Origin of the sequence: Alteromonas lipotrueae (genome assembly GCF_019249255.1) — a bacterium.
Lineage (GTDB): Bacteria > Pseudomonadota > Gammaproteobacteria > Enterobacterales > Alteromonadaceae > Alteromonas > Alteromonas lipotrueae.
In genome coordinates this window covers 57,672-173,014 of the sequence record NZ_JAESDJ010000002.1, presented here as the reverse complement: position 1 = coordinate 173,014, position 115,343 = coordinate 57,672, and the positions used below count along the sequence as shown (strand labels likewise).

Annotated in this window: 97 protein-coding genes (2 of these 97 cut by a window edge); 37 read left to right on the top strand and 60 right to left on the bottom strand. The window is 44.6% G+C overall.

The features are described 5' to 3' along the window. The 27 genes from tldD to KYS23_RS04065 form a co-directional block, all read right to left on the bottom strand. Positions 1-1,118 carry the 5' portion of a metalloprotease TldD gene (tldD, locus tag KYS23_RS04195; RefSeq protein WP_159528060.1) on the bottom strand. The gene continues 325 nt to the left of window position 1, outside the view, so only the first 1,118 of its 1,443 coding nucleotides appear in the window; the start codon lies at positions 1,116-1,118; its stop codon lies beyond the left edge, outside the window. Then, positions 1,111-1,929 carry a carbon-nitrogen hydrolase family protein gene (locus KYS23_RS04190; RefSeq protein ID WP_159528059.1) on the bottom strand — a complete coding sequence of 273 codons (819 nt, stop codon included), beginning with the start codon at positions 1,927-1,929 and terminating at the stop codon, positions 1,111-1,113. The genes tldD and KYS23_RS04190 overlap by 8 nt, the downstream gene beginning before the upstream one ends. Then, a complete protein-coding gene (locus tag KYS23_RS04185; protein ID WP_218418093.1) occupies positions 1,922-5,908 on the bottom strand; it encodes a YhdP family protein in 3,987 nt (1,328 codons plus the stop codon). The genes KYS23_RS04190 and KYS23_RS04185 overlap by 8 nt, the downstream gene beginning before the upstream one ends. A 25-nt stretch (positions 5,909-5,933) precedes the next feature. Then, positions 5,934-7,400, bottom strand: coding sequence for a ribonuclease G (rng, locus tag KYS23_RS04180; RefSeq protein ID WP_013785851.1), 1,467 nt, complete (start codon positions 7,398-7,400; stop codon positions 5,934-5,936). Continuing rightward, the gene (locus tag KYS23_RS04175; protein WP_159528057.1) at positions 7,400-7,987 is read right to left on the bottom strand and encodes a Maf family protein; all 588 of its coding nucleotides are present in this window, start codon (positions 7,985-7,987) and stop codon (positions 7,400-7,402) included. Before KYS23_RS04175 ends, rng begins: the two co-directional genes overlap by 1 nt. A gap of 17 nt (positions 7,988-8,004) precedes the next feature. Next, positions 8,005-8,481, bottom strand: a complete 477-nt coding sequence (mreD, locus tag KYS23_RS04170; protein WP_041453083.1) for a rod shape-determining protein MreD — start codon at positions 8,479-8,481, stop codon at positions 8,005-8,007. Further along, positions 8,474-9,367: a rod shape-determining protein MreC gene (gene mreC, locus KYS23_RS04165; RefSeq protein WP_159528056.1), complete on the bottom strand. Its 894-nt coding sequence runs from the start codon at positions 9,365-9,367 to the stop codon at positions 8,474-8,476. The genes mreD and mreC overlap by 8 nt, the downstream gene beginning before the upstream one ends. A 37-nt stretch (positions 9,368-9,404) precedes the next feature. After that, entirely contained in the window at positions 9,405-10,448 is a 1,044-nt protein-coding gene (locus KYS23_RS04160) for a rod shape-determining protein (protein ID WP_013785855.1), read from the bottom strand. 271 nt (positions 10,449-10,719) lie between these two features. Further along, positions 10,720-11,271, bottom strand: a complete 552-nt coding sequence (locus KYS23_RS04155; protein WP_159528055.1) for a pilus assembly PilX family protein — start codon at positions 11,269-11,271, stop codon at positions 10,720-10,722. Further along, positions 11,261-12,124, bottom strand: coding sequence for a prepilin-type N-terminal cleavage/methylation domain-containing protein (locus KYS23_RS04150; RefSeq protein WP_159528054.1), 864 nt, complete (start codon positions 12,122-12,124; stop codon positions 11,261-11,263). The genes KYS23_RS04155 and KYS23_RS04150 overlap by 11 nt, the downstream gene beginning before the upstream one ends. Next, positions 12,124-12,669: a prepilin-type N-terminal cleavage/methylation domain-containing protein gene (locus tag KYS23_RS04145; RefSeq protein WP_218395764.1), complete on the bottom strand. Its 546-nt coding sequence runs from the start codon at positions 12,667-12,669 to the stop codon at positions 12,124-12,126. Before KYS23_RS04145 ends, KYS23_RS04150 begins: the two co-directional genes overlap by 1 nt. Next, positions 12,659-13,216, bottom strand: a complete 558-nt coding sequence (locus tag KYS23_RS04140; protein ID WP_159528052.1) for a prepilin-type N-terminal cleavage/methylation domain-containing protein — start codon at positions 13,214-13,216, stop codon at positions 12,659-12,661. Before KYS23_RS04140 ends, KYS23_RS04145 begins: the two co-directional genes overlap by 11 nt. Positions 13,217-13,230: 14 nt before the next feature. Then, positions 13,231-13,734 (bottom strand): type II secretion system protein, encoded by a 504-nt coding sequence (locus KYS23_RS20795; RefSeq protein ID WP_218395768.1) that lies wholly within the window; start codon positions 13,732-13,734, stop codon positions 13,231-13,233. A gap of 107 nt (positions 13,735-13,841) precedes the next feature. Further along, entirely contained in the window at positions 13,842-14,465 is a 624-nt protein-coding gene (locus KYS23_RS04130; protein WP_159528050.1) for a prepilin-type N-terminal cleavage/methylation domain-containing protein, read from the bottom strand. A 45-nt stretch (positions 14,466-14,510) separates the two neighbouring features. Continuing rightward, positions 14,511-15,029 (bottom strand): hypothetical protein, encoded by a 519-nt coding sequence (locus KYS23_RS04125; RefSeq protein WP_218418092.1) that lies wholly within the window; start codon positions 15,027-15,029, stop codon positions 14,511-14,513. An 83-nt stretch (positions 15,030-15,112) separates the two neighbouring features. After that, positions 15,113-16,339: a type II secretion system F family protein gene (locus KYS23_RS04120; RefSeq protein ID WP_218395772.1), complete on the bottom strand. Its 1,227-nt coding sequence runs from the start codon at positions 16,337-16,339 to the stop codon at positions 15,113-15,115. 11 nt (positions 16,340-16,350) lie between these two features. After that, positions 16,351-18,087: a GspE/PulE family protein gene (locus KYS23_RS04115; RefSeq protein ID WP_159528047.1), complete on the bottom strand. Its 1,737-nt coding sequence runs from the start codon at positions 18,085-18,087 to the stop codon at positions 16,351-16,353. Further along, positions 18,084-19,268 (bottom strand): tetratricopeptide repeat protein, encoded by a 1,185-nt coding sequence (locus tag KYS23_RS20790; protein ID WP_159528046.1) that lies wholly within the window; start codon positions 19,266-19,268, stop codon positions 18,084-18,086. Before KYS23_RS20790 ends, KYS23_RS04115 begins: the two co-directional genes overlap by 4 nt. Then, the gene (locus KYS23_RS04105; protein WP_159528045.1) at positions 19,265-20,179 is read right to left on the bottom strand and encodes an ExeA family protein; all 915 of its coding nucleotides are present in this window, start codon (positions 20,177-20,179) and stop codon (positions 19,265-19,267) included. Before KYS23_RS04105 ends, KYS23_RS20790 begins: the two co-directional genes overlap by 4 nt. Positions 20,180-20,181: 2 nt before the next feature. Continuing rightward, positions 20,182-21,852, bottom strand: coding sequence for a pilus (MSHA type) biogenesis protein MshL (gene mshL, locus KYS23_RS04100; protein ID WP_218418091.1), 1,671 nt, complete (start codon positions 21,850-21,852; stop codon positions 20,182-20,184). A gap of 1 nt (position 21,853) precedes the next feature. Beyond that, positions 21,854-22,195 carry a hypothetical protein gene (locus KYS23_RS04095; protein WP_159528043.1) on the bottom strand — a complete coding sequence of 114 codons (342 nt, stop codon included), beginning with the start codon at positions 22,193-22,195 and terminating at the stop codon, positions 21,854-21,856. Next, positions 22,188-22,832, bottom strand: a complete 645-nt coding sequence (locus KYS23_RS04090; RefSeq protein WP_218418090.1) for a type II secretion system protein M — start codon at positions 22,830-22,832, stop codon at positions 22,188-22,190. Before KYS23_RS04090 ends, KYS23_RS04095 begins: the two co-directional genes overlap by 8 nt. Beyond that, a complete protein-coding gene (locus KYS23_RS04085) occupies positions 22,829-23,458 on the bottom strand; it encodes a hypothetical protein (RefSeq protein ID WP_159528041.1) in 630 nt (209 codons plus the stop codon). Before KYS23_RS04085 ends, KYS23_RS04090 begins: the two co-directional genes overlap by 4 nt. After that, positions 23,455-24,420, bottom strand: a complete 966-nt coding sequence (locus tag KYS23_RS04080) for a hypothetical protein (RefSeq protein ID WP_159528040.1) — start codon at positions 24,418-24,420, stop codon at positions 23,455-23,457. Before KYS23_RS04080 ends, KYS23_RS04085 begins: the two co-directional genes overlap by 4 nt. Positions 24,421-24,512: 92 nt before the next feature. Continuing rightward, positions 24,513-25,061 carry a histidine phosphatase family protein gene (locus KYS23_RS04075; RefSeq protein WP_218395777.1) on the bottom strand — a complete coding sequence of 183 codons (549 nt, stop codon included), beginning with the start codon at positions 25,059-25,061 and terminating at the stop codon, positions 24,513-24,515. Between the two features lie 134 nt (positions 25,062-25,195). After that, complete coding sequence (glpD, locus tag KYS23_RS04070; RefSeq protein ID WP_218395779.1) at positions 25,196-26,722, bottom strand: glycerol-3-phosphate dehydrogenase; 1,527 nt, start codon at positions 26,720-26,722, stop codon at positions 25,196-25,198. Positions 26,723-27,045: 323 nt separating this feature from the next. Next, positions 27,046-27,804: a DeoR/GlpR family transcriptional regulator gene (locus KYS23_RS04065; protein WP_159528037.1), complete on the bottom strand. Its 759-nt coding sequence runs from the start codon at positions 27,802-27,804 to the stop codon at positions 27,046-27,048. Positions 27,805-27,961: 157 nt separating this feature from the next. On the opposite strand from KYS23_RS04065, the gene glpK reads away from it, so the two are divergent. From glpK to KYS23_RS04035, 6 genes are all read left to right on the top strand, one after another. Continuing rightward, positions 27,962-29,446 carry a glycerol kinase GlpK gene (gene glpK / locus KYS23_RS04060; protein ID WP_218418089.1) on the top strand — a complete coding sequence of 495 codons (1,485 nt, stop codon included), beginning with the start codon at positions 27,962-27,964 and terminating at the stop codon, positions 29,444-29,446. 292 nt (positions 29,447-29,738) lie between these two features. After that, entirely contained in the window at positions 29,739-32,483 is a 2,745-nt protein-coding gene (locus KYS23_RS04055; RefSeq protein ID WP_159528035.1) for a TonB-dependent receptor, read from the top strand. 67 nt (positions 32,484-32,550) lie between these two features. After that, the gene (locus KYS23_RS04050; RefSeq protein ID WP_159528034.1) at positions 32,551-33,993 is read left to right on the top strand and encodes an SLC5 family protein; all 1,443 of its coding nucleotides are present in this window, start codon (positions 32,551-32,553) and stop codon (positions 33,991-33,993) included. 12 nt (positions 33,994-34,005) lie between these two features. Further along, a complete protein-coding gene (locus KYS23_RS04045) occupies positions 34,006-35,547 on the top strand; it encodes a tryptophan halogenase family protein (protein WP_218395783.1) in 1,542 nt (513 codons plus the stop codon). A 36-nt stretch (positions 35,548-35,583) separates the two neighbouring features. Continuing rightward, positions 35,584-36,327 carry a SapC family protein gene (locus tag KYS23_RS04040; RefSeq protein ID WP_218418088.1) on the top strand — a complete coding sequence of 248 codons (744 nt, stop codon included), beginning with the start codon at positions 35,584-35,586 and terminating at the stop codon, positions 36,325-36,327. A 156-nt stretch (positions 36,328-36,483) separates the two neighbouring features. Then, positions 36,484-38,628, top strand: a complete 2,145-nt coding sequence (locus tag KYS23_RS04035; RefSeq protein ID WP_218418087.1) for an alpha-galactosidase — start codon at positions 36,484-36,486, stop codon at positions 38,626-38,628. A gap of 44 nt (positions 38,629-38,672) precedes the next feature. Here the strand turns inward: KYS23_RS04035 and KYS23_RS04030 are convergent, their stop codons facing one another. The 5 genes from KYS23_RS04030 to KYS23_RS04010 form a co-directional block, all read right to left on the bottom strand. Next, a complete protein-coding gene (locus tag KYS23_RS04030) occupies positions 38,673-39,674 on the bottom strand; it encodes a tetratricopeptide repeat protein (protein ID WP_338081830.1) in 1,002 nt (333 codons plus the stop codon). A 314-nt stretch (positions 39,675-39,988) separates the two neighbouring features. Then, entirely contained in the window at positions 39,989-41,266 is a 1,278-nt protein-coding gene (locus tag KYS23_RS04025) for an alpha/beta hydrolase family protein (RefSeq protein WP_218418086.1), read from the bottom strand. 161 nt (positions 41,267-41,427) lie between these two features. Then, positions 41,428-42,606 carry an MFS transporter gene (locus KYS23_RS04020; RefSeq protein ID WP_218418085.1) on the bottom strand — a complete coding sequence of 393 codons (1,179 nt, stop codon included), beginning with the start codon at positions 42,604-42,606 and terminating at the stop codon, positions 41,428-41,430. 71 nt (positions 42,607-42,677) lie between these two features. Further along, positions 42,678-43,583, bottom strand: coding sequence for a dihydrodipicolinate synthase family protein (locus KYS23_RS04015; RefSeq protein ID WP_218418084.1), 906 nt, complete (start codon positions 43,581-43,583; stop codon positions 42,678-42,680). 105 nt (positions 43,584-43,688) lie between these two features. After that, a complete protein-coding gene (locus KYS23_RS04010; protein ID WP_159528026.1) occupies positions 43,689-44,918 on the bottom strand; it encodes an EAL and HDOD domain-containing protein in 1,230 nt (409 codons plus the stop codon). 322 nt (positions 44,919-45,240) lie between these two features. Between KYS23_RS04010 and KYS23_RS04005 the strand changes: the two genes are divergently transcribed. Continuing rightward, positions 45,241-47,922 carry an ATP-binding protein gene (locus tag KYS23_RS04005; RefSeq protein ID WP_218418083.1) on the top strand — a complete coding sequence of 894 codons (2,682 nt, stop codon included), beginning with the start codon at positions 45,241-45,243 and terminating at the stop codon, positions 47,920-47,922. Continuing rightward, the gene (locus tag KYS23_RS04000; RefSeq protein ID WP_159528024.1) at positions 47,906-49,159 is read left to right on the top strand and encodes a response regulator; all 1,254 of its coding nucleotides are present in this window, start codon (positions 47,906-47,908) and stop codon (positions 49,157-49,159) included. Before KYS23_RS04005 ends, KYS23_RS04000 begins: the two co-directional genes overlap by 17 nt. A 90-nt stretch (positions 49,160-49,249) precedes the next feature. On the opposite strand, the gene KYS23_RS03995 is transcribed toward KYS23_RS04000, so the two are convergent. The 7 genes from KYS23_RS03995 to KYS23_RS03965 form a co-directional block, all read right to left on the bottom strand. Further along, positions 49,250-50,593, bottom strand: coding sequence for a tetratricopeptide repeat protein (locus tag KYS23_RS03995; protein ID WP_218395796.1), 1,344 nt, complete (start codon positions 50,591-50,593; stop codon positions 49,250-49,252). 18 nt (positions 50,594-50,611) lie between these two features. Next, positions 50,612-52,804 carry a transglutaminase family protein gene (locus tag KYS23_RS03990; RefSeq protein ID WP_218418082.1) on the bottom strand — a complete coding sequence of 731 codons (2,193 nt, stop codon included), beginning with the start codon at positions 52,802-52,804 and terminating at the stop codon, positions 50,612-50,614. 256 nt (positions 52,805-53,060) lie between these two features. Further along, positions 53,061-53,648, bottom strand: a complete 588-nt coding sequence (locus KYS23_RS03985; protein WP_159528021.1) for a single-stranded DNA-binding protein — start codon at positions 53,646-53,648, stop codon at positions 53,061-53,063. A gap of 257 nt (positions 53,649-53,905) precedes the next feature. Then, on the bottom strand, positions 53,906-55,468 hold the full coding sequence (locus KYS23_RS03980; protein WP_159528020.1) for a sodium/sugar symporter: 1,563 nt from the start codon (positions 55,466-55,468) through the stop codon (positions 53,906-53,908). A gap of 277 nt (positions 55,469-55,745) precedes the next feature. Then, positions 55,746-56,885 (bottom strand): galactokinase, encoded by a 1,140-nt coding sequence (gene galK, locus KYS23_RS03975; RefSeq protein ID WP_218418081.1) that lies wholly within the window; start codon positions 56,883-56,885, stop codon positions 55,746-55,748. Further along, positions 56,878-57,933: a UDP-glucose--hexose-1-phosphate uridylyltransferase gene (locus tag KYS23_RS03970; RefSeq protein ID WP_159528018.1), complete on the bottom strand. Its 1,056-nt coding sequence runs from the start codon at positions 57,931-57,933 to the stop codon at positions 56,878-56,880. The genes galK and KYS23_RS03970 overlap by 8 nt, the downstream gene beginning before the upstream one ends. Positions 57,934-58,134: 201 nt before the next feature. Further along, the gene (locus tag KYS23_RS03965) at positions 58,135-59,151 is read right to left on the bottom strand and encodes an aldose epimerase family protein (protein ID WP_218395802.1); all 1,017 of its coding nucleotides are present in this window, start codon (positions 59,149-59,151) and stop codon (positions 58,135-58,137) included. Between the two features lie 284 nt (positions 59,152-59,435). Here KYS23_RS03965 and KYS23_RS03960 point away from each other — a divergent pair, with 284 nt between their 5' ends. Next, positions 59,436-60,437 carry a LacI family DNA-binding transcriptional regulator gene (locus KYS23_RS03960; protein WP_159528016.1) on the top strand — a complete coding sequence of 334 codons (1,002 nt, stop codon included), beginning with the start codon at positions 59,436-59,438 and terminating at the stop codon, positions 60,435-60,437. A 371-nt stretch (positions 60,438-60,808) separates the two neighbouring features. Here KYS23_RS03960 and KYS23_RS03955 read toward each other — a convergent pair whose 3' ends face one another. From KYS23_RS03955 to KYS23_RS03945, 3 genes are read right to left on the bottom strand one after another with little or no spacing between them, the layout of a single operon-like run. Next, on the bottom strand, positions 60,809-61,669 hold the full coding sequence (locus KYS23_RS03955) for an alpha/beta hydrolase family protein (RefSeq protein WP_218418080.1): 861 nt from the start codon (positions 61,667-61,669) through the stop codon (positions 60,809-60,811). A gap of 29 nt (positions 61,670-61,698) precedes the next feature. Further along, the gene (locus KYS23_RS03950) at positions 61,699-62,292 is read right to left on the bottom strand and encodes an HAD family hydrolase (RefSeq protein ID WP_218418079.1); all 594 of its coding nucleotides are present in this window, start codon (positions 62,290-62,292) and stop codon (positions 61,699-61,701) included. 55 nt (positions 62,293-62,347) lie between these two features. Then, positions 62,348-63,688, bottom strand: coding sequence for an MFS transporter (locus tag KYS23_RS03945; protein WP_159528013.1), 1,341 nt, complete (start codon positions 63,686-63,688; stop codon positions 62,348-62,350). 211 nt (positions 63,689-63,899) lie between these two features. On the opposite strand from KYS23_RS03945, the gene uvrA reads away from it, so the two are divergent. Further along, positions 63,900-66,734 (top strand): excinuclease ABC subunit UvrA, encoded by a 2,835-nt coding sequence (gene uvrA / locus KYS23_RS03940; RefSeq protein WP_218418078.1) that lies wholly within the window; start codon positions 63,900-63,902, stop codon positions 66,732-66,734. A 128-nt stretch (positions 66,735-66,862) separates the two neighbouring features. On the opposite strand, the gene KYS23_RS03935 is transcribed toward uvrA, so the two are convergent. Beyond that, on the bottom strand, positions 66,863-68,362 hold the full coding sequence (locus tag KYS23_RS03935) for an Hsp70 family protein (RefSeq protein ID WP_013785903.1): 1,500 nt from the start codon (positions 68,360-68,362) through the stop codon (positions 66,863-66,865). A 170-nt stretch (positions 68,363-68,532) separates the two neighbouring features. Between KYS23_RS03935 and KYS23_RS03930 the strand changes: the two genes are divergently transcribed. Beyond that, complete coding sequence (locus tag KYS23_RS03930; protein ID WP_218395814.1) at positions 68,533-68,967, top strand: acyl-CoA thioesterase; 435 nt, start codon at positions 68,533-68,535, stop codon at positions 68,965-68,967. After that, the gene (locus KYS23_RS03925; protein WP_159528010.1) at positions 68,960-69,661 is read left to right on the top strand and encodes a 2OG-Fe(II) oxygenase; all 702 of its coding nucleotides are present in this window, start codon (positions 68,960-68,962) and stop codon (positions 69,659-69,661) included. The genes KYS23_RS03930 and KYS23_RS03925 overlap by 8 nt, the downstream gene beginning before the upstream one ends. A gap of 74 nt (positions 69,662-69,735) precedes the next feature. On the opposite strand, the gene KYS23_RS03920 is transcribed toward KYS23_RS03925, so the two are convergent. From KYS23_RS03920 to KYS23_RS03910, 3 genes are all read right to left on the bottom strand, one after another. Next, entirely contained in the window at positions 69,736-70,218 is a 483-nt protein-coding gene (locus tag KYS23_RS03920) for a DUF3299 domain-containing protein (RefSeq protein WP_159528009.1), read from the bottom strand. A gap of 98 nt (positions 70,219-70,316) precedes the next feature. After that, a complete protein-coding gene (ppa, locus tag KYS23_RS03915; protein WP_013785907.1) occupies positions 70,317-70,847 on the bottom strand; it encodes an inorganic diphosphatase in 531 nt (176 codons plus the stop codon). 118 nt (positions 70,848-70,965) lie between these two features. Continuing rightward, positions 70,966-71,943: a class 1 fructose-bisphosphatase gene (locus KYS23_RS03910; RefSeq protein ID WP_159528008.1), complete on the bottom strand. Its 978-nt coding sequence runs from the start codon at positions 71,941-71,943 to the stop codon at positions 70,966-70,968. 274 nt (positions 71,944-72,217) lie between these two features. On the opposite strand from KYS23_RS03910, the gene mpl reads away from it, so the two are divergent. The 3 genes from mpl to KYS23_RS03895 are packed head-to-tail and all read left to right on the top strand — an operon-like array spanning position 72,218 to position 75,067. Beyond that, entirely contained in the window at positions 72,218-73,600 is a 1,383-nt protein-coding gene (gene mpl, locus KYS23_RS03905) for a UDP-N-acetylmuramate:L-alanyl-gamma-D-glutamyl-meso-diaminopimelate ligase (RefSeq protein WP_159528007.1), read from the top strand. Further along, on the top strand, positions 73,597-74,232 hold the full coding sequence (locus KYS23_RS03900) for a flavin prenyltransferase UbiX (protein WP_218418077.1): 636 nt from the start codon (positions 73,597-73,599) through the stop codon (positions 74,230-74,232). Before mpl ends, KYS23_RS03900 begins: the two co-directional genes overlap by 4 nt. Positions 74,233-74,266: 34 nt before the next feature. Continuing rightward, entirely contained in the window at positions 74,267-75,067 is an 801-nt protein-coding gene (locus KYS23_RS03895; RefSeq protein ID WP_218418076.1) for a S1/P1 nuclease, read from the top strand. Positions 75,068-75,191: 124 nt separating this feature from the next. Here KYS23_RS03895 and rraA read toward each other — a convergent pair whose 3' ends face one another. After that, complete coding sequence (gene rraA / locus KYS23_RS03890) at positions 75,192-75,677, bottom strand: ribonuclease E activity regulator RraA (protein ID WP_057794700.1); 486 nt, start codon at positions 75,675-75,677, stop codon at positions 75,192-75,194. Positions 75,678-76,034: 357 nt separating this feature from the next. On the opposite strand from rraA, the gene KYS23_RS03885 reads away from it, so the two are divergent. From KYS23_RS03885 to KYS23_RS03850, 8 genes are read left to right on the top strand one after another with little or no spacing between them, the layout of a single operon-like run. Further along, the gene (locus tag KYS23_RS03885) at positions 76,035-76,553 is read left to right on the top strand and encodes a phosphatase PAP2 family protein (protein ID WP_057794702.1); all 519 of its coding nucleotides are present in this window, start codon (positions 76,035-76,037) and stop codon (positions 76,551-76,553) included. Between the two features lies 1 nt (position 76,554). Beyond that, positions 76,555-77,622 (top strand): MJ1255/VC2487 family glycosyltransferase, encoded by a 1,068-nt coding sequence (locus tag KYS23_RS03880; RefSeq protein ID WP_159528004.1) that lies wholly within the window; start codon positions 76,555-76,557, stop codon positions 77,620-77,622. Positions 77,623-77,673: 51 nt separating this feature from the next. Further along, positions 77,674-77,856: an LPS translocon maturation chaperone LptM gene (gene lptM, locus KYS23_RS03875; protein ID WP_232370551.1), complete on the top strand. Its 183-nt coding sequence runs from the start codon at positions 77,674-77,676 to the stop codon at positions 77,854-77,856. Beyond that, positions 77,856-79,106: a diaminopimelate decarboxylase gene (gene lysA / locus KYS23_RS03870; protein ID WP_159528002.1), complete on the top strand. Its 1,251-nt coding sequence runs from the start codon at positions 77,856-77,858 to the stop codon at positions 79,104-79,106. Before lptM ends, lysA begins: the two co-directional genes overlap by 1 nt. A gap of 35 nt (positions 79,107-79,141) precedes the next feature. Beyond that, positions 79,142-79,972: a diaminopimelate epimerase gene (gene dapF, locus KYS23_RS03865; RefSeq protein WP_013785917.1), complete on the top strand. Its 831-nt coding sequence runs from the start codon at positions 79,142-79,144 to the stop codon at positions 79,970-79,972. Beyond that, a complete protein-coding gene (locus KYS23_RS03860; protein WP_159528001.1) occupies positions 79,969-80,664 on the top strand; it encodes a DUF484 family protein in 696 nt (231 codons plus the stop codon). Before dapF ends, KYS23_RS03860 begins: the two co-directional genes overlap by 4 nt. 5 nt (positions 80,665-80,669) lie before the next feature. Further along, entirely contained in the window at positions 80,670-81,593 is a 924-nt protein-coding gene (locus KYS23_RS03855; RefSeq protein ID WP_159528000.1) for a tyrosine recombinase XerC, read from the top strand. A 30-nt stretch (positions 81,594-81,623) separates the two neighbouring features. Next, positions 81,624-82,346 (top strand): HAD-IA family hydrolase, encoded by a 723-nt coding sequence (locus KYS23_RS03850; protein ID WP_218418075.1) that lies wholly within the window; start codon positions 81,624-81,626, stop codon positions 82,344-82,346. Between the two features lie 28 nt (positions 82,347-82,374). Here KYS23_RS03850 and cysE read toward each other — a convergent pair whose 3' ends face one another. Further along, positions 82,375-83,193 (bottom strand): serine O-acetyltransferase, encoded by an 819-nt coding sequence (cysE, locus tag KYS23_RS03845; protein WP_218418074.1) that lies wholly within the window; start codon positions 83,191-83,193, stop codon positions 82,375-82,377. A 337-nt stretch (positions 83,194-83,530) separates the two neighbouring features. Between cysE and uvrD the strand changes: the two genes are divergently transcribed. Continuing rightward, a complete protein-coding gene (gene uvrD / locus KYS23_RS03840) occupies positions 83,531-85,702 on the top strand; it encodes a DNA helicase II (RefSeq protein ID WP_159527997.1) in 2,172 nt (723 codons plus the stop codon). A 36-nt stretch (positions 85,703-85,738) separates the two neighbouring features. Beyond that, entirely contained in the window at positions 85,739-86,995 is a 1,257-nt protein-coding gene (locus KYS23_RS03835; RefSeq protein WP_218418073.1) for a GGDEF domain-containing response regulator, read from the top strand. Here the strand turns inward: KYS23_RS03835 and rarD are convergent. From rarD to KYS23_RS03820, 3 genes are all read right to left on the bottom strand, one after another. Next, positions 86,983-87,933, bottom strand: coding sequence for an EamA family transporter RarD (gene rarD / locus KYS23_RS03830; RefSeq protein WP_159527995.1), 951 nt, complete (start codon positions 87,931-87,933; stop codon positions 86,983-86,985). The genes KYS23_RS03835 and rarD overlap by 13 nt on opposite strands. A 211-nt stretch (positions 87,934-88,144) precedes the next feature. Continuing rightward, positions 88,145-89,482 (bottom strand): magnesium transporter, encoded by a 1,338-nt coding sequence (locus KYS23_RS03825; protein ID WP_218418072.1) that lies wholly within the window; start codon positions 89,480-89,482, stop codon positions 88,145-88,147. Positions 89,483-89,512: 30 nt separating this feature from the next. Continuing rightward, positions 89,513-90,007, bottom strand: coding sequence for a thioesterase family protein (locus tag KYS23_RS03820; RefSeq protein WP_218418071.1), 495 nt, complete (start codon positions 90,005-90,007; stop codon positions 89,513-89,515). 162 nt (positions 90,008-90,169) lie between these two features. Between KYS23_RS03820 and recQ the strand changes: the two genes are divergently transcribed. Then, complete coding sequence (recQ, locus tag KYS23_RS03815) at positions 90,170-92,008, top strand: DNA helicase RecQ (protein ID WP_159527992.1); 1,839 nt, start codon at positions 90,170-90,172, stop codon at positions 92,006-92,008. Between the two features lie 137 nt (positions 92,009-92,145). On the opposite strand, the gene KYS23_RS03810 is transcribed toward recQ, so the two are convergent. After that, a complete protein-coding gene (locus tag KYS23_RS03810) occupies positions 92,146-92,814 on the bottom strand; it encodes a glutathione S-transferase family protein (protein WP_159527991.1) in 669 nt (222 codons plus the stop codon). Between the two features lie 207 nt (positions 92,815-93,021). Between KYS23_RS03810 and KYS23_RS03805 the strand changes: the two genes are divergently transcribed. From KYS23_RS03805 to KYS23_RS03770, 8 genes are all read left to right on the top strand, one after another. Then, positions 93,022-94,485 (top strand): protein adenylyltransferase SelO, encoded by a 1,464-nt coding sequence (locus KYS23_RS03805; RefSeq protein ID WP_218418070.1) that lies wholly within the window; start codon positions 93,022-93,024, stop codon positions 94,483-94,485. Beyond that, entirely contained in the window at positions 94,473-94,781 is a 309-nt protein-coding gene (locus tag KYS23_RS03800; protein ID WP_159527989.1) for a DUF3630 family protein, read from the top strand. Before KYS23_RS03805 ends, KYS23_RS03800 begins: the two co-directional genes overlap by 13 nt. A 102-nt stretch (positions 94,782-94,883) precedes the next feature. Further along, positions 94,884-97,745 carry a putative bifunctional diguanylate cyclase/phosphodiesterase gene (locus KYS23_RS03795; protein ID WP_246604289.1) on the top strand — a complete coding sequence of 954 codons (2,862 nt, stop codon included), beginning with the start codon at positions 94,884-94,886 and terminating at the stop codon, positions 97,743-97,745. Positions 97,746-97,899: 154 nt separating this feature from the next. After that, positions 97,900-98,514: a GTP cyclohydrolase II gene (ribA, locus tag KYS23_RS03790; protein WP_159527987.1), complete on the top strand. Its 615-nt coding sequence runs from the start codon at positions 97,900-97,902 to the stop codon at positions 98,512-98,514. A 162-nt stretch (positions 98,515-98,676) separates the two neighbouring features. After that, positions 98,677-100,071, top strand: coding sequence for a DUF3300 domain-containing protein (locus KYS23_RS03785; protein ID WP_218418069.1), 1,395 nt, complete (start codon positions 98,677-98,679; stop codon positions 100,069-100,071). Between the two features lie 102 nt (positions 100,072-100,173). Next, positions 100,174-101,163 carry a zinc transporter ZntB gene (locus tag KYS23_RS03780; protein ID WP_218418068.1) on the top strand — a complete coding sequence of 330 codons (990 nt, stop codon included), beginning with the start codon at positions 100,174-100,176 and terminating at the stop codon, positions 101,161-101,163. Positions 101,164-101,326: 163 nt separating this feature from the next. Beyond that, on the top strand, positions 101,327-102,808 hold the full coding sequence (locus KYS23_RS03775; RefSeq protein ID WP_218395833.1) for a methyl-accepting chemotaxis protein: 1,482 nt from the start codon (positions 101,327-101,329) through the stop codon (positions 102,806-102,808). After that, entirely contained in the window at positions 102,808-103,341 is a 534-nt protein-coding gene (locus KYS23_RS03770) for a DUF6436 domain-containing protein (RefSeq protein WP_218395835.1), read from the top strand. Before KYS23_RS03775 ends, KYS23_RS03770 begins: the two co-directional genes overlap by 1 nt. Here the strand turns inward: KYS23_RS03770 and KYS23_RS03765 are convergent. The 6 genes from KYS23_RS03765 to KYS23_RS03740 form a co-directional block, all read right to left on the bottom strand. After that, a complete protein-coding gene (locus KYS23_RS03765; RefSeq protein ID WP_159527982.1) occupies positions 103,338-104,306 on the bottom strand; it encodes a histone deacetylase family protein in 969 nt (322 codons plus the stop codon). The genes KYS23_RS03770 and KYS23_RS03765 overlap by 4 nt on opposite strands. Further along, the gene (locus KYS23_RS03760) at positions 104,303-106,144 is read right to left on the bottom strand and encodes a bifunctional acetyl-CoA hydrolase/transferase family protein/GNAT family N-acetyltransferase (RefSeq protein WP_159527981.1); all 1,842 of its coding nucleotides are present in this window, start codon (positions 106,142-106,144) and stop codon (positions 104,303-104,305) included. Before KYS23_RS03760 ends, KYS23_RS03765 begins: the two co-directional genes overlap by 4 nt. Positions 106,145-106,256: 112 nt before the next feature. Next, positions 106,257-106,757: an alpha/beta hydrolase gene (locus KYS23_RS03755; protein ID WP_159527980.1), complete on the bottom strand. Its 501-nt coding sequence runs from the start codon at positions 106,755-106,757 to the stop codon at positions 106,257-106,259. 21 nt (positions 106,758-106,778) lie between these two features. Next, positions 106,779-109,877 carry an efflux RND transporter permease subunit gene (locus KYS23_RS03750; protein ID WP_218395837.1) on the bottom strand — a complete coding sequence of 1,033 codons (3,099 nt, stop codon included), beginning with the start codon at positions 109,875-109,877 and terminating at the stop codon, positions 106,779-106,781. A 17-nt stretch (positions 109,878-109,894) separates the two neighbouring features. Then, on the bottom strand, positions 109,895-111,037 hold the full coding sequence (locus KYS23_RS03745; RefSeq protein WP_218418067.1) for an efflux RND transporter periplasmic adaptor subunit: 1,143 nt from the start codon (positions 111,035-111,037) through the stop codon (positions 109,895-109,897). A gap of 419 nt (positions 111,038-111,456) precedes the next feature. Next, positions 111,457-112,140 (bottom strand): DNA-J related domain-containing protein, encoded by a 684-nt coding sequence (locus KYS23_RS03740; protein WP_232370550.1) that lies wholly within the window; start codon positions 112,138-112,140, stop codon positions 111,457-111,459. A 216-nt stretch (positions 112,141-112,356) separates the two neighbouring features. Here KYS23_RS03740 and KYS23_RS03735 point away from each other — a divergent pair, with 216 nt between their 5' ends. Beyond that, positions 112,357-113,073, top strand: a complete 717-nt coding sequence (locus tag KYS23_RS03735; protein ID WP_159527977.1) for a DUF1499 domain-containing protein — start codon at positions 112,357-112,359, stop codon at positions 113,071-113,073. 63 nt (positions 113,074-113,136) lie between these two features. Here KYS23_RS03735 and KYS23_RS03730 read toward each other — a convergent pair whose 3' ends face one another. Both KYS23_RS03730 and KYS23_RS03725 read right to left on the bottom strand, forming a co-directional pair. Further along, entirely contained in the window at positions 113,137-113,454 is a 318-nt protein-coding gene (locus KYS23_RS03730; protein ID WP_057794753.1) for a DMT family transporter, read from the bottom strand. A gap of 58 nt (positions 113,455-113,512) precedes the next feature. Next, positions 113,513-114,115, bottom strand: a complete 603-nt coding sequence (locus tag KYS23_RS03725) for a LysE/ArgO family amino acid transporter (RefSeq protein ID WP_159527976.1) — start codon at positions 114,113-114,115, stop codon at positions 113,513-113,515. A 149-nt stretch (positions 114,116-114,264) separates the two neighbouring features. Here KYS23_RS03725 and KYS23_RS03720 point away from each other — a divergent pair, with 149 nt between their 5' ends. Continuing rightward, on the top strand, positions 114,265-115,152 hold the full coding sequence (locus tag KYS23_RS03720; RefSeq protein ID WP_159527975.1) for an ArgP/LysG family DNA-binding transcriptional regulator: 888 nt from the start codon (positions 114,265-114,267) through the stop codon (positions 115,150-115,152). Beyond that, positions 115,149-115,343, top strand: partial view of a class I SAM-dependent methyltransferase gene (locus KYS23_RS03715; protein WP_159527974.1) — the beginning only. Its footprint extends 399 nt past the window's final position; only the first 195 of its 594 coding nucleotides appear in the window; the start codon lies at positions 115,149-115,151; the stop codon falls past the right edge of the window. Before KYS23_RS03720 ends, KYS23_RS03715 begins: the two co-directional genes overlap by 4 nt.

The following is a 115,343-nucleotide window of genomic DNA, read 5'->3' as shown; positions in this document are numbered from 1 at the left end:
TCGTACTGCCCTTCTAACATGTAGGTATTGGTCATGCGCGGCATAGGTAAATGCGCATAAGACTCGCGACGACCGTTTCCAGTTGGCGCAACACCCATTAGCTTGGCGTTATGCTTATCTTGCATGTAGCCTTTTAGAATACCGTCTTCAATAAGGACATTGTGCTGCGTGGGAGTGCCTTCATCATCTACTGACAACGAACCACGACGATCAGCCAATGTGCCATCGTCTACTACTGTTACACCCTTTGCAGCTACTCGCTGACCAATCTTCCCACTAAAGGTTGACGCACCTTTACGGTTAAAGTCGCCTTCAAGACCATGACCCACCGCTTCGTGTAACAATACACCAGGCCAGCCATTACCCAATACTACCGGCATAGCACCCGCTGGTGAGGCTACCGCTTGCATGTTAACCCGGGCCATATGCAGGGCATCGTCGGCTAACTGCTCATAGTAGGGGCGACCGTCTTTATCTGACTCAAAAAAAGAATACGCGTATCTGCCGCCAGCACCCGCGCTGCCGCGCTCACGACGATCACCGTCTTCAAGCAACACAGAACAATTAAGGCGAACCAAGGGGCGGATATCGGTGGCGAATGTACCATCACTGGCAGCCACTAAAATTTCTTCGTACACACCACTAATGCTAACCACAACCTGATTGGCTGATGGCTCTTGCTGCCTAACATACGCGTCCACGGCTTTTAGCAGAGAAATTTTCTCGGCATCTTGCATGGCTAAAATAGGGTTTTTCTCACCATAGCGCGCTTGATAATCGCTACGTCCTAGGGATGATACTTTCTGAGACCCACCATCAGGGGCAATACTGCGCGCAGCGTTGCACGCCTTTACTAAGGCATCTTCGCTGATTTCATCTGAATAGGCGAAACCGGTTTTTTCACCGCTGATAGCACGAACGCCAACACCACGTTCAATGTTGTAGCTACCTTCTTTAATAATGCCATCTTCGAGCACCCAACTTTCGTGTTGGCTCGACTGAAAATAAAGATCAGCATAATCGGTATCGTGACGATGGATACCCGAAAGGGCTCTTTCTAGCGACGCTACATCTAGTCCAGAGTCAGACAGTAAATGGCGTTCAACAGATTTAGACAAAGTGACTCCTGAATCGGTTATGTTCGGCAACCGGCATATTTTGTTTAATGGCTTGTCGCGCTTCAATATTAACACTGGTTTGAATGACACCAATGTCTTGAGGTAGCTCGCTTAAGGTTTCACCCCACGGCGAAACCACTAGGCTATGACCATAGGTTTCACGGCCATTTTGGTGCTCACCGGTTTGGTTGGCAGCTACCACATAGCATTGTTTTTCAATGGCTCGCGCTTTCACTAACGTGTGCCAGTGCGCTTCACCTGTTCGTTGCGTAAAGGCAGCGGGCAACACTAAAATATCGATATCGCCCATGGCGGTAAACAAGCCTGGAAAGCGCACATCATAACATACCGCTAGCCCAATGTTGCCAATTGGGGTTTTTACCGTAACAACTTCACTGCCTGGGTTTGTAAACGTAGATTCTTTGTAGCTGCCCGTATTGTCATCCACCGACACATCAAAAAGGTGAATTTTACGATAGTCGGCCAATACCGTGCCGTCTGGGCCAAACAATAAACACGCCGCTGAAAACTTTGACGCATCAATGGTAACCATAGGAAACGTGCCCGAAACAATGTAGCACTCATGGGCTTTGGCGAGCGCCGATAAACGTTGCTGTATCAGCCCTTCATCTTTGACTTCGGCGGCATTGAGTAGCTCGCCATCTTTAGTACCAAAACAGGCAAAGCATTCTGGCAATACTACTAAGCTGTCTTTTGGAACTTGTTCACGGGAAATAGCCTGTTCTACATGATTCAAATTGTCTTCTACACTGGGCGTAGATGTCATTTGAACTGCAACTAGATTAACCATCGATAACCTCCATTTTTACTCTGCGTAAATCATCTTCGGTAAGCGGCCGATCTAATGGCGAAGTGCTTTCTGGCGACACATTCGCCGGTAAGCTTATATCTTTACTATGTCGTTCTACTTCATCGAACTGCGGATTAGTAATGGTGCCAGAAACCTTATAGTTAACGTTCGAGATAACTTTAGCTGATGTTAACACTTGATCTAACGCCAGCGCAGCCAATGCCGTTGGGGGCGTAGCTAAAAAATACACTAGAAAGGGTAAGTTCCCCGTTACATTAGGGGCAAACGTAATATTGTAATTAAGGCCACCTGTATTTAAGTTGGTATAGCCTTTAATTTCAATTTCACCTGCACCGCCGTCTATTTCGGTATCGTCGGTAAAGGCGGTACCGTCAGCAATTTGTAAGCTTCCACCCATTTTGTCGTAGAAGAATCCTGTGGCAAATACATCTCTAAAATCTAAGCTTAGCTTGCGTACTAATGAGTTTAGGCTGAATAATGTGAATATGCGCGAGCCTTTATCACTAACCTCAGTGAGATAACCGTCAGTGAGGGCCCAATCTACGTCACCACTTACTTTGTCTAACGAAAAATCAAACGGGGAAGAAGGCCAACCTAAATCAAATTTAACATCGGCTTCGGAGTCTTTAATACCCGAAGTGATCCCTCGCTGTTTGAGCATTTGTCCCACATCAGGAGAGGAAAGCGTACCGTTTAACCGGGTGGTTATATCGCCGCCTTCATGCTGCCAGTATCCGGTTGCAGTGACATCCGCACTGGAAGAACGCGTGAGAAATTGTCTTATTTGTAAGCCTTGATCAGTTTTTGCTACATCAAGCGTGATTTCGCCTAAATCAAGGCCATGGACACTACAAACACTGCAATAGAAGTAGATGGGAGGCAAATCTAGCGGGTCAACTTCCACTACGTCCGCGCGCTGCTTAGCCATCTCGATTTCTTCTTCTGGCGCCTCTGTTGAATCAGCAGCCTCAGTAGTGGGTTTATCCAGTACTAAGTAATCGGCGTTAATATCGATACCTTGGTTATTAATATCGTTATTAACCCTGATAGTCGCTCGCACTTTCGCCGCATCAACTTGTAACAGCCAATCTTTGTCTTGTTCCCGAGCGGTTAAAGACACGTTATTTAGTGAATGCCCCCATCCGGTTAGGGTATCTGCGGTCACAAATATGCGTGATGGCACCCCGAAGATATTTTGCTTTTGGGCACGGTTTTCCGTCGATAACGTATCACTATTAGTGTTGGTACTTGTGCGTGTGTTGGCGGTTAAGCTCGCACTAGTCTCGTTCGTTTTGCTTGGCACAATGAGCGTTTGCAGGGTAGTAAACCATTCAACAATATCGGCCTGCTCTAGATTCGCGGCAATACTGAACCCGGTACCTCTATCACCCACATCTGCGTCGCCTAAGGAAAGGTGCGCTCGAGAGAACTGCATTTCTTTATGGGGCAATACGCCGTCGAAGTGAATATTGTCACCTAATCTTGCCTCTACATTAGAGGCTTGTAGGTTACCTTCACTGTTAATTTGAAGTGGCAGACTGGTACCTTGAACTGTCGCAAACGGCGCTGGCAGCAAGCTTTGGGTTGCCGTTAAATCAGCGTTAACCTGGGCATTGTAAGAAAAGTCGCTATTCGATAGGCTTAAATTCACATCGGCCTGCCAATGGGTTTCACCGTCTAAGTAATCAATGAGATCGGTTTTTACATACTTCACTAACGGATGTACATGCCACCGCCCTTTAAGGTTCACATTAACGTCGTAGCTGTCGTTCTGACGCCCCTGAATTGACATTTCCACAGGCTGGCCTAATAAGCTCGCAGTTAACCCATTAGCGTCAATTTTTGCATTGTCGAAGCTCAGCGTACCACTGGCGTCATCGAACTGCATACGCGTGCTGGTAATATACACATCGTTATTGTTTAACTGGGCTTCACCTTGAACCCGTACATCTTTGCCTTTAAAGGGTATATCTAATGTTAAGCTTGCCGATAATGGCCCCGAGACCTGCACGTCTTTATCTAACACTTTCCCTAGCGAGCTGGCAATTGAAGACTGCTTCATCAACGACGTTACCTTTTCGCCTGTACCAGAACCTTCTGCATAAATCGTCAACAATGAAGATGGGTGTAATCGTGGGATAGCAGCAGACATGCTCGCGACTTCAACACCTGCCAAAGTCGCCTTATCGCTTTCCATCACCAAGGCATCATTATGGAAATATACAGATAAGTCCAAATCGTTTAGGGCTGGCCATTTTGAGGAAAATACAAAGTCACTATCTTCAATGTCGACATAAGCTTGGAAAATGCCGCTGTTGTCGTGAAACGGATAGTTTTTGGGGCTACCGTGCCACAATATTTGCGCCTTGCTTACGTTACCTTTGCCACCAAAGGCGCGGGTAAGAAATTTATCGGTATTCACGCCCATTAACGAGGCAGGAAAGAAATCACTGACTGCGTTTAACGCTAAGGGTTTAAGATTGGCAAATATGTCTAGGTTGCCCGTGGTTAGATTGGCCCGAAATACTGGCTCTAACACTAACTGTTTGCTGTCGAACAAGAGATCTTTGCCCGTCACCACCCATTGCTTTTCATCACCTACCGCCTGAGTGTGAAAATACAGGTTAGCGTTGAAGGTATTGATATCGAGATTTTGTTTAATAATATTGTCGGCAGATAAGGTACTGTTTTCACTTTTTAAGTAAACCGCTCCAGAATCTTTATACCAGTATACGTCGGCATCTAGCGAGGTAAGGCCTGGGGCTTTTCCGGCTTGCTCCCACGACAAATCAAGGATTTTAGCGGTTAACTCTGGGCGACGATTTCTAAATTGAAGCTCCAAGGTAGCAAGTTGCCCATTGGGATTTAGCGCGCGAATTTCCTCTTCGCTGGTGTCGTCCATAAATAGCGGCAAAAGCATCAGGAATGGGTTTATCTGAACCGGTTTTACAATGCTGACTACTGCGTCACCTGAATTACTCACTTTACCTACGAAATCAGCTTCTATGGTTTCGTGGCCAGAGTCTACCACCAATTGATCTACCCTAACGCTCCATCCATCTTGTGTAGGTACAGCTTCAATACTGCCACCACGAATACCTGTCACTAGGGACGAGTATTCTTCCCCGCCCCATTCTAATAAGCTTTCTTCAAACTGAGCTTGAACGCCGGTGATACCATTACTTTGCACGTCGGCCCAAATTTCGAAATTTGCGCGGCTTTCAGTCAGCGGACGTTTGGTTTTAATTAAGTCGCTCACCCAGGGTGAAATATCTAAATCTTCAGCGCGGGCATAAAAAACCCCTTCAAAGGCATCTTTATTGCCAGTCACATCAATAATGAAAGAAGCAGAATTCGACGATACATCGGCCACCTTCATTTGCCCTAAGCCTTGGTGACGTTTACCGCTGTTATTCCACGTTAACTGGTCGATAATAAAAGACTGAGTCTCGCTATTTTTAGAGAGGAGCACTTCCCCTTCTTCTAGAGAGAAACTTTGGAGTTGTTCTAGAAATAAGCTTTTTAATGCATTAACAACAGGAAAGTTGTTATCGCCTGCACGCTCGAACCTATCGGCATCAACATCAAGCTTAAGGCCGCGAAGTTCAAAACGTGTAGATGAGATCATTTGTCGTCTCAAAGACTGCCAAAAGTCCAATTCAACGTAGACTTGACGAATATTGAGCCCAACGGGAGACGCATCGTTTTGCGCCATGGAGACCGAATTTAAGACAATACTCGGCCCAGAGCGTTGCCATACTGCATGCACGCTGTTAATAGTCAGATTTACGCCATAGCGCTGGCTGATATAGTCTTCCAGCAGATGCTTGTTGTGTTCAATATGCGGCAGCGCATAGCGAGCGGCGCTGATTAACAGCGCGAATAGAACAAGCAGGATGGCAAGCAGCAACCATATTTTTTTAACTAAATAGGCTGCTACCGACGTTAAATTTGTCACACTTCGCCTTCGTATAGTTAATGCATTACATCATGACGACGTCGTACTTATCCTGGTTGTACAAGGTTTCGGTTTGTACTTTAATTTGCTTCGATACAAACACTTCCAGCTCTGCAAGCATATGCGATTCTTCACCCATTAACGCTTCAACCACTTTCGGAGAAGCATAAACGACAAATTTATCAGCATCGTATGCACGGTTTACACGTACAATTTCACGCATAATTTCAAAGCAGATAGTTTCAACGGTTTTCACCGTACCTCGGCCCTTACATACGGGGCATTCGCCACACAGTATGTGCTCAATACTTTCACGGGTGCGCTTGCGGGTCATTTCTATGAGCCCTAGCGAAGTAAACCCGTGAATATTAATCTTGGCCCTGTCCTTACTTGTCGCCACTTCTAGACTATGTAAGACACGTCTTTTGTGGTCTGGTTCAATCATATCGATAAAGTCGATTAAGATCATACCGCCTAAATTACGTAACCGAAGCTGCCTAGCAATGGCTTGTGTTGCCTCGGTGTTAGTATTAAAGATAGTTTCTTCTAGGTTACGGTGCCCAACAAATGCGCCGGTATTTATATCAATGGTGGTCATGGCTTCGGTTTGATCGATAATCAAATAGCCGCCTGATTTCAAATCGACCCTACGTTCAAGCGCTCGCTGGGTTTCATTTTCAACATCGTGCAAGTCGAATATGGGCCTGTCGCCCGTGTAATATTCCAACTTGCCGTTCATTTCGGGCACGTATTCTTTAGTGAACTGGAACAGCTCCTGAAAAGACAACTTAGAGTCTATTCGAATTCTGTCTAACTCGGTGCCGACAAAATCGCGAAGCACACGGCGCGCCAGCGGTAAATCTTCATACAACACATTGGACTTACGCTTTTTCATCCGCGATTGAATTTTGTCCCACAGTCGGCGTAAAAAGGCGGCATCTTGCTGTAATTCAGCTTTGCCTACCCCTTCAGCTGCGGTTCGTAAAATAAAACCACCGTTTTCATCGCAGAATTCTTGCACAAGTGTTTTCAAACGCTCCCGCTCAGCTTCTTCTTCAATACGCTGAGATACGCCAACATGAGTAACACTTGGCATAAACACTAAATAGCGACTTGGAATAGTAATATCGGTAGTAAGACGAGCGCCTTTGGTACCGATAGGGTCTTTCACCACTTGCACAACAATATCTTGGCCATCTCGAACAAGCTCACGAATGTCTTGTTTTTGAATATGACTGGCTGATACTTCCTCTGCTATTTCGTTGTGAATAACAATATCCGAGGCATGCAGGAAAGCCGCTTTTTCAAGGCCAATATCCACAAATGCGGCTTGCATTCCGGGTAGTACCCGACTAACTTTGCCACGATAGATATTGCCCACTAAGCCACGCTTGGTATGACGCTCTACGTGAATTTCCTGCAATATCCCATTTTCAATGAGAACAACACGAGACTCTGACGGTGTAACATTGATTAGTAGCTCTGCACTCACTACACGACTCCAAATTCTCTAAGTAGCTGCCTTGTTTCATACAAAGGCAATCCAACCACTGCACTAGCACTGCCGTATATTGCTTTTACAAATTGACCGCCAATACCTTGAATGGCGTAACTGCCTGCTTTATCTGCAGGTTCACCTGTGTCCCAGTATGCGTCAATTTCATCGTTCGTCAATGCGGCAAAAGCTACCTTGGTGGTAATAGTTTGTGTCACTTGCTTGGTAGTAGACGCCACACTAATGGCCGTCAGTACTTCATGCTCGTTGTTCGATAGCATTGAAAGAATACGTCTAGCGTCTTCTTTATTTTCTGGCTTACCCAAACTAACCCCGTTAAAGGCAATAAGCGTATCAGAAGCTAGGACCCGTGTACTTTCACTCAGTGCATCTTCACTTTTTAGCCGCGCCAAGGCTGTCTTAGCTTTTTGCTCAGCGAGTCGAGAAACTTGGGCTTCAGGCGTTTCATTAGCAAGGGCTGATTCATCAATATCCACTGGCTTTACTGAATGGGCAATGCCCATCTGATCTAACAGCATGGTACGACGAGGGGAAGCAGAGGCTAAAACCACTGAATAATTCACGATAAGGATCTCATACTTTAACTAATGGAGAACTGACGACGGGTTTTACGAAGTAGCCAAAATACCCACGGCCATAACAACATAGAAGTAAGCACAGGCCACAAGTAATCCAGTTGGAAATAGATGTCTGTGAGTAGGTGCTGCACCCAGAATGTTAGCAAGTGGTACAGCGAAGAAAGCAACCCTATAACAATAGCTTGTTGCCAAACAGAGTAGTTTCGTAGCCGTTGGTAGTTCGCGGCTAAAATATAGATTGAAATACTTAAGCTTAAACTGTGAATACCTAAGGTAGTACCCACCAATATATCTACCGCGACGCCTGTTAAGAAGGCCACGCCCACATTCACTCTGTGGGGAAGCGCCATGCTCCAGTACGCAAGCACAATCAGAACCCAATCAGGGCGGTATAAATCAACCTGAATAGGCAACGGCACGATTTGAAGGACAAGCGCAATCAAAAGCGTGGTGACGATAACCGAATGACGCTTACGAATCATCTTCAGCCTCCTCTTTACTTACCATGTTGCTCTCACTTTCCACATCGCTGTCGATAGGTTTGCCTTCATCAGACCACAAGAGTAACAAGTACTTTAGACGGTCTAATTTGGCCATAGGCATTACGGTCACAATAGAAAATGGGCGACTTTCATCCCGTCGTACTTCTTTAACCGTACCCACGGGGTACCCTTCTGGAAAAATTTTGCCTAAGCCGGAGGAAATCAAAACATCTCCCGCTTTAATATCAACACTATGAGGTACATGCTCTAAATACAGCTCGTTTAGCGCGCCACTGCCAGTGGCAATAAAGCGAATATCATTACGCTGAGAGCGAACAGGAATGGCGTGAGTCACATCGGCAAGTAGTAGCACACGGCTGTTGGTGCTGCCCACTTCCATAACCTGCCCCACTATGCCTTTTTCATCAATGATGGGTTGAGATAAATAAACCCCATCAATGGCCCCCTTGTTGATAACCACCTGCTGGCTATAGGGGTTTTTATCAACCGCCATGAGCTCGGCAACCATTTTACGTAAGTCGTTACGAACAGGCGCATCCAGCAAATGTCTTAGTTGTTTATTTTCTTGAGACAAGGCATCAAACCGCTGGAGCTTCTCGCTCATGAGTAGCAGTTGATTAGTCAGTTTGTCGTTTTCTTCGAGAAGATCTTCGTGGGAGGTCAAGCGCTGGGCGCTTTCGCTTAGCATCAACCGAGGTAAGTTAGCTAAATATTGAAGGGGGCTCATGAATGAATTCAAATAGACCCGAGTCGATTTAAACCCTTCCACTTTGTGATCCACAAAAATAAGTAACGCTGACAAAACAATTGCCAGCGCTAATCTATTATTCAGTGAGGGACCGCGAGTAAAAATAGTATCCATAATACAAAGAAGGCAACCTTAAGGTTGCCTTTCCCGTTTACTCATAGCTAAACAGGTCGCCACCGTGTAGGTCAATCATATCGAATGCCTTACCACCGCCACGCGCTACACAAGTTAGCGGATCATCAGCAATAACTACTGGAATGCCCGTTTCTTCCATCAACAACCGATCTAAATCTTTCAGTAATGCGCCACCGCCGGTTAATACCATGCCGCGCTCTGAAATATCAGAAGCGAGTTCTGGTGGAGATTGCTCAAGCGCAACCATAACAGCAGAAACAATACCCGTAAGCGGCTCTTGCAAGGCTTCTAAGATTTCATTGGAGTTCAATGTGAAGCCACGCGGTACACCTTCAGCAAGGTTACGACCACGCACTTCAATTTCACGAACTTCTTCACCCGGGTAAGCTGCACCAATTTCATGCTTAATACGCTCAGCCGTTGCTTCACCAATGAGTGAACCAAAGTTACGACGTACATAGTTAATGATAGCTTCGTCGAACTTATCACCACCGATACGTACCGATGAAGAGTACACAACACCATTAAGTGAAATGATAGCCACTTCAGTTGTACCACCACCAATATCGACCACCATTGAGCCAGTTGCTTCTGATACAGGTAAACCTGCACCAATAGCGGCGGCCATAGGTTCATCAATCAAATACACTTCACGTGCACCTGCACCTAGCGCAGACTCTTTAATGGCTCGGCGCTCTACTTGGGTAGAGCCACATGGAACGCAAACTAAAACACGAGGGCTAGGGCGAAGGAAATTGTTGTCATGCACTTGTTTAATAAAGTGCTGAAGCATTTTCTCTGTTACATAAAAGTCGGCAATAACACCGTCTTTCATAGGGCGAATAGCGCGAATGTTACCAGGTGTTCTACCTAGCATTCGTTTGGCTTCTGCACCTACAGCGGCAACGCTTTTAGGTCCAGCAGCACGCTCTTGGCGAATAGCCACTACAGAGGGTTCGTTGAGTACAATACCTTGGTCTTTAACGTAAATCAGCGTGTTAGCTGTTCCGAGGTCGATGGACAGATCGTTAGAGAACATGCCTCGAAGCTTTTTAAACATGAAAAGTGTATTCCTGTTTCTGTGTTATCGCGTGTTAGCAAGGGTGAGATGACAGCGCTTTAACGTGAAGTCGATGTTTATCCGCACACTTTAACAATGGGGGCATATTTGGGCAAGCAGAGAACCATTTTTTAAACAATTAGGTGGCGATTAAGTGGAAACCCACTGCGCCTTCTACTCACTTATTACCAACGTCTTGTTAAGTGGCTACTTTTAAACCAATATGAATAGACCATCATTTGAACCACAAGTTTCATTCTTGGGCCTATATTTATTGTTCAATCATCATTGAGTCAGTGAACGTGTGCGTTGAGATCAACTCACTAGCTGTACACTGAGCGGTGGAGGAAAAACGATAAAAGTAATAGCCTGCGCCTGCAATCGTCGTATTGGTTGTTTGACAACTGGCTTGATAGGTACACCCTTCGAGGCCGCTTACTTCAGCAAACGAAACGGGACTATTTATGGTGCTGTTACAAGATAGTGGGGTTGCACCTGCTGGGTTTGCCGTGGCCTTTATATGCTCTAAGCCCGCTTTCGTTGCTAGCTGGGCGCGAAAACCTATGTTATCCGCAACTACTTTGTTACCAGTAGAAGAAAGTGACGAGGCCAGCGTTAAACCTAACAGCGCCAGCACTATCATAATAAACAATGCCATGACTAACATACTCCCTTGCTGATGCTTTAGTGAGACAGCTGAGTGTGAAGCGTCTGACAGTGTCACTCTAAGACGTGGTTTCCCTGCTTTGTTGCTATCAAACTTCAAAATCGCTTTTTGCTCTGAAAGGCTTGAATGTTCCAAGAAGACCAATTTACGGCGCATTTTCAATTGCCACCTCTGTCGTCAGACTTAATACTTCATCGCCTTTTTGGGTTCGTAGCCTCAACATCACCATATTATTAACCCCACCGTTCACACTGCGAACCTGAAAAGGATCATCGTTTGAGGTGCCGCTAGCAGGCGAGGCAGATAATACATTAATAAAGTCCACCCCAAGCCTTGGGCTACTTGCTAAAGCCAAGGGCTGCGATGTGGTAAACCCAGACTCAATCCGGTGAAGTACCGAACTTCTTAAGCAGAAGCTCACTGCCTTTGAGGCGACATAAGCACGGTTAACTAATGATGCTTCAGCAAAGGCATCGTTTACCGTCACCTCAAGGATATCGTCTGTGCTGTCTCTTGTAGCACAATCGCCATCACCGTCATCAGTACAACTTACAATAGGTTGGCGGTAATCATTAGCGGCGTTATAAACATCTAATACGCTTCTAGGTGCGACAATCACAGATGCACTGGTGGTAAAGGGCTGAATATTATCGAGTGCATCTGCAGGAAATAATATATCGATAGTATTTTCAGTGGCTGGCTGAACGGAAATATCACTGTAACCTGTTATCACATCTGCAGGAACGAATTGTAGGCAGTGTTGAGATGATGAGCCCGTTACTCTCACACTGGCAGGCACAGCGTTTTGTAGTTCACGAGCCATACGATTTATGGCAAAAGACGTTTGGGCAACAAGTTGCTCTCTTTCACTTACACCAACAAATACAGACATGCTGCTGGTAATCACTTTTGCAATGCCGGTGGCTATCACACCCATAACCACTAGCACGATAACAAGCTCTACTAACGTAACGCCTCGAACCTTGTTCATTGGTGTGCTATTTGCCATCAGTAATTCCAACGATAACCGCTAAAGACAATGGTTTCATCGTTAGGGGTAAGTACAGACACGCGAATCAATTTGGCATTGCCTGTATAGCTACCCACGCCCGCAGCATCATCAATACCATCAAGGTTATCATCATAGAACACCACTACGTTGAGCTGGTAACCTTGATATAAACTTTGCCCGCTTTGCGTAATGGCTTGCCCTGCACTGTTTCTAATAACGCTGTAGCCGTGGTAATCATCTACATCATCAAAGGTACTGCGAGTTTCACCATTGTCAGGCCCCAAGTTTGCGCTCGTCGTACAGCTAATAGTGTCGCTACATCGCTCTCCGTCGTTATGGCCACTGCTATTTTCATCAAATGCCTTACTGAGTATTTCTCGTTGCAAACCTTGCGCTAAAACAGTAGCCCGGGCTTGAGTAACAGGCGCCACGCTTTGTTGCGCCTGCGCGCCAAGTAAATCAGTAACAATCAGCATGACGATACTGGTCACCACTAAGCCAATCACTATTTCAAGTAGCGTAAAGCCTCGCTCAGCACGCATAAATAAGCCCCTGAGCTTCAACACAAACACCTACCGTTGCTGTTCCCGTAAAACTCACTCTGCAAATATTTGACGCGCAACTTCCGGTGGCGGTTATTGGCCGACCAAGGTAATCAAAATCAATATAAGAAGGCGAGTCCCCTCCTTCTGAAAAGGTAATAGATACTCCTTTTCCGCCAATTTCGTCACCCCGCGCCGTTAAAAATGTTGGCGCATTAGCGGCAATAGTTGCGCCACAGCTGGTTGATTGATTTGCGTTCACATAGTTAACAACGGTTGGGCCGTAAGCACCGTCACCAGACGAGCTCACAATAGTGCGATAACAATAGCCTGCGCGGTTATCTTGCATGGCCTTACCTTGAATATTTCGCAAGGTAGAGAGAAAACGTGATTGGAGGGAGTATTCTGTGTAGCCAGTATCGTCTTGTATTCGCGCAGAAGCGGATACACCTATAATGCCAATAACGACGATGACAATTATGAGCTCAAGGAGCGTAAAGCCAGCGCCTCGGGCTTGACGCTGGCCAGGAACGAGATGCCTGGCCATATGCTAGGTAATATTTAGCAAGCAGTCGAGGTCAATGTGATAGTAGGTGAACCACCCGCTGCCGCATTTCTATATTCAACATAACAATTAACGTTTTCAAAACCGTCAGGGTAAATGCGAGCCCAAGTACCATTTGCACTCACATACCAATCTGTAGTGCCTTGGTCTGCAGTCGTGTTCACCGCACGAATATCCAGGTTCATGTACGAATCTAACTGCACAGTCGTTGTGTTGTTGTTGTCATCAAAATACGTGCTGTACGGGTAGCCATAACGAATGTTGATGTCAGTGCCGTTCACATTGATAGTCGTGTTGGACGATGCAGTCGCGCCAGCAATAATCGCTTTTGCATGAATAGCTTCCGAAGCACTAACCAGAGCACCTTCCACACCTTCGAGCGTGGCAATACGAGCGTCAGTTTGGAAACCTACAAACCGAGGCGCAGCAGTCACCGCTAAAATACCAAGGATAACAATAACTATGACTAGCTCAATAAGGGTAAAACCACGTTGCTGCATAAAATGTCCTTTTATTTCAATTACGTCTATTATTGCAAAAATGACGTTATTAAATATAAAACTTTAGTTTAAAAATCACTAGTTTACGTATAAAACTCAATACTTAGTTATGAGTTTGAATCGTTACTAAAAACGATAACTTGCCCTATCCGTGGGTCGTACAGAAACCCATCGCCTTGCGTATCATTGGTGGGGGTACTGTTCAGGTTTTTTATAGACTGGCTTAGGTAATAATAGCAAAGGTCATTACCACTTGCGCCGCTGCCACTACTATTTGTCGCAAAGTATCGGTAGCCGTCAAATGGTGACTCTGAAAAACTCGACGTTATGGAAGGCGCACTTTGCATTATTAGGCTAAAAATACTTTCGCAATCTAATGCGGTAATCGCCGTGTCTTGGCTGTTGCCATCACCGTTGAGCAAACCTGTTGGATAACCAGTATCCTGATCAACCGCGACATTAATGCCATCAAGTGTCACAAACGTTTGATTGGTAGACCCATTCTCTTCTGGCCGACCTTCTATTTCCCATTGGGCACGCACAAGCCCTACGCCAGTGGCGAAACCACCTGCAACCCCCTCAACAGTGGCATCTTCGGCTTGCTCAGTAATATCAAGAAAGCGGGGAATGGCCACGGCCGCAAGTAGTCCAAGTAATACGACTACAATCACCAGCTCTATTAGCGTAAAACCCGATTGTTTTCCTGCTATTTGATGCCGTTGTTTTTTCATTTGGACCACCCCAGTTTTTCTCATTATTAAAATTCGGTTTGTTTATTATTGTTCGCCTTCTGGAACCACATCACCACGAAATACAAAGTAATCAAAGTAATCCCCCGCGCTTAAGGAAAATCGGCAACGTGCATTCACGGCTTTATCGTTGACTAGCTCACCACGATAATATTCACCGCGAACATTAAAACCGTTAACTATCATAGGCACAGTTAGCAAAGCGCTCCAAAGGGACTTGCACCCCTGCGTAGACGGTGACACGGCTGGCCATCCCTCATGTCCCATTAAGACAGGCGTGCGTCCAACTTCATTACCTTGCTTATCATAGTGTGTAAGCAGGATGCGGACCGGCCGCCCTTCAGACTGCCACTTCCAATGAGCGGTTACTGCAGACTCTTCCAGCGTCAGCGCTAGCTGCCTGAGCATCTGTGCTTCAAAATTAGCTTCGCTGGTATTTAGTCGCACAATAAAAACGGCCATTAATGAAGCAAACAACGTGATCACTATGATGTTGATAAATATGGATCTGTTATTATTTTTTGCGTCTTCGCTTTTCGTCACCATGTTGCTACCCTTGCTGCTATTACTTTTTAGCAGTCATTAATTGTTCTTAACATACTGTTATAGCACATCTTTAAAATAGGCAGTTATATGCCTTTTATTGCGTTCATCATGTCCCACATGGGAGTAAAAATACCCAGCGCGAGCACCAGTACCATGGCCGCCACAACCACAATTAAAAAGGGCTCAATCTTTGCCGTCAGATTTTTAAGATCGTAGTCAACTTCGCGTTCATAGAACTCCGACGCCTCAACCAATAATTCATCTACGCGGCCTGTTTCTTCACCTACGCGAATCATCTGCATCACCAAAGGTGTAAATAATTCGCTTGCTGCACTGACTCGTGCTAGCCCCTCGCCTTTCTCAATCCGCTCGCGCATCGCAATAATTTTCTGCCCCATATACACATTTCCCACCGCGTCTGAGGTTAAGTTTAGTGCACTGGTCAAGGGGACACCCGCGCGCAACATCATTGAAAAGCTTCGACAATAGCGGCTTAGTAAAGAACGATTAAAAATACTGCCCACGATAGGTAACGACAGCTTGCGTCTATCCCAATTCAAACGTCCGACTTTCGTATTTAATGACCGTCTAACCATGTAGACAATGAATACCCCGGCGGCAATTAACACGTACCAATAGTTCATCAAGAAATCTGATGTGCCAATGAGTGCTCGGGTCATTAAAGGCAACTCGGCATTAAACTTAGAAAACATATCGGCGAATTTTGGGATAACAAAGATATTGAGCACTACAAACGCGCCAGCCAAAGCGATAAGCACAAAGATGGGATAGCGCGTGGCGGCTTTAATTTGTTTACGCGTTTCTTGTTCGCGCTCTAAATAAACCGCCAGTTGAGCAAAGGATTCTTCTAACTGACCTGTGTTTTCGCCCACATGAATAATGCTCACAAACAATTGATTAAAAATTTTAGGGTGCTGGTTTAATCCGGAAGACAAGGTGCGACCTCGCTCTAAACTCACGATAGCATCTTCAAGGGCAAGTTTGAGGCGAATAGAATTACAGGATTCAGCTAAACCAGAAACCGCTTTTAGTAACGGGATACCCGCTTTGGTTAACGAGAACATTTGTCGACAAAAAATAACTAAATCGTCCAAGGTAACTTCGGGAACAAACCAACCTTGCCAGCCAGAAACTACACTTTCTTTTTTATCGCTCATAGGGGCGATGGAAATTGGCGTTACACTACGAGCACGCAACATTGCCGCTGCACTTCCTGCATCGTTGGCGTCTAACTCTCCTTCGGTAAGGGCGCCGTTTCTTTCGCGCCCTTTGTAGCTAAACCGTGCCATCTATCATTGCCTTATTGCGCTGTTGTGTCGTCAGTGGTTTTAGAAGAGGGAGCATCTTGGGCTACCATCTCAACCAATTTTAAGACCTCTTCTACACTGGTCACGCCCATTTTTGCGTAAGTCAAGGCTGATTGGGGCAAAGAGCGATAGCCCGCGCTTTTAGACGCTGCATCACTAAACCCTTGGATATCACTGGATTTTAAATAACTCATCATGTTTTCAGTCATTTCGAGTAATTCAAAAACCCCAATTCGCCCTCTGTATCCCGTTTGGTTGCATTTCTGACAGCCACGCCCTTGTTTAAAGGCAACGTCTGCAGCATTTTCATCAATACCGTTCAACCACACCCTTTCATCATCCGTTGGCGTATAAGAGGTAGTACAATTATCACAAATTCGACGTACCAAACGTTGAGCAATAATGCCTCGAAGGGAACTTGCTACCAAGTAACCGGGCGCTCCCATATCGAGTAAGCGCACTACACTGGATATAGCATCGTTGGTATGCAGGGTGGAGAGTACTAAGTGACCGGTCAATGCGCCACGAAGCCCAATTTCTACTGTTTCTTGATCTCGCATTTCCCCCACCATAATAATATCGGGGTCTTGTCGAAGTGTGGTTCTAAGTATATTCGAAAAAGTCAGGTTTATTTTAGGGTTCACTTGCACCTGATTAATGCGGGGTAAGCGATACTCCACCGGATCTTCTACAGTAATAATTTTCGACTTCGCCGTATTTAATTCGCTCAACGCACCATACAAGGTAGTCGTTTTGCCTGAACCGGTAGGCCCGGTAACCAAAATCATCCCATGAGGACGTCGTAATAAATTTCGTAAGCGGGTTAACTGCGATGAAGGCATGCCGGTTTGTTCAAGGGTCAGTATCCCTGCAGACTGATCAAGCAAACGCATGACCACAGACTCACCACCTTGTACAGGCATGGTGGACAAGCGCACGTCTATTTTGTGCCCTTTAACTTTAATTTGAGTGCGGCCATCTTGCGGTAGACGCTTTTCGGAAATATCTAGCCCCGCCATCAGTTTTAAGCGCAGTACTAACGCCGCCGCTATGCTTTTCTCGGGAATCACTGTTTCTTGTAAAACCCCATCTACCCGCTGTCGTATTCTCAACTGACTTTCATCAGGTTCTATGTGAATATCTGACGCTTTTGCTATCACAGCATCTTCAAAGATAGATTGCAGTAAGCGAGCCACTGTTGTGTCTTGATCGCCCGCACCACCGAGATCTATATTAAAGTTATCTTCGGTATCGTATTCTTCTGCCAGTTCTTGGGCAAAACTCGCAATTTCTTGGGTTTTTCGATAGAACGTATCGTAGGCAGTAAATAGCTGTTGTTCGCTTACTACGGCAAGTTCAATTTGCCTGTTAAGCGTTTCTGAAAGGTGATCGACCGCGGTTAAATCGGCCGGATCTGACATGGCAACAAGCAGGGAATCACCCTTATCATCAATAACCAGTGCGCGATATCGTCTCGCTTGAATTTCAGGTAAAAGCAGTACGGCTTGTTGATTTACGCGGTACTGATCGATATCGATAAGCGGAACATTTAAATGCCGCGATAACAACTCAAGCATTTGGTGTTCCGTCACCAACCCCATTGAAATCAACGTGGCGCCTAACTTTCGGCCCGTACTTTTTTGCTCAGACAATGCCGTCATTAGCTCATCAGCACTGATCAAGTTGTGCTGAACAAGAAGGTCGCCAAGGCGAATTCTGGGTTTATTCATTTTACTACATCCCGAAGCCGAGCTATGCGCTCTTGCACATAGTGGTGTACATCTGGTGATAGTGCCTGCTGCGTATCAATCTGAACCACTTGAGAGTAAGCACTTAACGCCAGTGCAGATTGATGCAGACTGTCAGCACTTATACCAGCACCTAGCCACCACTTGGGCTCTAAAGGTCGCCGCTTAGTTAACGCTAAATAATCATTAAGTGACTTATCGAACGCGCCATGTTGCTGCTGTAAATTCGCTCTAAAACTAAGTAGCTCAATAGACAATGGGTTGCTGGGTGAAGCAACAGCGTCACTTGCGTTTTGTATCGCTATCTTGGTTAGGCCTTGTTTTACATACAAACGCGACAACATAAGGCGAACACTGTGATCGTCCGGTGAGCTCACAAGCATCCGTTGTAATAAGGTTTGCGCTTGTTCTACTTGGCCGCTGGCAAAGAGTAACGACGCTAGCTTCTTCTTAGCCCCAGTATCGCTTGGGTCGCTTTGTACTTTCTGCTGCATCAACCCGATGGCTTCGTTGTAGTCATTATTGGCAAGGGCCAAGCGCACCTGCTCTTCTATCGCAGGCGCGTTGTTTTTGTTATCAACCTGCTTTGAAAAACGCGACTCTGTCGCCCCCTCGACTGTTTTAGAGTTATTTTCTTGCTTCGTTGTAGGCTTCACTGCAGAGGTCGTAGTAGGGGTAGTATCAGGCTTGGTATCTGGGTTAGTTGCAACAAACGATCCTGTGCTTTTTTGAGGAAAGCTAGCGCTTTGATGTTCACGCAGGGTGACTTTGGCAATTTGTGCAGACGACTGTTGCGCTATTTGTGGTGAAGTCTGCAGAGAATTATTCGTGTCGTCCTTTTGCGCCCCCCTAGCCTTACCACTTATTGGTACCGTAGTTTCAGTGCTTGATTGACTACTTTCTATCGGCAAGTTTGCCGAGCGTTGTTGTGTTGATGGAGCCTTGTCTGTATATGTAGTCGGCATTGATACCGCAGATGAAACCGATGACACGGGCTTAAGCAGCACCCACGCGACTAACGCAACGGTCACGCTAACCAACACCACCACAACAATAGTCAGCGAACTTACTGACTTTTTCTGTGGCGCCTCATATCGGGCTTGTGATTGTTCAACGCCCTCGCGAGCCTCTAAATCTTTCAGCATTTTATTCACAACACTCACGCCATGCTCCCAAACTCGAGCATACTGGCAAAGGTAACAGAAACCACCACACCGGCCGCTACCAGAGAAGGCCACAGGGCAAGAGAAGCGTACCAAGGCAGTGTAGTGGCTTCGGTGTCGGCAATAGCCAGCTTGATATGCGATACATCCACTTTGTACTTGCCTTCGCCGTACGCCAGCATCATGGCCTTATGACACAATACGTTGACCAGTCTTGGCGTCCCCTTCGTAGCCATAAACATTAGCCGGCAACATGCTAAATCGAACACCTCTTCTCCTGTGTGCCCTGCTACGACTAAGCGATGTTTTACATAATGGTATATTTGGTCGGTATCCATGTGCGACAGCGAATAACTGAATGTAATACGCTGCTTTAGCTGTCGCAGTTCCGGCATCGAAAGCTTTTGATTGAGCTCTGGCTGCCCAAATAGCACCACCTGCAATAATTTGCGGCTTTCTGTCTCCAAATTCGTCATTAAACGCAGCGCTTCAATACTTTCTACTGGTAACGCTTGCGCTTCATCAATCACCAAAACAGCGCTTCGCTGCTGGGCATTAATATCGATAAGTCGCTCTTGAATACAGTGAGTGAAACGCTGCTGATCGCAGGTTTGCCCAATATCCACTCCAAGCTCGCTTGCCACTGCACGGCGCAGTTCATCTGGGCTTAGAAGAGGGTTAGGAATATAGGCTGATTGAAAATGCGCGGGTAATTCATTAAGAAATTTCCGACAAATAAGGGTTTTACCTGTACCGACTTCGCCAGTCACTTTAATAAAACCTTCACCAGATTTAAGCGCAGTGAGTAACACCTCGCTGGCTTCAATATGGCTGGGTAGGCCGTAAAAAAAGCTGGTATTTGGCGTTAAAGTAAACGGTAGCTCTCTCATGCCAAAATGATACAAATACATACTTAATCCACATACAACCAATCCACCATGTTTTGGCGACTGGTTTCAAGTTGCTGTTCGAACGTGTCGTGTCCTACAACAGTGGGTTTGAGTAAAATAATGAGTTCTTTTTTTGTTTCGCTAACTTGGCGATTCTTGAACAATTCGCCAAACAACGGAATGTCACCCACTATTGGCGTTTTTGATACCACATCAGTTTGACTGGTTTGCATCAAGCCGCCTATCACCACTATTTCGCCAGAGCCCGCACGTATTATAGTATCTGACTCTCGAATGGTGCTTTGTGCCAATGGTAATACAATTTGCTCATCATCCATGGTCACGACTTTTTGCTGCTCAGCAGTTTCAATCACCGATGGGTGAACATGCAATAGTACCGTGCCTTTGTCATCGATTTGTGGAGTCACATCTAGCGCAATGCCCGAGAAAAAGGGCGTAAGTTCAATATCCGGTGATATAGACGTAGTAGTGCTAGTTACCGTGCTATCGCTTGACACATCAGTGACAAAATATTCATCGTCTCCCACTTTTATAACCGCTTTTTGGTTATTAATAGCGGTCACCCGTGGGCTAGAAAGTACTTGTACATTGCCTTGAGTAGACAGTAATGACAGCACTCCAGAGAAGTCTTTGTTCAAAAATGCGAGGCTTGTCACCCCCCCCAAGGTAGCGCTGATATCATTGCCTAAAGTACCTGCAGTGGTTGAAAGTGAAAAGTCTGTATTGCCTGTGTTGGCCAATATTTCATTCCAATTAATACCTTGCTGGTAACCGTCATTCAGTTCCACTTCTAAAATACGGGCTTCCAAAATAACTTGCTTGGTTAAGTTAGCCTCTGAGATTTTCAAAAAGCGGCGTATATCAGACAATTCGTCAGGCATAGCCCGCACAGTAACTAAGCTGGCTTGCGGAGTAACAAATACAGCGCGACCGCTTTCTTTGCCTACCATAGCTTCAAGACTAACCTTCAAGTCGGCCCAGAAGTCTGTTTCGGTGCGAGTGTTTATGGTTGTGCCATTCGGGTTAGTGTTGTTTTGGCTTCCGTAACTATCGGAACTACTGAAGTTGCCGCTGTACGAGCCCGAAGAACCATTGTTGTTATTTTGATTGTTGTTTTGCGTTACACCGCCGGAGGTAATACTGGTTTGGGTTGCGCCATTTCGCTGCATGTAAAGGTAATTTACGGCAAAGGTTTCAGTACGCATACCTGCAGCCCGCACTTTGAAAACCGTTCCTGAGCGAGCAATGTCGTAGCCATATAGGTCACTTAGTAATGACATAACTTCATCTATTGTGACTTGCTTAAGTTGCAGCGATACCGCCCCAGATACTTGTGGATGAATAGCAACACTGTAAGGCGTACCTTCGACCAAACCAGCGAAAAATGCGCTTATAGGCACGTTTTGCGCGTTTACGTCAAAACGTTGTGGGCCAAACAAACTGTTAGTTGAAGACACACTTTCGGGTTCTGCCAATGCCGCAGATACTGCAGAGGGAATGGGAGCCGGAGTATTTAACTGTGAAGATTTACGCGCTTTTTCTGCATCAATTTGTTCTTGTAAGTCTTGTTCAACCTCTGACACAAGCTGCTTTTGAGGCTCAGACGTACTCTGACAACCGGCCATCACTAACGCTATGCTTAGTAAACCAAACAGACGGGGTAACTTGCCCATTTTACAGATCCTCTGATACATTTTTTTTAATTATTGTTATTGGCGCTAAAGACAATACAGTTCGTACGGGCTTGGCATGATGCGTTTTCAAAATTACAACGGTATTCTTGGTTATGCTTTCTACTTTTCCCTCGGCGATATTATCCCCTTCTCTGACCACTTTATTGTTAATTATGGCGTGTTTACTTTGTGCAGAATACATAATTGCACTTAAAGAAAATTCCCCTTGCTGAATAGCACCAATGCCCTTCATTTTGGTATTGCCAGGGCGAGTTGGGTCTTGCTGTGCAAACAACACAAATGAGCTAAGGGTTAGTACTAACGTTAGTATTAGTTTAAACACGGATAAATGTCCTTTGCGTGCTCACGGTATAAAACTCTATCGTCACTTTTCCGTTTGGGTAATCGCTGACTTGGTAATCCATCGCTTCCCAATAAAGCTTTATATTTTCTTTTTGCGCACGTTGAAGAAAATCTCTGATATCAAAATAACTACCGCTGAAAGTAAGGGTTAGGCCATGTCGGTAAAGCGTAAGCGCCGATAAGTCTTCACGTCCAGCAAAGATATTAACAGGGGCAATAGTTGTCATAGATTCCAAGCGCACTTGTTGTGCATCTTCAAACATTCTACTAACCAAAGCCGGCATTTCATCAGGGGTGACTAAGGTTTTAAGTTCATCTCTAAATCGCTGTTCCAATACCGCATCATTTTCTTTTATTTCCGCAATGCTTGATACCAAGGCCTTATCGGGATCCTCATTTAGTGCCTCGAGGTAAATTTCCAACTGTAGGCCTAACGAAAAGGTCTGCGTTGCTTCAGACGCGAGCCTTCTTTCCAGCGATTGCGACTTTTTCCAAAGTGGCTCGATGAAAAATGTGAAACCAATGAGTACTATCACCACTAAGCCAGCGACGAAGAGCATGATGAGTTCACGGGAGCTCATGGCGGCTAATTTATTGTTCAAGCTATCTCTACTCATTCTGGTAACACCTCAGCCTCTTCTTTGGCTGGCTCACTGAGTAACTCAAAAGACAACACGCCATTTGTATTGCCATCTTCGTTGATATCTCTGCTTAATTTTATGACTTCAAATTCTTTTTCTTCAAAGTAAGTACGGTTTCCTAGTCGTTTTAACCAAGCAGGAAGTGCGCTTGGGTCATTTACCTTCCCGTATACTGACAATCCCTCACTGTGTACCACAAATCGCGTTAGCCAAAGAGAGCCATCAGCGACATCGGCAAAGCCATTCATAGCTTGGTAAAATGGCGATTGCTCTCGTGTTTCTTGCCCGCTCAATTCTTCAATAAGTAATGTTTTTTGGATTACCGAAAGGTTTAACGTCTCAAGCTGCTTAGATAAAGCATCTGATGGTTTTCTTTCGGCTAATTGAGATTTCGCCGTGGCTAAGTCTTCATCAACTTGGATAGTTCGCTCCTGGGCTTGACTCAGCGCTTCACTTTGCTTTTGAACCGTTGCGCTCAACTTCATCGTAACCAACACCACTATTAGCAATGTGAGCAACCACACTACGAGCATTGTGCCTACGTTCAACCAGCGAAACTCCGGTTTAAACTCTGGCCAATAGAGGTTAATCCGATGTCTCATTTTAGCCCTCCTGCACTACTCAGTGTAGGAGGCGCAATAGGTTGTGGTGCCAAAGCACAAAACGCAGCACTTAAGCTCACTAAGTTCAGCCGATAAATATCAATCTCTTCGCTTGCTTGAATAGGAGAAATTAACTGATCGATTTCTGCCGGAATTAACTGGCTAAGCTGCATCTTAAGCGTAGTAGAATGCGGGGAGTCTAACCGAAATAAAACCGACCGGATGGGCGGTTGGCGCAACTGACTTTCAAAGTGGTCCATTGAGCGCTGAATTTGCACACCCAAATTATCGAGCAACCCCATTTCCAACTCTTCTTTAGAGAACGAGCCTATATTTTCAAACCCTTTTAGCCGCCGAGAAGAGTAAAGGTTACCGTCCTTAACGACATTCAAAACCACTTCTTCGCCTGCTTCTTGTGTTAGCAATACGGTGGCGCCTTCCATCGATGGTACGAGCTCGCACAGTGCTAATTCAGCAGTCGTGATTTCTTTTAGGGTGACGTCAGCAGATTGAATATGGCTGACAACGTCAGCGATAACAGCGCGAGGAAGTGCGAATACGTTTACCTTATTGGTTCCTGCAAGTGGTACCGGTAAATCTACATAATCAAATACATATGATTTGTCGCTACCTAATATTTCAGCAACAGACCACTGCAGTGCACCGTGAACTTCGCCTTCCTCTACATGAGGGCGGTCTAGCTGCAACGCGTTGTACCAACTGTGTGACAAACACACGCAGGTTGAGATACCAAGGAGCTTTTTTTCCTTTAGCCAACCATGAAGCTTTTCACCCCACTTTTCTGGAGTTACCGTTTCTTCGGCCACTAAAACTATTGAATTTTGCTCACGCTTTACGATACAGAAGGATACCGACTCAGCATCAACAGAAACGCCGAGTACATGGTGCTTGGGAACACGTCTAAATTTCTGCGTTAGGTATTGGCGCCATCCAATGTGCATTGTAAAATCTTTGACCAAAAATAATAGTGTTATTACAACAAAGTAATAACAATAGCACCAGTAGACGAAAGTTGTTTATTTTTAAGAATATTTCAATTTTTTATTAGGCGAGTTACGCCCCAATATCCGTTATTTTTTTCCGTTATTTCCCAGCCTTTTTTAGCGAGAAAAACGCGAATATAACGATTACTCATACCATGTCCAAACACAACGATATGAGAATGTTTTTCTGCTTTCTTTTCGAGCTCATTTGCAGCTTTACACACCCGTTTTTTAGCTTCAACAAAAGACTCAAACCGCCCTGCTTTACCACAAAACCACATTAACCTGTTCAGTAAAACCCAATGCCACGCCTTTAATCTTAGCGGTAACCTGTAATAAGGAATATCCATTTCTTTTAACTCTGGAATCACATCCACTGCGGGCTTGCCCATATAATAGTTCGCTGAAAGCTGCGCTCTTTTAAGCGGGCTAGCAATGACGTGATGCGTAGAAAAATGGCGCTTTTCATCTGGATAATAGGCATTGTCTAAAGGTGACTGATTGTATTGGCGTACCCAATTGGTAAATTCACCCGCACTTAATTTATTATTGTGAGCAGACAACGGCTTTCCGTGCCGAATTAGAATTATTTCCTTCATTCTATCTTCCTCTTTCTTAATAACTTTAAAAACCAGTTGGCCAAATATATCGCCGTTTTTAAGCATCTTGAACATAAAAAAGCCCGCATTTTATCAACACAAAATGCGGGCTTTTAAGATTGTATAGTGAATATCTACGCAGATTGCTGCATTTCGACACTATTAGAAATACGGCTCGCAATGTAGCTTTGTAAGCTAACTTGCTCACTTTGACTCAACCGCAAACCATGTTTAGTACGGCGCCAAATGACGTCTTCAAGGGACATTGCCCACTCGTGGTTAATAAGGTAGTCAACTTCAGCTTGGTACATGTCGGCGCCAAAGTTCTCCCCCATGTTATCAAGACCGTTTTTGCCTTCAAGGAACTTAGTACACAGCATGCCGTATTGACGCGCATAGCGAACACCTACCGATTCAGGTAACCATGGGTAATCTTTTTGTAGCTGTTTAACCAAATCTGTTTTATTAGTAAAAGCGCCACCTGGAAGTGGTACATCTTTGGTCCAGGCTTTGCCTGCCTTTGGAAACAAACTAGTTAGCTTATCTACCGCATGCTCGGCCAGTTTCCTATAGGTAGTAATTTTTCCACCGAAAATATTAAGCAATATTGGCGAAGACTCAGAGCCGCTTAGCTCTACTTTGTAATCGCGAGTTAGCTCTTGCGCAGACGCATTTTTTTCTTCAAGCAACGGGCGAACGCCACTGTAACTATGAACAATATCGCTTTCGTCGACTTTCGTTTTGAAGTATGTATTAACAACATCAATAAGATATTCAGTTTCAGCTTCAGAAATAGCGACTTGCGATGGCTCACCAACATAATTCTCATCGGTAGTGCCAACGAGGGAAAAGTCGTCTTCATAAGGAATAACGAAAACAATACGGCCATCTTTATTTTGAAGAATATAAGCCTCATCGGTGCCGTAAAGTTTAGGCACAATAAAGTGACTGCCCTTCACCATACGCATTGCATTCGGATTTTTGGTGTCGGCAAGTCTATCAAGAAAAGAAACAGCCCATGGGCCGGCAGCATTAACCACAGCCTTCGCATTAATTGTAAACGTTTTCCCTAATGAGTCTTTTAAAGTGGCTTTCCATAACTTATCTTGTTTTTCTGCACTAACACATTCAGTTCGGGTATAAATGCTAGCGCCTTGATCTTGCGCCGCTAATGCATTCAATACCACTAAACGAGCATCGTCTACCCAACCATCCGAATATTCAAAACACGTTGTAATATCATTAACCAAGGGGCTTGTAGGCGACGTAGATATTTTCTTCGAGCGTGGTAATACATTACGCTTAGCTAACGAATCGTATAAGAACAAGCCGATACGAATCATCCATGCCGGACGAAGATGTTTTTGATGGGGTAAACGAAAACGCAAAGGCCACATAATATGTGGGGCTTTTTCTAATAGCACTTCACGCTCTGCGAGTGCTTCTTTTACAAGACGGAACTCATAGTGCTCTAAATAGCGTAAACCACCGTGAATTAATTTACTGCTAGATGAAGACGTTGCACCTGCAAGATCGCCTTTTTCACATAATGCTACCGAAAGTCCGCGACCGGCCGCATCTAATGCAACTCCGGCACCATTTACACCGCCGCCAACCACTAATACGTCAACGGTTTGTGTACTATTTGTATTCTGTGTCATGTTCTTGCCCCTTTCGGCATCACTAGCATGCTGGCTATTTGACAACCAAAAAGAAAACATGTCAACACAAAACGAACATTAACGAACATTGATGTGCAATTTTAACTTACGTTATTGAAGTGCTTTCATACAAAAACATCTCTTTATGGAATTATCTTTTCGCAGATGATCGGTTGTAATCATATAGACATAAGCTTACTTATCCGAAGCAGTGAATACGTAACTAACAAGGAAGTTAGCCTTTGTTACAGTGCCAAGTTTAGTGCCGAGATGTGCAGGTAGGTGTTAGACCGTCAGTTAGTACAATGGAGCAAGTTGTGCGCTTACGCCTTAATGAAACTAATGTTGTTTTCGTCAATAATTTTTTGAATAGCGGGAGGGGGAGTTTGCTCGCATACCAGGCAATCTACCTGAGAGATATGCCCTTGTTCGACCATGGCTCTGCGCTCAAACTTACTATAGTCTGCCGCAAGAATGACGTGTTGGGTATGTTCCAATATCGCTTGCGATACCTTTACTTCTCTAAAGTCAAAATCGAGCAATGCACCATCGGCGCTAATACCACTTATCCCTATAATGCCGTAATCCATTCGAAATTGACTGATGAAGTCGCAGGTTGCTTCCCCAATGATACCGCCATCTCGGTAACGCACTTCGCCTGCGGCGATAATAACCGAGAAGTCTTCTTTGGCAGAAAGAATAGTCGCGACATGAATGTTATTCGTTACCACGTGCAAGTTTTTATGATTAAGCAACTTGCTTGCGATCATCTCGGTGGTAGTGCCAATATTTATAAATAAAGAAGCCCCGTCGGGGATCATGCTAGCCACTGCCTCAGCGATTCTTTCTTTTACTTCGCTGTTTTGTGTTTTGCGTTCTTGATAAGGGGTATTTTCCCAACTTCGATTGAGCCCAGCACCACCATGGTATCGACTAACAATACCGGCCTCGGCGAGCTGGTTAAGATCGCGGCGAATAGTTTGGGGGGTAACGTCACAGCGAGTGACCAAGTCGTCAATAGACATGAAGCCATTTTGTTTGATAAAGCTAACAATTTTTTCGTGTCTTTGCGTTTGGTTCATTGGGTGATTCCTTGTGGCGATTTAGCCATTATACGTGGTTCACCTTTGCCTGCCTATGGCAATTCGAACACCCAAATGTTCGTTTTCGAAAATATAGCATTGTTAAACAGGTGTAAATGGTGCAAACTCTTAGCAAATTATGTTCAGGAGACGTGTCATGGGCCAATACATTCTTGCCATAGACCAAGGAACCACGAGTTCACGTAGCATTATCTTTGCGCCAGACGGCGCCATTGTAGCCGTTGCGCAACAAGAGTTTTCTCAGAAATACCCTCAAGATGGATGGGTTGAGCATGATCCTGAAGAAATTTGGGAAAGCGTAACCACCACCATGAAGCAGGTGTTTGATAGGTGCTCGTTATCACCTGAAGATATCGCTACGGTTGGCATCACTAACCAACGCGAAACCACATTGGTTTGGAACAAAGACACAGGAAAGCCCGTGTACCCAGCCATTGTATGGCAAGACAGACGTACCGCTCAGCAATGTCGAGAGCTCGATGACGATGAAAGTTTGGTGGCGCATATCACAGAATCCACAGGTTTGTTGCTAGACCCTTATTTTTCAGCCTCTAAATTGGCGTGGATCTTAGATAATGTAGAGGGTGCTAGAGAACAAGCCGAAGCAGGCGAGCTTCTTTTTGGTACGGTGGACACCTTCTTAATTTGGCGTTTAACCAATGGCGAATCACATAAAACCGATGCCACGAATGCTTCACGCACCATGCTGTTCGATATTAATGAACAATGCTGGAACGAGCGATTACTCAGCACTTTTAATATACCCAAAACAATGCTTCCTGAAGTCATGGATTGCGCTGATGAATTCGGGACTATTAGTCAAGATATTATTGGTCAAGCTATTCCAATTCAAGGCGTTGCGGGCGATCAACAAGCTGCATTAGTAGGCCAAGCTTGCTTCGAAAAAGGCATGGCAAAGAGTACTTATGGTACGGGTTGCTTCATGATTTTGAATACAGGCGACAAGCCTCTTCAATCTAAGAACCGCCTACTAACTACGGTAGGCTATCGTTTAAGCGGGAAAACCACATACGCCTTAGAAGGCAGCATCTTCATGGCAGGCGCTACCGTACAATGGTTACGAGATGGCTTGAAGCTGATTGACGATGCTTCCGAAACCGAAGCCTTGGCGCAAAGAGCACGACAAGATAATGGTGTTTTCCTTGTTCCAGCATTTACCGGATTAGGTGCACCTTATTGGGATCCCGATGCACGAGGCGCAATTTTAGGCCTAACTCGAGACACCGGTATTAGCGAAATTGTTGCCGCGGGTTTGCAATCGGTATGCTATCAAACCAAAGACTTACAAAAGGCCATGGAAAGTGATGGTGCACGGCCAACAACTATCCGCGTAGACGGCGGGATGTCTCGAAACGATTGGGTAATGGGCTTCTTGTCTGATGTATTAGGCGCCGAAGTTGAACGCCCTGAAATTACCGAAACCACCGCGCTTGGCGCCGCATTCCTTGCTGGCCTTCAAGCTGGCATATTTTCGTCGGTAGATTCCCTTACCGAGTGCTGGAAAAGTGACAGTATTTTCACTCCTCGGCTTTCAAAAGAAGAGCGTGACAAGGCCTATGACGGTTGGAAAAACGCCGTTGCTCGCATTCGCTGCAGTTAATTTACTCCTCCCTTATATGGCGCGGTAATAAACCGCGCTTTTAATATAAAAAAATATTTTTATAACATTGTCATTACAATGTAAATTTGTGTTACTATCAAAAATTAAGGAAAACGTTTACCTTTTTCCTTAATTTTTAAAAGCCTTTAATTTCAATATCTTAATAAAAACAATTAGAAATTTAGGTTACGCAATGTGTAAAAAGAATGTTAATAATCTTGATCCGAACATACTTATTACGCTATTTGTACGCTAACTAAGTAGAAAATAGCCTACTCACGGAGAAAACACAGTGACACATAAAATTAACACATCATTATTAGGCCCAATGGCGAAACGCTCACTACTAGGTGTAGCTATTGCTTCTGCCTTACACGCCCCGTTGGTATTCGCTCAAGAAGAAGCGACACCTTCTGAAGAACAAGTTGAAGTTATTGAAGTTAAAGGTTTTACCAGCTCTCTAAAAGCATCAATGTTAGATAAGAAAGCATCTGATGTTGTTTACGACGGTATTACAGCTGAAGATATTGGTAAATTTCCAGATCAAAACGTTGCAGAGTCGCTACAGCGCATTACTGGTGTTGCTATCGATAGGAGTGGCGGTGAAGGACAATTCATTACAGTACGTGGTTTCGGCCCAGAATTTAACACCGTATTGGTAAATGGTCGTCAAATAGCTACTGAGAACCAAGGTCGAGCGTTCAGCTTCGACACGCTTCCTGCAGAATTAATTAGTGGTGCAAAGGTATACAAGAGCCCGCTAGCATCAATGCAAGAAGGTGGTATTGGTTCGACTGTTGAAGTTACCACTGCACGTCCTTTCGCATTTGATGGCTTTAAAGCCGTAGCAAGCGTTAAAGGCATGTATGAAGACATTTCAGAGGAAACAACACCACAATTATCTGGCCTTGTTACCAATACCTTTATGGATGGCAAGCTTGGCGTTTTAGCTGCTGCTTCCTTCCAGCAACGTAAGCTTCAAACAAACATGTTGGAAACACGCTACTGGCGTCCAGGTGTTAGCATCACAGATCGTTCAGAACTGGATAACCCAGACTATGCCGATAGTTCACAATACAATGGCGTTTACGTTCCACAGAACTTTGACCAAATTGTTGACTTGGTAGATCGTGAAAGAACATCTGGAAACTTAGTGGTTCAATATGCTCCGAATGATGACATGACTCTTACGTTAGATGGTCTTTATTCTAAATTCGAGGTTGATTCAGATGCTCACAGTGTGGGTCACTGGTTTACTGATAGCAACTTAGACAACATGACCTTCAACGAAAACGGCTCACTAACTAGCTTAGATAGCACATTAGTTGAAGGCGTGGGTGGTGCAACTGACTTTATCCGTCGTCGCTATGGTCGTGACGTTGAAATTCAGGCATTTGGCGCAAATTTTGAATGGTTAGTAAATGATAACCTAACTGCTGTTTTTGACCTTTCAACATCAACGGCAGAAGACAACAGTGGTGGTGATAACTTCTTCACCGTTGTGGGTTACAACAATGCTTACAGTGTTGACTACTCTGGCACCACACCGACACTATCGGTAGATGGCGGCGCCGATGCACTTCAAACTCCGTCTTTAGGCCGCATGCACTACAATGAGCGTAACGGTTTTGATACTGAAGATACTATTTCAGAGTACCGCGCCGACTTTACGTGGGTACCTGATTCAGATAATGCCTTCTATAAGATGGACTTCGGTGTTTACTACCAAGATCGTGAAAAAGATAACACTCGTCGTTTCGCATCAGCCTGTAACGTTTATTGTGGTTACAACTTCGATCTCCCAGATGAATTGCTAACTGTTTTCACTGCAGAGAACTACTTCGCTGGCGTACCTAACCAATGGTTAACGTACGATCCTGAAGCTTTCTTTGATTATGCAAACTCCGACGCGGCTGCACAGCAAATTGCTGATGCAACAGGTTTATCGTTTGATGATGTTCGCGCGACACTAGATGCGACCAACATTGGCGACCCACAACCAAGCGCAGACTCGTACGTAGTAGGTGAAGAGCTTCTTAGTGTTTACACACAGTTCTACTTCCAAACAGAAATTTCTGATTTACCTTTAGATATCAACTTTGGTTTCCGTTATACAGAAACTGATACTTCGGTAGATGGAACCATACAAGAAGTACAAGATCTTCAGCCTATTCCGAACGATCCGTCAGATTACAATATTGTTTACGCTACCGATGTTGGTACGCCAATTAACGAAAAGAATAGCTACTCTTCGTTGTTGCCTAATGTAAACGTTAAACTACAATTAACCGACGACTTATACCTACGTTACGCGTACTCAGAAACACTAACCCGCCCAATGATGGACGATTTAGTACCTGTATTTAACGTAACAGTATCTCGTCCTGGTAACCTTCAAGCGCAAGCCGGTAATACTGAACTTCAGCCTTACCAAGCTACCAGCTGGGACGTGTCGTTAGAATGGTATTACGATGACACTAGCTACTTCTCAGCAGCCGCTTTCAATAAAGAAGTGGAAGACTTTATATCTTCATCTACTGAAGAAGAATCTTTATTCTTAGACAGCGGAGAGTATGTATTTAGCGTACTTCGTCCACGCAACGGCGAAACGCTAAATGTAGAAGGTCTAGAGCTAGCATGGTTACATACGCTAGAAAATGGTTTCGGTATTCAAGCTAATGCCACCATCGTAAACTCAGACGCTGAATTCAGCTTACCGGGTTTAGGTAACTCTCAAAACATTACGCTTTTCTATGAAAAAGACGCGTTTCAAGCACGTGTTGCTTTGAACAACCGTGAAACTTTCATGCAAGAAGCAGTAAGTTCACTGGGTGGAACAGAGCCTCTTTTCACAGAGACTTATACCCAGGTAGATATGAGTGTTAGCTACGATGTTAACGAAACCGTTACGGTATTCTTCGAAGGTATCAATATCACAGAAGAAGAGTTAACCCGTCGTGGTCGCCTTTCTGAGCAGTTCGTTCAACAAGTGAATGATGGTGCTCGCTATGCGGTTGGTGTACGTGCTAACTTCTAATTAAACCTAGAATGAAAGGGGGCTAACCGGCCCCCTTTTTGTTGTTTCTACTGCTGAGGAGTTTTTTGTGTCAGGCAGCTTAATCCAAATCATCGTTTTCTTCGTTATTACTGCGCTTATAGGCTTACTTACCTATATTAAGTGCCGCGGACATGGACACAGTACGGCAAGTGAAACTAAAGAATATTTTCTAGCTGGCGGCGGTCTTACATGGATCTTTGTCGCGGGCTCTATTACGTTAACTAATTTAAGTACCGACCAATTGGTGGGTATGAACGGTAACCAAATGGCGTTACTGGCGTGGTGGGAATTTGCCGCTGTTGTTGGTCTTATTATTCTTGCACGTGTATTTCTTCCCGTTTATTACCATTACCAGTGTACAACTACGACCGAATTACTAGAAAAGCGATATAACAATAAGCATATTCGTGCGCTTATCGGCTTACTTTTCTTCTTAGGCAGTAGCCTTATTTTCATGCCTGCGGTTATTTATTCTGGCTCGTTATTCATGATAAATATGTTTAACTTAGATGTGCCTCTAATGTACGTGGCAACAGCCTTTGCCATTATTGGTGCCTTGTATGCCATATTCGGTGGTTTACGCGCAGTGGCAGTATCAGATACCTACTCGGGGGTGTTGTTGCTGGTTATGGCTATTGTGGTAGTGATATTAGCCATGGTGGCTATCGACTTTGATTTCTCGGGCATTCCCGCTGAGCGCCTAACGTTAATTGGCGATGCAGACTCACCGTTACCGTGGCAAACACTATTAACCGGTATGATCTTTATTCAAACGTTTTACTGGAGTACTAACCAAACCATTACACAACGTGCTATGGCTGCACCCAATATTAAGGAAGCGCAAAAAGGGGTGTACGCAGCAGCTATCATTCGCTTTATTATTGTTCCTAGCATCATTGTTGTACCTGGCATTATCTCATTCAAACTTTATGGCGACATAAACGATGCAGCCTACGGAACATTAGTAGGTGACGTACTTCCTGATTGGTTGTCGGGCGTATTCGCAGCTGCATTAGCGGCGGCGGTACTCACAACATATAACAGCAATCTAAACTCAGCCACGGCATTATACGTGTGCGATATACACGAAGCTTATGTGAACAAAAAGCCTGAAGTGGCCAAGTTAGGTGGAATTGTTACCGCAATTCTTACTGTAGTTTCACTGGTAATGGTGCCTATCTACGCGCAAGCCGAAAGTATCATTAACTTGTTACAACAACTCTATGGTTTGCTTAGCATGCCTATACTTTCTATTTTTATAGTCGGCTTGTTGTTTAATAACGTTAACCCATATGCAGGCATTACTGCTGTTATCTTTGGCGTGTTACTATATTCATTCTTTAGCTTCGTGCACGCCCCCTTTGGTTTGCATTATATTCACCTTATGTTGGTTACCTTAATTTGCTGTATTGGTGTAGCCTTGGGTGTAAATAAACTCGTATTTAGACAATCGGCGCAATGGCGCGGCAGATTGGTAGATGCAGACTAGGTAGCGCAGCGTATGACGCCGGTAAATAGTGTTGTTATTGTGGGCGGAGGCACAGCGGGTTGGCTTACTGCTGGTCTGCTGGCTGCTACCCACTCTAAACAAGGCTCCACCGGCGCACGTTTGTCTGTAAAGGTTATTGAATCTGATTCGATTCATCCTATTGGTGTGGGTGAAGGCACTTGGCCTACTATGCGCAGCACCCTAGCTAAAATAGGAATTGAAGAAGCTGCACTCGTCCAACAGGCGAGTGCGACCTTTAAACAGGCGAGTAAGTTTGTTCACTGGCACACTGAAGGGGAACGCACTGGATACTACCACCCCTTTAGCGCGCCCCAAGGCTCGGCTACTGTAGATATAACCCCTTACTGGTTGTGTAACACTGCATTACACGAATATGCCTCAGATGTGTGTTTTCAACCTAGCCTGTGTGAACATGGCCTAGCACCCAAATTAACGGCCCATTCAAAACAAAATTTCAGTGCTAATTATGGCTATCATCTTGATGCCGGTAAATTCATTAGCGTATTGCGTGAACATTGTAAGAAAGAGTTGGGCGTCGAACATATTATTGATGATGTCACCGATGTTGCTACTGATGACGCTGGCATAAAGCACGTCGTCACAAAAAATAATGACCATATTCGCGGTGATATTTTTGTTGATTGCACGGGTTTTAGTGCACATCTTATCGAAAAAGCACTAGATGTTCCCATGGAAGATGCATCCTCTGTATTGTTTTCAGATTCAGCTTTAGTGCATCAAATTGCATATTCTGATGAACATCAGCCTATTGCTTGTCACACCCTTTCTACCGCGCAAAAAGCAGGTTGGATATGGGACATTGGTTTGCAAAATCGTCGGGGCACCGGTTACGTTTATTCGTCAAAATTTCAATCAGACGACGAGGCAACTCAAACGTTTACGGCTTATCTAAAATCGATAAATCCCGACGAAGAGTTACCTTCTACTTTTAGAAAAATTAATTATAAAACTGGCTATAGAAAACGTTTCTGGGAAAAAAATTGCGTAGCTATAGGTTTATCTAGTGGCTTCTTAGAACCCCTTGAGGCCTCATCACTGATGTTAATTGAGCAAAGCGCAATTCAACTTGCAGAGCAATTACCCCCCTATACACAGGTGATGCCCCACGTGGCGAACCGCTTTAATGAAGCGCTAGCTTATAAGTGGCAAAGCACTATAGCGTTTTTAAAACTGCACTATGTACTTAGTAATCGTAACGAGGATTTTTGGTTAGCAAACAGAGCACCACAGAGCATTCCACAACGGCTAGCATCTTTGCTTGAAGAGTGGCAATACCGCCCTATTCTCGATAGCGACTTTACTGATAGAGATGAAGTATTTAGCGCACAAAGCTATCGCTATATACTTTATGGAATGTCACATAAAACCGACTTGAGCCAATATGTGCGTTCAATGAGCCAATACGACGGTGCCGATAAACATTTGCAACTGAATAAAGCCCTAATCGCTCAATTGATAGCGCGCCTTCCTTCTCATCGTGGATTAATTGATACAATGCTTAATAAGTATTAAGCCTAATACACCTTAATTTAACCATCAGGTATTGTTATGTCGTCATATACGCCGTTAGATAACCAAGCACATCGCAACCTTTGTATAAAGGCAGATAAAAGGTTTAGCCACAGCGCCGAGTTTAATTTAGTGTCCTTAGGCTTCAATGAGATTGCCAGTATTAGCGGCTGTATGCCTATAGTGGTTACTGCAAATGACGCAAACCATTCTCATACGTTAGCGGCTGTGGTTGGCTGGCCCGAGTTTGGTAACGTATATTGTAGCGACACTGAATGGATGGGTCATGCCGTGCCGCTGAGCATCCAAAGCTACCCATTCAATTACGCTGTTGAACAAGACAAACTCACCGTATTGTTTGATGAAGACAGCCCTTTGATTTCTAACAATAGTAGCGAAGGTGCCAGTGCTTTATTTGCATCAGATGGCTCCCCATCTGCAAGTCTTAAACAGTATCAAAGTATGCTATCTAACTTAGCGAGCGGCTCTAAACAAGCAAGTGCTTTTATTCAGGCTTTAACCGACCTTGAGTTGCTATCTAATCTATCAATCACCTTACATTTTGAAAATGGCGAACCCCGTGAAAGCACAGGGCTTATGACTATTAATGAAGATAAGCTAGTGCAGCTAAACGCAGATATTATTCACCAATTGCATACCCAAGGGTTACTGGTAGCAATAAATGCCATGATGCTTTCACTTAGGCAATACAACCGCTTGGTACAACTCACTAAAAATGCGAACAACCCTGTGGTTAAAATCGGGCTAAAAACTACCAACTAATTATTGGTGGAGAAGTAAAGAGCATGGTATTTTACACGCAATGTAAACGTTTTACCCAATTTAGATAAACGTCTTATTCCGCATCTTTTCTATGTTATACATGCGATATAAATGGGTGTGCGGTATTCAATCATATTTAAAACCTGAGAGGTTAACATGTCATCACTCACGGCTTTTGTCCGCTTAGACAACGCAAAAACGACTTTAATTTTCGACTGCCAAGGGCGCATGCCTACTCTGATTTACTATGGCCAGCAGTTGAACAATGCAACAACGACAGACATGTTAGCGCTGCTTAACACTCGCCAAGAAGCGAAATGTGCGCCGGTTATCGAGCCACCTATCTCATTAGTTCCCACCCATGGTGAAGGTGTTACCGGTTCACCTGGTTTAGAAATTTCAGGGGATGCAGATCAATGGTCGGCAGGATTTACCTTGTCTGACATTGAGCAAACCGATACCAGCTTAACGTTTACTGCGGTTGATGCCGACAGGCAAATGCAGTTAGTTACACGGGTTGTATTAGATGCTGAAACAACCGTGGCCACATTTACCTCAAGTATCCAAAACCAAGGTGAAAGCACATTACAGTTAAACTACTTAAATGCTGCCAGCCTTGCCTTACCAACGACCATGAGCAAGATTAAAAGCTTTGAAGGAAGATGGTCTAATGAATTCCAAACTGCCGACCATGACTTGTTCTTCGGTAGTTATGTACGTGAAAACCGCCGCGGCAAAACTTCTCATGATACTTTCCCAGGCTTAATCGCATTTGCTAATGGAACCGGTGAGCTAGTTGGTGAGTGTTTCGGCTTCCATTTAGGTGCTTCAGCTAACCATAAATTCCGTGCGGAAATGATGGCTGATGGCAGAAGCTACGTTCAATTTGGCGAGCTATTATTTCCTGGTGAAGTAACGCTTGATGCAGGTGAAAGTTATACGTCACCCGTGCTTTATGCCGGGTTTGGCGACGCTGGTTTTTCATCCCTTTCCCAGCAGTTTCATAATTTTATTCGAAGCAATGTGTTAACCCACAGCGCTGATATCACCAGTGCACAGCACAAGCCCCGCCCAGTGCACTACAACACATGGGAAGGCATTTATTTCGACCATGATGAAGTAACACTTAAAGCCCTTGCTGACAAAGTAGCACCGCTTGGTATTGAACGCTTTGTGTTAGATGATGGCTGGTTTAAGGGCCGAAGAAATGACAAAGCTGGCTTAGGCGACTGGACAGTAGATGAAGCTATCTACCCAGAAGGGCTAGATGGGCTTATCGACCACGTTACCGATAAAGGCATGGAATTCGGCATATGGTTTGAACCTGAAATGGTTAACCCAGATAGCGATTTGTACCGCGCACATCCTGAATGGGCGTTGCACACCAAGAATAACCCCCATGTACCCTTTCGCAATCAGTACGTACTTGATTTAACCAACCCTGAAGTGGTTGAGTACCTGTACAAGGTGATTACCGACGTACTGAGCACTTACCCTAAAATTAGTTACATTAAGTGGGACATGAACCGCGATGTAAATCATCCTGGCAACCTACAAGGCAAACCAGCTATGCATGGCCAAATGGCGGCTTTGTATACGTTAATCGATCGCGTTAAAGCGGCACATCCGGGTATTGAAATTGAAAGCTGTTGTTCAGGCGGGGGCCGTGTGGACTTAGGTATATTACCTCACACCGACCGTTTTTGGACGTCAGACTCTAACGACGCGTTAGACCGCTTGTACATACAGCGCGGCTTCTCTTACTTCTTCCCTTCTGAAGTGATGGGCGCACACGTAGGCCCTCGCGATTGCCATATTACTGGCCGTAATTTACCGATTGAGATCCGCTCTGCGGTATCGATGTTTGGCCACATGGGTATTGAGATGGACCCCCGTGAGCTTACTGAGCACGAGCAAGACACCCTGAAATCCGCCATTTCACTGTATAAAAAATACCGCCACATTACCCACGGTGGCGATTTATACCGCATGGATGATGATGGCCTTAACGTGAAGTTTGGTTATGTATCAAAAGACAAAGCCGAGGGAATTTTTGCCTACAATAGCGTGAAAGAAACCGGGCGTACTACACCATCTCGTTTCTATTTTGCCGGGCTTGATGCCGATAAGTCCTATACCCTTGAGCGGGTTTGGCCGGGTACATTGAAAGAATACTCACCGTCTATTTTGCAAAAAACAGACGGGCAAGTATTTAGCGGTGAAGCGTTAATGAAATACGGTATGCAAATGCCGGTTTTATTCCCGCAAACTTCGCTTATCTATACCGTTAAAGCAGTGTAGTGTAATAAAAAACACGCTACATAAAGCTTAAAAAAAGCGAACCACTAGGTTCGCTTTTTTATTTGTTTTTTGAGGCTTTTCATTATTTTTGCCAAACGTTTATCACCGTCTTTTGTCACTTTCTCAAGGGTGCTAGATGCCATTGAAACATCATCAGCATTTAGGAACAGCTCGGCTAAACGTAAGTTAGCCCAATTCTTACTTGGCAACTGATGAGTATCAATATCTGTCGCCTCTAATTCAGCCAAGTAGTAGTTAAGCGCATCAATTCCCGACTTTGTATATTGGCTGGTTTCTACTGCCACCCAACCTATACGATAAGTGCCATATAGTTGGGTAAACTTACTTTCAGAATACGTGTTCCATGCTTGTTCATCTGCTTTGTGAGCTTTAACTACGTTAGTGTTTAATAGAGGGGTTAGCGCTGCTATCGCGTCATCGTATTGTTCACCATCTATATGCAATCGACCAAGCTCAAAACGTGCCCGAACTTCGAATTCAGGCTTTTCGCTAAGCTCAATTAACATTGCTTTTGCTTCAGCAGCTTTATCGTCTGCGGCATAAATTGTTGCTGTCGCAAATTTGCCTTCTAGTGCATCCATTTGCGTAATTTTATCAGCAAGCTTTTTAGCTTCATCTATATCGCCACCAGCGATAGACGGCGCTATTATGTAAAATTGCATTAACGCCTGATAAACCTCAATTTCATCTGGCGCCACTTCTATCGCTTTTTGTAGGCTCGCTTTGGCTTTTTTGGCATAACCTAGGGCGGAAAAAACACTATCCATTGCTTGTGCCCCCATCACGTTAGCCTGCATATGGTAAGCGCGGTAATTGTCTTTATGGTCGTCAACAAATTGAGCCGCCATATCCTCAGCATCATCTAAATCTGTATTCATTAACGCCGAAATTAACACGTTATATTGCTTCGGGGTCTTTGATGGTATGGGCTCAAGTGCGTTCACTATACTTTCATAATCCTGCGCTTGAAACATAGCGTCTAATACGTCGTCAGAAGGTAATGCGCTAGCGTTCGCAAATGACACAAAGAATGATAAACACAGCAAAGCGGCTATATTTGTACCCTTAAACGCAGTAATAGCAGGCAGACACAAACAATGGAGAACAGTTAATTTGTTTTGATTTCGCTGGAGGAACATTCCTTTGCCTTAAATGAATAAGCGTGAAGTAGTAAATTAGCATGCTTAATACGACTTCTCGAACTGAATAAGTAACAAAGCATGTCTTGCCAGAATGAACCGTTTGCCTATGGGTATGACACAACGCGAAACAAAAAAAGGCCTAACACGGTTAGGCCTTTACGGTATTTTTTCATCATTGGAGATAGTAAAGGTGACGCCTATTTCTTAGGTTTACTTTCCATTATTAAACCTAACGCATAACGATTGTCGAAGCCCTTCCAGACTTCTGGCACTTTTCCTTCTACAGCAACTTGCCCACTATCGCCCTCAACATTTAAATAGGCACAAAAATCAGCTTTTCCTTTCACATGGCATTCCATCATAGCCAATGCAAAGTGTTCGTTTATGTCATTCATGGTTTCTGAACGCCACGCTGGCTCTAAATAATGACCAATATCGAATTCGTTTCCAAATGCTTCTTTAGGGGCCGGATGGGGAGCAATATTGTGTCTGGCATTTTGGAACGTCAGTAGTTTACTGTTTTCGTTTCCTGTATTTTCAAATAGCCACTTAATACCTTGGTAACCAGAAATATCATCATGATCGCCAGAAACGTATAGCATGGGAACACGAACATTGTTTAGTGCGTCTTCTGAAAACACTTTATGTTGACCGCCCCAAGGCGCTAACGCCATCGCCGCTTTCCAACGCCTATCTACGCTTTCAGCGTCAGCATTGCCACCGGCACAAGTATTAAGTACATTTTGTAGCGCACTGATCACCGCCGGATCTGCTACCCCAGTAAAGCTAGCAGTAGCTTCTGCTCCAAAGTTATAACAGCCGCCAACAGTATTAACCGCCCCAAACCCCCCCATAGAATAGCCAATGAGCCCAGCGTTTTGGGTGTCGGCTACACCGCTAAATAGCGCATGTTCACTCACCGCATTCAACGTTAACACTTGATCTCTCGAACGGTTCAATAAGGTACTAGGGAAGCCAGCATAAGGGGCATTGGCGAAATCTACATCTTCGTTGGTAGAGTCGGTATGATCTATCCCTGCCACAATATATCCATGAGACGCTAGGTGCTCACCAAGGTAATACATTATTGTGCGATAACCCGTATAGCCGTGCGACAACACAACAACAGGGTAACTGCCTTGCGTTTCTGCCACACTGGCATCGCGAATAGCATCAGCTTGAATGCTAAACTCGTTACCACTACGGGTTTGATTTTCATACGTTGTGGCCGCGCCGCTATCAGTGGTGGGGTACCAAACTTCTAGTTTCAACGCTCGGTCAACAACCTGCCCTTGTAGAGTAACGACGGGCTTAGGATAGTTAACGGTTAAGGTTTTAACGCCCACGTTATAGGTACCTTTTTCACTTAGTTCAGGCGTAATATCACTAGGATAGTCTTGATAAAGCGTCTGCGCTGAATATACCGGTGTCGCGGTCAGTACTACTGTGGCACAAATTAGGGATAACGTTTTCATGAATTACTAATTTTTTGTTAATTATTATGCATACCGTATATTACCTCCGTGCTCCCAACATACAAGGAGTGGCTCATTTATTAAATGAATTGTAATAAATAAGACTAGTTAATTTAATTTGCTATTTTGATAACGATAAAGGTAAACGTATAACCTAAAGGCTATTTTTGCACGCTGAATATAGCAAAACACATGATAAGAATGAGTGCGAGGGTTGCGCAAGATGTTACCAGCGGGACTGTTACCCCATGTACCAGTAAGGTTCCAGCGACTAGGGCGCCTATTGCACCTGCGCCTACCTTAGCAGCGGCAACCCACATATACGTCTGCGCCGCGCTATGTACAGGGGCAAACTCCGTTCGTGCCGCTAGGCTGGAAGTAAAGAATATGGCATTGGCTACACCACATAACCAGTAGCCCGCTGCCCCAAGAACAAAAGAAGGGCTTAGGGTTGTCGCCAGTAACGCCAACATCAAAAAGCTTCCTGCTCGTTTTAACAACGTAAGTGGCTCTTTCGATAGTGGCCTAACAATGAGAATTAGCGCACCACTTAAATTTCCTACCCCGTATGCCGTGACCAGATAAGCGCCATGATGCTCTGCGTGGTGCCAATATTCGCTAAGATAAACGGCTAACACGGGTAAGGCTGCAATACTAAATGCTGCTCCCGATGTCATCACCATCGTACGTAACAGTGCGCTCGAGTTTTTAAACGCATAAAACACGCTTTTAAACCCTATGTCTAGTGAGGCGCCAGCTTTTGGCAGTACATGCTTTTTAGGGAAAGTTAAAATGAGTATGCCAGCTAACAGAGGCGTGAACACCAGCACACTAACAGCAACCTTTGTTGAGAACAGCGCCGATAAAGAAGCAACAATAAATGGGCCCAATGTGTGCCCTACCCCATAGGTAATGGTGTCCCAGCTTTGCGCTTTTCTAAGAGACGTATTGCTTGCGCTAACTAAACTCGGCAATTGAGTACCCAAGCCCCCCATAATAAACGAACTGCAAACACCACTTATCAGCAACGAAAACGCCAACAGCCAAGCAAAATGCATTTCAAAACTGAATATAGCCAATAGAAAAAAGCAGGTATAACTCAACGCCGCTGCACTAATGAGATATTTAGGCTGCGAAACCCCATCTAACCAACGCCCGTATACTGGCCCTAACAAATGAGGCAGCGTTAAGCATGCCGCTAAAATTCCCGCTGCCGTTCCATCAAGTTCAAGGTTTCTAGCAAGCAATACGATGGCCACAATAGCGCCACCAGTTGCCGTGCGCGCGATAATGGCGGCAACAACATATTTGAGTAATGGTGAAAAACGTTCTTTATTCAACGGTGGGCTACTCTTTGGCGCTGGCCTTTGTGTTAGCGTTGGCAACAGATTAGCACTGAGTCAAGTGCAACTTAATCCAGTGATAATTGCGTTAAAATCGCTTCGAGTTTTTGTTTATCTTCGGCCTGAAGGGGCTGTAATGGATGAGGTAAACAATTTGCTTCTGTGTAACCCAGTATTGCCGCAGCGGTGGCCATCACGCGCATACCGCCTTTATTGCGAGCGAACAAATCCCATAACGGCGTTAAGCGTTCAGATTGTGCTATCACTGCTTGCAACGATGATGATTGAGTTGATGCAATCATGGTTTTCACCGTATTAGGAAATAGCCCTCCCAGCACAGATAACCATAAATCGCATCCCGCTTGCATACCCAACGCGCCAAATTTATCACCACTCACACCAATGGCTACATGCTCTGGCACTAAATTTCGCAAGCTAGAAAGTCGTGCTTCCCCAGTCGCATTGCCATCAGCATCAGCAAAAGGCATTCCGGGAATTTTAATCGCGCCTACGTTTGGTAGCTGGGTAACTTGGCTATATAGCGTGTCGCTGAAACTAAACTGGGTCACTCCTGGGTTTTCGTAAATGCACAGGGGAACTGAGATTTCACAGGTGACCCTTTGGTACAGAGCAAGTACTTCAGCTTCATGCAACGGATGATACGAAACAGGGGCCAGTAACAACGCTTTCGCCCCCGCTTTTTGTGCCACCTCCGCATTTTTAAGCACATCATAAGTACGCAGTGAACCAATGCCTACCATCACAGGTGTACCGTTTGCGGTAGCAACTGAAGATTCCGTCACCTGTGCTAGCTCATCCCTCTTTAAATAGGGATAAAGGCCGGTAGATCCCATGGCGCATATTGAATCGACATTTGCTTGCTTTAGGTTGCTAATGAGCTTTTCAAACGCGTGAAAGTCTATTTTTTCGTGGCGAAATGGCGTGAGGGGAAAGGCACACAATCCGGTGAACATAAAAGCTCCTGATGCTAAAAGGTAAGCCATTATAGGTACTATACACGCTTCAGTCGCTTACTTACACGCCGTTTCTTTGCTATCAGCAGGGGCTCTCAAGTCTACTCATAAGTTGTTCATGACATTGTCTGCCCATAGCGCTGCATCTTGATGACAACGGCCATAAAGGCAGATCTCCTCATTCGATAAGCCCTCGAAAGTTTGGCTATCGAAGCGCTCTATGCCCATCACATTAGTGAGCAGTAAACCAAGAGCATTATCACGGGTTAATAAAGCTTGTTTTAAACGCGCTTCCAGCTTCAGGTTACTAACAAGTGTTTCTATTCCAACTTCAAAAATTGCATCTGCGCCTGAAAGTAAGCCCACTAAAAAGCATTCTGATGGGTTAATCGCATCTTGCTCATTCTGTTTATGCAGCGCAATACGTTCAAGGGTTTTCGCTCTTGTTAATAATGTTCGAAATAATTCGGTAGGGCTCGTTGAGACAGACATCAAAGACATGATGATTGCCCATTGCTTGACGACATTCAGCCCCAATATCACCACAGCTTCTCTAACGCTGTTAACATCACGAACAAGTTGATAAAGAGGACAGTTTATTAAAAGTAAAATCTTCGTTGTCAGGACAGGATCAAGAGAAATCATATCTGCGACGCTATCAACTTCAATATCACTTCTGCTGAGTTCAGAGACTAGGTTTAAAGCACTATGTTGCTTTGCGCTTATTTTCTTACCATCAATAATAAACGGGTTTTCAAGGAAATCTCCCTGAAAAAGATCGAACCCTAATGCTTTACAATTTTCATATACCGCTTGGTTGTCCACATGTTCTGCCAATATTAAACACTTTGATTTTTTTAATATTGGGATGCTTTTTCTAAGCTGTGCTTGAGTCACATTTAACACATCAACTTTAATCACTTTGATGTATTTAAAGAACATCGATTTAGAAGGGTCGAATGCGTATTCACTCAGCGCAAAGTTGAAACCTCTACGCCTCAATTGTCGAATTCGTTTGAGATTATAATCTGTGGGTTCTACTGTGGCGAGCATCTCGAGAATAATGTTTGGTTTTACCGGTAAAAGGCTGTCGGTTTCACTTAGAAAATCCTGATCGATATTGATGAATATAGGCACATTTAGGTGCCTATCGCTTTTCGCAATACTCTCGCATACACTTGCTAATAACTCGCTGGTCATTCCCTCTTGTAGTAGCCCCACCTGCGGGTGAGAGAGTATGTCGGAATCTGCTTCGCCCAAGCACAAAAATTCGCAAGCAAATACTTCGTGGTCTTCATTGAACACAAGCTGCCTTGCAGTTAACACATCCTTCACTGTTAGCTACTCCATAAGTCTTATAGGCTACCGCTGAAACGCCAGCCCTTAGAAATACGCTCTAATCAGGTCGCGTCAAAAACGCATTAACCACTGACGATAGCTATGTATTAGTAAGTTCACTTTCCATTCTTCATAACGTTTTCTAACCACTAATTTCGCAATTATCGCTATTGTCATCTACAGTAAAATTGTTATGAGCCAAACTGAATTCGCTAAAAATTGAGCTCAGAATTAGTTGGTGATTTCTTATTTAACAATTTTTTAATCATGGCTTTTATCACGCCTGATTGGCGTTATTTTAATAATAGACCACCTTTTCATGACTATTAAAGATATTGAAATTAATAAAGACCTTAAAAAGACTCAGAGCCTGATTAATCTGTTTTACCATCCCGTGCTTGTGGTAAATAACGACTTTGACATTCTTGCTTCAAATAATAAATTAAAGGACAGCAAGGTTCTGTCTTCTAACTTGCCGATTATTATGGACGCAATAATGCCTTTATTAAACCGCGAGCAAGAACTCGCTTTTTGTGTCATTGAAGGGGAAGAAAAACTGTGTACTGCCATGCCAATGGAGCATGGAAGAACACTGGTTAAAATTGCTCGGTCGAAGCCTTCGGCGCTAGCTAAGAGATACTATAACCTTGTAACGGCCATCGATCAGATCCCCGATGCGGCTATAATTTTTAGCGAAGGAAAAATCGACCTTGTTAATGAACAATTCCAAAAGATATTTCCTTTTAGTACGAATAAAAGTTTAAACGGTGTGCCACTAGATACCATTCTTAAAGATTTCAGCGTCTACTTCGCGCAACGGGACAAACGTCTTCAGGCATTAACCTATCGATTTTTGAGGCGCAAATTTAGCAGTAAACAGGAGCTATCTTTATCGTTCACCTCTCCTGACGGGCAATTTTATGAATATCGCGACAATTTAACCTTCACAGACGGGCGGGTAGGTCTCATCATTAATGAATCTCAGATTAAAGGCCTTAATGAGCAGCTTGAAAGCGCATTTAACGAAGCGCATGTTCTTAGCAATGCAAAAAGTAATTTTATGGCGGCAATGAGTCACGAGGTTCGCACACCATTAAACGGTATTATTGGTTTGCTAGATTTATGTGAGCATCAAAAAGATCTTAAAGGGAATGAGCTTTTAGGAAGATTATCGAAAAGTGCAAACTCTCTCCTGAACCTCATCAATGATGTATTAGACTTCACCAAGTTTGATGCCAACATGGTTCAACTTTCGCCATCAGAAATTAACTTGAGGACACTATGTGAGGAATTGATCGGTCACTTATATGGGCAAGCGAAACAACAAAATGTTGAACTTACGTTATTTATCGACCCGATTATTCCGAGCCTGATTAAAGTCGACGAATTGCGCCTCATGCAAGTTCTCACAAACTTGTTAAGCAATGGGCTTAAATTTAATCGAACGTTGAATGCCACACTACGTTTGGAAGTGTTGAAAGATGAATTAACGAATTACATTCATTTCCACGTTATCGATAATGGTATTGGTATTGAGGCCGCTAAAATACACACTATTTTTGACCGTTTCACCCAAGCGAATGAAGAAATTCATAAAACCTTCGGTGGCACAGGATTGGGGTTGAGTATTTGTCAAAAAGTTGTTCAGTTGATGGGCGGCCATATCTACGTTGAGAGTGAGTTAGGGAAAGGCTCAACGTTTGTAGTGCAATTACCGTTAGAAGCCTGTTCAGCGCCGGAAATAGAATCGGTACCAGCACATTTAGATAATTATACGTTTGTAACCAACAACGCCACTTTTTTTTATGACCTTAAACGATACGAACAACGACTACTTTTTAAAACCCAATTAATAAACACCTTGCCAGAGCAAGCACAATCAAACCATATCTATTTGCTTGATGCTACCAAGGTACACGAGTTTGCTTTGCTCGACTCTGAATTGTCTTTACAAGACAACATCTCCAATCTGCCATTGGGCCAAACTGCGCTTCTGGTAGACAATATAAACCAATATGACCCTGTTAACATTAACCAAATCCATCTAGTGCCACTTAAATTGGGTGAACTAATCAACCTAATTTCATCTACTTCGCCGCCTGCATCATCTAGCGTTAGGCACTTACAGCCTGACAATATTTCCGACCGTCTGCGTATCTTAGTGGTGGAAGATAATATCGATAATATCTATGTACTTAAAAAGCAATTTGACACTCTGAATATTAAGGCTTTCTTTGCGATGTCAGCAGAAGAGGCCATTATTTTCTTTGAGCAGCAGACATTTAACGTAGTAATTAGTGATTATCAAATGCCTGTTATTACAGGTGGGGAGCTTATCGGGATTTTGCGAGATATAGAGGAAAGTGAGCAAAGACCACCCGCGATTATGTTAATTCTGACTGCCGATAACTCAAAACAATGCCAAACGCTTTGTAATGACGTTGGGGTAGATCGCATTTTAATGAAGCCACTCACATTACAAACATTAGCAGACTTAACACGTCGCCTAGACAGTGAATTAGAACAAAAGGGACAGTTGGCAACATCTACAGCTATTACAGACGAAGCTGGTTTACATGAATGTATATTTGATGATGACTTTTTCTATGACAGTAGTGAAGTGAGTAGCAGTATTGATCCCACAAGCGTTTTCGATATTTCAGCCCTCATCGAAATGACAGGGGATATAAGCGCCGTTGAGGAGTATGACTATTTAGACTCGTATCAAAGTAATCTAACACGCGATTTCCCCAAAATGTGCCGTTTAGCCAAAGCGAAGGATTGGAAAGGCTTGGCAAAATTTGCCCATAAATTGAAAAGTAGTACGAGGACAGTTGGTGCCTATCGTTTAAGCCAGAAATGCGAAATTGTTGAAAATGCAGCTAACAGCGATTCAATAGACGCGCCCAGAGTGGCAGATTGGGAAGCAATGAAAGAGGGTATTGAAGAGCTTCTAGCCCATTTAAGGAAATATTTGGAAAATCATGACTCACTCAAGTGAAGCTCAAATAGTTCTCTATATTACAGATCCTCAAAGTGATGAAATCATTATCGAGATGGTAAAAGCGCACTTTGACGATTACGCAACTTGCCATTCGCTGAAAGATTTATGCAAGCTTCTTACTGATGCTAAACCCAAAGTCATTCTGCTTACAGGCGACTCATTGGAGAAAAGCCTTTTTACCTATTACCGAACCCTTGAGGCGTTGAAGACATATCGCTTATGTAACCATAAAATTGTTAGTTTAATTCCTCGTCAGTATGAGAAAGAAGCCTATGAAGCGCATGCGGCAGGAATTATAGACGACTACATGGTCGCCAGACCTGTGTATGAATTACATCGCATTATATTAATTTGCGAACATTTATTTAGCGAACTAGGAGTGCATGTTCAAGACAGAGAAATGCTTGCTCAACAAACCTATTTCAGCAAAATCGACCATTTTGATGACAAAATAAAACATGCGTTAAAACAAGGTCTAGACTACAAAAACCAATTACAGTCGGAGTTCGAAAGCTCTATTGTAGAAATTGAAAACGCATTAGAACGAGCAGTAACACGGGTAGAAATGGAGCAATCCGTAGATCTTGATATTGCCAAGTTACAAGAAACCTTATCTAAAATGAAGGCAGACCAAATTCGCCCAGAGTTAATAAAACTTCAAGCGAGGGCGATTAGCTTATTAGAAAAAACCCTCGATTTAAAAACGGCAGAATTAACGTCAAATACTGGTGCTGAAGAAGCAACAACAGATGCGAGTACTGAAGCAAGCACAAGCACCGCAGAAAAAGACAAAGGCTACGCCTTTAACAGACTATATAACCAAGATATCGACCCCGAAAAAATACTGGAAAAAAAGAACGATGTGCCATCTATCCTCGTGGTTGAGGATGACATTATTAGCCTTCAGCTAACCAAGCGGTTGATTGATAAATATAAGATGCATTGCGATGCCGTTTCTACAGGCAGGCAAGCCTTCGCTTCTTTATCCACCAAAAAGTACGACCTTGTGCTGATGGATGTGAATTTACCAGACACTAACGGCATCTACATTGTAGGCCAAGCGGGCTCTCAGCAAAGCCTAAACGCCGATACTCCTATTATCATGCTATCAGGGGATAAGCATAAAGCTACAGTGACTAAAGCGATGCAAAAAGGGGCAAAGGGTTACATTATTAAGCCCCTGCAAAAAAGCTCGTTTGATAGATTAATTGAAAAATATATCTCTACGGTTTAAACAATCACCTAAATGGTTCTTAACCGTTTCTTTAATGATATTGGGGATACCTTGCGGGTGCCCCCTTACTTTGGTTCAAGTCGAGTACTATTATTTACTTGCTGCTTTGATTTTATTTTTTGCTACTGCAAATTCAAAAAACGTTCGTATATCAAGGTCGTAAATACGCTGCCAGTAGGTGTCTGCAAGTTCAGCGTTGTCGTTTTCTATGTGATTTAAGGCTGCAATGAATAAAGCTTCAGACTGTTCGCAGCGATCACTCGCCAGTGCCATCAATTGCGTTTCATCAATACTGCCTTTGGCAAAGTTAAGCATCCCTTTTTGCCAATCGTCCAATTCAAGTTGCTCAGAGGCAAAGTTTAATAACTCACGACTTTCTTGGCTATTACCCTGCATTCTATAGCCATACGCACCATAAAGTACCCCATAGATTCGAGCCTCATCAGCTTGACTATAACGACTAGCAAGATTACCTACTTTATCCCAATTCCCCGCCGCAATATTTGCGTAAATTTGGGTAAGTAAAATCTCTGCTTTGCTATCAACATCAGTTATCTCATAGTCGATGACTTTATCGATTTTGGTATCCCATAAATACATTTCATTTAAATAACTCTGATAGCTAGGATCTAATTTAGCCGCTTTTTGTGCGGTATAGACGGCCAACGTGGTTTTATTGCTGATACGGAATAATTCCGCGAGTAAATTAAAATGAAATGGATCATTAGGAAAAGACTGCGTCAAAAGACGGCTTTCGGTAATGATATCGTCTAATGGTTTATAAGTGCCCGTATCACACATATTATTAAGTGCGTATTCCGTTTGATAAAGCACCCAGTCCGACTTTGCATCAGGATTACTATCATCTCGCTTTCGCGCCGCCTCAACAATGTAAATGGCTAATTCGAGCTGTTCCTGATCATAATAATAATAAGCTAACTCTAAAGCCCCATTCATAAAAAATGGATTGTCACGAACCGTTTGCTTTAACGCCGCTAACATTTTTTCATCTTGGGGTTGCTCGAGTAAGTATGAAACATACACCGGCGGCGCAATGTCTAATGTACTTAAAAACGGGTGCTGTGTATAAAACGCTTGCCACTTTTGTTCGTCGTACTCTTGCTCTACAAATGCCAATTGCAAATTCAATCGATAATAGTGAAAAGCAAAATAGCGATCGTTAGGCGCTTGTTTTATGCCTTGTTGCAAATTACTTTGCAGCTTATTCAATAAGTCATAATCTGGCTCTCGGTCAAACGCTTTTAACTGGTACTCAATCAAATTACGCAATGCCTGAGAATCATTTGGGTAACGCTCAACCTGCTGCTCTAAACCGACGAGTTCAGGCGAGGCATCTGCATTCTGGGTTGAAGTAGATTCGCAGCCGCTCAGTAATATCACGCTAGCAAGTAGTACAATTCGGTAAAACATCATCTAATAATCCTTTATGTACTAATACTGGTAGCCAAGAGACTCAGCACGCTCAAACGCCGCTTCAGACAGAGCGTCTTTACCATTGAAACCATGCACAATACCCAATAAATACTGCACTTCTCCATTGTCTTTATTGCTATTAGCAAGTTCGCTTACGTATTCTAACGCCTCGTCAAAGTGTCCACTATCAAGCAGGGCGCGCGAGTGCGCTATTTGCTCTTCTATAGATAACGTTGCGTGGCTTTGCGGTGATGTTGCCATGACCTTGTCGTATACGAACATACTCTCGCTGCCTTTTTGAAAGGCATCAATAGCATTAAAAAAGGCTGCGTATTCTTCAACCGGTATGGTTTGCGCATACAGTACGAATTTTGAGGTACTTATTACTTCGTTATCACTAGGCTGCGCAGTATGTGTTATTTCAAAAAATTGGTTTTGATAATTGCTGGCAGGGCCATTTTGCACTAGCTCAGCATCCGGCCATGGAGCTGGATAGGTAATAGAAAGTTCTACCGTAATGGGTATTTGTATATAAAGGTCTTGGTCGCGCTCAGATACAGGTTCCATAATGGAAAAACCGGTAAAGACTTTCAAAATTTGCGCATAGTTCATGCTGTAATGAAAACGAGAAATATCTTCAGTAATAGAGAGTAAATCTACAAACTTTCCCTCTATTTCAAAAGGTGTAGCCGAGTCTGCGGGATCCGTTGCGGTAAACGACGTTACTCGATTATCGTGAACAAATGGCGACAGAAGTTGCTCTACTACAGCGCGCTTTTCTGGCGAAAATTGATAATAATTACGAAGGTTCGTTTCTACCTGACCGTCAAAACTCATCTTTACTGATGCGCCTAATGCAGAATCATTCAGCGAATAATCAACCCCCACTTTTGCCACATTCTCTTCAGGTTGAACATGGGGAACTTCTACTAGCTCACCCGCGCTGCCCGTTACCACAAATGTACGTTTGCCCCCAAGCATGGCACTTAACCCTGGGAAAGTGCCCGTTTGGCCACTGGTATCTAGCCAATAACTACCTTCATCCGTGGTAACGTAAGTGATCATATGGTTAAAGTTAAGTGCTGGTAAATCGTCAAATACAACACTTCCATTGTAGGTATTTACTAGTGCTGGTGACGCTTTTATACCGGCTTCGTTGAGTAGCGCCACAATAAGAGTTGTTTGGTCTTTACAGTCACCATAGGCGTTCTGCAGCACTTCTTGCGCAGTATGAGGCTGATAGCCCCCACGGTTAACATGCGCACCTATATAACGAACATTTTTTTGCATGTAATCAAACACCGCTTTTACTTTATCGGTCTGGGTGTCCTGATCACTAAACAGTTCATTCGCTAACGCGGTAACATTATCTGCTGGCATCAAGCTTGGCTTGAATAAGTCCCAGTACCAATCATCTACTGTTTTCCAATTGTTCATCGTAGAGACGTAAACGAGAGGTAAGGTTTCATCGATAGGCGGCATGCCAGACTCAATTTCTATGCCTTCTAGCTTATCCATTTTCCACTCGTACTGCGTTGTGCTTCCACTTTTTGTCACAAGCGGAGACAAATCTGTGTTTCGATTTTCGATATATAAATCAACGGTGTTTGGAATAGTGAGTGTGGTTAACGAGGACAGAATAGGATCGATTCTCACCCAGTTTTTTTGCGGTAAAAATTTTACGTGATTAAAGCGAATGCCGGTGAACCATTCACCATCTATAATCGCTTTCGTCTGCTTCTCGTCAATTTGGTACTCGATAATATTACCGACTTTTAACTGAGGTACAGCGAACTCAATACGCTTCATATCATCAAGGTAATCGTCATTATTAGCTGACACTTCAGAGATAGCATCATCTTGCATATTGAAAATTTGACCGTCGGCAGCAATTACCCGAGCAAAATCGATACTGCTAGTGTGATAATAAGCATTGAACGAGTTAACTAATTTTGAATAGTCGGATACCGCCTCTTCGCTTGCAATATAGATAGCACGGTAATATTTGGTGGACTCTAAACGTTGCTCGTCGACCGTAATTTCGGTTCTGCGACTGAGTATTACCGCCCCGCTGTCTGCATATTCTGTAGCCTCTGTTTTGAGTGCTAATAAGGTCTCGGCATCGGGACCTATACTCGTCGTTTCTGCACTTGCGTTAGTTATCGATAAGAAACTCAAAAAGATAACGAACACTCGGATATATACTGCCATCCCTTTCTTCCTTGTTGATACAAATTCCAACCAAACGCGTGCGTTCAACTGTTTATTTTTTAAGTTATGCTGCCGTATCTTGCGTTAATTGTCGATAAGAGATTTCTTATATCAGTGCCCCTTTAAATTTGTCTGATAAATATCGCGCTTCAAAACGAGCTAATTAGCTACTAATCGATTAATTTAGAACAAAAAAAAGCCCTTAAAATAAGGGCTTAGTATCTATTTTTGATTTACAAAAAAGCTTTATCAGAATTTAAAACGGAATATCATCATCAAAATCAAAGTCTGGCTCTGCCATTGGAGGCTGCTTAGGCTGTGACTGACCACCGCCTTGATTAGGCGCTTGTTGTTGGTAACCGCCTTGGTTTTGACCACCTTGATTTTGGCCGCCTTGCTGCTGATAACCACCTTGGCTTTGACCACCTTGTTGCTGGTATCCACCTTGCTGGTTATTCTGAGGGCGTTGATAACCGCCACCCGCATTACCACCGCCACCTTCACCACCGCGACCACCAAGCATTTGCATTTGGTCTACAATGATTTCTGTAGTGTAACGGTCTTGGCCTGACTGATCTTGCCACTTACGCGTTTGCAATTTACCTTCAACGTAAATTTGAGAACCCTTTTTCAGATATTCTCCGGCAATTTCTGCTAAGCGACGGTACATAGTAAGGCGGTGCCACTCAGTGCGTTCCTGCATTTGGCCTTGCGGATCTTTCCAGCTTTCGCTGGTAGCCAAGCTTAGGTTCGCAACGGCGTTACCGTTAGGCATGTATCGTACTTCAGGATCATTACCTAGATTTCCCACAAGTATGACCTTGTTAACGCCTTTCGTTGCCATTGGTGTCTCCTGTAACGTATTTAGTGCCTTGCTGCTCTATCACTTTGTGACAACAACAAGTGCGAAAGTTTCATCGATATTAGCCGGTTAGTATATCTTATTTTGAACGGGAGAAATTAAGTTTTTTCTCTCCCGCGCGCTTTCAAATTTGAACGCTATCAAAATTTTCATCGCTTGTCGGCTGAACTTTCGCATGGTTTTCTTAGGCGCTTACTAGAATAAGCGCCTATACCATTACTCTTTTCCACCAATTATTTTTACCACCAAGCCCCATAGAAGGCGATAAGCAAACACACCACGGCGAAAGCGGCAATATTGAACCCTTTCGTTGTAGCGAATTCGACCTCGTCTAAATCTACCGCATTTTCATGTACACCTTTTTTCTCTGCAAGCGACACGATAATAGCCACAGAAACACAAAGTAAGAACACAATTCCAACACGGTCAATAAATGGCAGTTCAGGCCAGAATTGACGGAATACAATACTAAGTACAAACGAACCTAGTGCCGCACACAGTCCACCGGTTGCAGTGGTCTTCTTCCAGAACATGCCCAATACAAACAAGGCGCAAATACCTGGCGTAAAGAAGCCAGTAAACTCTTGGATATATTGAAAGGCTTGGTCGAAATTCCCCAGTAGCGGTTTTGCCGTAACCATGGCAATAATAAGTGATACAAAGCTCACTATACGCCCTACTTTCACATAGTGATGTTGGCTTTCATTAGGACGTTTATCTTTATATAAATCCATAGTGAAAATGGTCGATACACTGTTGGTCATCGAGGCTAACGACGACACAATAGCTGCTACTAACGCGGCAAAAATAACCCCTTTCAACCCTACTGGCATCATGCTCATTAGTGATGGGTAGGCTTGGTCAGGCTTTGAAAGTTCTGGCACTAATAGCACTGCCGCAATGCCTGGTAACACCACAATCAATGGCATTAACAGTTTAAGGAATGCAGCAAACGCAATCCCTTTTTGGGCTTCTTGTAGGCTTTTCGCCGCCAATGTGCGCTGAATAATGTATTGGTTAAAGCCCCAATATGAGAGGTTCATTATCCACATACCACCAATGAGTACGGAAATGCCCGGCAAGTCCATATAATGCGGATTATCTTTCGATAAAATCATATCGAATTTTTCAGGTAGCTGGTTGCTAAGGTCGATAAAACCTTGAATGGGGCCATTACCGCCACTGATTAAATTAAGCGCGGTGTAAGACAAAAACAGGCCGCCGAATATTAACAATACCACTTGAATAATGTCGGTAAGTGCCACAGCTTTTAGCCCGCCGTATAATGAATAAGCCAGCGAGAAAGCACCTAGGAATATCATGCCATAAACCATGTCCACACCAGCAATGGTGTTAATGGCTAAAGCGCCTAACCACAAGACTGCGGTTAAGTTTACAAATACGTAAACCCCTAACCAAAATACTGCCATGACTTTACGCACTCGATGGTCGTAACGCTGCTCTAAGAACTGCGGCATGGTATATATTTTGTGCTTTAAGAAAATAGGTAAAAAGTATTTTCCTACAATAATAAGTGTGATGGCTGCCATCCACTCATAAGAGGCAATAGCTAAACCTAGCTGATAGCCAGAGCCTGACATACCAATGATCTGCTCTGCCGATATATTTGCTGCAATTAGCGAGGCCCCTATTGCCCACCACGGCAAGCTAGAGCCTGCTAAGAAGTAGTCGTTCGTATCTTTTTCGTGCCCCTGCTTTTCCCTTGATACCCACCATGCGATGCCGATAAGCGCCACCACATAGATCACAAACACTGTGATATCTAACGATGCTAATTTCATAGTTTTTCCCAACGATTATTTTAGTTTTGCGGTGCGAATTTTCTCGATGCAGGGTCGATGAAGGCTATTGGTTTTATTATTTTTGTAAAAGTTAAAGTCCACACCATGACTTTCTTTATGACTTTGCCAAAAAGCGCATCATTAATATCACATTTCATTAACTTAGATGAACAAGAATTGTAAATTTAAGGCAAAAAAAAGCGTTGTTTTGAAATTCAAAACAACGCAAGGGGCACAATCAATTATTAACGGGAATCTTGTGTATTACATATAATGTTTAAGCAAATGCACCTTGAGTGGCAGTGCATACATATATATCGGCTGTGTAGCCAGTCTCATAAAAGTACTTATCAGCAACCACTTGCTTAACCGCATCGACAGAATCGGTTTGAACTAACGCCACAACGCAGCCGCCAAAACCACCGCCAGTCATGCGAACGCCACCGGTTTCACCTAATACTTCACCAATAATTTCAACAAGGTAGTCAATGGGCGGTACAGTAATTTCAAAGTCGTCGCGCATAGAAACATGCGACTCTGCCATCGCCTCACTCACCGTAGTGATATCACCTACCTTCAACGCTTCACTTGCACTTAATGTACGAGCATTTTCGGTAATAATATGACGAGCTCGGCGATAAACCACTTCAGGCATATGAGGCTTAGCGGTTTCCAGCATTTCAATAGTCGCTTCACGTAACGAAGGAACGCTTAATAACGACGCGCCTTGCTCACACTGTTCACGACGCAAATTGTATTCGCTGTCTACCAAACCGCGTTTTACATTTGAGTTAATAATGACGATTTGATGTGACGACGGAAGCGGAGAATGTTCAATCGCCAGTGATTGGCAATCAAGCAACATTGCACTTCCTTCGTGCCCCATTGCCGATACCAATTGATCCATAATGCCGCACGAACAGCCCACAAAGGTGTTTTCAGCTTTCTGACCAAGTAAGGCCGCTTGAACACCGTCTAGCGGTAATTCATATAGTGCGCTAAGCGCTTTCAAAATGGCAATTTCAAAAGACGCAGATGAACTTAAGCCTGCGCCTTGTGGCACGTTGCCAGTAACGACAAGATTGGCACCAGCGAAATCAGGTAAGGCATCTTTAAGGACTTTAATCACGCCACGTACATAGTTCGCCCAGCCTTGATTATCGTCATACTGAATGTCAGCAAGTGAAAACTGGTTTTGCTGATTTTCATAATCAAGCGCTGTCACAACGATATCGTTGTCATCACGTTTGGACGCAGCTACCCAAGTACCAAAGTTAATGGCAGCTGGAAACACAAATCCTTCGTTGTAGTCGGTATGCTCACCGATTAGGTTCACTCGCCCCGGGGCGTGGGCGATGAGCGTAGGCTCAGTACCGAAACAACGTATAAATTCTGATGACAGTAACTGGTTATCCATGGGTATTCTCGCGTTTCTTATAATGCACTACAGGCAGTGCTTTTAATCGGTCTGCAGCTTGCTCTGGCGTAAGATCACGCTGAGCTTCAGCCATCATTTCGTAGCCAACCATAAATTTACGTACACTTGCTGAGCGTAAAAGTGGCGGGAAGAAATGGGCGTGTACAGTCCATTCTGGGTGCGTTTGGTTATCGAATGGCGCACTATGCCAGCCCATTGAATAAGGAAATGACGTTTCAAATAAGTTGTCGTAGCGGCTGGTGATATCACCAATAATTTGCGCCAACGAGTAAGATTGCGCATCGGTTATGTTGTGTAGAGATTGCACATTGAAACGGGGAAGCAATAGGGTTTCAAAAGGCCAAGCAGCCCAGTACGGTACAACGACAACCCAGTCATCGTTTTGACAAACCACCCGCTCTTGCTTTTCCACTTCTTGTTCGGCGTAATCGAGCAACATAGGGCGTTGGTTTTCTGCATAGTATTGACCTAGTTGAATCAGCTTTTTAGCCGGGTCTGAAGGTAAATGCTGCTGCGCCCATACTTGACCGTGAGGATGCGGGTTTGAACATCCCATTGCAGAGCCCTTATTTTCAAACACTTGAACCCAGGTAAATGCTTTGCCCAGTTCTTCGGTTTGTGCTTTCCAACAATTCACCACATCGGCACGTTCATCGTCGGTAAGTTCTGGCAACGTTTTGCTGTGATCGGGAGAGAAGCAGATAACACGGCTGCAACCTTGCTCGGTTTCAAATTGGAACAACCCACTTTTTTCACTGGCTTGTTCTGTGTCTTTTTTCAATGCGGCAAAATCATTTTCAAAAACAAATGTGCCCGTGTAGTTTGGGTTCACTTCACCGTTTACCCGCGTATTTCCTGGGCATAAATAGCAAGTGGGATCGTATGAGGGCTTTTGCTCGTTTGAAGGCTCTTCAGATTGTCCCTGCCAAGGGCGCTTAGCGCGATGTGGCGACACTAGAACCCATTCGCCTAGTAATGGGTTGTAACGGCGATGTGGATCGTCAGTTGGGTCGAAGGGCTTGCCCATAATTTCTCTCACTATTTACTTGGCTTTTGTTGCAATTTCGCCACACCTTCACTAAAAATACCTTGCGTGGAGGGGGTGTAATTAAACCAATAGGTTAAACGTTTACCCTCAATGATATAGTAAGGGCAACCGATTATCAATTATCGAATAAAGATAATGTATTGTTAAATAAATTAACAATTCACATGTACTATTTTTCGTTTAATTCAGTTTAAATTGATACCGAATTTCAGCGTTAAAGGGTTTTTCCGGATAAATGATGCAATCAGGAAACTGTGGCTTATTTGGTGCGTCAGGGAAGTGCTGAGGCTCTAAGCATAATGCGCCAAGCTGACTATCAGTTTCTAAACTTCCAGTGTAAAACTGAATACCCGGCAAGTCGGTGTATAAATCCATTTGCAGGTGTGTATCTTCAGCAAAAACTTGAGCCTGAGGTTTTCCAGCAACCGCTTCATTTAGTACGAAGTTATGATCGTATCCACCCACTAAATTATACAAATCATGTGATTTCGCGCTGTTTTCGTTCACCCGCGTTAGTGCACTAAAGTCGAACGGCGTATCTGCTACTTCTACAAGTTTGCCTGTTGGCAACAGGGTATTGTCTGCATCGGTAACCTTCTTTGCGTCTATTTGCACAAAGGTGCTTCCCACTGTTTTATCTTTACTTAGCGTAAAATAAGCATGCTGGGTGAGGCTGAAAGGGGTCGCTTTGTCGGTGGTAGCGTTTAATGAAAGCGATAACGTATTAGAATCATTTAGGGTATAAACAGCCTCAACGTTTACGTTGCCAGGAAAACCTCCCTCGCCATCGGGGCTACGCAAGCTTAAAGATAACGAAACACTGTCTGCATGCGTTTCTGCCTTAGCTTCCCACATTTTTTTGTGGAATCCTGGAATACCGCCGTGCAAGTTGTGTTCACCTCCATTTTTATCGAGATGATACTCAGTGCCTTCCAACGTGAACTTTCCATGCCCAATGCGGTTAGCAAAACGCCCTACAATTGCATTTCTATAACTGGGATCGTCTACATAGCCATCTATGGTTGAATATGACTGCACGCAAGCATGAAGCTTACCTTGGTCATCTGGCACATTTAATTCGTGAATTATGCCGCCATAATTCAAAATTTTTGCCTGCATACCTTGTGAATTACTTAACATATAAAGGGTGACTTTCTCACCATCAACGACACCAAAATCAGACGCTTCAACTTTCATAACAATGCATTAACCTTTTTTGCAAGAAATGAAGATTACCATTTTTTAATTTACAGGCTGGCACGACCTCAACAGCAAGGAGGGTATACGTTTTCTTACTCCGTTTATAGTGCTATTTCGCACAACATTTTTATGTTTTTTTGTAAATATACTGTACGCTGTACGCCATAACAGAGGATAGTTGCAGCCAATTTGGCGAAATTGAGTAGCAAAAGTGCTTACCGGCCAATCTAAACTGCGTGTCTTCACTTCTATAACCTAATAATAATTGCTAATTTTTCTGTATGGCTACGATTAAAGACATTGCTCAGGCTGCAGGTGTATCGCTTGCTACCGTTTCTCGCGTTATAAATAACGGCCCTAAAGTTGGCAAAGATACTCGTCAACGGGTAAAACTCATCATGGAAGAAATGGGTTATAGACCCAATGCGAATGCCAGAGCTTTGGTGACTAAGCGCAGTGCGTCGTTAGGCGTAGTGTTGGCTGAACTTCACGACCCTTTTTTCGCTATGCTTGCCCATGGTGTAGAAACCGTTACTCGTAAGAATAACGTTCAAATTCTATTAAGTGCGGGCTCTATAGAAAAAGAAACCGAACTTCGGGCTATCGAAATTTTGCTGGAACACCGCGTTGAAGCCATGGTGGTTCACAGCAAAGCATTGGATGATAAAAGCCTTATCGACTTTGCTAAGCAAGTACCGGGCTTTGTACTAATCAACCGCTATATCCCTGAAATTGCTAATCGTTGCGTTTGGTTAGATAACGTAACTGGTGGACGCCTGATGGCTGAACACGCGATCAACCAAGGACATAAAAGTTTGGCGGTAATAAGTAGTCAATACCGCATTGATGACCCTAATCACAGGTTAGAAGGCATCGTAACCGCTGTCGAAGCAGCCAAGCTTACCTTACCTGAAAGCATGATTGAGTATGCGACCCCAGATCAAGAAGGTGGTGAATTAGCCATGCAGAACTTACTCGCTACTGGCGCTGAATTTACTGCGGTGCTTGCCTATAATGATGCGATGGCGTCTGGTGCAATGACCATGTTACAAGACCATGGCATTGCAGTCCCCGAGCAAGTGTCGGTGATGGGCTATGATGATGTGCTATTAGCTAAATATTGCCGACCTAAATTGACAACCTTGCGTTATCCAATAGAAATGATGGCTGCTAAAGCCGCAGAGCTAGCGCTGAAATATGCTGCAGGGGCAAAACCCGAAGAAGGTCTTACCTTTAAATACACCCCTACAGTCGTTAAGCGTGATTCGGTGGTACGGGTCTAGCGTACTATTTTCTTACTCTAATACATGGCGTTGAACTTACCTTCATCAATAGATGAAAATTATGAGGGTAAGTTGTTATGTGTTAGAAAATTTCATGAATGATAGATCTTGACAACTTACCGAGCTTGATCAGTTAACGAAAACTTTTATCCCCAATGCACCGCCACTAGCGATCCTTATACCGTTAAAGATCTACTTATCAGCCGATCTAAAATAAACTTGCTACAGCCCTTGATTTAATTGAGCTAACGTGATCTGACCAGTTAGTCTAGTCAGATCATGATCTTATTTTAAATTTATAAGCTTAGGGAGTTACCAACAACTTGATCCACACTTTATCCACAGGCTTGAAAGTGCGATAAACCTTGATTCTACGGGCTTATATGGCTGATGAACCTTTGGTATTCTTCTATTGCAAAGTCGTGTTTTAGCGTAGCGTTATGCGTAGCACCTGGTACAACACTAATGTACTTTGCATCACTAGCGGCAGTAGCTAACAATTGCTTGCTGATTTCAAATGGGGTGATAACGTCTTTCTCACCCACTAATAGCCACAATGGGCCTTCGTAGTGTCTCAAAATAGGCGCTATTTGCATTAAGTGCACTTCAGGGTGAAGTTTCATGCTGGTCAAAGAGTTAGAAAACCCAGGTACCATGTTCGCGATAAGATCGGATATATCGTTAAACGCCCCATCGAGCACTAGCCCACCGATAGGTTTGTTCGCTGCCACGTAACTCGCAAAATAACTGCCTACGCCTCGACCATGCACAATAGTGGGCAGCGACTTATCGAAAATACCTTCAGCGTAATCGAATACGGTCAATGCGTCGGCTTTAATAGCGTTAATGCTAAGCTTTTCAGATTTCTCACTGGCACCCACACCTTGATAATCCATCCAAAGAATATTCGCTGGAATCTTGCCTAAGCGATGCAGCACACTGTTGTTTTCACTCACCGGCATACGGTTATCGGCGTAAAAAACAATATTAACAACGGGATCGGCGTAAGACACCGCAACGCCTCTTAACGTGAGGCCTTGCCCATTATCAATCTCTACGCGAGTAATACCGGCCGAAGTTTGGTCTTGCTCAATGGCAGCATGTAGCTTTGTGGTAGTCAGTGGTTTTATTTGGTTGTCTTGATGAAAAAAAGCGCTTGGGGTTACATTAATCGCGCAGGCGGCCAAGCCTAATGACATAACAGCCACAGTGAATATTTTCGAAAATGTCATATCACAATCCTTGTAGACTAGGTATTCGCTTAAACCAATGAATTTACTATCTTACCGTCTTTTACCATAACACATACCATTCCTGCATCTAATGCTGCCCGCTGACCCATTTCAGTATCCTCAAATACAACACAATCTTCAGGCGCAACATTCATAACCTCGGCTGCCATTAGAAAGGTTTCTGGGTGTGGCTTACCATTAGTAACGTCATCTGCAGTTACCAATGCTTTCAATTGATCGATAATATTATGATGACTTAATAACCACTCAGCATGTTGTCTGTCAGAGCCGGTGCCCACAGAAATTGGATGACTTTTAATGTAATGGTTAAATACGGCGAGGGTATCTGGAATTAATTTAGGAATATCGGGCAACTTTTCTGAAGCGCGCTTTTTAAAGCCTGCCACTTCTGCTGTATCATTTTGTTTATTGTATCGTGCGTTCAACATTTCGACGGTTTCGAGCGTGGGTACGCCACCTAAACTGTGAATGTAATCAGCATCAAATGGGTAGCCAAACACTTCACAAGTCACTTGCCACGCATTGATATGTCTGCCCATTGAATCGACTAGGGTGCCATCCATATCAAAAATGATGCCTTTAAAAGACGATAAATCTATCACGGTCGCACTCCTTACGTTCGTTTTTTCAGCCAATTAAAGCCCAATATGTTTACTACTAAGCGCTATCAATTACCGCTCTAGCTTGGGTAGCGTCGAAGTCTCGATTCACTTTTAAATATACCGTGCCATTTTGACTGTTTAAAGTCACCTCTAAAACGCCTGGAACCAAAGAAATATTTTTCTCTAACGCGTCTTGCTGATAAGCGTCGAAGCTACCATTCATCATGACACGCTTAACGCGACTCACTTCCTTTAGCCCCCAAATTACATAGAGCCAAAGTACCGTGCTTATTGCGCCAACCAGATACGCCACTTCAGGCGACCAGAAATTGGTCACAACGCCAGATAACATGCCGCCTAAAAAGGCACCAAAGAATTGGAAGCTTGCATAAATACCCATGGCCGTACCTTTTTGCCCCGCTGGCGCAATACTCGATACCAGGGCGGGAAAGTTAGCTTCTAGGTAATTAAATCCGGTAAAAAAGAGCACGATAGCAGCTGTGGTTACCCACCAGCTGTGGTCTTTCATGCTAAGCGCTGCAAAAGCAGCCCCCATAAGTACAGCGGCAAAGAGCAAATAAGACTTAGGCGTTCGGCCTCGGGCCATCCCCATCATAATCACCAAACCCACCACCGAAATACCTAATACCGGTAAGTACACCGTCCAGTGACTATCAAGAGCCATATCAAAATGAAGTAACGTTAAGGGCAGTTGTACGAAAAGCAAAGTGATAAGCATGTGCAAAATAAGCACGCTAACGTTTAAGCGCCAAAGCTGTGAAGAGAACACCAAGCGTTTTAGTTGACCCTTTTGCGGTAGCGTATCGCCGCTACTGAGTATTTCGCCATTAGGCACAATCCATTGAACCAAAGGCATACAAACAATGGCTAACACACCGGTGATAGCAAAAATACCAGCCAACCCCCAATTGTTCGCAATTAATGGCCCTAACAGCACAGCCAAATAAAAGGAAAAACCAATAGCAATGCCGATGACAGCCAGTACTTTTGCTCTTTGGCTTTCACGGCTAACGTCGGTGGCTAATGCCATAATGGCACCGGCGATAGCACCTGCTCCTTGTAATATGCGACCAACGATAAGCCAGGCCATGGTATCAGCGTTGGCCGCCACGAAACTACCGAACGCAAATACAGCCAATCCGGCTAAAATTACTGGCTTGCGACCCCATTTGTCAGACATCATACCCATTGGAATTTGCAAAGCAGCTTGCGTTAAACCGTATCCACCCACCGCTAACCCCACCATGAAAGGCGAGTAGTCTGAATAATCCATAGCAGCGACGGCTAACACCGGCATCACCATAAATAAGCCCAGCATGCGAAGTACATAAACAGATGCAAGCGCTAGCGAGGCGCGCAATTCCAAAGCGTTCAAAGCTGTACCGTTCCTCTAAATCAGTCTGACAGATAGTGTGGGCGCGAAGTGTAGCATATATTGATAAGCTGCCCACGTTCGCAATAATCGATTAATGTAATCTTAAGGTGATCTCATTGATAGCCAATCAGTATAACTTGATCATGCAATGCAATATCAATTTGCTTGACGACTATGGCATACTGATTCTTTTTTTCGCACTTAGGCTTCAATGGATAAAATCGAGATACGCGGTGCTCGCACCCACAATTTGAAAAATATCGATTTAACACTGCCCCGAGACAAGCTGGTAGTGATAACTGGGCTTTCAGGCTCAGGTAAATCGTCTTTAGCATTCGATACCCTATACGCAGAAGGTCAACGTCGTTACGTTGAGTCGTTGTCAGCGTATGCCCGTCAGTTTTTATCTATGATGGAAAAACCTGATGTTGATCATATAGAGGGTTTGTCACCGGCTATATCCATTGAGCAAAAGTCAACGTCGCATAACCCGCGTTCAACCGTGGGTACTATTACCGAGATTTACGATTACCTTCGTTTGATGTTTGCCCGTGTTGGCACACCACGATGCCCTGACCACGATGTGCCGCTTGATGCGCAAACCGTGAGCCAGATGGTAGATAAGGTGCTGGCAATGCCAGAAGGTAGCAAGTTAATGCTACTTGCCCCTATCGTGAAAGAACGCAAAGGTGAACATTTAAAAACCCTGCAAAACTTGTCTGCCCAAGGGTTTATTCGCGCGCGCATCGACGGCGACGTATGTGATTTATCCGATCCGCCCCCTCTAGATCTACACAAAAAGCACACGATCGAAGTGGTGGTAGACCGCTTTAAAGTGCGTGACGATCTAGCATTGCGCTTATCAGAATCGTTTGAAACAGCGTTGGCTCTGGCTGGCGGCAATGCGGTTGTGGCTGACATGGATGATAGCAGTGCTGAAGAAGTGATATTTTCGGCTAATTTCGCCTGCCCACATTGTGGTTACAGTATTAGCGAATTAGAACCAAGATTGTTCTCGTTCAATAACCCCGCAGGTGCATGTCCGACGTGCGATGGTTTAGGCACCAGACAGTTTTTCGACCCAACGCGTGTGGTGGGTAACGACGAGTTAAGCCTTGCTGGCGGCGCGGTTCGTGGTTGGGACAAACGCAGTTATTACTACTTTCAGATGCTGCAATCGGTTGCCGATCATTACGAATTCGATCTTACTGGCCCTTTCGGCGAGTTAGACGATAAGCACAAAGACATTGTGTTGTATGGCTCTAAAGGTAAATCACTCGCATTTAAATACATAAACGAACGCGGCGACGTGATGGAGCGTAAGCATCCGTTCGAAGGCATTATTCCGAACATGGAGCGCCGCTACAGGGAAACCGAGTCTAATGCTGTGCGTGAAGAGCTTGCTAAATACTTAAGCCAACAGCACTGTAGCAGCTGTAATGGCACACGCCTGCGCGTAGAAGCGCGCAATGTGTTTATAGAAGGCACAACTCTGCCCACCATTGCTGATAAATCTATTGCCGATGCGTACGACTTTTTCGAAAATTTATCGCTAACAGGCCAAAAAGCCCAGATTGCAGAGAAAATTCTAAAAGAAATTCTCGACCGTTTACGCTTTTTGGTTAACGTTGGCTTGAACTATTTATCCCTTTCACGCAGCGCCGATACTTTGTCAGGCGGTGAAGCACAGCGTATTCGCCTTGCTAGCCAAATTGGTGCTGGCCTAGTTGGCGTAATGTATGTTCTTGATGAACCCTCTATTGGGCTTCACCAAAGAGACAACGAACGCTTATTGAAAACCCTACGACACTTGCGTGATTTAGGTAACACGGTATTGGTGGTTGAGCATGATGAAGACGCCATTCGTGAAGCCGATTATATCGTGGATATTGGCCCTGGAGCCGGTGTACATGGCGGAGAGATTATTGCCGAAGGTCAGCTTGAAGACATTCTAGCAAGTGAAGACTCACTTACTGGAAAGTACTTATCTGGCCGTGAAAAAATAGTTATACCTGAAGTTCGCACACCCATTAAAGATGATAAATGGTTGGAATTAAAAGGCGCCACAGGTAACAACTTGAAGTCGGTAGACTTGCGAGTACCTATGGGCGTGATGACCTGCGTAACCGGGGTTTCTGGTTCTGGTAAATCGACCCTTATTAACGATACTTTCTATAAAATCGCCCACTGCGAATTAAACAAAGCCACCACTTCTGAGCCTGCCCCTTATACCTCAATGACAGGGTTAGATCAGCTCGATAAAGTGGTCGATATTGACCAAAGCCCTATTGGCAGAACACCGCGTTCAAACCCTGCAACTTACGCTGGAATTTTCACGCCTATTCGTGAAATATTCGCCGGAACGCAGGAAGCACGCTCTCGCGGTTACAAGCCAGGTCGCTTTAGCTTTAACGTGAAGGGCGGTCGCTGTGAAGCGTGTCAGGGCGACGGTGTTATCAAAGTAGAAATGCACTTCTTACCCGATGTATACGTGCCTTGTGATGTATGCCAAGGCAAGCGCTACAACCGTGAAACCCTAGAAGTGAAATACAAAGACAAAAGTATCCACGAAGTGTTAGAAATGACGGTAGAAGATGCTCGAGAGTTCTTCGACCCTATCCCCGCGATAGCGCGTAAGCTGCAAACGTTAAAAGATGTAGGCTTGGCTTACATTCGTTTAGGACAAGCAGCCACAACGCTATCAGGCGGTGAAGCACAACGGGTTAAGTTAGCTAAAGAACTGTCGAAACGTGATACTGGCCAAACGCTGTATATTTTAGATGAACCCACTACCGGGCTTCATTTCCATGATATTAAACAGTTGCTCGCCGTACTGCACCGACTCCGTGACCATGGCAATACAGTGGTAGTCATTGAGCACAACCTTGATGTGGTCAAAACTGCCGACTGGATCATCGACTTAGGCCCAGAAGGTGGCTCAGGTGGTGGACAAATTATTGCTGAAGGTACGCCAGAAGTGGTGGCTGAATCTACAGTGTCTCATACCGGCCGCTTCTTAAAGCCAATGCTTGAAGCACAAGCCTAAGCTTACGAGCATAAAGGCTTAGTCTCAAAACAAAAAAACGCGCCATGTCGGCGCGTTTTTTTATGTAGTTCCTTATGTAGTTTCTTATGTAGTTCGGTTAAATACTTAGGTTCTTAACTGACCACGCTTTAAAACTTAAATGCCTGAATAGCCAAGCCTTCGCACACCGAGTTAAACGCATCATTCTCTAGTCGAGGTAGCCCGGTAAGTAGCTCTTCATACAGTGCGTCGATAATAATCGGTGATAAGCTCATACCGCCGGTAACCATCACTACCTCGGGTGCCGCGCTGCTTTTTTCTAAACATTCCACCACTAACGCTTTTACCTTACTTAACCACGGCTTTAATGCGCTTTTTAAGTCTTCGGTACTAATGTTTACATCAAAATCATCTTCAATGTAATGTAGCGGTAAGGTGATCTTGTCTTTGCTAGAAAGCAGTTCTTTTGCCATTCTCACCGAGTTAACCACCCGCGCCGACAATTTGTTTTCTTGCACTAGCAGTAAACGCTCTAATTGTTCTGGGTGCTTAGTGACTGACATGGTTTGAGAAATCTCTAGGCCGTAATCATCAGAGAAGAACCGAGTAAGTGCGGGGATATTATCAACCGCACACATATCTGAATAATAAGTAGGGGGAATAGGCAGGCCATTAATCATTTTAAGCCCCATTCCCATTTCAGGCGCAACCACTTTCAGCAACAAACTCTTATCACAATCCATACCACCTAACCGTCTTCCGGTTACCGATAACACGTCCTGCTTTCTATCTAATTGGTTATTACGTTCTGGTGAAAGATTAATACAACAGATATCTGTAGTACCACCGCCAATATCAACAATAAGTGCGGTAGTGTCGCGGGGTAATGTCTGCTCAATTTTATACGCTGCCGCAATTGGCTCATCCAAAAAGTTAATTTTACTAAAACCAGCATTCGATGCTGCCTCAGTCATAATTTGAATGGCTTGGGTATTTCCCACTTCACCTCGAGTACCGTGAAACTTAACCGGGCGACCTATAACTACCGATGAAACAGGCTTTTCTAATTGGGTTTCGGCACACTGTTTAAAGTAGGCTAGCTGTTTGGCGATAATGCCAATAAACGCCTTTTTTTGGTCGCCATCAAGGGATGCGCCTAGAAAGTTTTTAGGTGAGTAAATAAGCCGGCCTTTATCAGGCATTTTTAAAAAGCGCTTAAATCCCTCTTCACCGAAGGCAAACTTGCCATGCTCTACTAAGCGTAATAATGGAATTTCTTCCAGCGACATTGCGTGCATAAGCTGCTGAATAGCCTTACGTTGCAACGCAGGTCGGTTATGGTATTCACCACGAAGCGATTCAATGCGGTTGCTATAGCGCGACTGCTCTTTGGGATCTTTAGCGTCGTAATAGCCCTGCTTGGCTTTGTCTATTTGCTCGTTAATTAAACGCTGCAACTGCGACACTTTAGCTTCCACCATGGCATCAGGCGGAGGCGGCAGTTCATCCTCAAAGTATATAAATACAGACGAGCGAATTTTATTGCCTTGCTCAAGTGACGGGTCGAGTTTTATATGTCTATGGGTAGCGCCATCAAAGTACACCACCTCAGAATTTGAGGTACCGTAATCAATCCCAATTGCAGTCATAATTATTGTTTAATCAGAAATTTGGCGCAGATTGTAATTTAAAATTAAGCTGGGATCACTTTTCATCTTAATTTGGTTTTCTAATGTATACCCAGATTGCGCCAGATTACTGAAAAACCCGATTTAGCGTGATAAAGTGAGGAAACATCACGATTAAAATAAGAGGCGATATGTCAGCTGTAACTCCATCTGAAACCTTCCCTATGGAAATGTCATTCGAAGTACGGTTTTGTGAGACCGATGCCCTGCAACACGTAAGTAATACCGCGTTAGTCAGCTGGTTTGAAGCGGCGCGGGATCCTATCTTCAGAATGTTCACACCTACTATGGATTTACAGAACTGGCCGCTTATTTTAGCAAGCTACAAAGTCGATTTTCTTGCGCAAATTTTTTACGGGAAAACGGTTACCGTAAAAACGTATATTAGCCGTTTAGGTAACAGTGCATTTGATGTGTACCAAGAACTTTGGCAAGACGGTAACCTGTGCTCAACGGGAGTAACGACTATGGTACATTTCGATTATCAGCAGCAGCGTTCAGCCCCGATTCCTGACAATATAAAAGCGACGTTACAAGCACACTTTAAGGCGCTACCTAATGACTGATTTAATTGACGTTGTTGATGATGTTTTATCACCGGAATTGTGTACCCAACTTATTGAGCGCTTTGAAAAAAGCCCAAACCTTACCCAAGGGAAAACGGGCGGTGGTGTCGATTTAGATAAGAAGCGTAGTGTTGATGTGTCTATATCTCAACAGCCTGAGTTTGCTGACTTATTTAAGCAGGTCATGCAGTTAACAGGCGAGCAGTTGGTTAAGTACATTGAGAAATACTATTACGCCTTGGTTGGCCCAATAGGGTTGACAGTTCGCCATCCAAAAACCGGCGAGCCCGTTAAACTAACGGGTGATAACTTTGAAGAAGTGGGCAAACCTAACCTTCATAATTTGGTTAATTACCTCTTTCGAATTGGCGATATTAATGCCCAGCGCTATACTGCGGGTAACGGCGGTTACCCTTATTGGCACTCTGAAGTTTACCCACAAGCGCCTCATAATGAAGCTTTGCATCGCGTTCTGCTGTTTATGTTTTACTTAAATGATGTGGAAGATGGCGGGGAAACTGAGTTCTATTATCAAGATAGAGCAGTAAAGCCTGAAGCAGGCAGAATGGTGATTGCTCCTGCTTATTTTACCCATACTCACCGTGGGCAAATACCTAAAAGCAACGACAAGTACATTCTAACCTCGTGGCTGCTGTTCAATCGCGCAGAACAAATTTATACACCACAAGGCTAGGCTATATTTATGCCTATAAGGGGACTCTTAGCCCATGAGGAGCTTTGGCCTGCCTAAAAGGAGCTTACGCTGGCCTAAAAGGCGCTTATCGCAACCCCTTTAAGCCGATAGCCTACTGACGCAATATCACCTTTCCACCCTTCAGTGGTAAGTTCGCCAGTTACCCATATTGCGTCGTAAATATTATCAAGAGGAATACCCTCTTCAAAAGTTACGTACACTATTTGGTTAGACGCAGGCGGCGGCACGTGAATACAAGCGCCAAAATAAGGCACTAGTAAAAATTCGGTCGTGAGTTCAGGTGTGCCTTCAAGGGGCACCACAAAGCCAGGAATTTTCACCCGCTTACCATCAAATTTATCAACTACTGGCGCATCAGGCTGCAACTGCGACATTTCACCGTTGTGCTGAACGGCGGGAGGCGCTAGTTCATTAAACCCTTCAGGTACCAAATCTTCCCAATATACTTCAATAGGTTCTGGGGCGCTAAACGCAGAGAACGACGGAAGCAATACGACTAAGGCTAAGACCAATGCCTTTCCCATGACTTTCAACATAACACTCACTTAAATAAAAAAGGGTAGCTCTTTAAATAAAAAGGGCCGGTACTTACCAGCACCGACCCCTTTTTAGCATGTCTTCTAAGCAGCGTGAATTATTCTGCTTCGAAACGCTTAACGCTTGCGACAATTTCTTCTTTCGCGGCAGCTGAACCAGCCCAGCCGTCAATCTTAACCCACTTACCAGGTTCAAGATCTTTGTAATGAGAGAAGAAGTGCTCGATTTGCTGTAGCAGCAACTCAGGTGCGTCTTCAGTTTCTTGCACTTTACGGTAAATAGTAGAAAGCTTGTCGATTGGCACTGCCAATACTTTAGCGTCTTTACCTGACTCATCAGTCATGTTCAAAACACCAATTGGGCGACAACGAATTACCGAACCCGCAAGCAATGGAAAAGGCGTCATTACCAATACGTCAACTGGGTCACCGTCTTCAGACAAGGTGTTAGGCACGTAACCGTAGTTAGTTGGATAGTGCATGCAAGTTGCCATGAAACGGTCAACAAACATAGCGCCCGAGTCTTTGTCTACTTCGTACTTTACCGGGTCAGCGTGTGCTGGAATTTCGATAACTACATTCACTTCTTCAGGCAAATTCTTGCCCGCAGGAATATCATTCAAGCTCATTCTAAGGTCCTTTCAATGATGTTTTAAAAAATTTGGCGCTAAGTATACGGTGACGGCGGCAAAATAAAAACGGTTTAGCGCTAATCACCACCAAAACCGTCCTTATTTAGCGATTTCTCTATTCACTTTTACCGTAATAGCTTAAACAGGTTTCTACTTCTTCTTTAGAACCAATAATACATGGCACGCGTTGATGTATTTCTTCAGGCATTACTTCAAGAATACGACCGGCGCCTGTTTCTGCCTTGCCGCCGGCTTGCTCCATCAAAAATGCCATAGGGTTTGCTTCATAAAGTAAACGCAATTTACCCGGTTTAGATGGGTCACGCTTGTCGTATGGGTACATGAAAATACCACCGCGGCATAACAAGCGATGAATATCGCCCACCATGGCTGCTACCCAGCGCATGTTGAAATTTTTCTCACGAGGACCGTCTTTACCCGCTATTAAGTCGGCGATATATTCCTGCATCGCAGGTTCCCAATGACGTTGATTCGATGCATTAATAGAGTACTCAGAGGTTTGCTCTGGCACTTGGATATTGGGGTGAGTAAGTAGGAAGCCACCGTGGGTTTTATCTAAGGTATAAATATGTGTGCCACGCCCAGTAGTAAGGGCAAGCATAGTAGAAGGCCCGTAAAGCACGTAACCTGCTGCAACCATTTGTGTACCCGGCTGAAGAAACGCTGATGGATCATCGGGTTCCATCCACTGAGGTGCGTGGGTAATTGAGAAGATAGTACCAATTAAGCTGTTAATTTCTGTGTTCGAAGAGCCGTCTAGTGGGTCGAAGCTAACAAGGTATTTCCCATCTGGATGGCACGGTACCACATCGTCTTCTTCTTCCGATGAAATAGCTTTTACATAGCCCGACTCGCGAAGCGTATCTTTAATAATGTGATTAGAGATAACATCTAACTTCTTTTGTGTTTCACCTTGTACGTTTTCTGACAACGTAGAACCCAATACGCCAGCAAGCGCACCTTGACTCACCCGGAATGAAATTTCTTTGCAGCTCGCCAACAAGGTTCTTATAAGCAATATGAGCTCTAGCGGGGCACCATCTTCTTGCAACTGGGAATTTAAACGTTTCATCTTAGTTAAGCCTTTTTTTAGTGTGTAGGGTATGACAATACAAGGCGCGCAGCTTTCCTTACCGGCTTTCTCTTGTATTACCAACAAGCACTGCTTTATATGCTTGTTAAATTGATTGTAACCGTGAATGCATCGAAGTGGAATAAGGCAGGTGCTGCCAATCTACACAACATACCAGTGAAAGCGGGCATTATGAGTGAAAATGCATTATTTAACCTGCAACGGTTCTGATAAAGTAGCCAGTATTCAATGCAGTAAAAAATGAGAATTCGCTATGCATGTACATATTTTAGGTATTTGCGGTAGCTTTATGGGTGGCATCGCAGCCATTGCGAAAGCCTTGGGCCATAAGGTCACTGGCTCTGATACCAACGTGTATCCACCCATGAGTACCCAACTTGAAGCTCTGGGCATCGAGCTTACCGAAGGCTTCGATACCGACCAATTCGAGCCAATTCCTGACATCGTTATTATTGGTAACGCCATGTCTCGCGGTAATTCAGCGGTTGAGTACGTACTCAACAGAAACTTACCTTATACCAGTGGCCCGCAATGGTTGCTTGATAACTTGTTAAAAGATAGATGGGTAATTGGCGTTTCGGGTACCCACGGCAAAACCACCACCAGCAGTATGGTGGCGTGGATTTTAGAGTACAGCGAATTAAACCCCGGATACCTTATTGGTGGTGTGCCTGAAAACTTTGGCGTGTCGGCCCGTATTGGAGAAAGCCCGTTTTTTGTCATTGAAGCAGACGAATACGACAGCGCCTTTTTCGACAAGCGCTCGAAGTTTGTCCATTACCGTCCTAAAACGCTGGTGATTAATAACTTAGAGTTTGATCATGCCGATATCTTTGCTGACTTAGCCGCCATTCAAACTCAGTTTCATCACCTTGTGCGCATGGTACCTGAAAATGGCCTTATTCTTACACCCAACCACACGCCCGCTATTGAGGAAACCCTTAAAAAAGGTTGTTGGACACAACGCCAATCTCTAGGCAAAGAATGGTCTGCAGCGCTTATCAATAAAGATGGTAGCCAATTCAATGTACTGTTCGACAATCAAGTTGTCGGTACAGTACATTGGGAGCTACTAGGCCAGCACAATGTAGATAATGCACTCATGGCAATTGCCGCGGCTCATCATGCAGGCGTTCCCCTTAACGACGCTGTCGCAGCACTATCAAGCTTTAAGAACGTTAAACGGCGTATGGAAGTAAAGGGCTCGGTGACACTCGCGGCTGAAGGTAAACCGGTAACCGTCTATGATGATTTCGCTCATCACCCCACCGCCATTGCCACCACTATTGACGGCCTTCGCAAGAAAGTAGGGAATGCCCGTATTCTTGCCGTACTTGAGCCTCGCTCTAACACTATGAAAATGGGGGTGCATAAAAATACACTCGCACATTCTTGGCAAGCCGCTGATGCGGTTTATGTATATGAACCTCAAGGGCTAGACTGGTCGTTGAAGGAAGCTGCGGAGAATAGCCCAGCGCCCACCACCGTATTCAATGATGTTGAAAGCATTGTAAAAGTATTGCAAAGCGAAGTGCGCCCTGGCGATCATGTACTTATCATGAGCAATGGTGGGTTTGAAGGCATCCACAGCCGTGTTTTAAGCGTACTTACCCCGTCAATCGAGGTAGAAAAATGAAACATGATAAGCAAATTACCCTAGCTATTACGGGTGCTTCCGGCACCCCATACGCACTCTCGCTATTAACGTCGTTAGTAAAAGCTGACTACCAAGTGTATGTGCTTATTTCTTCTGCCGCCAAAGTGGTGATGGCTACAGAAGAAAATATAAAAGTTCCCGCTAGACCTGAAGACGCCAGTGCTTTTTTCATGGAGCATTGCGGCGGTAAGCCTGGTCAAGTGCAAGTATTTGGGAAAGAAGAATGGTTTTCTCCTGTTGCGTCAGGCTCAGCCGCACCAGCTAAAATGGTAGTATGCCCCTGCTCTACGGGCACCCTTTCATCTATTGCCATTGGCGCCAGTGATAACTTAATTGAGCGCGCCGCTGATGTTGTGCTAAAAGAAAGAGGCCAATTGATATTAGTACCTCGAGAAATGCCACTTTCTTCTATCCATTTGGAAAATATGCTTAAACTGTCACAAATGGGTGCGACAATAATGCCAGCGGCGCCTGGTTTTTATCATAACCCCAAGACCATTGAAGATTTGGTCGACTTTGTTGTAGCCCGTATTCTAGATCACCTCGGCGTTGAACAATCGCTAGTGGCACGATGGGGCTATGAAACCGCTAAACATACCCCTAAAACCTAACTACACACTTAAAAAATAGAACAAAGGAAAATTAATGACAGCGTTGAGAAATAGGACTTTCGCCGTTGCGCTAAGCTCACTTATTACGTTATTTGTTTCGTCGCCAGCTTTTGGGTGGGGCCAAACTGGCCATCGGGTTACTGGCGCCATTGCGCAGCAGTATTTAAGCCCTCTATCTCAAGCTGCTTTATCAGAGCTTCTGCCAAACAGTTCACTAGCAGAAGCTTCAACCTATGCAGATGAAATGCGCTCAAACCCAAGCGAGTTTTGGCAAAAGATATCTACCCATTGGCACTATGTAACAGTCCCTCAAGGGAAAGGTTATGCTGACGTTGGCGCACCTCGCCAAGGCGACGCAGTTACTGCACTTGAAGCCTATACAAAAACGTTAAAAAGCGACTCAGTCACTATTGAAGAAAAACGCTTAGCGCTACGTTTTGTTGTGCACATCATTGGTGATTTACACCAACCCCTGCATGCGGGTGATGGCAGCGATCGCGGCGGCAATGATGTAAAAGTAAATTTCTTTTGGCAGAACTCTAATTTACATCGGGTGTGGGACTCTCAAATGCTAGAGCAACGCAAACTGTCTTACACAGAATGGACGAAATGGCTCACAGAACACATCACACCTAGTGACATTCGTAGCTGGGCAACCACAGATCCTTTGGTATGGATTGAAGAAAGCACTAAAATTCGTGATGAAGTTTACCCTGAAGATGCCAACAATATGAGTTACGATTACTTATATCGGCATCTTCCTACGGCTAAGCAGCGTTTACAAATGGCAGGTATTCGACTTGCCATGTACTTGAACGAAACGTTTGATAAGTAAGCGCTAATTGTAAATTTTAGGCACAAAAAAAGCGGAGACACTTCATTCAGCTGTCTGCGCTTTTTGTTACCTGAATCACATGAATTCGCTATAGGTTTTAGCCAACTGAGCTACTATAAAACCTTTAGTCTATATCAAGGGGTTCTGGTGAGAGAATTACACCTGTGCTATCAGCATAAAGGTGATCTTCTGGTAGGAAAGTTACGCCACCAAAATTTACCGGTACATCAACGTCGCCAATGCTTTCGCTTTCTGCATTAACGGGAATAGCCGCTACCGCTAGCACACCAATATCCAATTCGGCTAAGTTATCCACTTCACGTACACTGCCGTAACACACGATGCCTTCCCAGTCGTTGTCTATTGCCACTTGAGCAAGGGCTGCATCGAATAAGGCACGACGTGTTGAACCACCACCATCAATCAGCAGTACTTTGCCTGCACCAGGTTGAGCCAATACACGGTCAATAAGACCACGGTCTTCGAAACACTTAATCGTGGTGATTTCGCCACCAAAAGAATAACGGCCGCCAAAGCTTGCGAAGATAGGGTCAACTACGTCGACGCTGTCTGCAAATAAATCGCACAATTCAGAAGTGTTGTAATCCATTGCTCTACCTTACTTTAATTGAGAGTAGTAGGTTATTTACCTTGTTCTAGCATAGCATTAATTCGTTAGTTGAAAACGCCTGATTTATGAAGTTTCAGGGAAACAGCAACAACCTTTCCACTAAATAGACTACCACTTTCATTAGTGAAGACATTTTCACCGACTTAGCACGTAACTTGCTTAGCTTTTTATAAAAACTGACTCGCTACCTCACTGCACTAAATAGAAGTTAATAGGTGCGGTACAGCGTGACCAACACAGCATGTCATCTGTCATAAAGGTTTCTTTTTTCTGTCACTGGTTGGTCACAGAATGCTTTTAAATTGTTCAATAATCAATCGAAAGGGGGCAAGGCTAATGCTTCTTAAATCCTTGACCAAATACGATACAAATTTGTTCTACCGCTTATACAGTCTTACCGTAAAACGAGATTGTCGCAGTATCATCTGGTTATCAAAAACCGGAGATGGATACCTTTACTTGGTTATTGGCGCCTTACTGTGGGCTTTTGAACCCGAGCATGGTGAACTTTTCCTCTATACAGCGCTGATGGCATATGCGCTGGAGTTACCTATCTATGTGCTGCTTAAGAAAATGTTCAAGCGCCCGCGCCCTTGCGATTTTCTATTGGATTTAACAGCACACGTTACGCCATCCGATAAATTCTCTCTGCCTTCTGGGCACACTGCTGCCGCTTGCTTAATGGCAAGTATTGTAGCGCATTACTATCCACCATTCGCGGTACTGGCATACAGTTGGGCAGCCCTAATCGGCCTGTCTCGCGTCTTGCTAGGCGTGCACTACCCATCAGATGTAGTTGCAGGTATGTTACTTGGTATCACTATCGCATCGTTGAGTATTTCCATCCTGGGGTAACATGAAATTATTGTATGGCGTGCAAGGCACCGGAAACGGGCACATTGCTCGTGCACGAATTATGGCGACAGCGCTAGCTAAGCGTTCAGATGTTGAAGTAGATTTTGTTTTCACAGGCCGTGAACCCGATAAATATTTCGATATGGATGTATTTGGCGACTATCGCACCTACACGGGCTTAAGCTTTGTTACTAAAAGTGGCCGCGTAGACCGGTGGCAAACCATTAAAGAAGCCAATATCAGTCAATTTCTAAAAGACGTGAAACGTTTTGATGCGAGCGGGTACGACCTTCTCGTCAACGACTTCGAACCTGTCACCGCGTGGGCAGCGAAGCGACAGCAGATACCGTCAATTTCAATTAGTCACCAAGCAGCATTTTCTTACGATGTGCCAAAATCTGGCGACACCATTATTGATCGACTGCTAATGAAAAAGTTCGCCCCTACCGACCTTCAATTAGGGGTACATTGGTTTCACTTTAATCAACCGATCATTCCTCCTTTTGTGGCAGACAAACCGTTATCAGTGCCAGGTAAAGGTCATGTGTTAGTTTACTTACCATTTGAAGATGTCAGCGACGTTCAACAAATGCTGGAGCCTTTAAGCGATCAACAATTTCAATGCTTCCACCCCGATATTAGCGAAATTAAAGACGCAGGACACATTCAGTGGAATCCTACGTCAAAAGAGCATTTCCAACGTGCACTTCAGCATTGTAACGGCGTGATTGCGAATGGAGGTTTTGAACTTTCTAGCGAAGCCTTGCAACTCGGCAAGAAGCTACTTATCAAACCTCTTCATGGCCAATTTGAACAGCTGTCGAATGTACTAACGCTCAATAAGCTCGACCTTTGCCACACCCTATTTCAATTGGATACGGATATTGTTGAAGAGTGGCTAGAAGCATTAGACATAGAAGCTATTCAGTTCCCCGACGACCCAAATATACTAATTGATTGGCTCAAAAAAGGTGACTTGCAAGATACACAAAGCCTATGTGATTCATTGTGGAAAGAGGTTCACTACGGTGATAAAACACAAGAACGCTTATTGTCTCTTGCATTTTAATCACGCAATGCGATGATAACGGCATTTATTGTCGTATTCGCGGGATTTTTCGTGCTTAAGAAGTGGGTTTTAGTTACATTCGCAGCCATTCTACTCAGTGGTTGTGGCTATAAAGGGGCGCTGTATATTCCACAAGCGCCAGAGCAAACGACGCCTACTGAAAAGCCAAACGAAACAGCGTCTTCACCAAACACGCAAAGCCAACCCGCCTCCACACCAGGAGAATCTCACTAGTGGATTTTTTCGCTTATAAAAACGGCCAGCTTTTCGCTGAAGATGTTGCCGTTGCAGATATTGCTGCACAGTACCAAACCCCTGTATATGTGTATTCACGGGCAACTTTAGAGCGCCATTGGCATGCCTTTAATGATGCTATTGGTGAGCACCCTCACCTTATCTGTTATGCAGTAAAGGCCAATTCAAACTTAGGTGTACTAAGTACATTAGCCAAAATTGGCTCTGGTTTTGACATTGTTTCTGGTGGTGAACTAGCACGTGTTATTGAAGCCGGTGGCGATGCCAGTAAAGTGGTATTTTCGGGTGTAGGTAAAAAAGCAGACGAAATACGCTATGCGTTAGAACAAGGCATTATGTGCTTCAACGTAGAGTCTGAGCCTGAATTGCATCGTATTAACGCGGTAGCAGAATCGCTTGGCAAAAAGGCGCCAATTTCGCTTCGCATCAACCCAGATGTAGATGCCAAAACCCATCCGTACATTTCAACAGGATTAAAAGCAAACAAGTTTGGTATTGCCCGCGAACGCGCGCTGCAAACCTACGAACTTGCCGCATCACTTCCTCACTTGAATGTAGTAGGTATGGATTGCCACATCGGTTCACAATTAACTGAAATTGGCCCATTTGTTGATGCACTAGAGCGTTTATTGCTGCTTATCGATGAATTAGCCGAGCGCGGCATAACCATTGATCACTTAGATGTTGGTGGTGGTTTAGGCGTGACTTATAACGATGAAGAACCACCGCACCCGAAAGCTTACGCTGCGGCGATGGCGGAAAAAATGGTGGGTCGTGAGAACCTTAAGCTCATTTTAGAGCCTGGCCGCGCTATTGCCGCAAACGCGGGTATTTTAGTCACTGAGGTTGAGTTTATTAAAGAAGGTGAAGAGAAAAGCTTCGCTATTGTTGATGCAGCTATGAATGACCTGCTTCGACCTGCACTTTACTCTGCATGGCAAAATATCATCCCAGTAAAACAAGAAAGCACTGCCATAGCACGCAATTACGATGTGGTAGGCCCGGTATGTGAAACCGGTGACTTCATCGGTAAAGACCGAGAACTTGCTATCGAACCAACTGACCTACTAGCAGTACGAAGCGCCGGTGCGTATGGCTTTGCAATGGCATCAAACTACAATAGCCGCTGCCGTCCAGCAGAGATTATGGTAGATGGTGATGCAACGATTGTGGTACGTGAAAGAGAAATTCTAAAAGATCTCTGGAAAGGTGAGCACAAACTTACGTAAACTAGGGTTAAACTCATAATAAAGATGCGCGGTTAATGCAGGTTCAGTTTTCAAAAATGCACGGTCTGGGAAATGACTTCATGGTGATTGATAATGTCACCCAGAACGTCTTTTTTTCGAAGGACAAAATACAGCAGCTAGCAAATCGAAACTTCGGCATAGGTTTCGATCAATTGCTTATGGTTGAACCGCCTTACGATCCTGAACAAGATTTTCACTATCGCATTTTTAACGCTGATGGCTCTGAAGTAGAACAATGTGGTAACGGTGCTCGTTGCTTTGCACGTTTCGTAAAGCAAAAGGGCTTAATTAACCGCAATAAAATTGTGGTGAGTACCAAAGCCGGAAAAATGGTGTTGTACTTAGAGAAAGACGGCCAAGTTACCGTGAATATGGGCAAGCCCGAATTCGAGCCGGCTAAAATTCCACTGAAAGCGAACAAGCAAGAAAATACCTATATATTACGCGTAAACGATAAAACCCTGTTTTACGGTGCCGTATCTATGGGTAACCCGCATTGCGTAATGGAAGTGGAAGATGTAGATACCGCTCCCGTTAAAGAAATAGGCCCCCTCGTTGAACGCAACGAACGGTTTCCAGAGGGCGTGAATGTGGGCTTTATGCAAATTATTAATGAATCACACATTCGATTGCGCGTATTCGAACGTGGCTCGGGTGAAACCTTGGCATGTGGCAGTGGTGCATGCGCAGCAGTTGCAATCGGTCAGATTCAAGGTAAATTAAGCAAAGATGTTCGGGTAGATTTGCCCGGAGGCAGTTTACGGATCCGTTGGCCAGGCCCAGATAATGTATTGAAAATGACAGGGCCCGCCGACCATGTGTACGACGGACATATAAATTTATGAGTGAATTATCAGGACAAGCTAGCGCATCGTCGGTAGTAGAAGTGTTTTCTGGCGACAGCGATGTTTCCTCAGAACAGGTTCGCGCTTTTTTGTTAGAAAACCCTGATTTTTTTGCTCAACACCCCGAACTACTCGAAAAGCTCAAAATTCCTCATTCGCATAAAGGCAGCGTCTCGCTGGTTGAGATTCAAAGTGAGCAATTGCGCAAAAAAGTTCGCCAATTGAATTATAAACTTACGCAACTGGTGAGTATTGCCAAGCAAAACGAAAAAATTTACCGCGTGTACACCGACTTAAACGTGCAGTTGCTGCGTTGCGAAAGTGTGGCAGAAGTACAGTTCACCCTTGAAGATGTGTTGCAAGAACGTTTGCAGCTATCTTCTGCGGTGATAAAAAGCTTCAAAGGCCCTCACGCTATTCCTGAGTTACAACGCAGGCTATTTACCGAAAAACGCTTTAAAACGTCGAACTTCTTTTTCGGACGATTATCGCAGCACGAACGCCAGTTATTGTTCGGAGATAGCAGCGCAGAATCTGTTGCCCTAATGCTATTAGGCGACAACCAAGATATTGGTATTTTGGGTATTAGCAGCAGTGACGCAAGCCATTTTACCCCTGATATGGACACCTTGTTGCTACAACAGCTACAGCAAGTGCTTAATATTATTTTGCCTGAGATGATGGGGTACTAGTTTTCGTGACAACGGAAACCGTACTTAGCGAACCTTGCCACCTTTGGCTTGAAAAGTTTTTACTCCACCTACAAGTTGAACGCGGTTTATCGCCGCTTACCATCAGTAACTATCGCAGACAACTTACCAGCATTGCCATTACTTTAGGGCTTTACGAGTGGTCGGGTATGACACCCTCTGATGTGAAACGCGTAATGGCAGCAGCAAAAATGGACGGGCATAAACCCCGTAGCATAGCATTGCGGTTATCTGCTCTTCGTACCTTCTGCCAATACCTTATTGATAACGAACAGCTTTTCAGTAACCCCGTGGAAGGTATTCAAGCCCCAAAACAAGGTAAGCCATTACCTAAACAGCTTAGCGTTGATGAAATGCAGCAGTTGTTGGCGAATGAACAAGCCGCCAGCGGCGATACCGATGAAGGCATTATTTGTCGCGACGTCGCCATGTTTGAATTGCTCTACGGCTGCGGACTTCGACTAAGTGAACTAACCGGCCTAAATTTAAGCGACTACCCAAAAGACGGCACCATTAAAGTGACCGGTAAGGGCAGTAAACAACGTATTTTGCCCCTTGGCCGACAAGCGCAAAAGGCGCTGAATGCTTGGCTTAACGTGCGCCCCGCATACGCTTCCCCCTATGAACCCGCTATTTTTGTAAGCAAGCGCAAAACGCGCATTTCAAATCGCCAAGTCGCAAATCGGCTTAACCAAATGGCAGAATTACAAAGCCTTAGTCAGAAAGTAAGCCCGCATAAACTGCGCCATTCTTTTGCTACGCACGTATTAGAGTCGAGCGGCGATTTACGTGCGGTGCAAGAATTATTAGGCCATGCCAATCTATCTACCACGCAAGTGTATACCCATTTAGATTTTCAGCATTTAGCCAAGGTTTACGATGCCGCGCACCCTAGAGCACACAAAAAATAATCCTCTTTTGAATATAGGCCTTTAACTATTATGCAGTTCTTCAGAGCCATTAATTCCGTGAAGGCAATGACCTTCGATCTTGATGATACCTTATACAATAACGAACCTATTATTCGCCAAGCAGAAGCGGCATTGAATACGCATTTAAAGCAATATCACCCTAAAGCGGCTGCCTTGCCGTCCGCTCACTGGCAACAACTAAAGCGCGACGCAATTACAGCGAATCCTACCTATTCATCTGATATGGGAAAGCTTCGCTTAGCGGTGTTAAATGCAGCATTGATACATGATATTCCATCCCAAGATACCCACACGTTAGATGCCGCCGTGCAAGCCTGTTTCGACTGTTTTTACCGTGCGAGAAGCGAGTTTGATTTGACTGATGATGTGCATAAAACTTTATCGATTTTAAGTGAGAATATAACACTGGTAGGTATTACTAACGGCAATGTAAACGCTGACCAAATAGGTATTACGCCCTATTTCGATACCATTTTACATGCCAGCACTAGCCGACCTATGAAACCTTCACGGGCTATGTTTGATGAAGCAGCAAGCGTTATAGGAGAAGCGCCCAGACATATACTGCACGTGGGCGATAACATTATTAAAGATGTGTATGGGGCGATAAATGCGGGGTTTCAGTCTGCTTGGTTTGCTTGCAACAGAGAAATGCATTTACCCCGTGAGAGAGCATCTGTACTCCCTCACGTAGCATTAGATACGTTGGACGAACTAGCTTACTTTCTGTAAGTAAAGCAGATAAGTAGCGCTTTGGCGCTTAAGGCTTTTGCGAGTAAGGTGCGTTGTCTTCTAGCACGTTTTGGCGCATAGAATCGCAAGGACGCTGGCATACCGGGCGGCCCACCACTTTAGCCGGCACACCGACTACCGTAACGTGCGGCGGAACATTGTTTAACACAACACTACCCGCCCCCACTTTAGACCCTTCGCCAATTTCGATATTGCCAAGAATTTTAGCTCCCGCACCAACCAACACGCCTTGGCGAATTTTAGGGTGACGGTCACCCGACTCGTTACCGGTTCCGCCAAGCGTGACGCTTTGTAAAATAGAGACATTGTCTTCAATAACCGCTGTTTCACCTACGACAATACCGGTGGCGTGATCGAACATCACCCCTTTACCTATTTTCGCTGCAGGGTGAATATCTACGCCAAAGGTAGCCGAGTTTCGGCTTTGTAAGAACAAAGCAAGTTGATGTCTACCATGCAACCACAAGTAATGCGCCATACGATGAACTTGCACTGCATGGAACCCTTTGAAATGCAAAAGTGGCACTAAGAAGTCATCTACTGCGGCGTCTCGCGCACGAATTGCATTAATATCTGCCATAGCCGACTCACTAATCGACGGCTCTAACAAGTAGGCCTCATCGAACACTTCACGAATGGCAATAGCAGGCATCACTTCATCAGCCATTTTGCTTGATAGAATAAAACTTAACGACGACTCAAAATTATGATGAGCTGAAATACAGGCATGAACATAGCTAGCTAATAGCGGCTCACTTTTTGCCACAGTTTGCGCTTCTTTTTTTAACGATAACCAAAAGTCAGTCGATGGAGAGAGTGCGTGCATGAGGCAGTTCCTGTAAAAGTAAAGTTCAAACCCCGCTTAACTGCGGGTAAATGGCACAAAACGCTAAAGGCCTAGATTGCAATAGGCAACATAATGGCTCGAAGTGTACATGAGCCATCATAAAAACAACACCTACAGACTACGCTTCAAGCGTGAAAATTGTTCAACTTATCGATAACCCGCTCGTGAATACGGCAGGTATCACCTTCACAGGGCTAAATTCATCGTAAAAGTTACCCACTAGCCGCTCAGCTTCATCAAACAAGCCTGTATAAATTCACAGTCAGCTGGCATAATGTTGCAGCATTGAAACTAGACAAATTAGGTTGACCATATTATGGATGTATCCCGACTGCTTGACGAGCTTAACGACAAACAACGTGAAGCGGTAGCAGCCCCTCTTTCTAACGCCCTCATATTAGCTGGCGCGGGAAGTGGTAAAACACGGGTATTAGTACATCGTATAGCATGGCTGATGGAAGTGGAAAACATTGCCCCTTTTTCCATACTAGCCGTAACCTTTACTAACAAAGCCGCGAAAGAAATGCGTGGGCGAATAGAATCGTTAATGGGCCGCGGTCTGAATAATATGTGGATTGGTACTTTCCACGGATTAGCCCACAGGTTGCTTCGTGCCCACCATGCAGAAGCTAATTTGCCTGAAAATTTCCAAATTCTTGATTCAGACGACCAATACCGTTTGATCAAACGTATCTTAAAAGCCATGAATTTAGACGAAAAGCACTGGGTGCCCCGTCAAATTCAGTGGTATATCAACGGCAATAAAGACGAAGGCCTACGCCCTCAACATATTGAAACCCACAACGACCAAACCCAGCAAAAAATGCGTGAAATTTACGCCGCGTATCAAGACGCGTGCGACCGCTCAGGGCTTGTGGATTTTGCCGAGCTGTTATTACGTGCTCACGAACTTTGGGCTAAAAACCCAGAAGTACTCGCCAATTACCAACGACGCTTCCGCGCTGTCTTAGTTGACGAATTCCAAGATACCAACAACATCCAATACGCGTGGCTACGCATGCTGTGTAGCGGCAATCAAAACAATATTATGATTGTGGGCGATGACGACCAATCTATTTACGGCTGGCGTGGTGCGAACGTTGATAATATTCAGCATTTCTTAAAAGACTTCAATAACCCCACAACCATTCGATTAGAACAAAACTACCGTTCTACCGGCACCATTTTGAAAGCCGCCAACACGGTTATTGATAATAATACGGGCCGATTAGGCAAAGAGCTTTGGACAGACGGCAACGATGGCGAGCCCATCTCTGTTTATGCGGGGTTTAATGAGTTAGATGAAGCCCGCTTTATTGTGTCGAAAATTAAAGACTGGCTGAACCAAGGCAATGCGTTAAAAGACACCGCCATTTTATATCGCAATAACGCTCAGTCACGGGTATTAGAAGAAGCCTTACTTCACCAAGGGACACCGTACCGCATTTATGGTGGTCTTCGATTCTTCGAACGCCAAGAAATTAAAGATGCACTTGGCTACCTTCGCATGATGAATCATCCTCATGACGATGCCGCCTTTGAACGTGTGGTGAACACGCCAACTCGCGGTATGGGTGAGAAGACCCTCTCACAAGTACGAGAAGCTGCCAGAGCACATAACTGCTCAATGTGGCAGGCTAGCCAACTACTCATTAATGAAAATGCGCTAAAAGGCCGTGCTCTTAACGCCCTTCAAAGTTTTGTGCTGTTAGTTACCGAGCTTGAACAAGCTACCGTAGACGAGCCATTAGAAAAACACGCCGATGTGGCAATTAGGCAGTCAGGCTTGTACGCCATGTATCAGGCCGAACGTGGCGAGAAAGCCCAAGCGCGCCTAGAAAACTTAGAAGAATTAGTTACGGCTTGTAAGCAATTTACCGTACCCGACGAAGCAGAAGAAATGACGCCGCTGTCAGCCTTCCTTGCTCACGCCTCGTTAGAAGCGGGCGAAACCCAAGCGGGTACCGATCAAGATGCGGTTCAGATGATGACTATTCACACCGCAAAGGGGCTCGAATTCCCTATGGTATTTATGGCCGGTGTTGAAGAAGGCATGTTTCCAAGCCAGATGACCAATGATGAACCAGGCAGAATGGAAGAAGAACGCCGCCTGTGTTACGTGGGCATGACCCGCGCGATGGAGAAACTGTATATTACCTACGCGGAAAGCCGCCGTTTATATGGGCAAGACAAATATCACACGGCATCTCGCTTTATTCGTGAAATTCCTGCTGATTGTGTTGAAGAAGTAAGGCTCAAGTCTACGATTTCTCGACCGATACATAATCGATTCAGCCAAGCGACCTCACATGCCTCTTTTGAAGAAACTGGCTTTCAGTTGGGCCAAAAAGTGGCTCATCGCAAGTTCGGTGAAGGAATAGTATTAAACTACGAGGGCAGTGGTGAACACGCTAGGGTACAAGTTAATTTTGACGAATTTGGTACAAAATGGCTCGTTCTCGCCTATGCTAAATTGGAAAAAGCATAGTCATCTGGCAAGAAGCCTGAACCCAAGTAGAAAAATATGCCGCAAAATGTGCTGGTGATAGAAAACAGCGATAAAAATTTAGACGTTGTATCAAAACTTGTCAGAAAAGCAGGGCTAACCCCTGTGGGTGCTCACTCATTAACGGAAGCGAGCGCACGTTTTGCGCTTATGATGCCAGAAAGTTTCTTGTGCGCCATTGTTGCTCATAACTTACCTGATGCGTCGAATGGCGAAGCCATCGACTTCGCCATTGACGCCTTCATTCCAACCATAGTCACGACCGATACGTTAGAAGCGAAAACCCGAGACAAGGTCTTAGAAAAAGACGTCGTTGATTACATTCCCAAAGAAAACGCGCAAAATTACGATTACTTAAGCCGTTTACTGTTTCGATTAGAGAAGAACAAATCTACAGGTGTTGTGGTAGTAAGTACTCACCGCTCATCTAGACGAAAAATGCTATCACTGCTTTATCGGCACAATTTTGTGGTTTACGACTGCCCTACTGCCAACGATGCCATGAGCATACTGGCTGAGCATGCGCATATCAGGTTGGTTATCACCGATAACGCGCTTCCCGATATGACAGGCACGCAATTTATTTCAGGCCTTCGAAAAGCATTTTCAAAAGAGCAGTTAGCCATTATAGGCCTAGCAAGCGACCAACGTCCGCTCATGTCTGCGCACTTCATAAAAAGCGGGGCGAACGATTTTTTGCATTTACCTTACTGTCATGAAGAGTTTTTATGCCGCGTAATGCAGAATATTGAATATATTGAAAGCGTAGAAGCCTTTCGACGCGCTGCCAATACCGACTATTTAACTGGGTTGCCTAACCGCCGCCATTTCTTTTATACCGTTACCGTGCAGTATAAAAAGCTACCTGAGCAGCATGCTTTAGCACTTATCGACCTTGATCATTTTAAGCGCATTAACGATACCTACGGGCATGATGCCGGCGACCTTGTGCTCAAAGCGGTAGCTAACCTGTTACAAGTTCATTTTAACGATACCTTGGTTGCACGTTTTGGTGGGGAAGAATTTTGCGTGTACTTGCCTAAAATTGACATTCATAACGCACAAGAGCGGTTGAATAGATTCAGAAACGCGTTAGAGAAAACCGCTGTTCAGTTAGGCGAAGAAAGCGTAAATGTAACCTGTAGCATTGGCCTTTGTAATACCCCTACGCAAAATATTGAAACCTTGCTAAGTAGTGCCGATAAGCTTTTGTACAAAGCAAAAAATGCAGGTCGTAATCAAGTTCATGTAACCGGAGAAACTCAAGAGGTTTGAGTTTCACTGGTTTCGTTAGTCGCCTTTAACGATGCCCTTAGGGCTTTTCGCTGCTTTTTGTAGGCGATAAGGGAATCGACACTAAATACTGCAAGTGCTAACCACACAAAACCAAAGGTGATTAGCCTAGCCTCATCTAACGGTTCATCGTACAAATGGACCGCCAACACGAACATGAGTGTTGGCCCTATGTATTGTAAAAAGCCTAACGTTGAATACATGATACGCCGTGCCGCTGCGGTAAAGCATAACAAGGGCGCGGTGGTCACAATACCGGCCGCTAAAATAAGCATGTTTAAGTTAGCATCGTTATTAAAAAGGTTGCTGTATTCCGATCCAAATAGCAGCCAATACCCTATTGCCAAAGGTGATAGCATTAAGGTTTCTATAAAAAGACCCGGTAAAGAATCTACGGCTACCTGCTTGCGTAAAATGCCATAAATACTAAAACTGCCCGCCAATATAAGTGCAATCCAAGGCACGTGACCGTAAGAGAAAATCAAAATAGCTACACCAACAATAGCGAGTACTACCGCCACTCGCTGAAACGTTCTTAGTCTTTCTCCTAGAAAAAGCCGCCCAAGAAACACATTAATGAGGGGATTGATGTAATAACCTAAGCTAGCATCAAGAATATGGTCGTTATTTACCGCCCAAATAAACAGTAGCCAGTTTGCCCCCAGCAAAATGCCGGCAATAAACAACACCTGCATCACCTTTTTATTTCGCAAAGCTGCGGCAACCTTGGGCCACTGCTTTAACCCAGCAATCAAGCCTACCAGCACCAACACCGACCAAATTACCCTGTGCATTAGAATTTCTGCCGCGGGCAATATAGTAAGCTGTTTAAAGTAGATTGGCGCTATGCCCCACATGGTGTAGGCCGCGATGGCACAAATTATTCCGACTTGGGCAGCACTGGCTTGCTGAGCACGCATAGTTTACTATCACTTTTTAAGGCTGAAAAAAGGCGCGTAGTGTTCATTACCTTGCTCTAGATAACAAGCCTATCACGCCCAGAATGGGCGTATTTTTCGATAAAGTTTGTCTAGGGCGTGTTGACCTGCAACCATTCGCCTTACCTAAACAGCACACATACTGCGGTCAAAATGCACAGAAAAGGTCAACAGGCCCTACCTATTTTTCCAGCTATAACAGAAATAGCGTGCCTAAACCTAAGAAGGCAACAAAGCCTACAATGTCAGTTACCGTGGTAAGAATAACCGAGCCAGATAGCGCTGGATCTATCTTTAGTCTGTCTAAGATAAAGGGCACGAACACACCAGCAAGAGCTGCTGCCACAATATTAAAAAGAATGGCAAGACAAATCACCATGCCAAGTAGCGCATCGGCAAACCAGAAATAGGCCACAATACCTATCACCAACGCCCATATCACGCCATTTAGCCCCCCGACTTTGAGCTCTTTCATCATAAGCGCACGTAAGTTGGCTGGGGTTACTTGCCCAAGCGCCAGCCCGCGCACAATAAGCGTTAAGGTTTGACTACCAGCAATCCCCCCCATACTGGCGACCACTGGCATCAATACCGCAAGGGCAACGACTTGCTGTAATGTAGCTTCAAACAACCCGATAAACCAGGACGCCAAAAACGCAGTAAGCAAGTTTATACCAAGCCATAATGCTCGGTTTCGCGCACTTTTTGCCACAGGGGAGAATAAATCTTCGTCTTCATCCATACCTGCCGAGGCCATCACTTGGCGCTCATAAAACTCATTCATCAGCTCACTGGCCGAGGCAATATCTAAACGACCAATGAGTTTGTTAGATTCATCCACCACAGGTAGCGATGATAGCCCCGAGCGCTGCACCTGCAATGACGCGGAGGTTGATTCATCGGTGCCCACCAACATAGTGACATTTTCTTCGGCCATGCTAATCAGTGAACTGTGTTCTTGCGCCGCAAAAAGACGATGAATTTTCACCAGTGCAGTGAATTGGCCAGAACGGTTCACCAAGTAAATACTATCGCAGTGCTGAGGAATATCTCGTCGCAAGAGGCGTAAGCCTTCTTTCACTTTTGCATTGGCGGGTAGTACTAGCAATTCATGACTAACCCAGTGACCCACTTGTTCGTCAGGGAATTGAGTCGCTTCGCGGAAATACTTACGCTCTTGGCTATCAAGTGCTTCGTACGCGACATCAACTAACCGTGTAGGTAATGAATCGAGAAGTTCAAGTAAGTCTTCTGCGTCAATATCGGCAAAAATAGAAGCCCACTCGTTATGTGGCGTGGCGTCGATGAGAATTTCACGAGGGTCGCTTCGCATTTCCACCAGCACGCTAAGCTTGCGGTCACGTGGAATGCCTTCCCAAACGACCAGACGTCGCTCTAGGGGTAACGATTCTAATAAGGAGGCAATGTAGACAGTATCCTGCCCACTTAATGCGGTAAGAATAGACGCTGGGTCATCACCCACACCATCTGTTACAAACTCTTCGATAAGATCGGGTAATGGCTCCGCCATTCGACACCTCCAAAATGCATTGTATACCGGCTACCCCAACATATAGGTACCCGTACCAAAGGCAATATGATCGCCTTTTTCGTTATGAAGTTCCATCCTACAAACCGCCAACTTAGCGCCGCCGCGAATAACGTTTGCCGTAGCAATAAACTGCTCTCCACGACCCGGTCGTAAATAGTCAACGCGCATATCTACGGTGCCCATTTTCGGTAGACGGGTTTGCAAGCTTGCTAAGTCAGCATCGTTAGTTCGTTTAATCGCTTCGATAATAGCGACCAAACCGCCTATGGTATCTAGCATAGTGGCTGTCACGCCGCCATGAAGAATTTTTTTCAGTGGATTTCCGGTTAAGGCTTCACGCCAAGAAACGTGAAGTTCTATGCAGTCACTTTCTAACCCTTCATTCGGGCGAACAAACTCTAGCCCCAATAGCTGGTTAAACGGCATAGTATCACGAAATAAGCTAATTACATGTGCAATCATATCCTTGCGGCTAGGCATATTTTTATTGTCTGAAGAGCGCATTTTGATCCCATTTTTATGAGTAACAGGCATTCGACGTTAGCTCACTTTTACTCACCGCACTGTTTTAATTTGTTATACCTTTTCATATGACTTCTGAATTTTAGTCCAGTTTTTGCGTTTGTTTCGTGAAGAACGTTTCAAAAACGCGTAAAATCCCCCGTCATGACTTCTGTAATTGCCGACACCACTATCACTTCTCCCGTTTCCGATGCGCTTACCCCCGAAAGCATCTTAAAAAATGTATTCGGGTATGATGATTTTCGCGACGGACAAGGAGATGTCATCCACCACGTATGCAAAGGTGGAGATGCACTTGTACTGCTACCTACTGGTGGCGGTAAGTCTATGTGTTACCAAATTCCGTCACTCATTCGCGCGGGTACCGGCATTGTTGTGTCGCCGCTTATCTCGCTAATGCAAGATCAAGTGGAACAGTTAAAAGCCTTAGGGGTAAAAGCCGCTTATCTAAATTCAACACTTAGTCATGAAGAGCAAGCCAGAATTTCAGAGCAACTGGTATCTAACCAGTTAGACTTATTGTATGTATCTCCTGAGCGCTTGCTTCAATTCGGCTTTCAGCAAACGCTTCGTACTACAGACGTAGCCTTGTTTGCTATCGATGAAGCCCACTGCGTATCGCATTGGGGGCACGACTTCAGGCACGACTACCGTGCGCTTGGCCAGATTAAAGCCCGCTTTCCTGATATTCCTGTTATTGGGTTAACGGCCACAGCAGACATCGCTACCCAGAGCGATATTCTCACCCAACTGCAACTTAATGACCCGCTAGTTTATAAAGGCAGTTTCGATAGACCGAATATTCGTTATCGGGTGATGTCGAAGTACAAAGCCTTCGAACAGGTTGTTACCTACGTTAAGCAACAAGAAGGCAGCGGGATTATTTACTGTAATAGCCGCGCCAAAGTAGACGACTTACATGCCAAGCTATTCAAGCAAGGTTTTCGCTGCGCGGCGTATCATGCGGGTATGGATGCCGATGAACGAGAATTAGTACAGCGCCAATTTTTGAACGACAAAATTGATATCGTGGTGGCCACTGTCGCCTTCGGTATGGGTATTAATAAATCGAACGTACGTTACGTGGTGCATCACGATGTACCTCGAAGTGTTGAAAGTTACTACCAAGAAACAGGGCGCGCAGGACGAGATGGCCTTGAATCAGAAGCTATGTTGTTATTTGATGAAAAGGATGCAGCTCGGGTACGCCAGTGGATTGAGCAAGGTGAGCAGGCCGATAGAAATGCTATTGAACTGCAAAAATTTGCGGCCATGGAGGCATTTTCTGAAGCGCAAACCTGCCGCCGACAAGTACTACTTAACTACTTCTCGCAATTTAGTGATAGCGCTTGTGGGAACTGTGATATTTGCCTAGATCCACCCACCATGATTGACGGCTTAGTCATTAGCCAAAAAGTGCTGTCTTGTATTCTTAGGCTTTCTCAGCAAGCCTCTACCCAATACCTTATTGATGTACTGCGCGGCAAACAACTAAAGCGCTTGCAAGAAGCGGGGCACCACCAGCTTTCAACCTATGGTATTGGCAAAGACAAATCTGATAGCTACTGGCACAATATGATTAACCAACTTATTCATAAGGGGTTAATTCGGGTTGATATTACCGCCAACGCCGCGCTTCGATTAACCGAAGCTGCCCGCCCCGTATTAAAAGGTGAAGTAGCCGTACAGCTAGCGGTACCTAGATTAGAATTCAAGCCAGATAAAAAAGAGAAACAAGCTCCGGCTAACTACGACCGTACGTTATTTATGCGCTTAAAGCACTTACGTAAAGTGCTGGCAGAGGAAAATGAAGTGCCGCCGTATGTGGTATTCAGTGATGCTACACTGGTAGACATGGCCGCTAAGCTACCGACCACCCGCGACACTATGTTAGATGTGAGCGGCGTAGGCCAAACCAAGCTATCGCGCTATGGCGACGCCTTTATGCAGCTGATAAACGATTACATTCATCGTGAGCAATAGCGGCAGTATTTAGTTAGCATATGGGTTTAGCTAAAGCCTATTCCTCGCCAGAGCCTATACCCACAAAGGCCTGCATCTAAACAGGCCTATATTTAAATAGACCTACATCTAAACAAAGAAGGGCTCAACATTGGGCATTAGGCGTACGCGTACTCGCCACCTTTTTCTAGCGCTTGCTTATACGCTGGCCTTGCATGTACCCGTTTCACGTATTCCCGAATGGCAGGAAAGTCTTTGGCATTACCACTTGCCACCAATGATTCCAGCGGGAATATCATTTGTACATCAGCTCCGGTGGGTTGTTCACCGGCAAACCACGTGTGATGGGCCAGGTAAGACTCTACATAGCGCAAGCTTTGGGATAAATTTGGCCCATAATAGGCATTCAAAATTCCATCAATTAACTTATTCGTGATGGGTTTGATAAAGAAAGGTTTAGACCCTTTTTGACGGGCCTTTTCAAGCACCAACCTAGCTACCAAGGGTGGCATTAGCGAGCCTTCGGCAAAGTGTAACCAAAATAAATACTGCTGCAGATTTTCACCGCTCTCAGGAGAGGTAAAACGTGTTTGTCCATGCTGGCGAACTAAGTACTCGACAATGGCGCCTGACTCAGCAATTGCCCCCTCAGGGGTAGTCAGTACAGGCGAGCGACCTAGTGGATGTACTGCACGTAACGATTCCGGCGCAAGATTAGTGGTGCTATCTCGCTGATAGTGTTCAATATTGTAATCAACGCCTAGCTCTTCCAATAGCCATAAAATACGTTGAGACCGAGAATTATTTAAGTGATGTAACGTGAGCATAATGCTTCCTTGAGGCCCAAATAAGGCCGTTTTTTTATTATTGCTAGCTTACGTCTTTTATACACGTTTTATAGAGGGGAAGTTTAATTTTAATCTGTGATAAGTTGCACTGTGTCTCATTGATGTAAATGACGCTTTTATTAGCCTTCACATTTTGCTACTTTCCGCCCTATAGATTGTGTCACGCCATCGGGAAACGAGTAACTAATGGGTTTATTAAATCGCTATGCAGAAACCCTATCGGAACTGGGTAGCTTTGTACTTCCAGAACCGCTTAAAAACATGCGAGTAGGCTTGTTTAACACCACACTAGCCAACGAGCTTGCACTTCCCGAACCCTTACTGCAGCCTCAAAACATGCTTGATTGGCTACACTCCCCTGTTACGCCCCTTACACAACAGGCATTTGCACAAAAATACGGTGGCCATCAGTTTGGTCAATGGAACCCTGAATTAGGTGATGGGCGTGGGCTGCTTTTAGCAGAAGTTATCGACGCAAACGCGCAGCCCCACGATCTCCATTTAAAAGGCGCTGGCCCTACCCCCTATTCAAGACACGCTGACGGACGTGCCGTACTGCGATCCACATTAAGAGAATATATTGGCGCTGAGGCACTGCATTATTTAGGTATTCCCTCTAGCCGTTCACTGTGCCTTTTCACCAGTTCAGATACCGTGTACCGAGAACGCCCTGAAACCGGTGCCATGATGATAAGAACAGCCCCTAGTCATATACGCTTTGGTCACTTTGAATATTATTTTTATGCCAGTCAAAAAGATAAATTACAACGGTTACTCGACTTCACCATTGAGCATCATTTTGCCGAATGCAAAGCGGCTACAAACCCTTATGCTGCGTTACTAGGCGCGGTAGTAACCCGTACTGCTAGATTGGTCGCGTTGTGGCAAACGCACGGGTTTGTACATGGCGTGATGAATACAGACAATATGTCTATTCATGGCATTACCTTTGATTATGGGCCGTTTGCCTTTTTAGATAATTACGAGCCTGGCGCGGTCTTTAATCACTCTGACCATCAAGGCCGTTATGCCTTTAATCAACAGCCGTGTATTGCCCTTTGGAACTTAAATGCCCTTGCCCATGCCTTTTCAGGCCATTGCTCGGTGGATGAAATAAAAGCCGCTTTATCTACCTTCGAGCAAACGTTCATTACGCAATATCAACACTTGATGCTTTTACGGATGGGCATTGAGACTAATGAGAAAGAGCAAAGCCTTGCTGTTATGCAGTCTTGGCTACAAATACTTGAGACCAAGAATCTAGATTACACGTATTGCTTCCGTCAGTTGGCGTTGGCAGATATAAACAAGACTCAGTGTCCTTTTCACGATATCTTCGTTAGTCAGGAAAACAGGTTCAAACAAGTAACACTTGTTGATCAAGAAAAAGCAGATGCATGGTGGGAAAGCTACCGCCAGCTGCGTTTAGCAAGAGAAGAAGATACGGAGCTATTGTTGCGAAACCCCGCGGTTATTCCTCGTACTCATTTACTTCAACAGGCGGTTGAATTGGCCGAAAAGGGTGATTTTTCACTCTCTGAAGCTTTGTTAGAAGCTGCAAGTACGCCATTTGAAAGGAAATGGGATACGCACCCCTTTTCAGAGCCACCCTCATCATCAGCACACACGAGCTTGTCATGCAGCAGTTAACGATTCAAAATCTTAAAGCCTTGTCGAAAATAAACGGCCAGGCTTTGTTTATCGACTCCCCACTTCCTAGTACGCCTTTAAAAACTCAACAATGGGAGCAAACCTTCTGTGCGCTTTTTAATTTAACGGCGACAAATCAAGAATGGGGGGCAGATCGCTATCAAGTCACCTTAAGCAACGGAGGCTTCAGCTGTATGCTATTTATCGAGTGGCTTTGCGAAGCTATTTGGCTTGAGCCAATAGGAAGTAATGAAAATGCTCAGGACCTGTACGACTATCTATTTGATGAAAAGTGAATGACTTTTCATCATTCTTTTCATTATTTCTTTCCCCAAAATCAGAATCTTCCGTTACTATTAGTTTACTGATCTTTGAGAATTTACGTTAATAAGGTAGCTATGCCATTCACAAGAAAAGGAATGTTGGCATTCTTCGTTGCTTGTATCACCTTATCTACTTGGGCGTTAAGCGACGCCATCCAAAATTCGGCTGTTGCGTCAGAGCTTACCATTGACCAGTCTTTTCATGTTGCCACCATTAACGAAAGCAGTTCGTTTTTTGTCGCGCACAAATCAATGACGTATTTAGATGTACTCCACCCTTCTAGCCCCTTAACCAGCAGCATTCCGCTTGATAGGAATAATAGTCGCCTCTGGATTTCTAATGAATTGAGGAACGACGGATTTAGCACTATTCCCCTAGTGCTAAATATAGACAGGCTTAATATTAACGACCTTCAAATTTACTTGCTTGATGGTAATGCTCGAATCATTAAGTCTTACCGCTACCAAGCAGGTAAAGGGGATTTTTCATTAAAGAAACCTTTCTCTGCCATCCGCTTAAGCTTTTCACTGACGCCACAAGAAAATGTCCGGCTTGTTATTGGTGTGTATGACGATGGTCTTCGCTATTTCCCAATCTCACTATGGGAAAAACAAGCAATTCAACAATACGATGAAACCTTGCTTATTCTACTTGGCATCGTGCTGGGTATGCTTACGGTATTAACTGGCTACTTCCTGCTGTCTTACCTATATCAGCGCACCCCGGCTCGTTTCTGGTTGGCGGTAACCAATTTTGTTTTATTTGCGCTGTTATTTATGGCGCAAGGCGGGCTTGCGACGTGGCCTTCTTTAACTAACGCGAGTGAGATAACCTTTGCCGTACTCATTAGCCTTGGCTTTGTGACGCTCGCTAAAGTGACCCATAGTTTATTTTCACCCATTCCATTGGTGCTAAGGCTACTGACCTTTGCACTCCCTATTGGCATGGCTATCGCAGCAGTGGCAACGAGCGCATACGACGCGACCCGCATTCTTTTTGCCGCCAGCCCGTTTATCGCTGCTTATCATATTGCCTTAGCCTTCATTTTTAAGGATAAACAAAACATAGCATCAAGCAGGCTGTTCGCCTTCGCCTGGGTGTTCGTATTCATGCTTTATGCTGTGTTCGTTAAAATCGCCTTCGACGATGTCTTTTATACCGCGCCCATTGTCATGATTATTCTAACCCTACTGACCTTGTCTCTTCTTTGCATCGGGTTTGCCGTTGAATTAAAAGAGCAGAACGCAAGCAGGCTGCAATTGTCTGAAAGTGAAGCCACTATTAGTAGCCTTCATCACTTTTATGATTTATTTCGAAATTCTAGTGAAGGCCTATACACCTCTACGCTAGACGGAGAGTTAAAAACAGTTAACCCTGCCATGTGTGCCCTTTTTGGCTATACCGATGAAGCAAAAATGTTAGCACAAGTGAAAAACACCAAGCAGTTTTACGCTAATGCGGAAGACCGTGACGTACTGGTAGGAGAGCTACTTCATAGCGGCCAGGTTGCGGCACGCGAAATTAAGGGAATGCGCGCCAACGGCAGTGCTTTCTGGTTTTCTATATCTTGTCAGGTACGAGAAAATGACAGTGGTAGCTTTTTATATGGCTCTATTATCGACGTTACCGAGAAAAAGCAGTCAGACTCTAGCCTACAATTTATGGCAACCCACGACTCGCTAACTGGGGTTTATAATAGACGTCAGTTTGAAACTACTCTGACCGCTAGGCTAAGCGAAAATTCCCCCATTCCGCCGTGCGTGCTTTATCTCGATTTAGATCGCTTTAAAATTGTCAATGACACCTCTGGCCACAAAGCCGGCGATGCGCTTATTAAAGATATTGCTCACTTGCTAGAAAAATCACTTCCTAATGAGGCAATGCTGGCACGGATCACCGGCGATGAATTTGGCGTTATTTTTGAAAATCAGCCGGAAGAACAAGCTTACTTGCAGGCAACCACATTGTTAAATGCCGTTCAGGCTTACCGCTTTTCATGGGAAAACCGCATATTTAGCCTAGGGGTTAGCATTGGCATGGTAGTGTGTACCGACCCCGACGCCAGTGCAGAGCAATACATCTGCATGGCCGATGCCGCCTGTTATTACGCAAAAGATCAGGGCCGTAATCAAATTCACAAGTACAGCAAAGACGATGAAAGCATGCTGCGCTACCAAAATGAGCTTGATTGGGTAAACAGCATTCAGTCGGCGTTATCGGAAGACAGATTCCTACTTTACTACCAGCCCCTTAGACCATTAAGCCGACCCAATGACGGTCACTATTATGAAGTGCTTTTGCGTATGAAAGAGACCGATGGACGCATTGTAGAGCCCGCCGCATTTCTACCTACCGCTGAACGCTTCGAGATGAACGTTAAAATAGATAAGTGGGTTATTGTTAATACCTTTAGCTGGCTAAATGAGCACCCTGAGCATTTGGCTGAACTCAAGCGCTGTAGTATTAATTTAAACTGCCACTCCTTAGCCGACAGAGACTTCAAACTTTTCGTGTTAAACGCGTTTGAACGTTACAACATTCCTTACGATAAAATTTGCTTCGAGATGATTGAGTCTGTCGCCATTATCAAGATGGAATACACCATCGACTTCATGCGTACCTTCAATCGTTTAGGCTGTTCATTTGCGTTAGACGATTTTGGCAGAGGGTTTGCGTCTTATGGCTATCTGAAACACCTTCCTGTGGATATTGTCAAAATTGACGGTACCTTCATTAAAGACATGCGAGCAGATCCTGTTGATGTCGCTATGGTGTCTTCCATTAAAGATGTTGCGAAAGCCCTAGGAATGCAGACCGTAGGTGAGTTTGTAGAGTCTGATGCCACTATGACGCAGCTAGGTAATATGGGCATTGATTTCGCCCAAGGGTATGGTGTAGCCGAGCCTGCGCTGCTTGACGACTTTAAACCGTTATAACCTAAAACCGATTAGGCTATGGTATTACTACACTTTAAAAGGGGTATATTGTAACATTCGCGGATTAATGAATGGGGAGCCGTACCTGTCTCAAGCCCTTGTAAAAGGCAAGAACATCCCCACATAACGCTTATGATCCAGGTGTAGAAGTAACATGAGCAGCAAACAACCTAAATACGAATACGTCAGTTCCGCCAAATTACCCACTCGTCATGGTAATTTTAAAATCCATGGTTTCGTTGAAACCAGTGGACAGGAGCACGTGGCGCTTTCCTATGGTGAATGGAAAGAAAACGATGTAGTCCCTATCCGCATTCATTCTGAGTGTCTAACGGGAGATGCCCTTTTCAGCACCCGTTGCGACTGTGGCTTTCAATTAGAAAAAGCCATGCAGAACATAGCCGAAAATGGTTTCGGTGTATTACTTTATCTTCGTCAGGAAGGTCGTGGTATTGGGTTACTGAACAAAATTCGCGCTTATAATTTACAAGATAGCGGCATGGATACGGTTGAAGCCAATGAGCATTTAGGTTTTGATGCCGACTTACGTAGCTATGATATTTGTAAGCTAATGCTTGATACCTTGGGCGTACATCGCGTTGAGTTGATGACCAATAATCCCAAGAAGCTAGCGGCCTTAAAATCGTTAGGCATTGACGTGGTGGCACGTAAGCCTATCGACCATGGTATTACAGAAGACAATAAAAACTACATTAAAACCAAGACCGAAAAGCTTGGTCACGCATTCGACCCCCACTCTTTCAAGTAAGTCGCCTCGCCATTCAATCTATTCCAACCTGAATGACAATAATTCAGGTTGGTTCAGGTTACGTTAATACCAGAAGCGGTATAACACATACAGACTTTGTGACATTGCCTGTAAAAGTGCTTAGTTTAAGCGCTCCCGTGCAGAGTAATGTAAGGAGAACGTATGAAAAAACTGACTTTAGCTTTACTCGTTGCCATGGGAACCCTGTCTACCCCATTCCCCATGCTAGCGTCGGCATCGGTTGAACCAGAAACTAGGGTAGATAACTATCAGTACTCAGATGCTGAGCTAGATAGCTTACTTGCGCCCATTGCACTCTACCCCGACACCTTGCTTACTCATATTATGATTGCAGCCACTTACCCTCTTGATGTAGTCGCGGCCGACAGGTGGCGCCAAAGCAATTTACATCTTACTCCCTTACAAGTAGAGCAAGCGCTAGAACCTGTTACGTGGGATCCGAGTGTAAAAGCCTTGGCTGCATTTACCGATATTCTGCACAGCATGGCCGAAGATCTAAACTGGTTACAGCAACTTGGTGATAATGTACTAATTAGTGAAGCCCGTGTACTTGATAGAGTACAGTTGCTTCGCCAACACGCCCTCAACACCGGTAACTTACAATCGAATGATTACCTTGAAGTTGAACGTGAGCTAGAAAGAGAAGCTGGTATAGATCGAAGCGTGATTGTTATTGCCCCTCGCCATAGAGATGTGGTTTACGTGCCTTACTACGACCCGCTTGTTGTATTCGGACTTTGGTCTCATGCCATTGCGCCTGTGCACTGGCATCATAGGGTTAGTTACCGTCACCACGGAAATTTCTTTTGGGCACCGCAAGTTAGGCTTTCAACCTTCTTCTATTTTGGCGGTATTCGATGGAGCAACCGCCATGTAGTGATCCACAGAGAGCCTGTACGTCACTATTACAGAGGCACACCTAAAAAACGTGTATACAGTAAAGGTTATCAGCGCTGGCAACATAGTGCTGACCATCGCAGAGCTCGCTACTCTAACCGCGTTGTGCACAGTGCACCTAGACGATATAGCGCCACTCGTTCAGTGAAAGTAAGAAGCAATGAGCGAGCCGTTACTAAGGTGAGTCACAATAAGGTGATTCATACCAAAACAGTGAATAGAAATATTGTGCGCCAGCAAACACCGCTGCATGCCCAATCACCTAGCAATAAGTCGTCGAATAAGTTGCGCGAAAGCCAGCTTAAGGATCGCCAGGTTAAAAAGAACCACGTTAAAGAACACACTGCACGGAACGTAAACGGCAATAACAGGCAGGTTACTGCGCCTCGCAGCGTTAAAAACGCACGTCAGCATGTGGAGCCTAAAAGTCGCACAACAACGCGCACGGTAACCACAACTAAAACCGTAAAAAGAGACAGTAATCGGGTATCAGGGCAGAAGTATCAGCAGCGTGCTTCTACACATGTGAAACGCGCAAAAACAGATGTTAGAAGTAATCGTTCATCGTCCAACCGTTCGGCTATGTCGCAACATCGGTCAACGCCGAAAGTGAAACGAACCCAATACCGTGAAAGATAAAATAGTAAACGCGCTTAGTTTCATCTAAGCGCTTTTTTTTAGATGGCAAGCGGCTTTATCTCTGCGTAGTATGAGGTAACTTTTTTGATGGTAATGGGTAATATGCACGCAGCCTCACCGCCTCAAGCCTTATTATGGGCTTATTTACTATCTTCCAATGGTGAAGTTAAAGCCATTGACGCGAAAGCCATTCCCGACGCATTAGCACAATGTTCGTCTAGTGATGATTACCTTTGGTTACATGTACAGTCAGATGCTGAAGACGCTGGCACCTTGTTACAATTTAGTGGCTTACACCACACGGTTATAGACAGCTTACTTGCTTTAGAAACAAGGCCTAGAGCCATGAGCCTGCATCAGGGTACCTTGATGTATTTGCGAGGCATTAATAAAAATCCCGATGCCGACCCAGAAGATATGGTGTCGCTACGTACATGGTATAACAAAGATATTATTATTAGTGCTCGTCGTAAAAACAGGCGATTAGCCTCCATTCAGAACCTGCGGGATGAAATTGCATCTGAACAGGTGCCAATGAGCCCATCGGCCCTCTTGTTGAACATGATCACGAAAGTCGCTGATACCATTTTGGACACCGTTGATGAGATGGACGAGAGCTTAGTAGGGTTTGAGACCCGTGAACAACTTCGAAAGGAAGATAGGCAAAATTTATCTATCGTAAGACGCCAAGCCGCATCTATTAGGCGCTACCTTGCGCCACAACGTGATGCCTTAGATGCCCTACTTCGTTTGCCCGATGCGTTGTCCCAAAATCAGAGTTTTGAACTGCGAGAGCAAACCGATCGCATGAGCCGGTATGTGGAAGATATGGACTTATTACGTGAAAGAGCAATTGTACTTCAAGACGAGTTGCGAAACCGCATAGCGGAGCAACAAGGGGTGCGCATGTACGTCTTGTCTATGGTAACTGCTATTTTCTTGCCTCTGTCTTTTTTAACGGGTGTGTTCGGCATGAACGTTGGCGGATTACCGGGCACTGACTCTGCGAATGCCTTTGTTTACTTAATGCTTGGGATGGGGGTGCTGAGCATCTGCATGTTGGTGGCTATGTTGTGGAAAAGGTGGCTTTAATAAGGGCATAATGAACCTTTAATATTTATTAAAAATAATTAATATTCAATGTATTAGTACAAAGACTAATAGATTTAAATTTTTTAATTCGTATGATTTGTCAAAATAGCACTCTTAGCATTTCTTGCCTACACTTAGGCAAACCGCTTCAGTGGAGAAAACCATGCAGTACCCGTGGATACTAGAAGGACACAAGATCTTTCGAGTAGTAATACTGATTCAATTAGTGATTTCTTTCATCATTGGCTTCGTAACTGGCGATATTATCACTGCCGCGGTACTAGGCATTCCTATTGCCATTTTGCCCTTATATTTCAGCCTGCAACAGCCACAAGCGGTAGTAAGTAGGCATGCTGTTGCTATAGGTATACAATTACTCACAGCGTTGCATATTCATCAAACCTTCGGGCTTATTGAAATGCATTTTGAAATATTCGTCACACTGGCGTTTCTTTCCTACTTTAGAGACTGGAAGGTGATTGCAACAGCGACTGCCGTGGTTGCTGTACATCATATCAGTTTTTATATTCTGGCAACCCAAGGTGTTCCTGTATTCATCTTCCAAGAAGGTGATTTAACGTTCCCTATATTGTTGATGCATGCCGCTTTTGCGTTAGCTGAAGGTGGCGTTTTGATGTACATGGCCAAACAAGCTCATCAAGAAGGTGCCGGAGCAGCCCAGCTGCGTATTGCGATTGAAAATATGCAAAAATCTGAAGGGCAAATAGATTTATCTGTATCCTTTGAGCGAGAAAACGAAATACTTCGTCCATTTGGTGAACTTATTGATCAAGTTAAAGATTTGGTTGCTTTAGCGTCTTCACTTATGAATGAAGTGGTTAAAGGCTGTGAAAAAATGGAAACAGCAGCTAGCAGTATGTTTGAAATTAGTCGTAATACCGACCAAGAAATTGCCATGGTGTCTGCTTCATCTGAAGAAATTGCGCAAACCATGCAAATGTCTGCTGAACAAACAACCCGCGCTAGCGACAAAGCGTCTGCGGCAGAGGCCTCTTCAGGTTCAACTCGTGACTCTATAGTATCTACCAGCCGGACCATAGATTCGCTGCGTAATACGTTAAATAATGCTGCAAAAACTAACACTGCACTAAACGAACAATGTTCACACATTTCAGAAGCTATGCGCGCCATTACCTCAGTGGCAGAGCAAACTAACTTACTGGCGCTTAACGCGGCCATCGAGTCGGCACGTGCTGGTGAGCACGGCAGAGGGTTTGCTGTGGTTGCTGATGAAGTGCGTACCTTGGCCATTCGTTCAAAAGAAAGTGCCGACCAAATTACCTCTGTAACCGAACAATTAGTGAGTCAAACAGCAAGTTCGGTAGACCAGATGCAAACCTGCATTCAACTCGTTGATGAAGCGGTACTATCGGCTGATACTGCCACGCAAGCTATGTCTGATATCATGTCGCAAATTCAGTTTGCCAGTGAGAGCATGACTGAAATTGCCACCTCTGCCGTTGAGCAGGAAACCGCTTCAGCTTCTATAGCAGAAAGCACGGCACGATTAAGTGAACTGACTTCTGAGGAACTTGCCACAGCGGAATCGCTGTCAGCAGAAGTGGAAATTTTGTCTCAAATTTCACAAAAAATGCGCGGTGCCATAGGTCGCTTTAAGCTGTAATGTCGAAAAAGGGAAGTTGGACGCTGCTGCTTGTATGGGCAATCAGCTTACTAAGTGCTGTTTTGTTTTATAGCCAGCGTCAGATTTCTGAGTTCGACCCTAACGGCACCTTGCTGCATCAATCAACAAGCACCACCTTTGATGCTTCTTTAATTTCACTGCTTAAAGACTATAATGTACCTGCTGGCAGTATTGTTCATGTGGGTACACAGGAAAATTGTTACTGCGACACCCTTACCGATTCTCATCAAACCCAGCTGCTCAATAAGCTAGGTAAAATAGGCTACAGCGGCTTGACGCTAGACATTGAAAATGTGCCAGAACTCGCCACTGTATTGCCTTCGGTACCTGCACTTATTGTTGTAGACACCCTATATAACCTTCGCTATTTAGGGCCTTACGCAACGGGGTACGGTTGTTTCACCGGTAAAGATTTAGTGGATGAAATTAGCGGGTATGCATCAAGTTCGTCTCACATAAATGCCGTGGTAAAAACCGAAGCCGATGGGTGTTTTTGCAGCTCGCAGCGTTAGGGATGGGATAACCCTTTCAAATGTGCCACGACGCTGCGCCCAAGCGCACTTAAATCGTACCCACCCTCAAGCGTACTCACCACACGACCGTTACAGCAACTATCAGCAACACGCCTGATCCGCTGACTCACCCAAAAATAATCATCTTCAGTAAGGCGAAGGTGCGCCATAGGATCTTCAGCATGACCATCAAATCCTGCCGATATAAATATAAGCTCGGGCTGAAAGTTCTCTAGTGCATTAAACCAATGGGATACTTTTTCTCGAAACACCTCGCCGGTAGAGCCCGCTTCAATAGGTACAGATAAAATATTACTTGCTGACACAGGCGCACCGCTATGAGGGTAAAACGGATGCTGAAAACTAGAGCACATCATGATGCGCTGATCTCCTGCGATAATATTTTCAGTCCCATTGCCGTGATGCACATCGAAATCGATAATAGCCACACGGGAGAGTTGATAGTTTTGTAGTGCATAGCGTGCAGCAATGGCCACATTATTAAATAGGCAAAAACCCATTGAGCCATCGTAGGTAGCATGATGCCCAGGCGGGCGAGCCAAACAAAAAGCCTGCCTATCGTCGCCCTGCATGGCCCAGTCAACGGCATTACAACCTGCTCCTGCCGATTCCAATGCGGCGGGCAACGTGTATTCCATCATGCCGGTATCATCATCTAACCAAGTAACTGGGTTGCTGTCCTTATGATTTGCATCGGGATGAGCTTTTGCAGCTGCAGACAGGTGCTGCGCACGGGAAAGTACACTTTTCACGTACTCTGGGCTATGTGCCAAGGTAAGGTAAGCCTCAGCGATAGGCTTTGCGTCGGCGTGCTCACACACCATTTCTAAACCTGACGCTAATAGCTGATCGTCTATTGCGTATAGCCTGTCTGGCGACTCAGGGTGTTCTGGGCCTAAGTCATGTTTAACGCCATGTTTTGTGCGATAAATTCGAATGGTCATGGTAACTCACTCACGTTTAATACCAATTCAACGTCACTGGGATCACCGGTAAAAAGCCGCTTAAACTGCATTTGTTCAAAGATTGTGATCATGGGGGTATTTTCTCCCCTGACATAGGCCACCATTTGGTTTATTTCACGGGCTTTCGCTATACGAATAAGCTCGTTCAACAAGCGGCTTGCCATACCTTTACCCTGCTGCGTTTCTCGGGTAACAAACGCCACTTCACAGGAGTTATTGCTGGCGTTGTAATAAAATCGGCCTACTGCATGAATGGTAATTCGAGACCCTTCTTGGCGCACTATACATAACGCCACGTCAGAGGTTTGATCCACACTCACCAAGTTACACGACTTCTCTCTGGACATTTGTTTTGGGTCGTAATTGTAGCGAAGACGCAGGGTTTCTTTGGTATGTGAATAAAAGAACTCCTGTAACCGGCGCTCATCAGCGGGATTCAGCGGGCGCATATAAAACTTTTCGCCTTGTATATTCAGCCGCTTAAGCTGAATAGCGCCTAGTTCTGGGATATCTGTCGGGTACTTTTCTTGGTAATGTGGCACCCAATAATGCTGCCTGACTTCTTCTAATAGCTGAGATCTGAATTTTGGGTGCGCTACTCGAATAAGCTCTAGCGCTCGCTCACGAATACTTTTACCTTTAAGAGAGGCAATGCCGTATTCGGTAACAACATATTGCACATTCCCCCGCGAGGTTACTACCCCAGCCCCTTCAGCAAGACGTGGCGTAATGCGAGATATGGTTTCATTTTTAGCCGTTGATGGCAGCGCAATAATGGCTTTACCACCTTTGCTAATAGATGCGCCTGTTACAAAATCGACCTGCCCCCCAATACCACTATAAAAATCGTATCCCAGCGAATCGGCAACCACCTGCCCCGTTAAATCCACTTCCAACGCACTATTAATAGCCACCATATTGTCGTTTTTGGCAACATTGGTAGGCTTGTTCACATAACTGCTAGGGTAAAATTCAATATGCGGGTTGTTATCGATTAAATCGTAGAGCTTACGGGTACCAATAGCGAAACTGGTTACCACCTTGCCTGGGTGGAAGGTTTTTTTCTTATTGGTAACCGCACCTGATGCTAACAGCTCAATAATACTGTCGGTAAGCATTTCGCTGTGAATACCTAAATCTTTGTGATGGCACAGGTATTTAAGGGTGGCACTTGGAATTTTACCAATACCGAATTGCAAGGTAGCGCCATCATCAACCAACATGGAAACGTACTGCCCGATACGTTCGGCCACGCTATCAATAGGTGGCGGCATAACTTCAACTAAAGGTTCGTTTGCTTCAATACATGCGGTAATTTCACTTAAGTGAATATAGGAATGACCTGCAGTACGGGGAACTTGCGGGTTGATTTGTGCAATTACGTATTTACTTTGACGCGCTGCCGACATGGCAATATCAACCGCCGCTCCTAAGGAGCAATAGCCAAATTCATCAGGGGGGCTTACATTTACCAACGCGGCATCTAAAGACAGCGTGCCATCACTAAACAAACTTGAAATTTCAGAGAGGAAAACAGGAGTGTAGTCGGCTCGGCCTTCATCAACAGCTTGCCGCATCGCTTGGCCACCAATAAAAAAGGTATTGGCTTTAAATAGATTTTTATACTCTTCTTTTACCCAGCGCGTATCGCCAAGTGCAAGCATGTGTACTAACTCAATATCGCTAAAGCCATCGCTATTATCAATTAAGTGCTGAATCAGTGCATAAGGTACTGATGCATTGCCCCCAACAAATAATCGACAGCCCGATTTTATCAGCGCTTTCCAATCTGGTTCAGACGGTAAATCTATTGCCATCCCCTCGGCCTTATTCCCGCTAATCTGTACCGCTATAATGACACATTTTTCCTGTTGTGCGTTACCAAGCTGGTAAGACAACAGGAAAAACGTTACAGCAGCAAAGCTTCCGTTAGTTCAGTGTAAACGGATGCAACCAATTGCGAAAGAAAGGCGATATCGCAAACATGCTGTTCGACAATCTGTGGCCGTCCTCTAGTAGTAACAACTGAGAATTACGCAGCTTCGCATAATCAATACTATGGCTAACTGGAATGACATCATCATTCCAGCCGTGGATTACACTCGTTTTTCCGGTGTAGTTATATTCTTGCACTTCGTAGCTTGGCATATACAGCGCCGGCGCTAGTAAGAACAAACCCCGTGCAGACACACGCTCAGCAGCCACTAAAGACACGTAACCGCCCATACTAGATCCTACCAGGATAACTTCATCGCCTTGCTCTTCTACCGTATCAACCAATCGGGTAATGCGATCTTCTGGCGAAGCTAAATCTTGGTAATCCACACTAATAACATTAAAGCCAACATCGCTAGCCACGTTAGACAATGTAGTGATCTTACTGCCCCAAGGGCCACTTTCTTTTCCATGAGAAAAAATGACAGTTGTCATCGTAAAACCTCAACGTCTAAATTATTTATCTTGTTTATGAAACAGCTTTTCAACCATCACGTAGAACATAGGTACAAAGAAAATGGCTAAGAAGGTGGCAGCAAACATGCCCCCCATCACCGCAATACCTATTGCGTTTTGGCTTGCTGAACCTGCACCGCTAGCCATTGCCAGCGGTGTTACTCCGAGTATAAACGCCATAGATGTCATTAATATGGGGCGAAAACGCTGAGAAGCCGCATTTGATACCGCCGTCATTAAATCAATGCCTTCTTCATATTGGTCTTTTGCGAACTCTACAATGAGAATGGCATTTTTCGCCGCCAGACCCACTGTGGTCAAAAACGCAACTTGTAGGTAAACATCGTTTGGTAAATTGAATAAAAACGCTGCCGTTACCGAACCTAATATACCCAAAGGTACCACCAGCATGACTGCAAATGGTACAGACCAACTCTCATATAATGCTGCTAGGCATAAAAATACGATGAGTATAGAAATAGCATACAACATAGGCGCTTGCGAGCCAGCTTGTTGTTCTTCAAAAGATAAACCAGCCCACTCAATAGCATAACCAGCAGGCAATTGAGCAACTAGCTTCTCCATTTCTTCCATGGCTTCACCGGATGAAACACCTTCAGCGGGGCTACCTTGAATGTTAACCGATGAGATACCGTTAAAACGCTCAAGTTTGGGCGAACCATACACCCACTGAGTAGATGCAAAGGTGCTGAAGGCCACCATGTCACCGTCGGCGTTACGCACAAACCACTTGTCTAAATCGTCTGGCGACATGCGATATTTTGCATCCGCTTGCATATAAACCCGTTTTATCCGGCCTTTATCAATAAAGTCGTTAACGTAACTTGAGCCCCACGCAATTTGCAGTGCACTGTTTATTTCACTTAGGTTTAACCCCAGCGCAGATGCTTTTTCACTGTCTATATTCACCTTAAACTGAGGCACGTCGCTTAATCCGTTAGGGCGAACACCGGCAAGTTTAGGGTTTTGCGCGGCCATGCCTAACAATTGATTGCGGGCATTCATCAATGCCACGTGACCATTACTTCCGCGATCCACAAGCTGCATATCAAAGCCTGTCGCGTTACCTAATTCCATAATAGGCGGAGGCACAATAGGAAATGCAGAAGCATCTTCAATTTGACTAAATGCGCCAAAGGCGCGGCCTACCAGTGCAAATGCTGAGTCGCTTTCGTCTCGCACGCTCCAGTCATTCAAGTTTACAAAACCCATACCGGCATTTTGAGCTTGGCCAGCAAAACTAAAACCTACTACCGTAAACAAGCCGTTAACCGCACCTTGCTCTTGGTCTAAGAAAAAGTCTTCTGCCTTTTTGACCGACTCTAAGGTACGCCCAGCAGTTGCACCAGGAGGCGTACTAATTAGCACCATTAGGCGGCCTTGGTCTTCATCGGGTAAGAATGCACCAGGTAATTGGGCGAAAATATACGCCATTCCTGCCACTAGAATACCGTATACCGCAAAGTAACGCTTAGCACGTTTCGCCATGTGGGTGGTGGTACGCTGATAGCGATCGCGGCCTTTGTTGAATGTGCGGTTAAACCAACCAAAGAAGCCTTTGTCTTTGTTATGTTCAGGATCGTGTTGTTTTAGCAGCGTGGCACACAATGAAGGTGACAATATAATTGCCACCAATACCGAGAAGCCCATGGCAGACACGATAGTAATTGAGAACTGGCGATAAATAGCCCCAGCAGATCCACTGAAAAAGGCCATAGGAATAAATACCGTCGATAATACCGCGGCAATACCTACTAGCGCACCAGTAATTTGTGTCATGGATTTTTTAGTGGCTTCAGCGGGCGGTAAGCCCTCTTCTTCCATAATACGTTCAACGTTTTCAACCACGACAATAGCGTCGTCCACAAGCAAACCAATGGCTAGCACCATGGCAAACATAGTTAATACGTTAATGCTGTAACCAAATGCCAGTAGCACCGCAAAGGTACCTAGTAACACCACCGGAACCGCGATAGTAGGAATAAGGGTAGCACGCCAATTCTGCAAAAATAGCAGCATGACGAAGAAAACCAGTACCACGGCTTCAATCAGCGTGTGCACCACTGACTCAATCGACAATTCGATAAAGGGTGAAGCATCAACCGGATAAACCACTTTTACGCTGTCTGGTAGGTTGACTCGTAGCTCTTCAACACGCTGCTTTACCGCATTGATAGTATCAAGCGCGTTCGCACCTGACGCTAAGCTAATAGCCATACCCGAGGCAGGATGACGGTCGTAACGAACGATTACATCGTAGCTTTCAGCACCTAGCTCAACCCGCGCGACATCGCGTACTCGAACTTGAGAACCATCAGTATTTACCCGCAGCACAATGCTTTCGAAATCATCTACGGTTTGTAAACGTGATTGAGCTTGAATAGTGGCGTTAATTTGCTGGCCTTGAATGGCAGGTAAGCCCCCGAGTTGCCCAGCAGATACATCGGTATTTTGCACCTCAACCGCGGCTTGGACATCTACCGGTGTTAGGTTGTAGCTGTATAGTTTGTCTGGATCTAACCAAATTCGCATTGAGCGCTGGGCACCAAATACCCGCACGCTCCCTACGCCATTAACACGGGAGACTGAATCGCGAAATTGAGAAACCAACAAATCGCTTAAGTCGTACTGGCTCATTTGCCCCGTTTCGTCATAAAAACCAATGGCTAACGAAAATGCTGAGTTTGATTTTGCGACAGTAACACCTTGTTGCTGCACCTGTGCCGGCAGCAATGGGAGTGCCGATTGCACTTTATTTTGGGTTTGAACTTGCGCAATATCTGGGTCGGTACCCGGCTCAAATGTGAGGCTGATAGACATACTGCTGTTTGAGCTACTGGCAGAGAAATAACGTAAGTTATCTATGCCTGATAAGTTTTGCTCAACCACCTGCGTGACTGAGTTTTCAACGGTTTCCGCTGAAGCCCCAGGGTAAGTCGCAGAAATCGTCACCGTGGGTGGCGCAACTTTAGGGTATTGCTCAATAGGCAGGGTATAAATGGCAAGTACCCCTGCCATCATCGTAATAATTGCAAGTACCCACGCGAAGACGGGTCTGTCGATAAAAAAGCGAGCCATAGTAAACTAATCCTATCTTAACGTGAGCCGCGTGACGTTGTCTGCCACTCGCTGGTGTTTACTTTACTGCCAGGTTTCACTTTTTGGTAACCAGAAACAATAAGTCTATCGCCTTCTTTAATACCCGAAGTGGCAATATATTGGTCTTTGTAGATGTCGCTAGTTTTTAGTGCTCGAGCCTCTACTTCGTCATTACTGTTCACCACATATACTGACAATGAACCGTCTTGTTGACGCATAGTGGCGCGCTGAGGCACCAATAACGCTTGTTCGGTACCAGTAATAACATGGCCTTTCACGAATAAACCGGGTAACAACAACCCATCTGGGTTTGGCATTTCGGCGCGAAGCGCTACTGAACCGGTACTTTCATCTACGGTAACTTCTGAAAACTTCACGCTACCTGTGTGTTCGTATTTTTTACCTGTGGCTTCATCCAGTGTTAGCTCAACAGGCATAGAGCCTTGTTCTTGCATGGCTTGACGAAGGGTAAGTATGGCCCGACCCGACTCCTGCATATCAATAAAGATAGGGTTTAACTGCGTAATAGTGGCAAATTGCTGCGTTTGGTTTGTGGTCGCTAGCGTACCTTCCGTCACAAACGAGCGACTGATACGGCCGCTAATTGGCGCATACACCTTGGTATAGCCTAAGTTCACTCGTGCTAAATCTACCGCCGCTTCAGCAACGCTAATCGCTGCTTGTGCTTGTTCCTTTTGCGCGATGACATCGTCGTATTCTTGGCGACTGATGGCATTCTGTTTAATTAGATCATCATAGCGGCGGGCTTTGGCTTCTAAGGTTTTTAAATTCGCTTCGGCACTTTTAACATCAGCAATGGTGCTGTTTAATTGAGCACGATAACGCGCATCATCGATTTGATAAAGTTGCTGGCCTTTTTCAACCTGTGCACCTTCTTCAAACAAACGCTCTGTAATCACCCCATCAACCTGAGGACGTACTTGCGATTGGCGAGACGGCGTAACCCTTCCAGGAAGGATCATTTCATGGGTTACCGCTTGGCGTGCAATAGTAAGCACTGACACGGACTGTGGCGGCATGGCTTGCTGCCCTGCACCCGCCTGTTCAGACTCAGACGAACACCCAATCGCACCTACCAACAAAGCTAGGGTAGTGATGACATAAAAAACGCGTTTCATAATAATTTCTCGAAATTAAAAACTAACGATTACCGGCAAACGAGAGCGTTTAACCGGTAAACTTAAATTTTGGGCCTGTATTAACTTTGGTAACTTCCATGCGCCGAGTTATAAATACCTTGCCATTACTCAGCCCGATCACATCAACTGGACGAATGAGATCGTATGCTTCAAATGCAGCGTGAACTTGCAGTAAAGCAACAATTTACTGTGACGAAAGGGTTACTCATCGGCCAGTATGAATAATGGGTCACCATATTCATGACATATCTGACACAAGTTTTATATTGTGTGCGCTTATACTAAAGATTAAAAGTAAAGGGAGTTGAAGGCGCTGATCTTATCGGTCAGTTGCAGTATTTTTATACTACAGTGCTGACCTAAGGGTGTAAAACACGCTTTTCATTCAACTTTTGGCATTAGAGCCCGTAATACCGCAATAAAGCTTGGTACGCCGAAATAACATTTTGCGCTGCTTCGTGGCTGCCCCCTTTGTCTGGGTGCACTGTTGCTAACTGCTTTCTGTAGTGTCTCTTAAGTGTTATTAACGTGATGGGTATGGCCTCATCTAAATTGAGTAACGTGTGACATTGCGCAATACGCTCTTTGGAATCAAAGATGGACTCAGCCCCCAGCATTCGCTGCCAAAAGCCATTCAATAAGGCGTCTACATCGGCTTCGCCAGTACTGGCCAAGTTTTGCCAGTTAAGGTAGTACTCTGCTAGCGGATCGTTTTTATCTAATGGAGTAGTGTTACTCACAAAGTCGTCTTGTCTGCTAGCTTTCAAGGGCAGTAGAACTATGCGTGTAGTATGAATATCTAGCTCGCCCACCAGAGCATCACGCCAGAGGTTTCTAAGTAAATATAGGGCATGAAACAAGATGAAGTGGGTATTAAACAAAGCGAGGGAATCGCGCAGCGCGTTGTCATTAAACAACTGATAGGGTGGCGACTTAAGTTGCGAAATTAGCGCATACTCTGTCATCCCTTCTTCAAACTCTGCTTTTTTTGTGGAAAGTATGTCTAACAACACTTCCACTTTCTGCGCATTCGTCGCGTTAAAAGAAGGTATTTCTTGGGCATTCCCCATGGTAAACCTCATGTTCGTATCAGCTTATAGCATAGCAGAGGTTGCTTAATTCCCCTTACCTAAAAGCGCGCCAGGGCTTCTTACACCTTCGTCATTTCACTGCTGGATATGATTTTTGTAACGCATCGAAAACCTTGCCCACAAATTTAGTGGAAAATTTGAACCAAAAGGGCCAAATGACTGTTAAAGTTATGTTATACAAAGCAACAATAATAACTAGGAGCTCCCTTGAAAGCACTCATTGCACTGACCAGCATTATTGGATTTTTAATGGTGGTATTACCGGGCCCGCTATATCAATACGCAGGCGTTGATTTAGGCACCGCATTTACCTCTCTGCGCTACGGCGTATACGTGGGTGGCGCAGCCATTATACTTATCATTCTACAAGTACTAATAAAACGTAAAAGCGTCAGCTGGGGCAGTACGTTTGTTTTCGCTATATTAGCGTTAATTGCCGTCGCCATGCCTGTTAGCATGATGGGCAAAGCCAGTACCGTACCGCCTATTCACGATATTACTACCGATGTGACCAACCCTCCGGCGTTTGTGGCTATTGCGCCGCTACGTGAAAATGCGCCCAACCCTATTACTTACGAGGGTGGTGAGGTAACACGCCAGCAAATAGATGCTTACCCTGAAATTAGAACCCAATTATTGGCGCAGAGTATTGATGAAGTCTTTGCAGCTAGTGAACAAACTATTGACGCACTAGGCTGGGAGCGTGTGTCTGATGGCGCATTGCCCTATACATTAGAAGCGACTGACATCACCCAATGGTTTGGATTTAAGGATGATGTGGTTATTCGCCTAAAAGCCAAAGACGATAACACCCTTGTAGATATCCGCAGTAAATCTCGGGTCGGAAAAAGCGATTTAGGTAAAAACGCCGAACGCATTGATATCTTTTTAACTGAACTTCGCGCTCAGTTAAACGCTAACTAATACCCACAAGACAATAAACAAAAAGCTCAGGAAATACCTGAGCTTTTTTATACGCCACATTTTTTAGTGGGCTAATTTCAATACCACAACGCCTGCCACGATTAAGGCTGCGCCAAAGTAGCGTGCGATAGAAGTAGGATCGCCATAAAAAACAACCCCAACTAAAAACGTACCCGCCGCACCTATGCCAGTCCACACGGCGTATGCGGTACCTATAGGAATATTTTTTTGCGCCATCCACAAACAAAAACCACTGGCCGCCATAAACCCTATCGCTAACAGTATACCCATCACGCGGGTTTCAGCTTCTTGGGACAGCTTTAACCCCACCGGCCATCCTATTTCTAATAAGCCAGCCACAATCAAATAAACCCAGCTCATTTACCTCTCCTTGTTGCCATTGGCTGTTCATCGAACAACGTTCACTATTGACCTTTTACTACAAGCTAGCCAATTGAATGCTTACCGCCCCTAGTACGGCTGCGTTCAAGCGGTTGAACCAACGCCAAAACGACGGGCGCTGCATATAGTGCGCGAATTTAGCGGTGAGGGTACTTAGCCCAACAAACCATATGATAGATGCCCAAATTGCACCGAAGACAAACCACCATTTATCCAGTTGCCACTGGCTGGCTAAATTCCCCATCAATAACAGCGTATCTAAGTAAAAATGAGGATTCAACCACGTTACCGCCATAGCAATCAGGAACGCACGCTTAAACGACGTTTGCTTCTTTGACATTTCAAGCACTAGCGCATCTTCAGCCATAGAAGCCTTAAGCTTGTTAAATGCAAACCATAAAAGAAAGGCAACGCCGGCCCACTTAGTGACTGATACCAACAATGGATATTGTTGTAGCAGTAACCCGAACCCCATTGCGCCTAAACTTATAGAAATGGCATCGCTCACTATAAACAGCAGTACGAACAACCCTGTCCATTGACGTTTCAAAGACTGTTCGATTAAAAAACTATTTTGTGCACCAACGGCAATTATTAGGGTGCCGCCCATCACAAAACCACTCAACGCTGCCGCAAACATGAACTAAACCCCAAAAATTGAAATGAATGAATAAGAGGCGTTGATTTTAGCTACCCTTTTGAACTAAATTAAATTAATAATTTTTCTTTGATATTAATTTAATTAATAGTCTTAAAGATATCTATTTTAAAAGAGTACCCGCTTTCATCATGCTTGATTATGCTGCCCTACACAGTTTTCGCGAAGTGCTTCGTTACGGCAGTTTTGAGCGCGGCGCACAAGCGCTCAACCTAACTCAGTCGGCAGTATCACAAAAGATAAAGCGACTAGAACAACAAGTGGGCGGGCCGGTTTTAGTGCGTATGAAACCGTTAAAAGCCACGCCACTTGGTGAACAACTCTTGTCTCACGTGCAAAAAGTAAGTGTGTTAGAAGAGCAGTTAACCACACGTAGCGGGGCGGCGGATCAGGTTTCGCCACTAAGTGTGGCCGTAAACAACGATGTGTTGGCTACCTGGTTTACTGAGGTGATGGCAAGATTTAGCGAAATGCGCGCTAACCCCGTACATATTTATAATGCCGATCAAACCCAAACCCGCACTCTGTTGCAGCAGGGTAAAGTCATGGCCTGCATTAGCCAAACAGGCACTCCTATTACCGGAGGACAATCAGTAAGGCTGGGTACCATGAATTATCAACTCTACGCATCACCTAGCTTTATTCAACGTTATCTTCAAAATGACGTAAGCCCCGAGCGGGTAATGGGCACACCGGGCTTACTTTATGACGAATTTGATGCCACCCTACTCACCGATTACCAGCGTGAATGTTTAGACTTTGCGCCATCGCTAACCACATGCCATTGGTATCCGTCGTCTCATGGGTTTGCAAAAATGGCCATAGAAGGCGTAGCGTGGGCGTTATTGCCAACATTACAAGTTAAGCAAGAAGTCGCATCGAGCCAGCTCATCTCGCTATTTCCTAGCAAACAATTAGGCGTGCCCTTGTTTTGGCATTGGACAGAGCAGGCGTCAAATGCCCTTGGCGATTTTAGCCAAGTGGTTAAACTCATTTCAAAAGAACAGCTAAAACCATGAAGTACAATAAACACATCGCGTTTTACCATCAGCATGCTTCAAAACTTGCTTCACAATACACTAGCGTGACATTTGAGAGTGTACATGGCGATTGGTTGTCACATATACCGTCGCTAACCCATACCAATATATTAGACATAGGTGCGGGGGCAGGCAGAGACGCAAAAGCGTTGGCCGATATGGGAAATCAC

Excerpts from the sequence above, each read along its gene's own strand:
- KYS23_RS03780 (WP_218418068.1), top strand. The coding sequence starts at position 100,174 with ATGCACGCAGCCTCACCGCCTCAAGCCTTATTATGGGCTTATTTACTA.
- recQ (WP_159527992.1), top strand. The coding sequence starts at position 90,170 with ATGACTTCTGTAATTGCCGACACCACTATCACTTCTCCCGTTTCCGAT.
- KYS23_RS03880 (WP_159528004.1), top strand. The coding sequence starts at position 76,555 with ATGAAATTATTGTATGGCGTGCAAGGCACCGGAAACGGGCACATTGCT.
- KYS23_RS04035 (WP_218418087.1), top strand. The coding sequence starts at position 36,484 with ATGTCATCACTCACGGCTTTTGTCCGCTTAGACAACGCAAAAACGACT.
- uvrD (WP_159527997.1), top strand. The coding sequence starts at position 83,531 with ATGGATGTATCCCGACTGCTTGACGAGCTTAACGACAAACAACGTGAA.
- KYS23_RS03985 (WP_159528021.1), bottom strand. The coding sequence starts at position 53,648 with ATGGCAACGAAAGGCGTTAACAAGGTCATACTTGTGGGAAATCTAGGT.
- KYS23_RS03740 (WP_232370550.1), bottom strand. The coding sequence starts at position 112,140 with ATGAGGTTTACCATGGGGAATGCCCAAGAAATACCTTCTTTTAACGCG.
- KYS23_RS03920 (WP_159528009.1), bottom strand. The coding sequence starts at position 70,218 with ATGTTGAAAGTCATGGGAAAGGCATTGGTCTTAGCCTTAGTCGTATTG.
- rraA (WP_057794700.1), bottom strand. The coding sequence starts at position 75,677 with ATGGATTACAACACTTCTGAATTGTGCGATTTATTTGCAGACAGCGTC.
- KYS23_RS04005 (WP_218418083.1), top strand. The coding sequence starts at position 45,241 with ATGACTATTAAAGATATTGAAATTAATAAAGACCTTAAAAAGACTCAG.
- KYS23_RS03935 (WP_013785903.1), bottom strand. The coding sequence starts at position 68,362 with ATGACTGCAATTGGGATTGATTACGGTACCTCAAATTCTGAGGTGGTG.
- glpD (WP_218395779.1), bottom strand. The coding sequence starts at position 26,722 with ATGACACAGAATACAAATAGTACACAAACCGTTGACGTATTAGTGGTT.
- KYS23_RS04015 (WP_218418084.1), bottom strand. The coding sequence starts at position 43,583 with ATGTTCACCGGATTGTGTGCCTTTCCCCTCACGCCATTTCGCCACGAA.
- mreC (WP_159528056.1), bottom strand. The coding sequence starts at position 9,367 with ATGGATACTATTTTTACTCGCGGTCCCTCACTGAATAATAGATTAGCG.
- KYS23_RS03970 (WP_159528018.1), bottom strand. The coding sequence starts at position 57,933 with ATGGGCAAGCCCTTCGACCCAACTGACGATCCACATCGCCGTTACAAC.
- KYS23_RS04000 (WP_159528024.1), top strand. The coding sequence starts at position 47,906 with ATGACTCACTCAAGTGAAGCTCAAATAGTTCTCTATATTACAGATCCT.
- KYS23_RS03900 (WP_218418077.1), top strand. The coding sequence starts at position 73,597 with ATGAAACATGATAAGCAAATTACCCTAGCTATTACGGGTGCTTCCGGC.
- KYS23_RS03795 (WP_246604289.1), top strand. The coding sequence starts at position 94,884 with ATGCCATTCACAAGAAAAGGAATGTTGGCATTCTTCGTTGCTTGTATC.
- KYS23_RS03730 (WP_057794753.1), bottom strand. The coding sequence starts at position 113,454 with ATGAGCTGGGTTTATTTGATTGTGGCTGGCTTATTAGAAATAGGATGG.
- KYS23_RS03785 (WP_218418069.1), top strand. The coding sequence starts at position 98,677 with ATGAAAAAACTGACTTTAGCTTTACTCGTTGCCATGGGAACCCTGTCT.
- cysE (WP_218418074.1), bottom strand. The coding sequence starts at position 83,193 with ATGCACGCACTCTCTCCATCGACTGACTTTTGGTTATCGTTAAAAAAA.
- KYS23_RS03835 (WP_218418073.1), top strand. The coding sequence starts at position 85,739 with ATGCCGCAAAATGTGCTGGTGATAGAAAACAGCGATAAAAATTTAGAC.
- KYS23_RS04155 (WP_159528055.1), bottom strand. The coding sequence starts at position 11,271 with ATGCGCCGTAAATTGGTCTTCTTGGAACATTCAAGCCTTTCAGAGCAA.
- KYS23_RS04085 (WP_159528041.1), bottom strand. The coding sequence starts at position 23,458 with ATGAGACATCGGATTAACCTCTATTGGCCAGAGTTTAAACCGGAGTTT.
- KYS23_RS03965 (WP_218395802.1), bottom strand. The coding sequence starts at position 59,151 with ATGAAAGTTGAAGCGTCTGATTTTGGTGTCGTTGATGGTGAGAAAGTC.
- KYS23_RS03895 (WP_218418076.1), top strand. The coding sequence starts at position 74,267 with ATGACAGCGTTGAGAAATAGGACTTTCGCCGTTGCGCTAAGCTCACTT.
- KYS23_RS04150 (WP_159528054.1), bottom strand. The coding sequence starts at position 12,124 with ATGGCAAATAGCACACCAATGAACAAGGTTCGAGGCGTTACGTTAGTA.
- KYS23_RS03960 (WP_159528016.1), top strand. The coding sequence starts at position 59,436 with ATGGCTACGATTAAAGACATTGCTCAGGCTGCAGGTGTATCGCTTGCT.
- mshL (WP_218418091.1), bottom strand. The coding sequence starts at position 21,852 with ATGGGCAAGTTACCCCGTCTGTTTGGTTTACTAAGCATAGCGTTAGTG.
- KYS23_RS03810 (WP_159527991.1), bottom strand. The coding sequence starts at position 92,814 with ATGCTCACGTTACATCACTTAAATAATTCTCGGTCTCAACGTATTTTA.
- KYS23_RS03760 (WP_159527981.1), bottom strand. The coding sequence starts at position 106,144 with ATGGCAATAGATTTACCGTCTGAACCAGATTGGAAAGCGCTGATAAAA.
- KYS23_RS03955 (WP_218418080.1), bottom strand. The coding sequence starts at position 61,669 with ATGACATTTTCGAAAATATTCACTGTGGCTGTTATGTCATTAGGCTTG.
- KYS23_RS03910 (WP_159528008.1), bottom strand. The coding sequence starts at position 71,943 with ATGAAACGTTTAAATTCCCAGTTGCAAGAAGATGGTGCCCCGCTAGAG.
- galK (WP_218418081.1), bottom strand. The coding sequence starts at position 56,885 with ATGGATAACCAGTTACTGTCATCAGAATTTATACGTTGTTTCGGTACT.
- KYS23_RS03750 (WP_218395837.1), bottom strand. The coding sequence starts at position 109,877 with ATGGCTCGCTTTTTTATCGACAGACCCGTCTTCGCGTGGGTACTTGCA.
- KYS23_RS03765 (WP_159527982.1), bottom strand. The coding sequence starts at position 104,306 with ATGACCATTCGAATTTATCGCACAAAACATGGCGTTAAACATGACTTA.
- KYS23_RS04115 (WP_159528047.1), bottom strand. The coding sequence starts at position 18,087 with ATGAATAAACCCAGAATTCGCCTTGGCGACCTTCTTGTTCAGCACAAC.
- KYS23_RS04190 (WP_159528059.1), bottom strand. The coding sequence starts at position 1,929 with ATGGTTAATCTAGTTGCAGTTCAAATGACATCTACGCCCAGTGTAGAA.
- KYS23_RS03850 (WP_218418075.1), top strand. The coding sequence starts at position 81,624 with ATGCAGTTCTTCAGAGCCATTAATTCCGTGAAGGCAATGACCTTCGAT.
- dapF (WP_013785917.1), top strand. The coding sequence starts at position 79,142 with ATGCAGGTTCAGTTTTCAAAAATGCACGGTCTGGGAAATGACTTCATG.
- KYS23_RS03805 (WP_218418070.1), top strand. The coding sequence starts at position 93,022 with ATGGGTTTATTAAATCGCTATGCAGAAACCCTATCGGAACTGGGTAGC.
- ppa (WP_013785907.1), bottom strand. The coding sequence starts at position 70,847 with ATGAGCTTGAATGATATTCCTGCGGGCAAGAATTTGCCTGAAGAAGTG.
- KYS23_RS04145 (WP_218395764.1), bottom strand. The coding sequence starts at position 12,669 with ATGCGTGCTGAGCGAGGCTTTACGCTACTTGAAATAGTGATTGGCTTA.
- KYS23_RS03995 (WP_218395796.1), bottom strand. The coding sequence starts at position 50,593 with ATGATGTTTTACCGAATTGTACTACTTGCTAGCGTGATATTACTGAGC.
- KYS23_RS04075 (WP_218395777.1), bottom strand. The coding sequence starts at position 25,061 with ATGAAGGAAATAATTCTAATTCGGCACGGAAAGCCGTTGTCTGCTCAC.
- glpK (WP_218418089.1), top strand. The coding sequence starts at position 27,962 with ATGGGCCAATACATTCTTGCCATAGACCAAGGAACCACGAGTTCACGT.
- KYS23_RS03825 (WP_218418072.1), bottom strand. The coding sequence starts at position 89,482 with ATGGCGGAGCCATTACCCGATCTTATCGAAGAGTTTGTAACAGATGGT.
- mpl (WP_159528007.1), top strand. The coding sequence starts at position 72,218 with ATGCATGTACATATTTTAGGTATTTGCGGTAGCTTTATGGGTGGCATC.
- KYS23_RS03885 (WP_057794702.1), top strand. The coding sequence starts at position 76,035 with ATGCTTCTTAAATCCTTGACCAAATACGATACAAATTTGTTCTACCGC.
- KYS23_RS04090 (WP_218418090.1), bottom strand. The coding sequence starts at position 22,832 with ATGAGTAGAGATAGCTTGAACAATAAATTAGCCGCCATGAGCTCCCGT.
- KYS23_RS03720 (WP_159527975.1), top strand. The coding sequence starts at position 114,265 with ATGCTTGATTATGCTGCCCTACACAGTTTTCGCGAAGTGCTTCGTTAC.
- KYS23_RS04140 (WP_159528052.1), bottom strand. The coding sequence starts at position 13,216 with ATGGCCAGGCATCTCGTTCCTGGCCAGCGTCAAGCCCGAGGCGCTGGC.
- ribA (WP_159527987.1), top strand. The coding sequence starts at position 97,900 with ATGAGCAGCAAACAACCTAAATACGAATACGTCAGTTCCGCCAAATTA.
- KYS23_RS03770 (WP_218395835.1), top strand. The coding sequence starts at position 102,808 with ATGTCGAAAAAGGGAAGTTGGACGCTGCTGCTTGTATGGGCAATCAGC.
- KYS23_RS04130 (WP_159528050.1), bottom strand. The coding sequence starts at position 14,465 with ATGAAAAAACAACGGCATCAAATAGCAGGAAAACAATCGGGTTTTACG.
- KYS23_RS04025 (WP_218418086.1), bottom strand. The coding sequence starts at position 41,266 with ATGAAAACGTTATCCCTAATTTGTGCCACAGTAGTACTGACCGCGACA.
- KYS23_RS03745 (WP_218418067.1), bottom strand. The coding sequence starts at position 111,037 with ATGAAACGCGTTTTTTATGTCATCACTACCCTAGCTTTGTTGGTAGGT.
- KYS23_RS03990 (WP_218418082.1), bottom strand. The coding sequence starts at position 52,804 with ATGGCAGTATATATCCGAGTGTTCGTTATCTTTTTGAGTTTCTTATCG.
- KYS23_RS20795 (WP_218395768.1), bottom strand. The coding sequence starts at position 13,734 with ATGCAGCAACGTGGTTTTACCCTTATTGAGCTAGTCATAGTTATTGTT.
- KYS23_RS03725 (WP_159527976.1), bottom strand. The coding sequence starts at position 114,115 with ATGTTTGCGGCAGCGTTGAGTGGTTTTGTGATGGGCGGCACCCTAATA.
- KYS23_RS04045 (WP_218395783.1), top strand. The coding sequence starts at position 34,006 with ATGACGCCGGTAAATAGTGTTGTTATTGTGGGCGGAGGCACAGCGGGT.
- KYS23_RS04105 (WP_159528045.1), bottom strand. The coding sequence starts at position 20,179 with ATGTATTTGTATCATTTTGGCATGAGAGAGCTACCGTTTACTTTAACG.
- KYS23_RS03775 (WP_218395833.1), top strand. The coding sequence starts at position 101,327 with ATGCAGTACCCGTGGATACTAGAAGGACACAAGATCTTTCGAGTAGTA.
- KYS23_RS04040 (WP_218418088.1), top strand. The coding sequence starts at position 35,584 with ATGTCGTCATATACGCCGTTAGATAACCAAGCACATCGCAACCTTTGT.
- KYS23_RS03925 (WP_159528010.1), top strand. The coding sequence starts at position 68,960 with ATGACTGATTTAATTGACGTTGTTGATGATGTTTTATCACCGGAATTG.
- KYS23_RS03820 (WP_218418071.1), bottom strand. The coding sequence starts at position 90,007 with ATGCGCTCTTCAGACAATAAAAATATGCCTAGCCGCAAGGATATGATT.
- KYS23_RS03800 (WP_159527989.1), top strand. The coding sequence starts at position 94,473 with ATGCAGCAGTTAACGATTCAAAATCTTAAAGCCTTGTCGAAAATAAAC.
- KYS23_RS04160 (WP_013785855.1), bottom strand. The coding sequence starts at position 10,448 with ATGTTTAAAAAGCTTCGAGGCATGTTCTCTAACGATCTGTCCATCGAC.
- KYS23_RS04065 (WP_159528037.1), bottom strand. The coding sequence starts at position 27,804 with ATGAACCAAACGCAAAGACACGAAAAAATTGTTAGCTTTATCAAACAA.
- KYS23_RS03980 (WP_159528020.1), bottom strand. The coding sequence starts at position 55,468 with ATGAAATTAGCATCGTTAGATATCACAGTGTTTGTGATCTATGTGGTG.
- KYS23_RS04120 (WP_218395772.1), bottom strand. The coding sequence starts at position 16,339 with ATGGCACGGTTTAGCTACAAAGGGCGCGAAAGAAACGGCGCCCTTACC.
- KYS23_RS04125 (WP_218418092.1), bottom strand. The coding sequence starts at position 15,029 with ATGGTGACGAAAAGCGAAGACGCAAAAAATAATAACAGATCCATATTT.
- rarD (WP_159527995.1), bottom strand. The coding sequence starts at position 87,933 with ATGCGTGCTCAGCAAGCCAGTGCTGCCCAAGTCGGAATAATTTGTGCC.
- uvrA (WP_218418078.1), top strand. The coding sequence starts at position 63,900 with ATGGATAAAATCGAGATACGCGGTGCTCGCACCCACAATTTGAAAAAT.
- KYS23_RS03860 (WP_159528001.1), top strand. The coding sequence starts at position 79,969 with ATGAGTGAATTATCAGGACAAGCTAGCGCATCGTCGGTAGTAGAAGTG.
- KYS23_RS03755 (WP_159527980.1), bottom strand. The coding sequence starts at position 106,757 with ATGACAACTGTCATTTTTTCTCATGGAAAAGAAAGTGGCCCTTGGGGC.
- KYS23_RS03930 (WP_218395814.1), top strand. The coding sequence starts at position 68,533 with ATGTCAGCTGTAACTCCATCTGAAACCTTCCCTATGGAAATGTCATTC.
- KYS23_RS04080 (WP_159528040.1), bottom strand. The coding sequence starts at position 24,420 with ATGCACATTGGATGGCGCCAATACCTAACGCAGAAATTTAGACGTGTT.